Annotated in this window: 75 protein-coding genes and 1 riboswitch (1 of these 76 only partly in view); of the genes, 39 read left to right on the top strand and 36 right to left on the bottom strand. The window is 70.2% G+C overall.

Annotation, left to right across the window (positions count from 1 at the left end):
* Window positions 1-163: 163 nt before the first annotated feature.
* The 4 genes from MCHT01_RS26245 to dnaA all read right to left on the bottom strand — a co-directional run bounded on the left by MCHT01_RS26245 (window position 164) and on the right by dnaA (window position 6,447).
* Window positions 164-847, bottom strand: coding sequence for a hypothetical protein (locus MCHT01_RS26245; RefSeq protein WP_148661529.1), 684 nt, complete (start codon window positions 845-847; stop codon window positions 164-166).
* A gap of 223 nt (window positions 848-1,070) precedes the next feature.
* A complete protein-coding gene (gene gyrB, locus MCHT01_RS14055; RefSeq protein WP_067065973.1) occupies window positions 1,071-3,596 on the bottom strand; it encodes a DNA topoisomerase (ATP-hydrolyzing) subunit B in 2,526 nt (841 codons plus the stop codon).
* A 108-nt stretch (window positions 3,597-3,704) separates the two neighbouring features.
* Window positions 3,705-4,829 (bottom strand): DNA polymerase III subunit beta, encoded by a 1,125-nt coding sequence (gene dnaN / locus MCHT01_RS14050; RefSeq protein ID WP_067065972.1) that lies wholly within the window; start codon window positions 4,827-4,829, stop codon window positions 3,705-3,707.
* Window positions 4,830-4,899: 70 nt separating this feature from the next.
* Window positions 4,900-6,447 carry a chromosomal replication initiator protein DnaA gene (gene dnaA / locus MCHT01_RS14045; RefSeq protein WP_067065971.1) on the bottom strand — a complete coding sequence of 516 codons (1,548 nt, stop codon included), beginning with the start codon at window positions 6,445-6,447 and terminating at the stop codon, window positions 4,900-4,902.
* A 296-nt stretch (window positions 6,448-6,743) separates the two neighbouring features.
* On the opposite strand from dnaA, the gene rpmH reads away from it, so the two are divergent.
* The 5 genes from rpmH (at window position 6,744) to mnmE (ending at window position 11,118) form a co-directional block, all read left to right on the top strand.
* On the top strand, window positions 6,744-6,878 hold the full coding sequence (rpmH, locus tag MCHT01_RS14040; RefSeq protein WP_067065970.1) for a 50S ribosomal protein L34: 135 nt from the start codon (window positions 6,744-6,746) through the stop codon (window positions 6,876-6,878).
* 31 nt (window positions 6,879-6,909) lie between these two features.
* Entirely contained in the window at window positions 6,910-7,473 is a 564-nt protein-coding gene (locus MCHT01_RS14035) for a ribonuclease P protein component (protein ID WP_067065969.1), read from the top strand.
* 24 nt (window positions 7,474-7,497) lie between these two features.
* The gene (gene yidD, locus MCHT01_RS14030) at window positions 7,498-7,830 is read left to right on the top strand and encodes a membrane protein insertion efficiency factor YidD (RefSeq protein WP_067065968.1); all 333 of its coding nucleotides are present in this window, start codon (window positions 7,498-7,500) and stop codon (window positions 7,828-7,830) included.
* The gene (gene yidC / locus MCHT01_RS14025; RefSeq protein WP_067065967.1) at window positions 7,823-9,511 is read left to right on the top strand and encodes a membrane protein insertase YidC; all 1,689 of its coding nucleotides are present in this window, start codon (window positions 7,823-7,825) and stop codon (window positions 9,509-9,511) included. The genes yidD and yidC overlap by 8 nt, the downstream gene beginning before the upstream one ends.
* A 221-nt stretch (window positions 9,512-9,732) precedes the next feature.
* Window positions 9,733-11,118, top strand: coding sequence for a tRNA uridine-5-carboxymethylaminomethyl(34) synthesis GTPase MnmE (mnmE, locus tag MCHT01_RS14020; protein ID WP_067065966.1), 1,386 nt, complete (start codon window positions 9,733-9,735; stop codon window positions 11,116-11,118).
* A 15-nt stretch (window positions 11,119-11,133) separates the two neighbouring features.
* On the opposite strand, the gene MCHT01_RS14015 is transcribed toward mnmE, so the two are convergent.
* From MCHT01_RS14015 to MCHT01_RS14000, 4 genes are all read right to left on the bottom strand, one after another.
* Window positions 11,134-11,676, bottom strand: a complete 543-nt coding sequence (locus MCHT01_RS14015; protein WP_067065965.1) for an adenine phosphoribosyltransferase — start codon at window positions 11,674-11,676, stop codon at window positions 11,134-11,136.
* A 107-nt stretch (window positions 11,677-11,783) separates the two neighbouring features.
* Window positions 11,784-13,286: a sensor domain-containing diguanylate cyclase gene (locus tag MCHT01_RS14010; protein WP_067065964.1), complete on the bottom strand. Its 1,503-nt coding sequence runs from the start codon at window positions 13,284-13,286 to the stop codon at window positions 11,784-11,786.
* Between the two features lie 249 nt (window positions 13,287-13,535).
* Window positions 13,536-14,798 carry an acyl-CoA dehydrogenase family protein gene (locus MCHT01_RS14005; RefSeq protein ID WP_067065963.1) on the bottom strand — a complete coding sequence of 421 codons (1,263 nt, stop codon included), beginning with the start codon at window positions 14,796-14,798 and terminating at the stop codon, window positions 13,536-13,538.
* A 52-nt stretch (window positions 14,799-14,850) separates the two neighbouring features.
* The gene (locus tag MCHT01_RS14000; RefSeq protein ID WP_067065962.1) at window positions 14,851-15,615 is read right to left on the bottom strand and encodes a histidine phosphatase family protein; all 765 of its coding nucleotides are present in this window, start codon (window positions 15,613-15,615) and stop codon (window positions 14,851-14,853) included.
* A gap of 226 nt (window positions 15,616-15,841) precedes the next feature.
* Here MCHT01_RS14000 and MCHT01_RS13995 point away from each other — a divergent pair, with 226 nt between their 5' ends.
* Window positions 15,842-17,878 (top strand): acyltransferase family protein, encoded by a 2,037-nt coding sequence (locus tag MCHT01_RS13995; RefSeq protein WP_067065961.1) that lies wholly within the window; start codon window positions 15,842-15,844, stop codon window positions 17,876-17,878.
* A gap of 299 nt (window positions 17,879-18,177) precedes the next feature.
* Here the strand turns inward: MCHT01_RS13995 and MCHT01_RS13990 are convergent, their stop codons facing one another.
* Complete coding sequence (locus tag MCHT01_RS13990; protein ID WP_067065960.1) at window positions 18,178-20,175, bottom strand: monovalent cation:proton antiporter family protein; 1,998 nt, start codon at window positions 20,173-20,175, stop codon at window positions 18,178-18,180.
* 131 nt (window positions 20,176-20,306) lie between these two features.
* On the opposite strand from MCHT01_RS13990, the gene MCHT01_RS13985 reads away from it, so the two are divergent.
* The 3 genes from MCHT01_RS13985 (at window position 20,307) to MCHT01_RS13975 (ending at window position 23,144) form a co-directional block, all read left to right on the top strand.
* Window positions 20,307-20,927 (top strand): hypothetical protein, encoded by a 621-nt coding sequence (locus MCHT01_RS13985; RefSeq protein ID WP_067065959.1) that lies wholly within the window; start codon window positions 20,307-20,309, stop codon window positions 20,925-20,927.
* A gap of 66 nt (window positions 20,928-20,993) precedes the next feature.
* Window positions 20,994-21,581 carry a hypothetical protein gene (locus tag MCHT01_RS13980; protein WP_067065958.1) on the top strand — a complete coding sequence of 196 codons (588 nt, stop codon included), beginning with the start codon at window positions 20,994-20,996 and terminating at the stop codon, window positions 21,579-21,581.
* A gap of 291 nt (window positions 21,582-21,872) precedes the next feature.
* A complete protein-coding gene (locus MCHT01_RS13975) occupies window positions 21,873-23,144 on the top strand; it encodes a Glu/Leu/Phe/Val family dehydrogenase (protein WP_067065957.1) in 1,272 nt (423 codons plus the stop codon).
* 121 nt (window positions 23,145-23,265) lie between these two features.
* Here the strand turns inward: MCHT01_RS13975 and MCHT01_RS13970 are convergent, their stop codons facing one another.
* Together MCHT01_RS13970 and MCHT01_RS13965 are read right to left on the bottom strand one after the other, a co-directional pair.
* Window positions 23,266-23,844, bottom strand: coding sequence for a DJ-1/PfpI family protein (locus MCHT01_RS13970; protein ID WP_067065956.1), 579 nt, complete (start codon window positions 23,842-23,844; stop codon window positions 23,266-23,268).
* A 63-nt stretch (window positions 23,845-23,907) separates the two neighbouring features.
* The gene (locus MCHT01_RS13965) at window positions 23,908-24,657 is read right to left on the bottom strand and encodes a phosphatase PAP2 family protein (protein ID WP_245643288.1); all 750 of its coding nucleotides are present in this window, start codon (window positions 24,655-24,657) and stop codon (window positions 23,908-23,910) included.
* 219 nt (window positions 24,658-24,876) lie between these two features.
* On the opposite strand from MCHT01_RS13965, the gene MCHT01_RS13960 reads away from it, so the two are divergent.
* The 6 genes from MCHT01_RS13960 (at window position 24,877) to MCHT01_RS13935 (ending at window position 30,016) form a co-directional block, all read left to right on the top strand.
* On the top strand, window positions 24,877-25,539 hold the full coding sequence (locus MCHT01_RS13960) for a response regulator transcription factor (RefSeq protein WP_067065955.1): 663 nt from the start codon (window positions 24,877-24,879) through the stop codon (window positions 25,537-25,539).
* Window positions 25,536-26,843: a sensor histidine kinase gene (locus MCHT01_RS13955; protein ID WP_067065954.1), complete on the top strand. Its 1,308-nt coding sequence runs from the start codon at window positions 25,536-25,538 to the stop codon at window positions 26,841-26,843. Before MCHT01_RS13960 ends, MCHT01_RS13955 begins: the two co-directional genes overlap by 4 nt.
* Before the next feature lie 62 nt (window positions 26,844-26,905).
* Entirely contained in the window at window positions 26,906-27,895 is a 990-nt protein-coding gene (locus MCHT01_RS13950; RefSeq protein WP_067065953.1) for a KpsF/GutQ family sugar-phosphate isomerase, read from the top strand.
* Complete coding sequence (locus tag MCHT01_RS13945) at window positions 27,895-28,524, top strand: KdsC family phosphatase (protein ID WP_084452617.1); 630 nt, start codon at window positions 27,895-27,897, stop codon at window positions 28,522-28,524. The genes MCHT01_RS13950 and MCHT01_RS13945 overlap by 1 nt, the downstream gene beginning before the upstream one ends.
* Window positions 28,524-29,243 (top strand): LPS export ABC transporter periplasmic protein LptC, encoded by a 720-nt coding sequence (gene lptC / locus MCHT01_RS13940; protein WP_067065952.1) that lies wholly within the window; start codon window positions 28,524-28,526, stop codon window positions 29,241-29,243. Before MCHT01_RS13945 ends, lptC begins: the two co-directional genes overlap by 1 nt.
* A complete protein-coding gene (locus tag MCHT01_RS13935; RefSeq protein WP_067065951.1) occupies window positions 29,240-30,016 on the top strand; it encodes an SDR family oxidoreductase in 777 nt (258 codons plus the stop codon). The genes lptC and MCHT01_RS13935 overlap by 4 nt, the downstream gene beginning before the upstream one ends.
* A 138-nt stretch (window positions 30,017-30,154) precedes the next feature.
* Here the strand turns inward: MCHT01_RS13935 and rbp are convergent, their stop codons facing one another.
* On the bottom strand, window positions 30,155-30,649 hold the full coding sequence (gene rbp, locus MCHT01_RS13930; protein ID WP_067065950.1) for an RNA-binding regulator: 495 nt from the start codon (window positions 30,647-30,649) through the stop codon (window positions 30,155-30,157).
* A gap of 555 nt (window positions 30,650-31,204) precedes the next feature.
* On the opposite strand from rbp, the gene creB reads away from it, so the two are divergent.
* From creB to MCHT01_RS13910, 4 genes are all read left to right on the top strand, one after another.
* Window positions 31,205-31,909, top strand: a complete 705-nt coding sequence (gene creB, locus MCHT01_RS13925) for a two-component system response regulator CreB (protein ID WP_067065949.1) — start codon at window positions 31,205-31,207, stop codon at window positions 31,907-31,909.
* Window positions 31,910-31,913: 4 nt separating this feature from the next.
* Window positions 31,914-33,518 (top strand): two-component system sensor histidine kinase CreC, encoded by a 1,605-nt coding sequence (gene creC, locus MCHT01_RS13920; RefSeq protein WP_067065948.1) that lies wholly within the window; start codon window positions 31,914-31,916, stop codon window positions 33,516-33,518.
* Between the two features lie 73 nt (window positions 33,519-33,591).
* Window positions 33,592-34,986 (top strand): cell envelope integrity protein CreD, encoded by a 1,395-nt coding sequence (creD, locus tag MCHT01_RS13915; protein WP_067065947.1) that lies wholly within the window; start codon window positions 33,592-33,594, stop codon window positions 34,984-34,986.
* Between the two features lie 104 nt (window positions 34,987-35,090).
* Entirely contained in the window at window positions 35,091-36,752 is a 1,662-nt protein-coding gene (locus MCHT01_RS13910) for a GMC family oxidoreductase (RefSeq protein ID WP_067065946.1), read from the top strand.
* A gap of 89 nt (window positions 36,753-36,841) precedes the next feature.
* On the opposite strand, the gene MCHT01_RS13905 is transcribed toward MCHT01_RS13910, so the two are convergent.
* Both MCHT01_RS13905 and MCHT01_RS13900 read right to left on the bottom strand, forming a co-directional pair.
* Window positions 36,842-38,218, bottom strand: a complete 1,377-nt coding sequence (locus MCHT01_RS13905; protein WP_067065945.1) for a leucyl aminopeptidase family protein — start codon at window positions 38,216-38,218, stop codon at window positions 36,842-36,844.
* 141 nt (window positions 38,219-38,359) lie between these two features.
* Window positions 38,360-38,746 (bottom strand): thioredoxin family protein, encoded by a 387-nt coding sequence (locus tag MCHT01_RS13900; protein ID WP_067065944.1) that lies wholly within the window; start codon window positions 38,744-38,746, stop codon window positions 38,360-38,362.
* Window positions 38,747-39,011: 265 nt separating this feature from the next.
* On the opposite strand from MCHT01_RS13900, the gene MCHT01_RS26760 reads away from it, so the two are divergent.
* Window positions 39,012-39,170 (top strand): hypothetical protein, encoded by a 159-nt coding sequence (locus MCHT01_RS26760; protein ID WP_169806134.1) that lies wholly within the window; start codon window positions 39,012-39,014, stop codon window positions 39,168-39,170.
* A gap of 57 nt (window positions 39,171-39,227) precedes the next feature.
* On the opposite strand, the gene MCHT01_RS13895 is transcribed toward MCHT01_RS26760, so the two are convergent.
* From MCHT01_RS13895 to MCHT01_RS13880, 4 genes are all read right to left on the bottom strand, one after another.
* Window positions 39,228-41,546, bottom strand: a complete 2,319-nt coding sequence (locus tag MCHT01_RS13895) for a DEAD/DEAH box helicase (protein WP_067065943.1) — start codon at window positions 41,544-41,546, stop codon at window positions 39,228-39,230.
* A 43-nt stretch (window positions 41,547-41,589) separates the two neighbouring features.
* The gene (locus tag MCHT01_RS13890) at window positions 41,590-42,777 is read right to left on the bottom strand and encodes a hypothetical protein (protein WP_067065942.1); all 1,188 of its coding nucleotides are present in this window, start codon (window positions 42,775-42,777) and stop codon (window positions 41,590-41,592) included.
* Window positions 42,778-42,849: 72 nt separating this feature from the next.
* Window positions 42,850-43,347, bottom strand: a complete 498-nt coding sequence (locus MCHT01_RS13885) for a hypothetical protein (RefSeq protein ID WP_169806133.1) — start codon at window positions 43,345-43,347, stop codon at window positions 42,850-42,852.
* Complete coding sequence (locus MCHT01_RS13880) at window positions 43,344-43,997, bottom strand: RNA polymerase sigma factor (protein WP_067065940.1); 654 nt, start codon at window positions 43,995-43,997, stop codon at window positions 43,344-43,346. The genes MCHT01_RS13885 and MCHT01_RS13880 overlap by 4 nt, the downstream gene beginning before the upstream one ends.
* Before the next feature lie 546 nt (window positions 43,998-44,543).
* Here MCHT01_RS13880 and MCHT01_RS13875 point away from each other — a divergent pair.
* Together MCHT01_RS13875 and MCHT01_RS13870 are read left to right on the top strand one after the other, a co-directional pair.
* Window positions 44,544-45,305 (top strand): sulfite exporter TauE/SafE family protein, encoded by a 762-nt coding sequence (locus tag MCHT01_RS13875; protein WP_439956169.1) that lies wholly within the window; start codon window positions 44,544-44,546, stop codon window positions 45,303-45,305.
* 97 nt (window positions 45,306-45,402) lie between these two features.
* Window positions 45,403-46,221, top strand: a complete 819-nt coding sequence (locus MCHT01_RS13870; protein WP_067065939.1) for an HDOD domain-containing protein — start codon at window positions 45,403-45,405, stop codon at window positions 46,219-46,221.
* A gap of 58 nt (window positions 46,222-46,279) precedes the next feature.
* On the opposite strand, the gene MCHT01_RS13865 is transcribed toward MCHT01_RS13870, so the two are convergent.
* A complete protein-coding gene (locus MCHT01_RS13865; RefSeq protein WP_067065938.1) occupies window positions 46,280-47,584 on the bottom strand; it encodes a GGDEF domain-containing protein in 1,305 nt (434 codons plus the stop codon).
* 134 nt (window positions 47,585-47,718) lie between these two features.
* Here MCHT01_RS13865 and MCHT01_RS13860 point away from each other — a divergent pair, with 134 nt between their 5' ends.
* Entirely contained in the window at window positions 47,719-48,393 is a 675-nt protein-coding gene (locus tag MCHT01_RS13860; protein WP_067065937.1) for a hypothetical protein, read from the top strand.
* Between the two features lie 75 nt (window positions 48,394-48,468).
* Window positions 48,469-48,641: riboswitch (FMN riboswitch) on the top strand.
* Between the two features lie 102 nt (window positions 48,642-48,743).
* A complete protein-coding gene (locus MCHT01_RS13855) occupies window positions 48,744-49,259 on the top strand; it encodes a 6,7-dimethyl-8-ribityllumazine synthase (RefSeq protein WP_067065936.1) in 516 nt (171 codons plus the stop codon).
* 146 nt (window positions 49,260-49,405) lie between these two features.
* Here MCHT01_RS13855 and MCHT01_RS13850 read toward each other — a convergent pair whose 3' ends face one another.
* From MCHT01_RS13850 to MCHT01_RS13840, 3 genes are read right to left on the bottom strand one after another with little or no spacing between them, the layout of a single operon-like run.
* Window positions 49,406-50,338: a pseudouridine synthase gene (locus MCHT01_RS13850; protein WP_067065935.1), complete on the bottom strand. Its 933-nt coding sequence runs from the start codon at window positions 50,336-50,338 to the stop codon at window positions 49,406-49,408.
* 6 nt (window positions 50,339-50,344) lie between these two features.
* Window positions 50,345-51,388: a TIGR02285 family protein gene (locus MCHT01_RS13845; RefSeq protein ID WP_067065934.1), complete on the bottom strand. Its 1,044-nt coding sequence runs from the start codon at window positions 51,386-51,388 to the stop codon at window positions 50,345-50,347.
* A gap of 14 nt (window positions 51,389-51,402) precedes the next feature.
* Complete coding sequence (locus MCHT01_RS13840) at window positions 51,403-52,704, bottom strand: UDP-N-acetylglucosamine 1-carboxyvinyltransferase (protein ID WP_067065933.1); 1,302 nt, start codon at window positions 52,702-52,704, stop codon at window positions 51,403-51,405.
* Window positions 52,705-52,932: 228 nt separating this feature from the next.
* Here MCHT01_RS13840 and MCHT01_RS13835 point away from each other — a divergent pair, with 228 nt between their 5' ends.
* Complete coding sequence (locus MCHT01_RS13835; protein ID WP_067065932.1) at window positions 52,933-54,201, top strand: RDD family protein; 1,269 nt, start codon at window positions 52,933-52,935, stop codon at window positions 54,199-54,201.
* Between the two features lie 61 nt (window positions 54,202-54,262).
* Here MCHT01_RS13835 and trhO read toward each other — a convergent pair whose 3' ends face one another.
* Window positions 54,263-55,141 carry an oxygen-dependent tRNA uridine(34) hydroxylase TrhO gene (gene trhO / locus MCHT01_RS13830; RefSeq protein WP_084452614.1) on the bottom strand — a complete coding sequence of 293 codons (879 nt, stop codon included), beginning with the start codon at window positions 55,139-55,141 and terminating at the stop codon, window positions 54,263-54,265.
* A 121-nt stretch (window positions 55,142-55,262) separates the two neighbouring features.
* On the opposite strand from trhO, the gene asd reads away from it, so the two are divergent.
* From asd to MCHT01_RS13810, 4 genes are all read left to right on the top strand, one after another.
* The gene (gene asd / locus MCHT01_RS13825; RefSeq protein WP_067065931.1) at window positions 55,263-56,108 is read left to right on the top strand and encodes an archaetidylserine decarboxylase; all 846 of its coding nucleotides are present in this window, start codon (window positions 55,263-55,265) and stop codon (window positions 56,106-56,108) included.
* 119 nt (window positions 56,109-56,227) lie between these two features.
* Window positions 56,228-57,541 carry a tryptophan--tRNA ligase gene (locus tag MCHT01_RS13820; protein ID WP_067065930.1) on the top strand — a complete coding sequence of 438 codons (1,314 nt, stop codon included), beginning with the start codon at window positions 56,228-56,230 and terminating at the stop codon, window positions 57,539-57,541.
* Between the two features lie 259 nt (window positions 57,542-57,800).
* Window positions 57,801-59,504, top strand: a complete 1,704-nt coding sequence (locus MCHT01_RS13815) for an AMP-binding protein (protein ID WP_067065929.1) — start codon at window positions 57,801-57,803, stop codon at window positions 59,502-59,504.
* Between the two features lie 33 nt (window positions 59,505-59,537).
* The gene (locus MCHT01_RS13810) at window positions 59,538-59,924 is read left to right on the top strand and encodes a YkvA family protein (RefSeq protein ID WP_067065928.1); all 387 of its coding nucleotides are present in this window, start codon (window positions 59,538-59,540) and stop codon (window positions 59,922-59,924) included.
* Window positions 59,925-60,035: 111 nt separating this feature from the next.
* Here the strand turns inward: MCHT01_RS13810 and MCHT01_RS13805 are convergent, their stop codons facing one another.
* Window positions 60,036-60,932 (bottom strand): LysR family transcriptional regulator, encoded by an 897-nt coding sequence (locus MCHT01_RS13805; protein ID WP_337958211.1) that lies wholly within the window; start codon window positions 60,930-60,932, stop codon window positions 60,036-60,038.
* Window positions 60,933-61,431: 499 nt separating this feature from the next.
* Window positions 61,432-61,755, bottom strand: a complete 324-nt coding sequence (locus MCHT01_RS13800) for a DUF4148 domain-containing protein (RefSeq protein WP_067065926.1) — start codon at window positions 61,753-61,755, stop codon at window positions 61,432-61,434.
* A gap of 334 nt (window positions 61,756-62,089) precedes the next feature.
* Between MCHT01_RS13800 and MCHT01_RS13795 the strand changes: the two genes are divergently transcribed.
* Both MCHT01_RS13795 and MCHT01_RS13790 read left to right on the top strand, forming a co-directional pair.
* Entirely contained in the window at window positions 62,090-62,749 is a 660-nt protein-coding gene (locus MCHT01_RS13795) for a LysE family translocator (protein WP_067065925.1), read from the top strand.
* An 80-nt stretch (window positions 62,750-62,829) separates the two neighbouring features.
* Entirely contained in the window at window positions 62,830-64,167 is a 1,338-nt protein-coding gene (locus tag MCHT01_RS13790; RefSeq protein WP_067065924.1) for an MFS family transporter, read from the top strand.
* A gap of 146 nt (window positions 64,168-64,313) precedes the next feature.
* On the opposite strand, the gene MCHT01_RS13785 is transcribed toward MCHT01_RS13790, so the two are convergent.
* From MCHT01_RS13785 to MCHT01_RS13765, 5 genes are all read right to left on the bottom strand, one after another.
* Window positions 64,314-65,948: a SulP family inorganic anion transporter gene (locus MCHT01_RS13785; RefSeq protein ID WP_067065923.1), complete on the bottom strand. Its 1,635-nt coding sequence runs from the start codon at window positions 65,946-65,948 to the stop codon at window positions 64,314-64,316.
* A 116-nt stretch (window positions 65,949-66,064) separates the two neighbouring features.
* Complete coding sequence (locus tag MCHT01_RS13780) at window positions 66,065-66,835, bottom strand: aldose epimerase family protein (protein WP_067065922.1); 771 nt, start codon at window positions 66,833-66,835, stop codon at window positions 66,065-66,067.
* Between the two features lie 134 nt (window positions 66,836-66,969).
* Complete coding sequence (locus MCHT01_RS13775) at window positions 66,970-68,109, bottom strand: HD-GYP domain-containing protein (RefSeq protein ID WP_067065921.1); 1,140 nt, start codon at window positions 68,107-68,109, stop codon at window positions 66,970-66,972.
* A 224-nt stretch (window positions 68,110-68,333) separates the two neighbouring features.
* Window positions 68,334-69,431 (bottom strand): alkene reductase, encoded by a 1,098-nt coding sequence (locus MCHT01_RS13770; RefSeq protein ID WP_067065920.1) that lies wholly within the window; start codon window positions 69,429-69,431, stop codon window positions 68,334-68,336.
* 60 nt (window positions 69,432-69,491) lie between these two features.
* Window positions 69,492-70,214, bottom strand: coding sequence for an SDR family oxidoreductase (locus tag MCHT01_RS13765; protein ID WP_067065919.1), 723 nt, complete (start codon window positions 70,212-70,214; stop codon window positions 69,492-69,494).
* Window positions 70,215-70,311: 97 nt separating this feature from the next.
* Here MCHT01_RS13765 and MCHT01_RS13760 point away from each other — a divergent pair, with 97 nt between their 5' ends.
* A complete protein-coding gene (locus MCHT01_RS13760) occupies window positions 70,312-71,223 on the top strand; it encodes a LysR family transcriptional regulator (protein ID WP_067065918.1) in 912 nt (303 codons plus the stop codon).
* Here the strand turns inward: MCHT01_RS13760 and MCHT01_RS13755 are convergent.
* On the bottom strand, window positions 71,201-71,749 hold the full coding sequence (locus tag MCHT01_RS13755) for a Cd(II)/Pb(II)-responsive transcriptional regulator (RefSeq protein ID WP_084452612.1): 549 nt from the start codon (window positions 71,747-71,749) through the stop codon (window positions 71,201-71,203). The genes MCHT01_RS13760 and MCHT01_RS13755 overlap by 23 nt on opposite strands.
* Window positions 71,750-71,807: 58 nt before the next feature.
* On the opposite strand from MCHT01_RS13755, the gene MCHT01_RS13750 reads away from it, so the two are divergent.
* The 7 genes from MCHT01_RS13750 to MCHT01_RS13720 all read left to right on the top strand — a co-directional run bounded on the left by MCHT01_RS13750 (window position 71,808) and on the right by MCHT01_RS13720 (window position 83,438).
* Window positions 71,808-74,309 carry a heavy metal translocating P-type ATPase gene (locus MCHT01_RS13750; protein ID WP_084452610.1) on the top strand — a complete coding sequence of 834 codons (2,502 nt, stop codon included), beginning with the start codon at window positions 71,808-71,810 and terminating at the stop codon, window positions 74,307-74,309.
* A 280-nt stretch (window positions 74,310-74,589) separates the two neighbouring features.
* A complete protein-coding gene (locus tag MCHT01_RS13745; RefSeq protein ID WP_067065977.1) occupies window positions 74,590-76,131 on the top strand; it encodes a peptide MFS transporter in 1,542 nt (513 codons plus the stop codon).
* 158 nt (window positions 76,132-76,289) lie between these two features.
* The gene (locus tag MCHT01_RS13740) at window positions 76,290-76,559 is read left to right on the top strand and encodes a hypothetical protein (RefSeq protein WP_148661528.1); all 270 of its coding nucleotides are present in this window, start codon (window positions 76,290-76,292) and stop codon (window positions 76,557-76,559) included.
* A gap of 6 nt (window positions 76,560-76,565) precedes the next feature.
* A complete protein-coding gene (locus tag MCHT01_RS13735; RefSeq protein ID WP_067065916.1) occupies window positions 76,566-76,982 on the top strand; it encodes a type II toxin-antitoxin system PemK/MazF family toxin in 417 nt (138 codons plus the stop codon).
* Between the two features lie 517 nt (window positions 76,983-77,499).
* Window positions 77,500-78,681, top strand: a complete 1,182-nt coding sequence (locus tag MCHT01_RS13730; RefSeq protein ID WP_067065915.1) for an efflux RND transporter periplasmic adaptor subunit — start codon at window positions 77,500-77,502, stop codon at window positions 78,679-78,681.
* An 18-nt stretch (window positions 78,682-78,699) separates the two neighbouring features.
* The gene (locus MCHT01_RS13725; protein ID WP_067065914.1) at window positions 78,700-82,002 is read left to right on the top strand and encodes an efflux RND transporter permease subunit; all 3,303 of its coding nucleotides are present in this window, start codon (window positions 78,700-78,702) and stop codon (window positions 82,000-82,002) included.
* A gap of 20 nt (window positions 82,003-82,022) precedes the next feature.
* Window positions 82,023-83,438 carry an efflux transporter outer membrane subunit gene (locus MCHT01_RS13720; RefSeq protein ID WP_169806132.1) on the top strand — a complete coding sequence of 472 codons (1,416 nt, stop codon included), beginning with the start codon at window positions 82,023-82,025 and terminating at the stop codon, window positions 83,436-83,438.
* Window positions 83,439-83,725: 287 nt separating this feature from the next.
* On the opposite strand, the gene MCHT01_RS13715 is transcribed toward MCHT01_RS13720, so the two are convergent.
* From MCHT01_RS13715 to MCHT01_RS13695, 5 genes are all read right to left on the bottom strand, one after another.
* Window positions 83,726-84,517, bottom strand: a complete 792-nt coding sequence (locus MCHT01_RS13715) for a LytR/AlgR family response regulator transcription factor (protein WP_067065912.1) — start codon at window positions 84,515-84,517, stop codon at window positions 83,726-83,728.
* Between the two features lie 90 nt (window positions 84,518-84,607).
* Window positions 84,608-85,711: a sensor histidine kinase gene (locus MCHT01_RS13710; RefSeq protein ID WP_067065911.1), complete on the bottom strand. Its 1,104-nt coding sequence runs from the start codon at window positions 85,709-85,711 to the stop codon at window positions 84,608-84,610.
* Between the two features lie 126 nt (window positions 85,712-85,837).
* Window positions 85,838-86,695, bottom strand: a complete 858-nt coding sequence (locus tag MCHT01_RS13705; RefSeq protein WP_067065910.1) for a ChbG/HpnK family deacetylase — start codon at window positions 86,693-86,695, stop codon at window positions 85,838-85,840.
* On the bottom strand, window positions 86,692-88,365 hold the full coding sequence (locus MCHT01_RS13700; RefSeq protein ID WP_067065909.1) for an ArnT family glycosyltransferase: 1,674 nt from the start codon (window positions 88,363-88,365) through the stop codon (window positions 86,692-86,694). The genes MCHT01_RS13705 and MCHT01_RS13700 overlap by 4 nt, the downstream gene beginning before the upstream one ends.
* Window positions 88,362-88,547, bottom strand: partial view of a glycosyltransferase family 2 protein gene (locus MCHT01_RS13695; RefSeq protein ID WP_084452599.1) — the final stretch only. 900 nt of this gene lie beyond the right edge of the window; only the last 186 of its 1,086 coding nucleotides appear in the window; its start codon lies off the right edge, out of view; the stop codon is at window positions 88,362-88,364. Before MCHT01_RS13695 ends, MCHT01_RS13700 begins: the two co-directional genes overlap by 4 nt.

Here is an 88,547-nt window from a genome sequence, read left to right as displayed (position 1 = left end):
GGGGGGGGGGGGGAGCGTCGATATCCGATAGGGGAGCATTTCTATCTGCTGGTGAACGAGCTCCTGCCCATCACTTCGCCAAGTGTCCCTAATTCGAAGCCCCACCTGCATTCCTTTCGGCACCTTGCTTGCTGGAAGAACATCACTTGTGTGGAGCATGTCGTCATGCATCCCAATAGCCATTCGATGTTCGCGGTTGGTTTCTAGTTAGGAACTGATGAATCGATGCGACGAGGTTACGGGACGGTGGGTTTGCGCACTTCTTGATCCAAGCAGATAGGCCTGCGGCATCTCTGTACTGCAGGGTGCAAATGAAGGAGAGCATGAGCAGCATCAGCGCGAACATGCACATGGCGAACATTCCGTCACGACTCCAACCATCCCAACCCCTCACTTGACCCACAACTGCGACGGTCATGAAAGTTCCTGAGGCCACGGCCGAAGACTTAACAATTCCAAGAACCACCAGGCCAACGCTTTCTTTCGTGAGAAGCGGTGCGGTTGCCACGCCAAAGAGTCCGCTCAAGAAGTACGTCAGAACTTGGGGGGCGGTGATGACGATGGCGATACATGAGAACAAGTAGATCCCACGAGAGATGTCGAGGGTCTCTCGCATCGCAAGCGAAAGGAATTCTCCGAACGATCCATGAAGATTCCCTCTGCTGTCTATGGCACCCGCATTGCTAGCTACCAGAGCCAAGAGTGAAGCAACAACGACGGCGAGCGAGAAGAAGAAAAAGATCATCCGTACGTCTGTTGCATGCTTCTTCTTGATCTGAGCACCGCAGATCGCGATGGCCGCCACCGCGAGAATTGCGCCAACTGTCGTTGTGCATTGAGGATTCATTCGAAGTCCATCTGATTCAGGGAGTGAGGACGGCGCCTCCATTCGACGCGGTCCCGAACTCCATCAGGAACAATCAACTGTTGGAACGAGAGGCTTTCAAGCCCTTTTCACCCAAGGTCGAGTTTCGGGATGGCTGAGGACCAATACCTCTTGGTGGCTACCAAAACACGAAAGCCCTTGAATCCTCAAGATTCAAGGGCTAATACGTTCAAGCTGGACTGCCTTAGACGTCGATGTTGGCCGCCCGCAGCGCGTTCGTCTCGATGAACTCCCGACGCGGTTCGACCTCGTCGCCCATCAGCATCGTGAAGACGCGGTCCGCCTCGATGGCGTCCTCGATCTGCACGCGCAGCAGGCGGCGGACCGTCGGGTCCATCGTCGTTTCCCACAGCTGCTCGGGGTTCATCTCGCCCAGACCCTTGTAGCGCTGGCGGCCGACGCTCGACTCGGCTTGCGTCATCAGCCAGGCCATCGCGGCGCGGAAGTCCGTCACCTTGCTTTCCTTGGCCTTGTCGCCCTCGCCCTTGCGGATCACGGCGTTCTCGCCCACCAGGCCCTTGAAGGTCTTGCCGGCTTCGGCCAGCACCTCGTAGTCGGCGCCGTGGACGAAGTCCGCGGTGATGATGCTCGAGCGCACGTTGCCGTGATGACGGCGGCTCACGCGCAGCAGCTGCTTGTCGGTGCGGGGATCGCTCTCCGCCGTGACCACCGCGTCGTGCAGCGCCGATTGCAGCGCGGTCGCGGAGACCTCCGCCGCTTCCTTGGTGTCCAGCGCCAGCGTCAGGCCGGAGGCCAGCAGGTGCAGCGCCTCGCCGTCCATCCAGGCCGACAGACGCTCGATCACGTTCTGCGCCGCCACGTACTGGCGAGCCTTGGACTCCAGGTCCTCGCCCTTGAGCGCCACGCCCGTGCCCACGCCGTTCGGATGCAGCTCGGCATCGTTCAGCGCGACCTTCAGCAGGAAACCGTCCAGCTCATGGCCGTCCTTCAGGTACTGCTCCTGCTTGCCGACCTTGACCTTGTACAGCGGCGGCTGCGCGATGTAGATGTGGCCGCGCTCGACCAGCTCCGGCATCTGACGGTAGAAGAACGTGAGCAGCAGCGTCCGGATGTGCGCACCGTCCACGTCCGCGTCGGTCATGATGATGATGCGGTGGTAGCGGAGCTTCTCCGGGTTGAAGTCGTCGCTGCCGGCACCGCGGCCGATGCCCGTGCCCAGCGCCGTGATCAGCGTGATGATTTCATTGCTGGTCAGCAGCTTCTCGTACCGCGCCTTCTCGACGTTCAGGATCTTGCCGCGCAAGGGGAGGATCGCCTGGAACTTGCGGTCACGACCCTGCTTGGCGGAGCCGCCGGCGGAGTCGCCCTCCACGATGTAGATCTCGCACAGCGCGGGATCCTTCTCCTGACAGTCGGCCAGCTTGCCCGGCAGGCCCATGCCGTCCAGCACGCCCTTGCGGCGCGTCATCTCGCGCGCCTTGCGCGCCGCCTCGCGCGCACGCGCGGCCTCGACGATCTTGCCGCAGATGATCTTGGCGTCGACCGGGTTCTCCAGCAGCCAGTCCGTCAGCTTGCTCGCGACGATTTCTTCCACCGGGCCGCGCACCTCGCTCGACACCAGCTTGTCCTTGGTCTGCGAGCTGAACTTCGGTTCCGGCACCTTCACGCTGATCACGCAGGCCAGGCCTTCGCGCATGTCATCGCCGGTGACGTCGACCTTGGCCTTCTTGGCCAGCTCGTTGTCCTCGATGTACTTGTTGATCACCCGCGTCATCGCCGCGCGCAGACCCGTCAAGTGCGTGCCGCCGTCGCGCTGCGGAATGTTGTTGGTGAAGCAGAGGACGCTCTCGTTGAAGCCGTCGTTCCACTGCATCGAGACCTCGACACCGACGTTGGTGTTCTGGTCCGACAGCTTGTCGCCTTGGGCGTGGAAGATGTTGGGGTTGAGCGCCGTCTTGCCCTTGTTGATGAACTCGACGAAGCCGCGCACGCCGCCCGCGAAGGCGAAGTTGTCTTCCTTGTTGTTGCGCTCGTCGACCAGGCGGATCTTCACGCCGTTGTTCAGGAACGAGAGCTCGCGCAGGCGCTTGGCCAGGATGTCGTAATGGAACTCGGAGTTCGAGGTGAAGATCTCCGTGTCCGGCAGGAAGTGCACTTCCGTGCCGCGCTTGTCGGTGTCGCCGACGATCTTCATCGGGCTGATCTCGAAGCCGTCGCGGACCTCGATCAGGCGATCCTGCGGGATGCCCTTCTTGAACTCGATCTGGTGGACCTTGCCCTCGCGGCGCACGGTCAGGCGCAGGGTCTTGGACAGCGCGTTCACGCAGGACACGCCCACGCCGTGCAGACCGCCCGAGACCTTGTAGCTGTTCTGGTTGAACTTGCCGCCCGCGTGCAGTTCCGTCAGCGCGATCTCGGCCGCCGAGCGCTTGGGCTCGTGCTTGTCGTCCATCTTCACGCCGGTCGGGATGCCCCGGCCGTTGTCGATCACCGAGATCGAGTTGTCCGTGTGGATGGTGATGACGATGTCGTCGCAGTAGCCGGCCAGCGCCTCGTCGATGGAGTTGTCCACGACCTCGAACACCAGATGGTGCAGACCCGTGCCGTCGGACGTGTCGCCGATGTACATGCCGGGGCGCTTGCGCACCGCCTCCAGGCCTTCCAGGATCTGGATGCTGGACTCGCCGTACCCCGCGCCGTCGGTCTGCTGCTGAGGCTGCTGGTCGGGATTCTGCTGAGGATCGGTCATCGGAAAACTTTCTCTTCTCACTGCTGGCCGCGACCGCCGGATCGGCGCGTCACGGACCTTCAAAAGCGCTGAAGCGGGCCGAAGCCCGCTCGTTCATCTGTCGTGGCGTCAGATACGCATCGGCATGACCACGTACTTGAAGCCGGTGTGGTCGGGGATGCTCAGCAGCGCGCTGGACGAACTGTCGTTCAGATCCACCCGCACCATGTCCTGCGACATGTTGGACAGCACGTCCATCAGGTAGGTCACGTTGAAGCCGGTCTCGATCTGGTCGCCGCCGTAGTCGATCTCGATTTCTTCCTTGGCCTCTTCCTGCTCGGCGTTGCTCGAGGCGATGGACAGCAGGCCCGGCTCGAAGGACAGGCGCACGGCCTTGAACTTCTCGCTGGTCAGGATGGCCGCGCGCTGCAGCGCCGCCAGCAGCGTGGTGCGGCCCAGGATCACGTGGAAGCGATGGTTCTTGGGGATGACGCGGTTGTAGTCGGGGAACTTGCCCTCGACCAGCTTGGTCACGAACTCCATGCCGCTGAAGCTGAACTTGGCCTGGTTGCCGGCGAAGCGCATCTCGATGGGGGCGCTCTCGTCGTCGCCCTTGCCGCCGTCCTTGAGCAGACGCATCAGCTCCAGCACGGTCTTGCGCGGCAGGATGACTTCCTGCTTGGGCATCTCGGTGTCGGTCTCGGCCTGGGCCAGCGCCAGACGGTGGCCGTCGGTGGCCACCAGGGTCAGGGTCTTGCCCTCGGCCACGAACAGGATGCCGTTCAGGTAGTAGCGGATGTCATGCACCGCCATCGCGAAGTGGACCTGGTTGATCAGGCCCTTGAGCGTCTTCTGCGGGACGCTGAACGCGGGACCGAAGTCCGCCGCTTCCTGCACCAGCGGGAAGTCGTCCGACGGGAGCGTCTGCAGGGTGAAGCGGCTCTTGCCGCCCTGCAGCGTCATCTTGCTCTGGTTCGAGGTCAGGCTGACCGTCTGGTCCGACGGCATGGACCGCAGGATGTCGATCAGCTTGCGGGCGCCGATCGTGGTCGAGAAATCGCCCTCGTCGCCCTCGAACTCGACCGTCGTGCGGACCTGGATCTCCAGGTCGCTCGTGGTCAGCTCCACCTGCTTGCCCTGCTTGCGCAACAGCACGTTGGCCAGGATGGGCAGGGTGTGGCGCCGTTCCACGATGCCGGACACCGCCTGCAACGCGGCAAGCACTTTGTCCTGGCTGTCTTTCAACACGATCATGTCAACCTCTCTCCACTGTTGGCTGTTCGGGCGAACGCGGCATTTTCGCTGATCGAGAAGGCCTTTTGCCTCATCCCTTCAGCGTTTGCTCCAGCACGTGCAACTGCTGGTTCAACTCGGTGTTCTTCTGGCGCTCTCCGCCGATCTTGCGCACGGCGTGCAGCACCGTCGTATGGTCCCGGCCGCCGAACAGCTCGCCGATCTCCGGCAGGCTCTTCTGGGTCAGCTCCTTGGCCAGGTACATCGCGATCTGGCGGGGCCGGGCGATGCTCGCGGGCCGCTTCTTCGAGTACATGTCCGCGACCTTGATCTTGTAGAAGTCGGCCACGGTCTTCTGGATGTTCTCGACCGAGATCTGCCGGTTCTGGATCGACAGCAGGTCCTTGAGCGCCTCGCGCGCCAGCTGGATGTTGATTTCCTTGTGCGAGAAGCGGCTGTAGGCCAGCACCTTGCGCAACGCGCCTTCCAGCTCGCGCACGTTGGCGCGCACGTTCTTGGCGATGAAGAAGGCCACGTCCTCGGGCATGGGCGCGCCCTCGGCGTCCGCCTTCTTGATCAGGATCGCGACCCGCATCTCCAGTTCCGGAGGTTCGATCGCCACCGTCAGGCCGGCGTCGAAGCGGCTGGTCAGGCGCTCGTCAATGTCCACCAGACCCTTCGGATAGGTGTCCGAGGTCATGATGATGTGCGCCCGCTTGGCCAGCAGCGCCTCGAACGCATTGAAGAACTCTTCCTGCGTCCGGTCCTTGCCGGCGAAAAACTGCACGTCGTCGATCAGCAGCAGGTCCAGCGAGTGGTACTTGGCCTTGAGCTCGTCGAAGGTCTTGCGCTGGTAGTTCTTGACAACGTCGGAGATGAACTGCTCGGCGTGCAGATAGAGCACGCGGGCATCCGGGCGGTCCTTCAGCAGCGCGTTGCCGACCGCGTGGATCAAGTGGGTCTTGCCCAGGCCGACGCCGCCGTAGATGAACAGCGGGTTGTACATCTGGCCCGGGGCGCCCGCCACGTGCAGAGCCGCGGTGCGCGCCATCTGGTTGGCGCGGCCGGGGACCAGGGTGTCGAAGGTCAGCGAGGTGTTGATGCGATGCCGCGTCGCGCTGGGCGGGACGTTGGGCGTCGCGCCGGGCTGGATGAGGCTGGCGGCCGTGGTCGGGGCGGCGGGTGCCTGGGCCGCGGTCGGAGCGGCGGCCGCTGGGGTGGCCGGACGGGCGGCCGCGGCCATGCCGGGCGCGGCGATCGGGGCGGCGGCCGGACCACCGCGCAGGCCGTGCTGCTGCAGCACCTGGCCCATGGACACGCCGGTCGAGCCGGTGCGCGGCAGCGGGGCGATGGCTTCACGCGGGGCGAGCGAGAGCTCCAGCCGCGCGGGCTTGCCGGCGAGCTCGGTGAGGATGGCTTCGATGCGGCCGGCGTACTGGCTGCGGATCCAGTCCAGCTTGAATCGGTTGGGGACGCGCAGGGACACCAGGACGGCCTCCTGGCCGTTCTCGTCCTGCTGGGCCACCTCCGCCGGGGGCAGCGGACGGATCCAGGTGTTGAATTGCTGTTCAGGCAGTTCGGCGGCCAGGCGTTCGCAGCCGCGCTGCCACAGTGCCGCCCCTGACAAGTCTGCGCTCATTGTGGAAAACTTATTCTTCGAGCGGCCGGATTGTACCGATCCAAGGCCGCGAAGCCAGGATTATCCACAGATTTTTTACCCCGGTCAAGTGCTGGTAATCCCCGTGGCGGGCTGGCGCCGGATTGACCCGCGTCCAAATCTTTGCTGTAATCGCGGGTTTTCCGGACGCCCGGACGTAGCTGCGTGGGCCTCCGATCTTCGAGCGGCTTCCGGCATCACCCGATGTCCCTCCGTCCGCGGCGCCAAGATGGCGCGAGGCGACGGGGAAGTTCCGAGATTTCCTAGAGGTTTGAATCATGAAACGCACTTATCAAGGCTCCAAGACCCGTCGCGCCCGTACCCACGGCTTCCTGGTCCGCATGAAGACGCGTGGCGGCAAGGCCGTCATCGCCGCTCGTCGCGCCAAGGGCCGCAAGCGCCTGGCCGTCTGAGCGTCACTTCCGACGACCTGATCTGCACACCGTGATCGGCCGCATCGTGCGATCGGCCGATTTCGAGCGCGTGCTGGGCACCCCCAGCCGCGCGCGCAGCGCGCACTTCGCCGTGCACCACTTGGCCGCCAGCCCCTCGCTGCCGAAGCGCCGCCCTGCCAAGGGACCGGTCGACTTGTCCACAGGTGATGCACCGATTCATCCCCAAGCTGTGGATGAATCATGCGATGCCCCCGATGCCGCGGCCTCGTCCGCGGCGTTGTCCATTCCGGACGACGCTTCGCATCGCGGCGCCGCGCTGACCGTCGAAACGTCCCCCGAAGTCCCCGCCGCGCCGCAAGGCGCCTGGCTGGGCTACGTCGTGCCCAAGCGGCACGCGAAACGGGCGGTCACGCGAGTCCTGCTCAAGCGCCAGATCCGCGCGGTCTTCGACGACCTCGGCGAGCTGCCGCCCGGCCTCTGGGTCGTGCGGCTGCGCATGCCTTTCGATCGCAAGCAGTTCCCCAGCGCCTCCTCGGACGCGCTGCGCGCCGCCGCGCGCGCGGAGCTGCTGCAGCTGACCCGCAAGCTGGCACGCCCACCGGCGGGCGGCTGAGCGGTTCGCGCCTCGGAGTCGACGATGGACACCCGCCCCGGCCTGCCGACGCGTCTGCTGATGGGGCTGGTGCGCGGCTACCAGCTGCTGTTCAGCGCCTGGCTGCGCGCCGGGTGCCGCTACAGCCCGACCTGCTCCGCGTACGCGATGCAGGCCTTGCGCCAGCATGGCGCCGCCGCCGGCACCTACCTGGCGGTCGGACGGATCCTGCGCTGCAATCCTTTCTGTCTGGGCGGACACGACCCCGTGCCTGACAATCCGCCCCGTCTGTTCACCCGACTGCTCGAGCGTCCGTCCCGATGCCGGCCGGGGACAGCAGCCTCTTCAACCGCCAATCCAAAAGCTTCCCATGACTGATATTCGCCGCACCATCCTGTGGGTGGTGTTCACGATGTCGCTGGTCCTGCTGTGGGACGGCTGGCAGCGGCACAACGGCCAGCCGTCGCTGTTCCACCCGGCCCCTGCCAAGACCGCCAGCGCCCCGACCGGCCCCGCCTCGGGCGCGGCCTCCGGCGCGACGCTCGCCGCCCAGCCCGCGACGGCCGCCTCCGGCGTGCCCGTCACGACCGCGGCCCCGGTGATCCAGAACAAGCTGGTCACCATCACGACCGACGTCGTCAAGGCGACCATCGACACCCGCGGCGGCAGCCTGGTGCGCGTCGAGCTGCTCAAGCACGCCGACGACACCAACCCCAGCGGCCACGTCGTGGTGCTGGATCCGCTGCGCCAGTACAGCGCGCGCTCCGGCCTGCTGAACGTCCCGAACGCGCCCTCGGACCAGACCGTGCTGTCGCTGGTCGACGGTCCGATGGACCTGAAGGACGGCCAGGACGCGCTGACCGTGCGCCTGGAAGGCGAGCAAGGCGGCGTCAAGCTGGCCAAGACCTACACCTTCAAGCGCGGCGACTACGCCATCGGCGTGCGCCATGAGGTCACCAACCAGGGCGCCGCCGCGGTCACGCCGCAGCTGTACCTGCAGTTGGTGCGCGACGGCCACGTCGACCACACCGGTCCGTCCTTCGCCCCCTCGTCGTTCTCGGGCCCGGCCCTGTACACGGACAAGGCGAAGTACCACAAGCTGTCCTTCGACGACCTCAAGAAGGGCAAGGCCGAGTACGACAAGAACGCCGACGACGGCTGGGTCGCGATGGTCCAGCATTACTTCGTCAGCGCCTGGCTGCGCAACGAAGCCGGCCCGCGCGAGTTCAACGTCCGCCCGCTCAACGAGAACCTGTACACCGCCGGCATGGTGATGAACTTCGCCACGATCGCGCCCGGCGCGACCGGCAAGCTCGACGACGTGCTGTACGTGGGTCCGCAGGAAGAGAAGAAGCTGGAAGACCTGGCCCCGGGCCTGGAGCTGGTGAAGGACTACGGCATCTTCAAGATCCTGTCCAAGCCGCTGTTCTGGCTGCTGGACCTGCTGCACCAGGCGCTGGGCAACTGGGGCTGGGCGATCATCGTCCTGGTGGTGCTGCTCAAGGCCGCGTTCTACGGCCTGAACGCCAGCGCGTACCGCAGCATGGCCAAGATGAAGGCGGTCAATCCGCGCATCCAGGAGCTGCGCGAGCGCTACAAGGACAAGCCGCAGCAGATGCAGCAGGAGATGATGCGCATCTACAAGGAAGAGAAGATCAACCCGCTGGGCAGCTGCCTCCCCATCTTCCTGCAGATGCCCTTCTTCATGGGCCTGTACTGGGTGCTGCTGTCCAGCGTCGAGATGCGCGGTGCCCCGTGGGTGCTGTGGATCCATGACCTGTCCAAGCCGGACACCCTCTTCGGTCACCTGCCCTACTTCAACGTGCCGATCGGCCCGCTGCCGCTGCTGATGACGCTGTCCAGCCTGCTGCAGGTCTGGCTGAACCCGCAACCGGCCGATCCGGTGCAGGCCAAGATGATGTGGATCATGCCGCTGGCCTTCAGCGTGATGTTCTTCTTCTTCCCGTCCGGCCTGGTGCTGTACTGGCTGGTGAACAACATCCTGTCGATCGCCCAGCAATGGATGATCAACAAGCGACTCGGCGTCACGAAGAGCTGATCCCGGAAATTCCTCACGCAGGAACAGGAAGCCCCCGCACCCCGGGGGCTTTTTTTCGTCCGTCGCCAGGCGCTTAATGCCATCCATGCGGGGGTCGCTTTCCGGAGCGCTCTCAAAGGAGCACCGGAAACCGGAGGCGCGTGGCGCCGGTTCACGAGAACCGTCGTCAAGGCCTACCCCGCGCCATACACCGGGCGACAGGTCGCGAGACAATCGCGGCCATGCTGTCGCCACTGTCCCGCCACCAGGATCCCATCGCCGCCATCGCCACCGCGCCCGGACGCGGCGCCGTGGGCATCGTGCGCGTCTCCGCGCCGCAAGACCTGACCCCGCTGGTGACGGTCCTCTGCGGCCGTGCGCTCAAGCCGCGCGAGGCCACCTACCTGCCCTTCCGCAGCGCCACCGGCGAGGCCATCGACCACGGTCTGGCGTTGCTCTTCCCCGCCCCGCATTCCTACACCGGCGAGCACGTGCTGGAGCTCCAGGCCCACGGCGGCCCCGTGGTGCTGCAGCTGCTGCTGGCCCGCTGCCTGGAGGCCGACCCCGCGCTGCGCATGCGCCTGGCCGAGCCGGGCGAGTTCACCCGGCGCGCCTTCCTGAATGGCAAGCTGGACCTGGCGCAGGCCGAGGCGGTGGCCGACCTGATCGACGCGAGCACCGAGGCCGCGGCGCGCAGCGCCGGCCGCGCGTTGGCGGGCGCGCTCAGCGGCGAGGTGGGCGGTCTGCGCGACGCCTTGATCCAGCTGCGCATGCTGGTCGAGGCCACGCTGGACTTCCCCGAGGAGGAGATCGATTTCCTCGAGCAGGCCGACGCGCTGGGCAAGCTGCGTGGGCTGCTCGCGCGGCTGGAAGCGCTGGTCGATCGCAGTCGCCAGGGCGCGATCCTGCGCGAAGGCATCAAGGTGGTGCTGGCCGGCCAGCCGAACGTGGGCAAGAGCTCGCTGCTGAACGCGCTGGCGGGGGCGGAACTGGCCATCGTGACGCCCATCCCCGGCACGACGCGGGACAAGCTCAGCCAGACGATCCAGATCGAGGGCGTGCCACTGCATGTGAGCGACACCGCGGGTCTGCGCGACACCGAGGACGAGGTCGAGCGCATCGGCGTGGCCCGCAGCTGGGACGCGATCGCGGACGCGGACGTGGTGCTGTTCCTGCACGACCTGACGCGGGTCGGCCATGCCGACTATGAGGCCGAGGACGCGGAGATCCGCGCACGGCTCGCGAGCGTCGACGCGGGCCGGATCCTGCAGGTCTACAACAAGGCCGACGCCCAGTCGCCCGCCACGCTGCCGGACGGCGCGCTGACGCTGTCGGCGAAGACCGGCGAGGGCCTGGACGCGTTGCGCCGGCGGCTGCTGGAGCAGGTCGGCTGGCACGCCGTGCCCGAGGGCCTGTTCATCGCCCGCGAGCGCCATGTGCAGGCGCTGCGCCGCACGCGCGAGCATGTCGAGCTGGCGCTGCTGCAGGCCGAGGCCAAGCCGGCCGCGCTGGACCTGATGGCGGAGGAACTCCGCATGGCCCACGACTCGCTCGGGGAGATCACCGGCGCGTTCACCGCCGACGACCTGCTGGGCGAGATCTTCAGCCGGTTCTGCATCGGGAAGTGAGGGCGGCGCGGCCGCTCAATGCCCCTCGAAGTCGACCAGCGAGAACACCTTCAGTCCGCCCTCGCGCAGCCGTTTCGAACCGCCCAGCTCCGGCAGGTCCACGATGGCGGCGCCCTCGATCACCTCCGCGCCCAGGCGCTCCAGCAGGCGCTTGCCGGCCATCATCGTGCCGCCGGTGGCGATCAGGTCGTCGATCAGCAGCACCCGGTCGCCGGGCTTCACCGCGTCGGTGTGCATCTCGACCGTGGCGCTGCCGTATTCCAGTTCGTAGGTCTCCTGCACCGTGGTGAAGGGCAGCTTGCCCTTCTTGCGGATCGGCACGAAACCGACGTTGAGCTCATACGCCAGCACCGAGCCGATGATGAAGCCGCGCGCGTCCAGACCCGCGATCGCATCGGGCCGCGCGTCGAAGTAGCGATGCACGAACTGGTCGATCAGCACGCGGAACGCGCGCGGGTTCGACAGCAGCGGCGTGATGTCGCGGAACTGCACGCCCGGCTCCGGCCAGTCGGGTACGGTGCGGATCTGCTGCTTCAGGAATTGGACGGCGTCTTGCATGGCCGCGATTGTCGCGCCTGAGCCCCGACAGCGCCCATGCCCACGACCGCACCGGGCTTCCCGCCCGTGACGGTCACCTCTGCCGCTGCCGCTGCCGCCGCGGCCCGTCAGGCCAGCTGCTGGCAGATCAGTCGGGCGCGTCCGGCCTGCTTGGCCGCGTAGAGCGCCGCGTCGGCGGCCTGGATCAGGCGCTGGGCCGGCGCCGCGGGCGGAGGCACGCAGGCCGCCACGCCGATGGACAGGCTCACCGAGCGCCGCACCGGCGAGCCCTCGTGCTCGATCGCGGCCAGGCGCACGCTGTCCAGGCAGCGCTGGGCGACCACCTGCGCGCCGGCCAGGTCGGTGTCCAGCAGCAGCACCGCGAACTCCTCGCCGCCATAGCGGCAGACGAATTCGCCGCCGCGGCCCACGCAGCTGCGCAGCAGCGTCGCGACGCGGCGCAGGCAGTCGTCGCCGGCGACATGCCCGTAACAGTCGTTGTATTGCTTGAAGTGGTCGATGTCGACCATCAGCAGCGCGAGCGAGCGCTCGGCCCGGCCGCCGCGCTGCCACTCCTGCTGCAGCAGCTGGTCGAAGAGCCGCCGGTTGCCCACGCCGGTCAACCCGTCGGTGGTCGACTGCCGTGCCAGCAGCTCGTTGGCGCGCTTGAGCCGCTCCTCCTGGCGCTTGCGCTCGGTCAGGTCGGTGAGGATGCAGACGTAGAGGTGGATGGTGTCGGTGCGCACCTCCGCGACGGTCAGCTGCAGGTGCAGCGCCTCGCCGTTGCGGTGGCGGGCATTGAGCTCGCGCGGATGGCCCAGCAGCGACTGCGGATCCAGCTGCGCCGCCGTGACCGCGCCATGCCCGCTCATCGACGCCCCCAGCAGCATGCCGATGTGCACGCCCTGCAGCTCCGGCGCGGTGAAGCCGAACAGCTGCTCGCAGCTGGGGTTGGCCTCCAGCACATGCCCGCCGGCATCCAGCGTCAGGATGCCGTTGGCGGCGGATTCGATGGTGGCGCGCAGCTGGGCGCGGCTGGCGGCCAGGTCCTGCTGCTCGTGGATCAGGTCGGTGACCTCCATCCGGACGCCGACGATGCCGCCCGAGGGCGTGCGCGATTCGTAGATCCGCAGCCACATGTCGTCGTGCACGCGCTGCAGCAGCGGGCTCTGCTGCCGGCCGCGCGCCTGCTTGCGCTCCTCCAGCCACTCGGGCTCACGGCCGAGCGCCTCGGGGATGCCGCCGCGCGCCAGCGATTCGCGCACCAGATCCTCGAAGGTGCTCTTGCGCTGGAAGTGCCGCAGCATGTGCGGATAGATCTCGACCAGCCGCCGGTTGTAGGCGATCAGCCGGTCGTCCTCGTCGAAGATCTCCACGCTGGCGGGCAACGCGTCGATGGCCTCCTCCATCGTGCGTTGCGCGCGACGGGCGCGAGCCTCGGCACGGGACAGCGTCGACACGACCATCACCGCCAGCAGCACCGTGAGGCCCAGCGCCGCCAGACCGATCCAGACGAGCCAGCCCTGCACACCGTGCCCGCCCAGCGCCGCGGACAGCACGATCGCCTGCAGGCCCACCAGCAGCGCGAACGCCAGCAGGGGCCAGGTGCGGACTTCGGCGTAGCGGTTCATGGCTCGTGGGGCGCGGGTGGCGGGGGCGAAAAAAAAGGTGGCTGATCCTAGCCACCCTTGTTCGCCGAGAAAACCGCCCCCAAGCGGGGGAGACGCGCACACGCGACGCGCGCCGTTGGCTTCGCGCCACGACGGCGCCAAGACGCCGTCAGCCTGTCGGCCAACACGGCCGGCGACGACGATCCGACCACCAGCCACCAGCCACCGCGGCGAGCCGGGCCCGGGCGTCCGACCCGGGCCGTGCCCGGATCAGCTGCCGCGCGTGATCGGCATGTCGACCGCGCCGGCCGGCAGCGACATGTGGCGCGCCAGCTCCAGCTTGGCCAGCGAGTTGCGATGCACCTCGTCCGGACCGTCGGCGAAGCGCAGCGTGCGCTGGCCGGCCCACATGTAGGCCAGCGGCGTGTCGTCGCTGACGCCCATGCCGCCGTGGACCTGCATGGCCCAGTCGATGACCTTGAGCGCCATGATCGGGGCGACGATCTTGATCATCGCGATCTCCGCCTTGGCGACCTTGTTGCCGACGGTATCCATCATGTAGGCGGCCTTGAGCGTCAGCAATCGGGCCTGCTCGATGCTGCAGCGGGCCTCGGCGATGCGCTCCTGCGTCACCGTCTGCTGCGCGATGGTCTTGCCGAAGGCCACCCGCGAGATGGCCCGCTTGCACATCAGCTCGAGCGCACGCTCGGCCGCGCCGATGGAGCGCATGCAGTGGTGGATGCGGCCCGGGCCCAGGCGACCCTGCGCGATCTCGAAGCCGCGGCCCTCGCCCAGCAGGATGTTTTCCACCGGGACGCGCACGTTCTTGAGCTCGATCTCCATGTGACCGTGCGGCGCGTCGTCGTAGCCGAAGACGCTGAGGTGGCGCTTGACGGTGATGCCCGGCGTGTTGGCCGGGACCAGCACCATGGACTGCTGCTCATGGCGGCCCGCGTCGGGATTGGTCTTGCCCATCACGATGTACAGCGCGCAGCGCGGATCGCCGGCGCCCGAGGACCACCACTTGGTGCCGTTGATGACGTACTCGTCGCCGTCGCGCTCGATGCGGCACTGGATGTTGGTGGCGTCGGAGGAAGCGACCTCCGGCTCGGTCATCAGGAAGGCCGAGCGGATCTCGCCGCGCAGCAGCGGCTCCAGCCAGCGGTCCTTGAGCCCTTCGGTCGCGTAGCGCTCCAGCGTCTCCATGTTGCCGGTGTCGGGCGCGGAGCAATTGAAGACCTCCGGCGCCCAGTAGACGCGGCCCATGATCTCGCACAGCGGCGCGTACTCGAGGTTGGACAGACCTTCCGGCGCGCGCGGTGAGCGCGGCAGGAACAGGTTCCACAGCCCGGCGGCGCGCGCCTTGGGCTTGAGCTCCTCGATCACCTTCGTCGGGATCCACGCGTTGCCGGCGCGGCGGTTGGCCTCGATCTCGGCGTGATAGCGCTTCTCGTTGGGATAGATGTGCTCGTCGAAGAACGCCAGCAGGCGCTCGCGCAACTGTTCAACCTTGGGGCTGTAGTCGAAGTTCATCAGGGGGCTCCCGGGATTCGCTCGTGGCGAGAAAGAAGTCGATGGCGCGCGCTCAGTCGCGGGGACCGCGCGGCTCGCGTTGATCGCGGTAGCGCAGGTACTGGGCGTACAGCGCTTCCATGGTGGTGGACCGTTCGTCCGCATGCAGCGGATGCGTCGGGGCGAAGTTGCACACGCGCAGCAGCCAGTCGCCGGGCTGCTCGCCGCGCGGCGGCGCGACGTCCAGCACGTTGATGCAGGCCGGCGATTGCACCCAGCTGCCCAGCATCACGCGCTGGCCGCCGGTCACCGCGTGAGAGAGGAAGGCCGCGTTGACCACGCCGTGCAGCACCAGCAGCGCGCAATCCCAGTCGGGATCGGCCTGCAGCCGTGCGATGCCGCCGAGCACGCGGTCCAGCAGCTCGCCCACGCTCTCGCCGTTGAGGAAGCGCTGCGACTCCGCGACGGGGCTGCGCTGCAGGCCGGTGAAGGCGCGGGTGAGCTCCTCCTGCGGGATGTCGCCGAGGCGGCCGCCGCGGATCTCCTGCCACTCGGGCCAGACCTGCGGCACGAGGGCCGCTTGATCCGAGTGTTCGAGCACCAGCTCGGCGGTCTCGACCGTGCGCGGCAGGCCCGAGACGATGACGCGATCGAAGCGCACGCCCGCGGCGCGGAAGGCCTCGCCGGCGGCGCGCGCCTGGACCAGGCCGTCCTCGTTGAGCCGCACCTGCTCGGGCAGCACCGGGCGTCCGGTGACGCCGTCGAAGTAGGTCACCGCGCCATGCCGCATCAGGTAGACGCGGCGGCGATTCGGCGTGCGGGGCTGGGTGTCCAACATGGGCGGCAGTGTGGCGCAACGGGAAGGGACGCACTGTCGCGCAGGCGGCAGGCACGCGGCTCGGGCCACAATTCGCGCCGCATGTCCGAACGGCCCGTGGGCCGACGCTCGAGCCGATGTCGCGAAGGTGGCATCCCGAGCCCTGACGACCACTCTTTCCTGCTGCCCTGACGCTTTGGTGACAAGCCCCTCCCCGCCTTCCTCCTCGCCGTCCCCGTCGACCTCGATGCCCTCGCCGCGCCGCGCCGCGCCGATGGACTCGCCGGCCGCGCGCGACGCCTCGCTGCGCGACGACATCCAGGTCCTGCGCGCGATCGCCGTGCTGTGGGTGCTGCTGTATCACGCGCAGATTCCGGGCGCTTCAGGCGGCTACCTGGGCGTGGACATCTTCTTCGTCATCTCCGGCTACCTGATCACCGGGCTGATCCAGCGAGCCTTGCAGCGCGGCGGCTTCTCCTTCCTGGCCTTCTACGGACGACGCGCGCGGCGCCTGCTGCCCGCCGCCTACGTGGTGCTGGGCGCGACGCTGCTCGCCGTGCCCTGGGCGCTGAATCGCACCGAGCAGCTGGACTTCGTCGCGCAGCTGCTGGGATCGCTGGGCTTCGCGAGCAACCTGGTGCTGTGGCATCAGACGGGCTACTTCCAGGGCGCGTCCGATCACAAGCCGCTGCTGCACTTCTGGTCGCTCGCGCTGGAGGAGCAGTACTACCTCGTGCTGCCCGCGTTGCTCGCGTTCAGCGTGGCGCGCTGGCGCGCGGCGATCGCGGTCGCGGTGACCGTCGCGAGCCTCGCGCTGCTCGCGTGGTGGCAGCCGCGCGATGCGAGCGCGGCCTTCTACCTGCTGCCCACGCGCGCGTGGGAGCTCGGCCTGGGCTCGATCGGCGCGCTGCTCTCGCCCGCGTTCATCGGGAGCGAGACGGTGCAGCGCGTGCTGCGTCGGATCGCCTGGCCCGCCGGGCTGCTGCTGATCGTCGTTCCGGCGCAGCCGGCGTGGTTCGGCGCGTCGCATCCGGGACCGGCCGCGATGATCGTGTGCGTCGCCACACTCGCCTTGCTGCTGCGCGCGCCCGCGCCGCTGTCGAGGGCCTGGATGCCGATGGTGCGGGTCGGCGACTGGTCGTACGCGCTGTACCTCGTGCACTGGCCGCTGCTCGCCTTCCTGCACAACGCCTGGGTCGGTCTGAAGGCCGATCCCGCGGCGCTGATGGCCTGGCGCATCGGCGCGGTCGCGCTGACGGTGCCGCTCGCGTGGGCGCTGCATCGGCTGGTGGAGACGCCGGCGAAGGCGGCGTTGACCGGTGCGCGCGGCGCGGTGGTGCTGGGCAGCGGGACCTTGCTGCTCGCCGCGGGCGCGGTGATGTTGACGCTGCATCGGCCCGCGCCGGGCGCGATCGACTTCGTCGAGCTGCGCAAGCCCAACTACGGGCTGTCCGCCAACTGCGACGCGGAGGAGCCCTTCGACGGCCGCGAGGCCTGCCGCACGCGTCCGGGCGCGCGCTGGATGGTGTGGGGGGATTCGTACGCGATGCACCTGGTGCCAGGTCTTGTCCGCGTGGCCAGTGACCGCGGTCTGGTGCAGGCGACCAAGTCGTCCTGCGGCCCCTTCCCCGGCCTGACGCCGGTGCGGGCGGAGCTGGGCCGCGGCAACACCTTCGCGTCGCCGTGGGTCGAGCAATGCGCGGCGTTCAATGCGTCCGTGCTGGGCTGGTTGGCGCGCCATCCGGAGATCGAGACGGTCGTGCTGTCCAGCTTGCTGACCCAGTACGTCGATGACTCGAAGTACGAGCTCCAGCCCACCGGGAAGCCCCCTGCCGCGCGCATCCGCGGCGAAGCCGCGATGCGGGCGGCGCTGCTCGAGGATCTGGGCGCGACGATTCGCAAGCTGCGCGCGATGGGCAAGAAGGTGATGGTGGTGGCGCCGCCGCCGTCGGCGGGCTTCGACATCGCGGGCTGCCTGGAGCGGAAGCAGGCGGGGCGGTGGACGCTGGGTGCGCCCGTGGGCTGTGCGATCGACGTGGCGGAGGACCAGGAGCGCCGCGCAGGGGAGCATCGATTCATCGACGAGTTTGCGAAGTCGGATCGCAAGCTGCCGGTGTTGCGATTCGAACCGCTGCTGTGCGACGCGACGCGCTGCCAGGTCGAGCGCGATGGCATCCCGCTTTATCGCGATCAGGGGCATCTGAGCCGCGAGGGCTCTCTGCTGCTCATGCCGGCCGTGATGGAGGAAGTCACCGGGCAGACGCAGATGGCGTTGGCGAGATGAAGACCCTCACCCCAACCCTCTCCCGCAAGCGGGAGAGGGAGTGACTCGTCCGCTTGCAGGAGAAGGGGGCTCGTCCGCTTGCAGCAGAGGGAGTGACTTGTCCGTTTGCAGGAGAAGGAATGACTCGCCCGCTTGCAGCAGGAGGAGTGACTCGTCCGCGAGCGGGAGAAGGGATGACTCGCCTGCGAAACCGAGACCGAGGGCTGCCGGTGGTGGTGGCGAGCGCGCGGTCCCTGTGACTCCCTCGCCCCCGGGAGGGGGAGAGGGTGGGGGTGAGGGGGTGTTTCGGGCTGTGCCGATCAGCCGACCAGCAGGCCATGCTCCGCGCGTGCGAGCGCTTCCGGCGTTCCGGAGACCACCAGCGTGTCCCCGCCGCGCAGCACCAGCTCATCGCTCGCGTCCTGCACCGCGCCGTTCGTGCGCCTGACCGACACCACGCTCACGCCCCAGACCGCCAGGCCGACCTCGCCGAGCTTCTGCCCATCCAGCGCGCTCGCCGTCGGCAGGCTGATCGACTGCAGGCGAGCCTGATCCCGCTCCTCCCCGGTGTCGTCGTCGGCGCCATGGAAGTAACCCCGCAGCAGCCCATAGCGCCGATCCCGCGCATCCCGCGTGATCCGCAGCACCCGCCGCATCGGCACGCCCACCAGCGCCAGCGCATGGCTGGCCAGCATCAGCGAGCCCTCGATCGCCTCCGGCACCACCTCGGTCGCGCCCGCGGCGCGCAGCTTCTCCAGGTCGCTGTCGTCGATGGTCCGCACGATCACCGGCACCTGCGGCGCGTGGCTCCGCACCTCGTGCAGCACCTTCAGCGCCGAGGCGGTGTCGTGATAGCTGATCACCACCGCGCTCGCCCGTGACAGACCCGCCGCGATGAGGCTCGGCAGCCGTGCCGCGTCGCCGAACACCACGCTCTGTCCCGCCGCCGCGGCCTGGCGCACGCGATCGGGATCCAGGTCCAGCGCCATGTAGGGGATGTGCTCCGCCTCCAGCAGCGTCGCCAGGTTCTGCCCGCTGCGGCCGTAGCCACAGATGATCACGTGCGCCTCGGACTTGATCGACTTCTTCGCGATCGTCGTCAGCTGCACCGATTGCAGCAGCCAGTCGCTGGCCGACAGCTTCATCACGATGCGGTTGCTGTGCTCGATGATCAGCGGCGTGGCCAGCATCGACAGCACCATCGCCGCCAGCACCGGGCTCACCCACTGCGCCGCGATCAGGTTCTGCTGCGCGCCCAGGGTCAGCAGCACGAAGCCGAACTCGCCCGCCTGCGCCAGATAGAGGCCGGTGCGCAGCGCCACGCCGGTCGGCGCGCGGAACAGCTTGGCCAGGCCCGCCACCAGCACGAACTTCGCGAAGGTCGGCGCCAGGGTCAGGATGATCACCAGCGGCCATTGGTAGACCAGCGTCTGCCAGTCCAGCCGCATGCCGATCGTGATGAAGAACAGCCCCAGCAGCACGTCGTGGAAGGGGCGGATGTCCAGCTCCACCTGGTGCTTGTACTCGGTCTCCGCGATCAGCATGCCGGCGACGAAGGCGCCCAGCGCCAGCGACAGGCCCGCGTGCTCGGTCAGCCAGGCCAGCCCCAGCGTGACCAGCAGCAGGTTCAGCATGAAGAGCTCCTGGCTCTTGCGCCGCGCCACCAAGGTCAGCCAGCGCCGCATCACATGCTGGCCGCCGGTCAGCAGCAGCGTCAGCAGCACCGTGGCCTTCAACGCGGCCCACCCCAGCGACTCGATCATCTGGGAGCCTGTGCCGCCCAGGGCCGGAATCAGGACCAGCAGCGGCACCACGGCCAGGTCCTGGAACAGCAGCACGCCGATCACGCGCCGGCCGTGCTCGCTCTCCAGCTCCAGCCGCTCGGCCATCAGCTTGACGACGATGGCGGTGGAGCTCATCGCCATCGCCGCGCCCAGCACCAGCGAGCCCTGCCAGCCCAGCTCCCAGTGCAGCCCCATCGCCGCGAAGAGCCACTGCAGCAGCAGGTTGCCGCCCATGGTGCCGGCCACCGTCACCACCACCTGCAGCAGCCCCAGCCCGAAGACCATGGACCGCATGCTGTGCAGCTTGGGCAGGTTGAACTCCAGGCCGATCGCGAACATCAGGAAAACGACGCCGAACTCGGCCAGGTTCTGCACACCGGGGACGTCGCTGGCCAGCGCCAGCGCGTTGGGGCCGATCAGCACGCCCACCACCAGGTAGCCCAGGATGGGCGGCAGCTTCAGCGTGCGGCACACCACCACGCCCAGGACGGCGGCGATCAGATAGATGAGGGTCAGGTCCAGGGCGGTGAGCATGGCGCCGATCCTACTGGTCCCTCACCTCGGGCGGACCCGGATGCGGCAAGGACCGCCCTGCGACATAGTCGGCGCCCTGCCGGTCGTCGCATTCCAAACACACAACTGACCGGGACGAGGGAGATCCACACATGTTTGCCATGCTTCGCGGCGCCGTCGTGGCGCGCGCGCTGAGCACCGCCGTGCTCGCCCTGGGCCTGAGCGCCCTCACCGGCTGCGCCAACTTCTACGTCGACAACAAGTTGCCGGAAGTGCCGGCGACGCAGTTCACCAAGCCGGCCGAACCGCGCGCGGTCCAGCTGTTCTTCGAGTTCCAGACCAAGGGCGTGCAGAACCAGATCGCCACCGCGCACCTCAAGACCCGCGTCACTGAGCAGATCCGCGACAGCGGTGTCTTCAGCGCCGTGTCCGACGGGCCGGTGCCCGGCGGCGCGACGCTCAGCATCGTGATGGACAACGTGCCGACTTCCGACGACGCCTTCAGCAAGGGCTTCGTCACCGGCCTGACCTTCGGTCTGGCGGGGTCGCAGATCGGCGACGGCTACCTCTGCACCGCGACCTATCGTGCGCCGGGCGGGCCGGCCCCCATCGTCAAGAAGGCGCGTCACGTGCTGTGGACCACCGTGGGCGCCAAGTCCGCGCCGCCCGACGCCATCAAGGCGACCAGCGCCGAAGAAGCCATGACCCTGATCAGCCGTCAGATCGTGAGCAACGTCCTCAACGACGTCACCCGCGATCCGAGCTTCCGCTGAGCACCGCGCCGCTGATCGCGGCGCCGCTTCCATTCCAACAAGCCAATACCGACCTCGGGGAGTCTCATGACCCAATCTCTGCTCCGCACCACCCGCCTGGCCCTGGCGCTGAGCGCCGTCGCCGTGCTCACCGCCTGCGTCAGCGCCAAGATGCCGCCGCCCTCCGCCAGCCCGACCAACGTCGCCAAGCTGCAAGCCGCCTCCGCCGCGCCCTCGCAGCTGGGCAGCTTCAAGCTGGCCGCCGGCAAGCCCGCCGACATGGACACCACTTTGGGCGGCCTGCGCGGCTCGTCGGTGTCGCCCTCGGCCGGCACGTTCTCGGCCCAACTGCGCGATGAACTGGGCGCCGAGCTCAAGGCCGCCGGCCTGCTCGACCCGGCGAGCACCATCGTCATCGAAGGCGAGCTGACCGACAGCAAGGTTGACGCCGCCATCGGCACCGGCACGGGCCGTCTCGCGGCCCGCTTCGTCGTCAAGCGCGCTGGTCAAAAGGTCTTCGACAAGGAACTGGCCGCCGAATCCAGCTGGGAGTCCAGCTTCGTCGGCGCGACTGCCATTCCGCTGGCCATCAACCAGTACGGCGCCCTCTACAAGGCGCTGATCGGCAAGCTGCTGGACGACGCCGACTTCCGCGCCGCGGTGAAGAAGGGCTGATCGCGGCCTGCGTACCGCACGCACGAGCGGCCTTGTGCCACCCCATCGACGGACCCCGCGGGGTCCGTTGTTCATGGGCGCTCGGATGGCGGTGTCTGCCGCGCCGTCCTCGCTCCGACGGGTGATGGGAGGGGCCGCCGAAGGGGGCTGGCTTTGGTCACGCCCGAAGCGCAAACTACCCGCCTTATGCATCGGGCGCATGCCCGCATGTGCACTCGGCTTTGCCGGACGTGGCGGGCGGGCGGAGGTTCGGGGTACCGTTCGCGCCACCGAAAAGTTACGGAGCATTTCATGCCCAATCTGTCTTTCGTTTCTCCCACGCGCAACAGTCCCTGGGGCACCTACCTGTCCCAGATCGACGCCGTCGAGCCGTATCTGGGCAAGCTGGCACGCTGGGTGGAAACGCTGCGCCGCCCCAAGCGCGCGCTGATCGTGGACATCCCCATCGAGCTGGACAACGGCACCATCGCCCACTACGAGGGCTACCGCGTGCAGCACTCGCTGACCCGCGGCCCCGGCAAGGGCGGCGTGCGCTACCACCCGGACGTCACGCTGGAAGAAGTGATGGCGCTGTCGGCCTGGATGACGGTCAAGAACGCCGCGGTGAACCTGCCTTACGGCGGCGCTAAGGGCGGCATCCGCCTGGACCCCAAGACGGTGTCCATCAAGGAACTCGAGAAGATCACCCGCCGCTACACCAGCGAGATCGGCATGATCATCGGCCCGACCCAGGACATCCCCGCGCCTGACGTGAACACCAACGGCCAGATCATGGCCTGGATGATGGACACGTACTCGATGAACGTCGGCGCGACCGCCACCGGCGTCGTCACCGGCAAGCCGATCGCGCTGGGCGGCTCGCTCGGCCGCGTGGCCGCTACCGGCCGCGGCGTGTTCGTCGTCGGTCGCGAGGCGATGCGCCGCCTGAACGTGAACATGGAAGGCGCCCGCATCGCCGTGCAGGGCTTCGGCAACGTGGGCTCGGTGGCCGCGAAGATGTTCGCCGCCAACGGCGCGATCGTCGTGGCCGTGCAGGACCACACCGGCACCATCCTGAACGAGAAGGGCCTGGACATGACCGACCTGCTGGACCACGTGGCCCGCACGGGCGGCGTGGGCGGCTTCAAGGGCGCCGACCGCATCGACAACGAGAACTTCTGGGACGTGAAGTCGGACATCCTGATCCCGGCCGCCCTGGAAGGCCAGATCACCGGCGAGCGCGCCAAGCGCGTGCAGACCCGCGTCGTCATCGAAGGCGCCAACGGCCCGACGACGCCGGACGGCGACGCCGTGCTGGCGGACCGCGGCATCATCGTCGTCCCCGACGTGATCGCTAACGCCGGTGGCGTGACGGTCTCCTATTTCGAATGGGTGCAGGACTTCTCGTCCTTCTTCTGGACCGAGGACGAGATCAACGTCCGCCTGGACAAGATCTTGGTCGGCGCCTTCAAGGGCATCTGGGACACGGCCGAGCAGCACAAGATCCCGCTGCGCACGGCGGCCTTCACCGTGGCTTGCACGCGCGTGCTGGAAGCCCGCGAAGAGCGCGGTCTGTACCCCTGACCCTCAGGACCGCGGTTCGCCGCGGTTTCGCGTGGTTACGACGAAGCGGGCTCCTCGGAGCCCGCTTTTTCATGGGGCCGACGCCCCCTGGCGGGGCGCCGGCGCCCTGCGCCTCGGCGTGTCAATGCGAGATCTTCGTCCCCAGCACTTGCAGGAACTGCGCGATCCACGCGGGATGCGCGGGCCAGGCCGGCGCGGTGACCAGCTTGCCGTCCGTGACCGCCTGGTCGACGGGGATGTTGGCGTAGCTGGCCCCGGCGAGCTCGACCTCCGCCGCGCAGGCCGGATAGGCCGAGACCTTGCGGCCGCGGATGATGCCGGCCGCCGCCAGCAGCTGCGCGCCGTGACAGATCGCGGCGATGGGCTTGTCGGACTGCGAGAAGTGCTGCACCAGCGGCAGCACGCCGGGCATGGTGCGCAGGTACTCCGGCGCGCGGCCGCCGGGGATGACGAGGCCGTCGTAGTCCTGCGGCTTCACCGCATCGAAGCTGGCGTTCAGCGTGAAGCGATGCCCCGGCTTCTCCGAGTAGGTCTGCGCCCCCTCGAAGTCATGGATGGCCGTCAGCACGAAGTCCCCGGCCTTCTTGCCGGGACACACGGCGTCCACCTGGTGGCCCACCGCCTGCAGCGCCTGGAAGGGCACCATCAGTTCGTAGTCCTCGACGTAATCGCCGGCCAGCAGCAGCAGCTTCTTCCCCATCGCTTCTCTCCAGAGTCGGTTGTGGAGCGCCGATTCTGGGAAGCGATCGTGACGGGTGGCTAGTTATCGCGACGTAACCGCGTCGGCGTCGCGGGATCGGAAGTACGGCGCCGCCGCGACCGCCAGGGCCCAGCAGATCCAGGCCGTCCACAGGGTGTGGCTGGGGTAGTGCGCGCCGCGCGCCAGCTGGGCGCCACCGTACAGCACGCCCATCACCAGCACGCCGGCCAGCGCCAGGCGCGCCTGGACCGGATAGGCGCGGCGCAGCATGAAGAAGAGGCTGAAGAACGCGAAGGCGGAGCTCGCATGGCCCGACGGGAAGCAGTGGCCGGGGCCGCCGTCCCGCACGCCGAAGCTCCAGTGCGAGACGTAGCGGGCGGTGCCGCCGAACTCGGCCAGGTCCCAGGGGCAGCTGGTGGCGCTGCCGTGCTTGATGAGGGGGATCAGGATCAGGCTGACGGCGGTCAGGGCCACCGCGCCCCAGCGCTCACGCCGGGTCAGGCGCGGCCACAGCGGGCGGATCGCGTTCACCACCAGCATCACGGCCATCCCGGTCGCGACCCAGCGGCCGCCCTGGTGCAGCACGCCAGCCGTCAGCCAGTGGTCGCGCAGCGCGAAACCGTTGGCGTTGCCGAACAGCCGGACCACCGCCAAGTCCCAGCCGGCCAGGTCCCACAGCAGGAGCGCGACAAAACCCGCCAGCGCGATCGCGAGGGCGCGACCGAAGCGGGGCGAGGCGTCGAGCGAGGAAAGTGCCGGCGCGTGCGTGAGCTCGGCGGCGGCGGCCAGAGGACGGGAGAACGGATTCTTCACGGGGAGGCAGTGGGCGCCGCGGGGCTGAAGGTCTCCTGAAGTGAAGCTGAAGCCCGGCTGAAGACGGGTGCGGAACTTGCCGGTCGGGCGGCCGCGGGGACGGGTGTCTCGTCCGGACCCCGGACCGCTGCTATCGTTTCCCCCGTGTTGCCGGCCCGCGTCACCCGATCGGGCCCCCGTTTCCGTTCCCATCCCCCATTTCCCACCCGGATCTCCCCCATGCGACTGCTGCTGCTGGAAGACGACGAACTGCTCGGCGAGGGCCTGAGCGATTTCCTGCGCGCGGAGGGGCACACCGTGACCTGGGCCCGGCGCCTGTCCGAGGTGCTGCCCCGGCAGCATGAGGAGTTCGACGCCCTGCTGGTCGATTGGCAACTGCCGGACGGTTCGGGCCTGGACTGGCTGCGGGGGCTGCGGCAGCGCGGCGTGCCCACGCCGGCGCTGATGCTCACCGCCCGCGACCTGCTCGCCGACCGCCTGCAGGGCCTGGACGGCGGCGCCGACGACTACCTGGTCAAGCCCTTCGCCCCCGAGGAGCTCGCGGCCCGCCTGCGCGCCGTCAGCCGCCGCCACATGGGCGCGAGCAGCTCCCAGCGCCGTTACGGCGAGGTCTGGCTGGACCTCGCCGCCAAACGCGCCACGCGCGAGGGCCAGGCCGTCGAGCTGACCGCGCGCGAATGGGCCGTGCTGGAAGCGCTGGCGCAGCGCGCCGGGCGGCTCTATCCGAAGCGGGAGCTGGAGCTGCAGGTGCTCGGCGACGACGCCGAGGTGCAGAGCAACGCCCTGGAGGTCCACGTGTCCAGCCTGCGCCGCAAGCTCGGCCGCGAGCTGATCGAGACCGTCCGCGGTCTGGGCTACCGGCTCGGCGCGGAGGCGGCTTGAGCGCCGCGCCGCCGCGCCGCCCGTCGATCGCCGGCCGGCTGGCGCGTCAGCTGCTGCTGATCTCGGTCTTCTGGGCTCTGCTGGCCGGACTGTGCGTCTGGCTGGTGGTGCAGGAGGAGGTCGATGAACTGCTCGACGAGACGCTGCAGGCGTCCTCCCAGGTGCTGGGCCAACTGCTGCGCCAGCAGGCGCCGATGCCGGCCGAAGTGGCTGACGGGGACGACCTCAGCACCCATTTCGCGTGGCAGCTGGTGGGGCCCGACGGCACGCTGCTGCACCGCTCGCCGCTGGCGCCGGTCAAGGCCTGGAAGCTGCCGCCCGGCTTCAGCGACTGGGCGGACGACGGTACCGACGGCGACGACTGGCGCGTCCACGTCCGGCCGCTGCCGACGGCGGCCGGCCCCGGCTGGCTGATGGTGGCGCAGACCAGCGCCGAGCGGAAGGAGGTCCGCACCCGTGTCGGTCTGGCGAGCGCCTTCTCGGCGCTGCTGGTCGGCGGGCTGTGCATGGTCTGGCTGAACCGCCGCGCGCGGCAGGAGCTCGAGCCGCTGGATCAGCTCACCGTGGCCCTGGCCCAGTACGACCCGCTCGACAGCCGGCAGCTGCTGCCCGAGCAGCAGCGCCGCGAGCTGGTCGAGATCCGCGCCGCGGTGCTGGACCTGGGCCAGCGCCTGGCGCAGCGCGTGGCCAACGAGCGCGCCTTCAGCGCCCATGCCGCGCATGCGCTGCGCACGCCGCTGGCCGGCATGGACGCGCAACTGGCGATGGCGCTGCGCGAGGCGCCGCCCGAGGCGCGCGGCCGGCTGCAGCGCACCCGCGAGGCCGCCGACCGGTTGCGGCGCGTCGTGACGGCCCTGCTGACGCTGTTCCGCACCGGCATGAGCCTGCGCTGGCAGCGGCTGGACCTGATCGAGCTGCTGTCGATGCTGCCGCTGCCCGACGGGCTGGCGCTGGACATGCCCGAGGAAGCCTGGGTCGATGCCGATCCGGACCTTCTGGCGGCGGCGCTGATCAACCTGCTGGACAACGCCTGGCGGCATCGCGCGACGCGGCTGGTGCTGCGCTGCCATGCGCTGCCCGGCGGCGGCGCGGTGCTGGAGATCGCCGACAACGGCGAGGGCGTGCCGGACTGGCAGCGCGTGGACCTGAACGACGCGCTCGAGCGCCAGCAGTACGAGGGTCGCATGGGCCTGGGACTCATGATGGCGGACCTGGTCGCGCGGGCCCACGGCGGCGACCTGCGGCTGCCCGCGGCGACCGAGGGATTCGTCGTCGCGATGCGCCTCGGACCGGCGCCGGACTGAGCCCGGCGGTCCCGGCTCGGCGCCGGTGCGCTTCGGAGGGGGCGGCTACACTTTCGCCCTGTATGACGACCCACGCCGCCCTCACCCATTCCCGCGCGCTCGACGTCGCGCGCCAGGCCCTGCAGGTCGAGTCGGACGCGTTGCTCGCGCTGATTCCCCGCCTGGGCGAATCCTTCGAGCAGGTCGTGCGGCTGATCCTGTCCTGCGACGGCCGCGTGGTCGTGATGGGCATGGGCAAGAGCGGCCATGTGGGTCGCAAGATCGCCGCGACGCTCGCGTCCACCGGCACCCCCGCGTTCTTCGTCCATCCCGGCGAGGCCAGCCATGGCGACCTGGGCATGGTCACGCCGCAGGACATCGTCCTGGCGCTGTCCAACTCCGGCGAGAGCGACGAGCTCAACGCCGTGATCCCGGTGCTCAAGCGCCTGGGCGTGAAGCTGGTCGGCATGACCGGCGGCGCCAGCTCCTCGCTGGCGCGCCATGCGGACTTCGTGCTCGATTCCCGCGTGGAGCAGGAGGCCTGCCCGCTGAACCTCGCTCCGACCGCCAGCACCACCGCGCAGATCGCGCTGGGCGACGCGCTGGCCGTGGCGCTGCTGGACGCGCGCGGCTTCCGCGCCGAGGACTTCGCCCGCTCGCACCCGGGCGGCTCGCTGGGTCGCAAGCTGCTCACCCACGTGCGCGACCTGATGCGCGCCGGCGACGCGCTGCCGCGCGTGACGGCCGAGCTGCCCCTGCTGGACATGATGCGGGTGATGTCCGACAAGGGCCTGGGCTGCGCGGTGCTGACGGACGCGGACGGCAAGGTCGCCGGCATCTTCACCGACGGCGACCTGCGCCGCCTGATCGAGCGCGGCACCGACCTGCGCGGCCTGACCGCGGGCCAGGTGATGCATCCGAAGCCGCGTACCGTCTCCGCCGACGCGTTGGCCGTCGACGCGGCCGACCTGATGGAATCCGCGCGGATCACGCTGGTCCTGGCCGTCGACGCCGAGCAGCGCCTGCTGGGCGCGATCAGCATCAACGACCTGATGCGCGCGAAGGTGATCTGATGACGGCTCCCACGCTTCCCACGGGCGCTCCGCGCATGGCGCTGAACGAGCTCCAACCCGCGCTGCGCTTTCCGCCCGAGTTGCTGCTCAAGGCGCAGGGGCCCGCGCTGGGTCTGAAGGCCGCGATCTTCGACGTCGACGGTGTGCTCACCGACGGCCGCATCTACCTGAGCGAGCGCGGCGAGGAGTTCAAGGCCTTCGCCACGCTCGACGGCCACGGCCTGAAGCTGTTGGCGCAAGGCGGCATCGTGCCCATCGTGATCACCGGGCGTGACTCGCCGGCGGTGCGCCGCCGTGTCGCCGACCTCGGCCTGAAGCACGCGGTCTACGGCGCCAAGGACAAGCTGGCCGCCGCGCTGCCGCTGCTCGCGGAACTGGGCGTGGACTGGCCCGAGGTCGCCGCCATCGGCGACGACTGGCCCGATCTGCCGCTGATGGTGCGCGCGGGCTTCGCCTGCGCCCCGGCGCAGGCCCACGCCGAAGTCAAGGCCGTCGCGCACCACGTCACCGAGGCCGCCGGCGGCCACGGCGCCGCGCGCGAGTTCTGCGACCTGATGCTGATGGCCTCGGGCAAGTACGCCGCGCTGCTGCACGGCCACCTGGTCACGCTCGACGGGGGCGCCGCCTGATGGCGACCCTCGCTCCGCCGCCGACCGGTCCCCGGCGCCGCGCCCAGCCGCTGATGTGGCGGCTGCAGTCGCTGCTGGCCAGCTACGTGCCGCTGCTGCTGATGGCGCTGCTGGCGGGCTTCACCTGGTGGCTCATCAAGAACACGCCACAGCTGGAGGCCCCGCGCGAGCGCGCCGCGCCGCGTCACGAGCCCGACTACCGGATGAACGATTTCGAGGTCGAGCGCTTCAGCAGCGACGGCCGCCTGCTGGGTCGCGTGATCGGCAAGGAGATGCGTCACTACCCGGACAACGACACGCTGGAGATCGACGCGCCTCAGCTGCGCGCCTACGGTAAGCAGGGCGAGCTGCTGGTCGCCGACGCGCAGCGCGGCCTGTCCAACGGCGACGGCAGCGAGGTGCAGTTGCTCGGCGAGGTGAAGGTCAAGCGCTATCCCGGCGGCGATCCGAACGAGCGGCCCGATCTGGAGCTCTACGGCGAGTTCCTGGCGGCCTTCCCGCAGCAGCAGATCATGCGATCGCACCTGCCGGCCCGTGTGCTGGGCATGGGCGCGGACATGCAGGTCAAGAGCTTCGACTACAACCACCTGACCGGCCAGCTGCGCTTCAGTGGCGGCGGTCGTGCCACCTTCAGCACGCGTCCCGGGGCGGTGTCGACGGGCGCGGCCGCGAAGGCCGCCACGCCCGCGGCTTCCGCGCCGGCCGCCCGCCAACGATGAACCGACTCGTCTACATCACCGGTGCCTCCAGCGGCATCGGGCAGGCGCTCGCGTTGCGCTACTACCGCGAGGGCTGGTCCCTGGCCCTGGTCGCGCGCCGCGTCGACGACCTGACCGCCTGGGCCCAGTCCCAGCAGCTGGAGTCCGCGCGCTGGCGCGTCTATCGGGCCGACGTCAGCAACGTCGACGAGATCGTCGACGTCGGTCGTCGCTGCATCGCCGAGCAAGGGCTGCCGGATGTCGTCATCGCCAACGCCGGCATCAGCATCGGCATGGACACGGCGATCTACGAGGACCTGGCCGTGATGCAGCGCATCTACGCCACCAACAACGTGGGGCTGGCGGCCACCTTCCACCCCTTCGTCGCGGCGATGCGGGAGCGGCGCTCAGGCACGCTGGTGGGCATCGCCAGCGTCGCGGGCATCCGCGGGCTGCCGGGGCATGGGGCGTACTGCTCCAGCAAGGCGGCGGTGTTCAGCTACTGCGAGAGCCTGCGCGGCGAATGCCGGCCCGACGGGGTGAAAGTCGTGACCATCGCGCCGGGCTATGTGGACACGCCGCTGACGCGCGAGAACCGCTACGGCATGCCCTTCCTGATGCAGCCCGAGGACTTCGCGCGCAAGGCCTACGAGGCGATCGAGGCGGGCGCGCGGGTGCGCTTCATCCCGTGGCAGATGGGGGTCGTGGCGCGGGCCATGCGCCTGCTGCCGGGGGCCGTCTTCGACCGGCTGCTCGCGGGCCGGCCGCGCAAGCATCGCCAGGGCGAGACCTGACCCCATTCGCGCCCCCTGCGGGAGGCGTGGAGGCGATGGCGCCGATGCCATCGGGCTTCTCCGTTCAGTCGAGGCACCAATGAGAAAGGGCGCTCCTAGGAGCGCCCTTGTCATGTGCGGGATCTAGCCCGGCGTGGATCAGTAGCCACCGCGGCCACCGCCGCCGTAGCCGCCACCACCGCTGCTGCCGCCGCCGTAGCCGCCACGGCTGCCGCCGCCGCCACCGTAGCCGCCGCGGCCACCGCCGCCGCCACCACCGTAACCGCCGCCGCCGCCGCCACCGTAGCCGCCGCCACCACCGCCGCCGCCGTAGCCGCCACGGCTACCGCCGCCGCCGCCGAAGCCGCCGCGGCTGCCGCCGCCACCGAAGCCACCCGGACGCTCTTCACGAGGACGGGCGACGTTCACGACGATGGCGCGGCCTTCGAGGGCCTGGCCGTTCATGCCGTTGATCGCGGCCTGAGCTTCTTCGTCGGTGGCCATTTCCACGAAGCCGAAGCCCTTGGAACGACCGGTCTCACGGTCCATCATGACCTTGGCGGAGGTGACGGAACCGAACTGGCCGAATGCCTCCTGGAGCGACTCATCGCGCACGCTGTAAGCGAGGTTGCCCACGTATAACTTGTTTCCCATGGGGAAGCCCTTTCAATACCAAATAACCCAATGTGCTGCTTCAACCCGTCGTGAACCACTCATACGAAGGCGCTGCATTCAGGCGATCCGATTATGTGTGACAGGATTGGCGGTTCGCAACGCGTCAAGCCGGCTGTTGTTTTTCAGCTTCTGCGCACAAACCCCGAGCAGTGTAAGAGACCTTCAACAATTGCGCCTCCCACGTCTAAATATGGCAAATCCGGCGCCCGACTCCCTCCCGCCAGCCGTCGGTGTTTTCCACTATCGGGGCCTTCCCGCAAGCATTTCCCCCTAGAGAGGGACACCCGCCGGGCGCTCGTCGCCGAAGGACGCGTCCTGGGGAGATCGCCGCCATTCGCCCACCCGGATCCCGCCTGGACCACGCCTCGCTCCCCTCAAATGGCGATCGTCGCCCGTTTCGGGGCCCCGCGAAGCCTGGAGGCGTCCGGCCCGGCGTCTCCCGATGGCCAGACGTTTTTGCCGCCAAAGCGAGGGACAGCTGGAAGAATCGCCGCCCGGACCCGTCCGATCGCCGGCCTTCCCGAGTTCACACCGATGACCCCCGACCGCCCCCCCAGCTCCCCCGCGCGTCTCCTTCTTCTAGAGGATGACCCCGCCATTGCCCAGACCGTGCGCTTCCTGCTGGAGCGCGAGGGCTTCCGCGTCGACTGCCGCGGCTGGTTGCACGAGGCCCGCGCCGTGCTGGCCGCTGGCGAGGTCGATCTGGCCATCCTCGACATCGGCCTGCCCGACGGCAGCGGTCTGGACCTCTGCCGGGAACTGCGGCAGGGACCGCTTGCCCGCCTGCCGGTGTTGATGCTCAGCGCCCGGGGCGAGGAGCTGGACAAGGTGCTCGGCCTGGAACTGGGCGCCGACGACTACCTCGCCAAACCCTTCAGCAATCGGGAGCTGGTGGCCCGCGTGCGCGCGCTGCTGCGTCGCGCCCAGGTGCCGGCCGAGGCGCCCGTCGAGCGGGTCCCCGGGTTTGTCGTCGAGGCCGACGGCTCCCGCGTGCGCTTCCACGGCGAGCTGCTGCCGCTGACCCGGCGTGAGCTCGGCCTGCTGCTCCGGCTGCTGGCCGCCCCCAGTCGCATCCACACACGCGACAGCCTGCTGGACGCGGTCTGGGGCCAGGACGCCGACAGCAGCGACCGCACCGTCGACACCCACGTGAAGACGCTGCGCGCCAAGCTGCGCCAGGTGCGGCCCGAGCTCGACCCCATCCGCACGCACCGCGGCATGGGCTACTCGCTGGAGTGAGCGGATGCGCCTCGGCCTGCGTCTGTTCCTGGGCTTCTTCCTGGTCGCGGGACTGAGCGCCTTCATTCTGCTGCGCGTCGTGCTGGGGGAGTTCAAGCCCAGCGTGCGCGAGGTGATGGAGGACATGATGGTCGACACGGCCAACCTGGTGGCCGAGCTGGCGCGCGACGAACTGGCCGCGATGCCGCCCGGCGGCGACCTGACCGGCACCCGCTTCGCGCAGCGGGTGCGCGACTACGCCGAGCGCCCGGTCGACGCCCGCATCCTCAGCGCGCGCAAGCGCTCGCTGGACTTCCGCATCTATGTCACCGACGCCGCCGGCCGGGTGGTCCTGGACACCGGGCCGGAGCCGGCGGTCGGCCAGGACTATTCGGCATGGAACGACGTGGCGCGGACGCTGCGCGGCGAGTACGGCGCGCGCTCCTCGCCCGAGGTGCCGCGCCGGCTGACGCCTTACGGCAATGCGGGCGACCTGGGCAACGGCAGCGATGCCAAGGGCAGCCCGGTGATGTACGTGGCCGCGCCGGTGCGGATGGACGGCCGCACGATCGGCGTCGTGACCGTCGCCAAGCCGGCCGCCGCCGTGCAGCAGATCATCTACCGTGCCGAGCGCCGCATCTGGATCGCGGGCCTGTCGCTGCTGGCGGTCTCGCTGGCCGTCGGCGTCGCGGTGACGCTGTGGATGGTGACGACCGTGCGGCGGCTGCGCCGCTACGCGCAGGAAGTGCAGCTCGGCGAGCGCCGCACGCCGCCCCGGGTGCCGGGCGAGCTCGGCGATCTGGCGCAGGCCATGGACGCGATGCGGGAACGCCTGGACGGGCGGGAGCATCTGGAGCACGTCGCCCGCGCGCTGACGCATGAGCTCAAGAGTCCGCTGGCCGCGCTGCGCGGGGCCGGTGAGCTGCTGCAGGACGAGCTGCCCGAGGCGGACCGCCAGCGCTTCGCCGCGCAGGTCGTCTCGCAGAGCGAGCGCATGACCGAGATGGTCGAGCGGCTGCTCGCGCTCTCGACGCTGGAATTGCGACGCGGGCCGGAGCATCCGCGGCAGGTGTCGCTGGACGCGGCCGTGGACGAGGCCCTGTCGCCGCTGGCCGCGCGGCTGCATCAGCAGCGGCTGACCGTGCGCTGGGGACGTCGCGAGCCGGTACGGCTGCAGGCCGATGCCGAACTGCTCGCGCTGGCGATCAGCAACCTGCTGACCAACGCCGTGGACTTCGCGCCGGCCGATTCGGTGCTGGAGCTCGCGGTCGGTGTCGACGACGGGAGCGGCGACGGCGCGGTCGCCGCCCACCCGGGCCACCTCGGCGGCGGCGGTGCCGACGAGTCCCGGCCACCGGGCCGCAGCGCGCCGACTCGGCCGCGCGCCTTCTTCGAGCTCCGCGACCACGGACCCGGCGTGCCCGCGGCGGCCTGGGCCCAGCTGGGTCAGCGCTTCTTCTCGACGGCGCGGCCCGGCAGCCTGCGCAAGGGCTCGGGTCTGGGGCTGGCGATCACCCGCCAGATCGCGGGCCTGCATCGGGGCCGGCTGAGCTTCGCGCCGGCCGAGCCCGGGCTGCGGGTGCGGCTCGAGTTCGAGGACTTCACCGTCGCCACACAAACCTCGTCCTGAGCTCACCGTCGCCTTCGAGACTGGCGCCTTCCCAGGGGCCCGGCATGTGCCAGAGGGCGAGGAGAGGGACGACATGAAGGCGCTGACGTGGAAGCTGGTCATCCTGACCGGCGTGACGGTGTTGTTGCTGATCGTGCTGACGCGGATCGGCTGGCTGGTGAGCGAGCGGCAGGAGCGGCAACGCGGCGCCGAGGCGGGGGTGGCCGCCGCGCAGGCCGGACCTCAGGTGCTGCTGGGGCCGATCGTGCAGCGCCAGTGCACCGAGGAATGGAAGGCGCTGGACAAGGACCTCACCCTGACGCCGCAGCGCCGCGACTTCGTGCTGTCGGCGATGCCGACGGAGTTGTCGATCGACGGCGCGCTGGCCCAGGAGCCGCGCTACCGCGGCCTGTTCAAGATCAACGCCTATGCCGGCAAGGTCGCCCTGCACGCGCAGTGGTCCTCGCTCGCGGCGCTCACGCCCAAGGCGGAGCGCAACGGCGCGCTGCGCTGCGACGAGCCGCACATGATGGTCGCGGTCAGCGATTCCCGCGGGCTGCGCGCCGTGTCGGTGAAGCGCGGCGACACGCCGCTGGTCGTCGCGCCCGGCACGCTCAACGACAGCTATCCGCGCGGGCTGCATGCCGATCTGAAGGGCCTGGCCCTGGACCAGCCGCTGACGCTGTCGGTGAACATCGATCTGGTCGGCATGACGGACTTCGGCGTCGTTCCGGCCGCCTCGTCGACGCAGGTGAAGCTGCGCTCGGACTGGCCGCATCCCAGCTTCGGCGGTCGCTTCCTGCCCGCGACCAGCGAGGTGCGGCCGGACGGCTTCGAGGCCAGCTGGCTGGTGACCGAGCTGGCCACCACCGCGCTGCGCGATGTCGCCGCCGGCCGCGCCCTGCCCACCGTCGATCGTGACGCCGAGCTTGTCGACTACGCCGTGCCGGCCCGCGGCGACAACGCCGGCGCGCGCATCACCGACACGCTGGCCTTCTCCATGGTCGACCCGGTCAATCCGTATGTGATGAGCGACCGCGCCATCAAGTACGGCCTGCTCTTCATCGTGCTGACCTTCGTCAGCGTCGGCCTGCTGGAGCTGCTGGCCGGCCGTCGCGTCCATCCGGTGCAGTACCTGCTGGTCGGTCTGGCGATGACGCTGTTCTTCCTGCTGCTGCTGAGCCTGTCGGAGCACCTGAGCTTCCCGCTGTCGTACGGGATCGCCGCGAGCGCCGTGGTGGGCCTGCTGGTCTTCTATGGCGGCGCGATGCTGGGTTCGGCGCGACGCGGTCTTGGATTCGGCGCGCTGGTGGGAACGCTCTACGGCGCGCTCTTCGTGCTGCTCAATCTGGAGAAGGCCGCGCTGCTGGTCGGTGCCCTGCTGCTGTTCGCGGTCCTCGCGGCGGTGATGACGCTGACGCGCCGCTTCGACTGGTACCGGCTGGGACTGGGCGGGCGCATGCTGGACGCGACCGCACGCCCCGACTGAGAACCCGATGGCAAGTTGGTGAGAACGCGGTTGTCCACGGCGTCCGGCTCGGTCAGCATGGGTCCACGCGGGCGACCGCACAGACCCCTCACGACAAGAGACCCATGCGCGGAGACAACCGGTTCGACTTCATCATCGTGGGCGCCGGCACGGCCGGCTGCCTGCTGGCCAACCGGCTCAGCGCGGACCCCGACAAGCGGGTGCTGCTGCTGGAGGCCGGAGGCCGCGACGACTATCACTGGATCCACATTCCCGTCGGCTATCTGTATTGCATCGGCAATCCACGCACCGACTGGCTGTTCAAGACCGAGCCCGACGCGGGCCTGAACGGGCGCAGCCTGCGCTACCCGCGCGGCAAGGTGCTGGGCGGGTGTTCCAGCATCAACGGCATGATCTACATGCGCGGCCAGACGCGCGATTACGACGCCTGGGCCGCCGCCACCGGCGACGAGGCCTGGCGCTGGGACGCGGTGCTGCCCTTCTTCCGTCAGCACGAGGACCATTGGCGGCTGGACGCCGGCACGGAGCGCCCGCCCGGCTTCGACGCCGTGATGCACGGCCATGGCGGCGAATGGCGCGTGGAGAAGCAGCGGCTGCGCTGGGCGGTGCTGGACGCCTTCGCCGAGGCGGCCCAGCAGGCCGGCATTCCGGCGACGCCCGATTTCAATGGCGGCAACAACGAGGGCGTCGGCTACTTCGAGGTCAATCAGCGCGCCGGCTGGCGCTGGAACACGGCCAAGGCCTTCCTGAGACCGGCCTGCTACAAGCGGATGAACTTCGAGATGTGGACCGGTGCTCACGCGCAGCGGCTGCTCTTCGAGAACGTGGATGGCGCCACGCGCTGCGACGGCGTGCAGGTGCGCACGCCGCAGGGACTGGAGGAAGCACGGCTGGCGCCTGGGGGTCAGGTCTTGCTGGCGGCCGGCGCGATCGGCTCGCCGCAACTGCTGCAGCTGTCGGGCATCGGCCCGGCGGCGCTGCTGAAGCAGCATGGCATCGAGGTCGTGAAGGATCTGCCCGGTGTCGGCGGCAACCTGCAGGATCACCTGCAGATCCGGGCGGTCTTCCAGGTCGACGGGGTGACCACGCTGAACACGCTGGCTTCCCACTGGATGGGCAAGGCGCGCATCGGGCTGGAGTACGCGTTGCGTCGCACCGGGCCGATGAGCATGGCGCCGTCGCAACTGGGCGCCTTCGCGCGCAGCGGTCCGGACAAGGCCTGGCCCGACCTGCAGTACCACGTGCAGCCCTTGTCGCTGGAGGCCTTCGGCGAGCCGCTGCATGGCTTCAACGCATTCACCGCGAGCGTCTGCAATCTGAACCCGACCAGCCGCGGATCGGTGACGATCCGCAGCGCCGACGCGGCCGACGCGCCGCTGATCGCGCCCAACTACCTGAGCACCGAGGCCGATCGCGAGATCGCCGCGCGCAGCCTGCGCTTGACGCGGCGCATCGTCGAGCAGCCCGCGCTGGCGCGCTATCGCCCGACGGAATACAAGCCCGGCGTCCAGTTCCAGACGGACGAGGAGCTCGCGCGGCTGGCGGGTGACATCGCCACGACCATCTTCCATCCCGTCGGCACCTGCCGCATGGGCCGGGATGACGACCCGTTGGCGGTCGTCGACAGCCGGCTGCGGGTACGCGGGGTCGACGGCCTGCGCGTGATCGACGCGAGCGTGATGCCCACGATCACCAGCGGCAACACCAACTCGCCGACCCTGATGATCGCGGAGCGCGCCGCGCAATGGCTGGTCGCCGGAAAGTGAAAAGCCCGCCGGCGTGACGCGGGCGGGCTTTCGGGCCGGGGTCCCCGGCGGCGCATGCCGATCGGCATCGGGCCGCGCGGGGAGCTCGATCAGGCGGCGAAGCGCTCTTCGATGTAGGCCAGCAGCGTGCGGATGGTCTGGGCCTCGCCACCGATCGGGCGGCCGGGGCGCGAGATGTCGTTCCACGCGAACAGGTCCACGTGCAGCCAGTCCTGCTCGGCCGGGATGAAGGCCTCGAGGAACAGCGCCGCGTTGATCGCGCCGCCCAGCGCGTTGCGGCCGGTGTTCACGATGTCGGCGATGCTGGAGGTGATGCCTTCCTTGTAGGGCGCCCACAGCGGCATGTGCCACAGCGGATCGTCCAGCTTCAGGCCCAGGTCGACCAGGTCACGCGCGGTGTCCATGTGCTTGGCGAACAGCGCCGGCAGTTGCGCGCCCAGCGCGATGCGGGCAGCGCCGGTCAGCGTGGCCAGGTCGATGATCAGCTCGGGCTTGGACTCGGTGGCGTAGGCCAGCGCGTCGCACAGGATCACGCGACCTTCGGCGTCCGTGTTGCCGATCTCGATGTGCAGGCCGGCGCGGGTCTTCACCACGTCGCCCGGACGGTAGGCGTTGCCGGCGATCGAGTTCTCGACGGCCGGGATCAGCACCTGCAGGCGCACGGGCAGCTTCAGCGCCATGATCAGCGTGGCCAGGCCCAGCGCGTTGGCGGCGCCGCCCATGTCCTTCTTCATCTGGCGCATGCCGTCGGCCGGCTTGATGTCCAGACCGCCGGTGTCGAAGCACACGCCCTTGCCGACCAGGGTCAGGCGCGGATGCTTGTCGCTGCCCCAGTTCAGCTCGATCAGGCGCGGGGCGCGGGTGCTGGCGCGGCCGACGGCGTGGATGGCGGGGAAGTTCTTCTTCAGCAGGTCGTCGCCGACGATCTCCTTGAACTTCGCGCCGTGCTGCTTGCCGACCACGGCGGCGGCCTTGGACAGCTCCTCGGGGCCCATGTGCTCGGCCGGCGTGTTGACCAGGTCGCGGACGGCGGTCATCGCGGTCGCGATGGCCAGGCCGCGTTGGCCGTCGGCGCTGCTCTTGATCAGCAGTTGAGCCGGCTGGCGCTTGCGCGGCTTGTACAGGTCGAACTGGTAGCAGCCCAGCTCCCAGGACAGGGCGGCGGCTTCATCCTGGAGCGGCAGGCCCTCGGGAGACAGCGTGTAGTCGCCTTCCGGCAGGGCCAGCGGCAGCGCCGACAGCGCGAAGGGATGAGCGGCGTGGGCGACGCCGGCGAACACTTGCGCCAGCTTGCCGTCCTCGCCCGGCACCAGGGCGAAGGTGTCCGGCGCGGCGGAGAAGCCCAGCGTCGCCAGCCATTGCTGGGTGCGCTTGGGGAGCTTGGCGGCCAGGGCCTGGTACGAGGCGCGGTCCAGCGCCAGGATGGGCGTGGCTCGGGCCACCGAATTCTTGAATTGGACGTTCATCGGACAGCGGTCGGCCGCGGATCGCGCAGACCGGCAATGTGTTGGCGGTGACGCATTCTCGCTTGAGCGCCCGCCCCTGACGGATCGGGAAAGACGGATGGCGGGGCCGACGGTGCGGGAGGCGGCTGCGTCCCGGAGGCTTCAGCAGGACTGTCGCAGACGCGACAGCAGCGCCTGGGCGGCGGCCGTGGTGCCAGCGGGCGCGGTCGGGCTGGCGGCGGACATGGTGGGGTTCTCCTCCGCCGCCTGGATCAGGCGCTGGGCGGCTGCCGGCTGGGGCAGGACCGGCCCGACGAAGCACAGCTGCTCGCCGCGACCGATCAGCAGGGTGGGGAAGGTCTCGACCTCCAGGTCATCCACGAGCTCGGAGTCATCCTCGATGTCCACCCAGACGAAGCGCACGCCTGGGTGCTGCTGGCGCAGCGCAGCGAAGTCGTCGCGGTAGCTGTCGCACACCCGGCACCAGTCGGCGCACAGGCAGGCGACCAGCAGGTCGTCTTGGGAAACGGCGGGAGAAGCGGTGGACATGGGGCGCGAGCTTAGCGAGAAAGCCCGCCGCCGGACGGGTGGTCGGTCAAAGGCCCGTTGCAGCCCCGCGACGAGGGGCCGGGAATCCCTCGGAGCGTTGGATTGCACCATCGTGGTGCGGTGATGGGCGATCCGGGGCACGCGGATGTATCGATGCGCCAGCTTTGTTCACATTTGTGATGACGCTGTCAACGCGCGCCGGATGACTCGCGTTAGCTGCCACAAAGCGGTCATCCCCCCGCTTGGAACCCAAAGGTCCACGACCATGATGAAGTCCCAGTCCCGCACCGAATCCCAACCGCGTCGCCTGCCGCAGGAGCTGCTGAGCGACAAGGGCCGCAAGCACGAGGCCTTCGAAGTCGCCTCCCTGGGCTGCGACCGCCGCAGCGTCGCCCGCGCCCTGCGCTTCGACCGCAAGCGCTGATCGCCCCCGGCAGGGCCACCGTCCCGGACGTGTCCCGGCCCTGCCAGCCCCCGCCGCTCAGTCGTCCTCGTCCACCGACGGCTGAAGTGGCGCCAGCAGCCGCTCGATCTCAGCGGCGCTGAATTTCTCCAGACGTTCCCCGCCGTCCCGGCCCAGCAGGCCGTCGGCCAGCGCCCGCTTGCGGGCCTGGAGCTCCAGCATCCGTTCCTCGATGCTGCCCTCGATCACCAGCTGGTGAACGAACACCGGCCGAGATTGCCCGATGCGGTGCGCCCGCGCCTGGGCCTGAGCGTCGACCGCCGGGTTCCACCAGGGATCGACCAGGATGACAGTGTCGGCGGCGGTCAGCGTCAGCCCCACCCCGCCAGCCTTCAGGCTGACCAGCATCAGCGGCACTTCCTCCGCCTGGAAGCGCCCCACCACCTCCCCTCGCCGCGCCTCGGGCGTCTCCCCCGTCAGCTTCAGCAGCGGCACGCGCGCCGCGGTCATGGCGTCCTCGATCAGCGCCAGCATCCCGGTGAACTGCGAGAACACCAGGATGCGCCGGCCCTGGGCGATCAGCTCCGGTACCTTCTCCCTCAGCCAGTCCAGCTTGGCCGACTCCATCCCGTGCGGAATCTCGATGCCCGGCACCAGCCGCGGATCGCCGCAGACCTGGCGCAGCTTCAGCATGGCGTCCAGCACGGACATGATCCCGTCCCCGAACTCCTTGGATTCCTTCAACAGTCGCCGTACCAGGTGGTCGGCGCCGATGCGCACGCTCTCGTACAGCTGACGCTGTCGCCCTTGCAGGGGAATGCGCTGGGTGAGCACCGTCATCGGAGGGAGATCCGCCGCCACTTGCTCCTTCAGCCGCCGCAGGATGAACGGCCGCACGCGCGAGGCCAGTTCCCGGGCGCGTTCGGCGCTGCCGTTCTGCTCGATGGGCTTGCGCCAGTGGCGGGCGAAGGCCCGGCTGTCGCCCAGGTAGCCCGGCATCAGGAAGTCGAACTGGGTCCACAGCTCCCCGAGATGGTTCTCGAGCGGCGTGCCGGTGAGCACCATCCGCTGACCGGCCCGCAGGCGGCGCAGCGCCCGAGCGGCGCGTGAGCGCGGGTTCTTGACCGCCTGCGCCTCGTCGACGACCAGCACCGAGAACTCGGCCTTGGTGAGCGCCCGCAGCTCGCGCCAGACCAGGCCGTAGCTGCACAGCAGCAGGTCGATCTCGCCGAGCTGCCCCAGGACCTCGCCACGTTCCGCCGGATCGCTGAGCGCGGCCACCCGGAGTCCGGGCGCGACGCGCCGGGCCTCGTTCGTCCAGTTGAAGATCAGCGAGGTCGGCGCGACGACCAGGGCCGGCTTGCCCAGCCGCCCGGCCTGCTTCTCGACCCAGAGATGCGCCAGCGCCTGCGCCGTCTTGCCCAGCCCCATGTCGTCGGCCAGGATGCCGCCGAGCTCCTGCCGCGCCAGGTACTGCAGCCAGCCCACGCCCTGCAGCTGATAGGGACGCAGCGTGATGCCCAGGCCGTCCGGCTGCGCGTCGACCTCGGGCGGACCCGCGCGGCGCAGCCGCTCCCACATCGTGCGCAGCTCGGGCGCGCCGTAGACCTGCCAGCGGCTGTCCGGCACGTCGAGCGCCGACAGCCGCGCCGCTTCCCACGAGGTCAGCTTGATCGGCCCGCGGCGCGTGCGCTGCACCACGAGGATCTCCAGCAGGTTGAGCATCAGCCGCTTCAGCGGTGCCGCCGTCGTGTGGAGCCGGCGTCCCCCCGGCGCCTTCAGGCCGACGACGGCGTCATCGTCGATGTGGGAGATGGCGTCGGCGTACAGCCAGCGGCGGTCCTTGCGCAGCAGGTCCCAGATCATGGGCGCGAGGTCGACCCGCTGCCCCTGCACCGTCACCCCCAGGCTCAGCAGCCAGGATCCCTTGCGGCGCGACAGGCCCAGCGTGGGGATGCGTTCCGACGAGCCGCCCAGACCCGGATCGGGGCCGGCCTCGGCGCCGTCCTCCGGCTGCACTTCCAGCGACCAGGCGTCGATCGCGACGCTGTGATGGGCGAACCCGGGCGCGAACTCGATCTCCCAGCCCGTGTCGCGCAGCAGCGGCAGCTGATCGGCGGTGAAGTCGGGGAACAGATCCTCCTGCTCCAAGGTCCAGCAGGGCGACAGCCCGTGACCGAAGGAGGCATCGCGCCACTGCAGCATGGACACGTCCACCGGATGCAGCGGCAAGGCCTGCCATTGAGCCGAGCGGTCCTCGTCCTCGGGCCAGCGCGCCAGGCGCAGCAGCGTCACGCGGTCGCCGCGAGGGCCGAGCTGACCGTGCGGCCGCATGCCGAGCAGGCCGTCGCCGCGGCCCAGCGTCTGCAGGATCAATCGAGGGGGAGGCGCCGTCATCGGCCGGCATTGTCGGCGCAGCGGCGACCTCCCGATCCGGACCTCAGCCCTGCTTGCCGTCCTTCCCGTCCTGGCGGTCGCGTGGCGGGCGGGCACCGGGCTGGCCGGTCTTCTGGAAGTCGGCCGGGACCCGCATCAGCGCGGCCTCGGGTTCGGCGCGGCGGATGTTGCGCAGCTGATAGCTCTGGTCACCGCTGCGAGGGTCCTTGGTCACCGAGCTCACCGTCAGCTTCAACTCCGGCGAGGTCCACACCTCGCGGGCGATCACGATGGGCTTCTCGTTGCCGATCTTGCCGGCGGGGATGGTCGAGGTGCTGCGCGATCCGGTGACCTTCACGCCTTCGATCTCGCGCGGCGGCAGCTTGTCCGTGCGGACGTCCTGGCCCATCACCATGAGCGGCTCCATGCGCATCGTGACCGCGGCCGGAATCGGCGGCATCGGTGCGAGCGGCCCGATCGGCGTCTCGATGCGGATCACGCGCACCTCCTGGCCGCTCTCGGCCGGCGCGATCACCACCGCCTGCGGCGCGCGCGGCGCGGCCGGCACGGCGGGCGGCCGAGGGGTCTCGGCCTTGGGCGCGGATTCGCCGCTGCCCAGCGCGTCGCGCACGCGCTCGCCATGCTCGCGGGCCCAGTCGCGCATCTTGCGGGCGTAATCCCGCATGCGCTCGTTGTAGTCCCGCATCTTGTCGTTGTAGTCGCGCATGCGCTCGGCGTGCTCGCGCTGCACATCGGCCTCGGGCCGGCCGCCGCCCAGGTAGCGCGCGGTCTTGCGATCCGGCTCCAGCAGCCAGTTCTCGCCGCTGACCGGATCGCGCAGATAGACGACATGGCGGCCCTGGCGTTCGACCTCCTGGCGCGTGCGGCCTTCGCCATCGCGGCACAGCTGGCTGGTCTGCTGATGGACGATGCGGTTGCCGTCGGCCAGCGGCTGCACGGTCTCGTGCACCGCCTGCGCGCAGTAGGGCGCGCCCTTCACGATGCGCTCCGCGCCGAGGATCTGCCCCGCGATGCCGCTCTCGATCAGCGGGCTGAGGTCCGGCATCACCGGAGCGACCGGGGCGGGGGGCACGGGCGGGACCACCGAAGGCGGTTCCGGCGTCGTGGGGGCCGGACGCGCGGCCGGGGCCGGCGCCGCGGTGCCCGCGGCCTGCGGCTCGGGCGTGTCGTGCTGGGCCTGGACAGCGCCGGCGGCGAGAGCCAGGGCAAGGGCGGTGAGGGAGGTCTTCATGGCGGTCTCCAGGGAACGGGGTCGATCGGTTGTCGTCACGGACGCGGGGGGCTGAAGGAATCGGTGGCGGGATCAGGGCATCACGCGCATCGCCAGCACATCGCCGGAGGCGTGCACCAGCAGCTCCGCATGCACGGGCTCGGCGGCGGTGGCCGGGTCGTAGGGCAGGCCGAGCAGCGCGAGCCGCTCGCGCGGGACCTCGGTCGGCACCAGCCAGGCGGTGCCCGCGCCGGCCTTCTCGTAGGCGGCCCAGCGGTCGGCGGACACGAGGACGATGAAGTCGCTGCCGCGCGAGAGCGTGGTCCCGTCACGGTCCGGCGGCGCGAGATTGACCAGCCAGACGCAGGCCACCAGCACCGAGGCGCACAGCCCCGGCCCGACCAGCGACCAGCGCAAGCGCATCCGGCGTTCCGTGGCCTGACGCTGCGCGAAGCGCGCCTGCATCGCGGCGATGGCGGCGTCGTCGCGCCCGGGCGGGGGCGACTGCCGGCGCAGGTCCTGTCCGGCGGCCCAGAGCCAGTCGGCCAGGCGCGCGGTGCGGGAGGAGGGCGTGTCGGTGGTCTTCATCATGCGGACTTCGATGAACGGACGGCGGCGGTCGTCGGGCACTCGTCCCGCAAGACCGACAGCAGTCGGGCGCGCCCGCGGTGCAGGCGGGTGCGCAGGGTGTTGAGCTCGACGCCGGCGATGCGCGCGGCCTCGACATAGGAGCGTTCCTGCAGGTCGACCAGCACCAGCGCCTCGCGGAACATCCACGGGAGCGACTGCACCGCCTCCCACAGGCGGGCCTGGTCCTGGGCGCGGACCAGTTGCTGCTCGGGGGCCTCGACGTGATCGTCGTCGTCCGACGCCGTCTCGTCGTGGGCGACGGGCTGATCCCGCCAGCGGGCCAGCAGGTGGTGACGCGCCATCCCGGCCAGGTAGGCGCCGAGGCTGCCCCGCCCGGCATCCCAGCCCTCGGGCCGGCCGGCGAACTGGACGAAGGCCTCCTGCATCGCGTCGGCCGCCAGGTCGGGCTGACCGCACAGGGCCAGCGCGTAACGGTAGACCCCCGGCGATTCGCCGCGGTAGATCGGCGCCAGCGCGCTCGCGTCACCCTGGCGCAGCCGGCGCACCAGCGCCTGTACGGCGGCGGGGTCGGGCGCGGCGGCCTGCGACGGCGCGTCGTCCGGGTCGGGGTGGTGGCGGGCGCGGCCGGCCAGTCGGGTCCAGAAGCTCATCGGCGTGGGTCGGTGTGCGTGGGCGTCACAGGGCTTGTCGGATCCGGAAGCCGCGCTTCCGAGGATGAACGTATTGCGCCAGCGGCGCCGAAAGTTCCCGGGCGCCGACAGCAATGCGCGACGCCGTTGCGCGGGCCCCTCCATTTCAGGGGTGTGACACCGCCACGCGACACCGGGCGAACCCCGCCCAAGGGGCGAGAACAGTGCGGTGGGCGATCATCGCCATCCGCATGAGCATTGGCGATTTTTAGAAAGTGAGGGCCGGCTAACCGATCCAACTTGGTGCGCGCGCCGAGTGAAAACCCCAAGTGCGTGCATGGTGGGGCTGGTCCTAGGATCCACCCCACTCGACGCGACTGCCGTGCGAATGGTGGTTGCCTACGGGGGCTGAGGAGACAAACAGATCAAACGAATACCAACGAGATACGGTGACACTGTCACAATTCGCGGGCGCCTGAACAGGCGCCCGTTTTGTTTTTGTGGCCCGGCTCTCGGTGGTTTGCGGCCCGCTTCCGCGGCACGCGCCGCCCTTGCGAGTCGAGTTCCATGATCGAGTTGTTGACCGCCGCCGCCGCGTCGCTGGCGGCGGGATTTGTCGATGCCGTGGTGGGCGGTGGTGGGCTGATCCTGGTGCCCGCGCTGTTCAGCGTCTATCCCAACGCCGCACCGGCCACCCTCTTCGGCACCAACAAGGGCGCCGCCATCTGGGGGACCGCCTGGGCCACCCATCAATACGCCAAACGCGTCTCGCTGCCCTGGCGCTCGCTGATGCCGGCGGCGGTGGCCGCGCTGGTCGGCAGCTTCTGCGGCGCCTGGGCCGTCACGCAGGTGGACCCGAGCGGCCTGCGCAAGGCGCTCCCGCTGATCCTGCTGGGCGTGCTGCTGTACACGCTGGCCAAGAAGGACCTCGGCCGCCACCACGCCCCGCGCCACGAGGCCGCGATGCAGACCCTGATCGCCAGCGCGATCGGCCTGGTCATCGGCTTCTACGACGGCTTCTTCGGTCCGGGCACCGGCAGCTTCTTCGTCTTCCTGTTCGTGCGGCTGCTCGGCTTCGACTTCCTGCACGCCTCCGCCACCGCCAAGCTGCTCAACACCGCGACCAACTTCGCGGCGCTGGTGCTCTTCGTCAGCAAGGGCCACATCTGGTGGCACGTGGCGGCCGTGATGGCCGTGGCCAACGTGGTGGGCAGCCTGGTCGGCACCCGCATGGCGCTGGCCAAGGGCGCGGGCTTCGTGCGCGGCATGTTCGTCGTGGTCGTCTCGCTGCTCATCCTCAAGACCGGCTGGGACGCCTTCGTCCGCTGAACGCCCTCGGAACAACTCGTCACGCGCTGTCCGCCAAAGGCGGGATGCGTGCCTGCACGGGCAGGGGATACCATTGAACAAACAACCGACGACCACCATGCCTGTCGATCCTCAACTGCGTGCGCTCGACATCGAGATCCCCACCCAGCCCGAAGTCCTGGTCAAGCTCTCGCTGCTGATGGCGGACGAGGACATCGACCTGCAGGCCGTGTCCTCGCTGGTCGAGACCGACATGGCGTTGGCCGCGGCCGTGCTGAAGGCGGTGAACTCGTCCCTGTACGGCCTGCGAGGCCGGGTGCAGACGGTGCATCAGGCGCTGACGTATCTGGGCATGCGCGAGGTCGCGGCCATCACCTTCGAGATGGGCCTGCGCGCCGCCTTCCCGCCCGCCGCCGAGCTGGAGCCCGTCTGGGCTCGCGCCGCCAAGCGCGGCCTGCTGATGGGCCGCATGGGGCAGATGCTGGGCGTGGACCCGTGGGCCGCGCACTCGGCCGGGCTGTTCGAGGAATGCGGCAAGGCGGTGCTCTACCGCCACGCCCCCGGTCACTACCCGGCGATGCTGCGCGCCGCCAGCAGCGATCGGGAACTGGTCCAGCTGGAACACACCGCCTTCGGCGTCAGCCATGACGCGCTGGGCGCGGCGTTGTGCGAGAGCTGGGGCCTGGCGCCCGCCGCCGTCGCCAGCGTGCGCTATCACGTGCAGGTCGAGCAGGAACTGCGCATGCCCGAGGCGATGCAGCGCCGCGGCGTGGGGGCGATCTCGCTGATCGCCTGGACGCTGATGAACCAGCCCGAGGCGCTGGACGAGACCGTCATGACCATCGCCCCGCAGGCGCAGCTGGACGAGACCCTGATGCTGCGCGCCGCGCGCCGCGTCGAGGAACAGCTGCAGCAGGCCGAGGAACGCGGCCGCTGATCGACAGCCCGCGTGGCACACGGGGCCCTGAGGGGCCCCGCGTCGTTTCCGGGCCGGGTCAGGACGCCAGGCAGAGCCGGTCCCGGCCCATGTGCTTGGCCAGGTAGAGCGCCTCGTCCGCGGCCTGCATCAGGGCCTGCGGGCTCAGGTAGGGATGGCCCGGCTGATAAGCCGCGAGGCCGGCGCTGATCGTCACGATGTCATCGGTCAGCGCCTCGTCCGGCAGCGCGCCGTGCGGCAGGCCCAGCGCGCGCCAGGTGTCGCGCAGCACTTCCAGCAGCCCTTGCGCCGATTCGGCGTCGAAGCCCGGCAGCAACACCGCGAACTCCTCGCCGCCCAGGCGCGCCACCACGTCGGTGTCGCGCTGGAAGTGCTCGGCCAGCAGCCGGGCCAGTCGGCGCAGCACCTCGTCGCCGGCGGCGCGGCCGTGCTGCTCGTTGAAGGGCTTCAGATGATCGACGTCGATGATCGCCAGCGCCAGGCGTCCCTGATCCCGTTGCGCGCGCTTGAACTCGCGACGCAGGGCCTGGTCGAACTCGCGCCGGTTGGCGATGCCGGTCAGCGCGTCGTTGCGCTCCATCGACGCCAGTTCGCGCCGCTTGGCCTCGAGCGAGCGCTCCGCCTGCTGCAGCGCGCGGTGCTGGCGCGCGATCTCCTCGCGCAGCTCGCGGCCGCGCGACTGCTCGCGATGCAGTTCGTCGCCCAGCGAGGTCCGCACATGGTCGATGGCCTGCTCCAGCTGCAGTACCTCGCGCGGACGCGGCTCGCCGGCATCGACCCAGCTCAGCGATTGCGGCGGCAACGTCGGATCGAAGCGGCGCGCCTGCTCCGACAGGCGCTGCAGGTGCCGCAGCAGCAGACGGTCGATCAGCAGCGCCGCGCCCAGTCCCAGGATGGTGGCCGCCAGCAGGTGGATCAGCGTCGTGCGCAGCAGCGGGTCGCGCCGCAGCGTGTCGGCCATGGTGGCCGCGACGGCCTGCAGCCGCAGCTCGCCGCTGCCGGCGAGCGAGAAGCGCGCGCTCTGGCCCGGTTCGGCGTCGTCGTCGGACAGCGCGCGGAACTGCTCGCCGGCGCCGGTCTGCAGCTCGACGCTGCGCAGGTGGTGGCGGGTCAGGATGTGATGCAGCAGGCCGCTGACGGCCTCGGGGCGCTGCTGGAGCCGCTCTTGCTGCAGGCTGTAGGCCAGCGGGCCGGCGTAGAGCAGCGGGATGGTGTTGAGATCGGCCTCGACCTGCGCGGCGCGCCGGTGGGTGTCCTCGCGCAGCTGCCAGGCGCTGGACAGCGCCACGAGCAGCAGACCGAACGCGAAGAGCGCCAGCATGGAGCGCGCTCCGACCGAGATGCTGATGGCCTTGTGGGTCATGAGGGGGTGTCTGGCTGGCGACGAGCTGCGAATCACCTTCGATTCATTGTGCCGAGCAAAGCGCGCTGGTTTCCCCGGGGAAACTCCAAGCGGGGACGGGCACGACAATCGCCCCCCATGCCTCAGGGGGTGCGATGACCAGATGCCGGCTGATCGTGGGATTGCTGCTGGGGATCGGCGCGGGCGCGGCCGACGCCGACCCCGGCTACTACCTCGTGCGTCCGTACAGCGAGGCCGGCCACACCACGCTGGACCTGCGTTACTGGAGTGTCGATCCCCCCGACGGCGGTGCGACCCTGTGGCCCGAGGTCGGCCTGCGCCGCGGCGTGACCTCGCGCTGGAGCACCGAGCTGCTGCTGAGCTGGATCGGCGCCGACTTGCGCCATCAGTCGCTGAGCTCGATCAACTGGGTGAACCAGTTCCTGCTCACGCAGGGCGACACGCCCTATGACCTGGCCCTGCACCTGCAGGTGATCCGCAACCGCGGGCAGGGCAACGCGATCGAGATGGGTCCGGTGTTCCAGACCGAATGGGGATGGACGCAGCTCAACCTCAACCTTTTCTGGGCCCACGACGCGGCCGCGCGCCGGCAGAACCAGGCCAAGCTGCAATGGCAGGCGCTGTACCGCTGGCAGCCCGGCTGGCGCGCCGGCGTGCAGGGATTCGCCGAGCCCAGGTCCTGGCGCGCCGGCCCGGTCTTCAAGGCCGCGCTGGGCGGCGGCGTCGACCTCACCGCCGCTTATCTCTGGGGAAATGTCTACCGCAGCCGGGCCGACATGTTCAGCGCCCAGCTGCAGTGGGGCTTCTGACGAAGGCGACAGCGCCGCCCGGACGCGCCCCCTAGAATCCGCCCGCCCCGTTGCCTTCCTTGGGAGGACGCGGGGCAGCGTTCTCAGGGCGGGGCGAAATTCCCCACCGGCGGTATCCAGGACTCGGTCGCCCGATCGATGCGCCTGGGAGCCCGCGAGCGCCCGTCACCGCCCTTGCGGCGACGGGGTCAGCAGACCTGGTGAGAGGCCAGGGCCGACGGTCACAGTCCGGATGAAAGAGATCGCGTTCATCGTCGGCCCAGCGCCGGCGCGTGCCTGCGCACGCGTCGACGGCGAGCCGCGCTGTGCGTGCGCGCCCTGATTCATCGTCCACCTGTCAAAGGGTCCTCATGAATCAGACCATTCCCAACGTCTCCACTCCCTCCTCCGCCACGTCTGCGTCGGCGCGGGGCGATCGCGCGCCGCGCGTCGCCATCGTGTCCGCGAGCTGGCATGCCGACCTGGTCGGCCGCTGTCGCGAGGCCGCGCAACGCGAGCTCGCCACGGCGGGGCCCGTCGACGTCGAGACCTTCGAGGTCCCCGGCGCCTTCGAGATCCCCTTGCATGCGATGAAGCTCGCGCGCAGCGGCCGCTACGACGCGGTGCTCGCCTGCGCGCTGGTCGTCGACGGCGGCATCTACCGCCACGACTTCGTCGCGCAGGCCGTCATCGACGGGCTGATGCGGGTGCAGCTGGACACCGGCGTGCCGGTGTTCTCGGCCGTGCTGACGCCGCTGGCCTTCCACGAGCACGCGGTGCATCACGCCTTCTTCCACGAGCACCTCGTGACCAAGGGCGTGGAGCTGGCGCATGCCTGCCGCGCGACGCTGGCCGCGCTGCGCCGGCTCGAGGTGCTGAGCGCGTGAGCGCGTCGGCGGTCGGACGTCCCCGATGTCCGATCGCCCGGCTCGAAGGCCTGAACGCCTGAGAGAGATGCCGGACCTCGTCGCGCGGTGGCCCCGATCGGGCGACGGCGAGGGGGCGAGGCGCGATCCGCCTCGACGAGCGCGCGCTACCCGCCCGCGCTCGTCCCGTCCAGCCGCAGCGAGGTCACGAACCTGCGCGGCTGGCCGCTGATCGGATCGACGAAGGCGATCTCGCGCGCGAGCAGCTGCAGCGGTCGGGTGAAGTCGACGACCTCCTCGACCGGCTGCAGCACCGGATAGATGCGGTCGCCCGCGATGGGCAGGCCCAGCGCGCAGAGTTGCGCCCGCAGCTGGTGCTTCACGCCGCTGTGCGGCCGCAGCTCGTAGCGGGCACGGTCGGCGCCGAGACGCTCGATCAGCGCGATGCGCGTGAGCGCATTCGGCTCCCCGTCCACGGTGCGCATCTGCATGAAGTCGACGGGGTGTTCCTCCAGCCGGCTCGCATAGGCGAGCGGCAAGCGCGCGCCGACTTCGTCGCGCCACGGCGCGATCGCCTCGTAGACCTTCTCGACCTCGCGATCACGGAACAGCCGCTGGTACGCGTCGCGGCTCGCGGCCTGCACCGAGAACAGCGTCAGCCCCGCCGTCTCCCGGTCCAGGCGGTGCACCGGGCTGAGGTCGGCGATGCCGGTCTCGCGCCGCAAGCGTGTCAGCAAGGTCTGCCGCACGTAGCGGCCCTTGGGCGTGACCGGCAGGAAGTGCGGCTTGTCGGCGACCAGCAGGTGCTCGTCCCGATGCAGGATGCGCGAGGCGAAGGGCACCTCGGGCTCGTCGGCCAGCCAGCGCCAGTAGTAGAGGCGGCGCTGCGCGCGATACGGCGCGCCGGGACTGAGCGCCGCGCCCGCGTCGTCGAGCACGTCGCCGCGCGCCATGCGCGTGGCCCAGTCCTCGCGCGTCACCAGCGGCAGCCGCTCCGCGAGGAAGTCCAGCACGAGCGGCCACGGTCCTGGCGGACAGGCGAGCGCGCTGGCGGCGACACCGTCGCGCAGCGGCAGTTCAAGCTTCGGAGGGCGGGCCATCCCGCGTCACTCGATCTGAGCCGGCCCGCGGGCGCGCTCGTCGAAATAGCGGTTGATCGCCTTGAGGTCCTCGGCCTCGATGCCGGCCGGGCCGCGCCAGGCCCTGATCAGCGCGTCGCGCTGGGGGAGCGGCTCGGCGGCGATCTGGCGCACGGCCTGGTCGATCGCCTCGATCGCGCGACGGCCCGTCGGGGTGCGGCTGCAGCTGCCAGTGGCGACCATGGTGCTGCGGCCCTCGGCCAGCGGCAGCCGCATCAGCTCGGGCGAGCCCGGATGCTGCTGGCTGTATTGCTCGACCGTGGCCGGATAGTCCAAGGTCCAGTCCATGCGGCGCGCCTTGAGCATGCCCAGCAGATTGGCGCTGCGGCCCGCGACGACGGAGCGCGGCGCCTGGTCCGGATCGGCGCTCAGCAGCTTGTCGATGCGCGGTCCGAAGCTGCGATCGCGCGGCACCAGGCCCACGAGGTCCTTGCGCCGCAGCAGGTCCGCGAGCTGCAGGGCCTGGCCGTTGGGCTCGAAGCGTGACAGGTCCTCGCGCCGCAGGATGACGTGCACCTGGCGCGTCAGCAGCGGCGGATGCAGCGGCGTGAAGTACAGCCATTGCAGGCGCTCGGGCGTGCGCACGTGCAGCAGCGAGCACAGCGTCTCGCCGGCACGCGCCTGCGCCTCGAAGCGCGGCAGGCTGAGCTCGACGAACTCGTGACGGTACTGCGGCAGCCGCTCGGTCAGCACGCGCAGGAAGCCGTCGACCTCGCCCTGGCCCAGGTCCTCGGGGCGTTGCGGCGGCTTGCCGTCGCGGTAGCTGAAGTGCGGCGGGATGTCCTGCACCAGCCAGCGCAGCACGGGTCGCGCGCCGGTGCCGCCGGCGGGGGCGCCCGTCGGCGCGGTCGGCGGCGTGCCGATCTGGGCGACGGACCAGGTGGTGGGCGCGGGGACGGCTCCTTCCGCCACCGGCTCGACCGATCCCGCCGATGGCGAAGCGGGCGCCGCCTGGGCGCCCGCGAGGGCCGTCGCGAGGCAGGACCCGATCGCGACGAGCGCGCGGGCCACGCCGGCGGGCGGGCTCAGTCGCCCTCGACCCATTCCACCTTGGCGCCGAGACGGGTGATGTTCTCGGCGAACTGCGGGTGGGCGCGGCGCACCGGCGTCGCGTTGCGGATCAGGGACTTGCCGGGGATGCTGGCCGCCACCATCAGCAGCGCGATCGCGACGCGGATGATGTACGGGCTCTCGACCTCGGCCGGGCTCAGCGTCTTGCCGCCGAAGGTGACCATGCGGTGCGGATCGGACAGGAAGGCGTGCGCGCCGAACTTGGACAGCTCGGTGGTCCAGCCCATCGCGCCGTCGTAGACCTTGTTCCAGAACATCACGCTGCCCTCGGCCTTCACGCCCAGGGCGACGAAGATGGGCAGCAGGTCCACGGGCAGATAGGGCCAGGGCGCCGCCTCGACCTTCTGCAGGATGTTGCGGGTGAAGGGCTCCTTGACCTTGAGCTTGCCGTCCACCACCGAGCGCGACCAGCCATCCTCGTGAATGATCTGGACGCCGAACTTGGCGAAGGTGCGGTCGATCAGCGGGAACTGCTCCGGGTGCGAATTCTTGACCCGCACGTCGCCGCCGGTGATCGCGCCCAGGGCCAGGAAGGTCACGATCTCGTGGAAGTCCTCGGCGAAGGTGAACTCGCCGCCGCCCAGCTGCTCGACGCCGTGGATGGTCAGGCGCGAGGTGCCCAGGCCCTCGAGCTTCGCGCCGAGCATGGCCATGAACTGGCAGAACTCCTGCACGTGCGGCTCGCTGGCCGCGTTCATCAGCGTGGAGGTGCCGTCGGCCAGCGCGGCGCACAGGACGAAGTTCTCGGTCGTGGTGACGGAGGCGTAATCGGTCCAGTGGTCGTTGTGGCGCAGCTTGCCCTGGACCTGCACCAGCAGGCCGTCGGCGGCGCGGTCGACCCGGGCGCCGAAGCGCTCGAAGACCTCGACGTGGGGATCGATCTCGCGGGCGCCCAGGGTGCACCCCTTGACGTCGTCCTCGATGCGGGCGGCGCCGAAGCGCGCCATCAGGCCCGGCACCAGCATGATCGAGGAGCGCATCTCCTCGGGCAGGTGGTCCTTGGCCGCGTCGAAGTGGGTGTCGCGGTGATGCAGGTCCAGCACGCCGGTCTTGAAGTCGACCGAGACCGCGCTGCCCAGGTTGCGGAAGACCTCCAGGATCTTCTTGACGTCGGTGATCTCGGGGACGCCGTTGAGCCGGACCGGCTCGCGGGTCAGCAGCGTCGCGCACAGGATGGGCAGGACGGCGTTCTTGTTCGCCGAGGGGACGATGCGGCCCTTGAGGGGCGAGCCGCCGTGGACGATGAGATTGGACATGGCGTGGCGCCGGGGGCGAACGGGTGGGAAGTCGAGGATAGCGGCCGGATTATCGGCCGAGGGCGCGAGGGCGGTGTTCGTGCGGGTCATGCGAGGCATCTTGCGACCGCGACGCGCGACGGACCAGCGAGAGTGTGCTCCGGCCGCGGAAGGAAAGCTCCGGCCCCGGGGTCACGCTAGGGAAGTCATGGGCGCATTTCGCCGTGGCCCTGGCCACAATGCGCCCCCATGACCGCTCCCGCCGATCCGTCGACGTCCCCGACCCCGCTGCCGGCCAGCCCCGGCGCCGACCCGATGAGCCCGTTGCCGGCCGCCGCCGCGCCCGCCGCGGGTTCCGCCATCGCCCCCGCGTCGGCGGCGACGACGGTCGCGAACGCCACCGCCGCGGCCGCGGCCGCCGGCACGCGGCTGATCGGCAAGCTGGGCCGCAAGCCGGCCGAGGGCGACCTGCACGGGGATCCGCGCGACTGGATCACGCCCGAGGACCTGAACGTCGCGCCCGGGCTGCTGGGGCTGCCGCTCGCCTCGCCGTTCCAGCGGGCCAAGGCCATGATGGTCGATCTGGTGCTGCTGCTGGCGCTCTCGCACTTCGGCAACACGGTGCTGCTGGGCGGCTGCTGGTGGGTGGCGTGGCGCTGGTACAAGCTGCAACGCGTCTCGCGCGGCGAGGTGGTGCACCTGGGCGGCGGTCGGCTGGGCTGGTTGCCGGCGCTGTGCCTGGTGGGCTTCGGCCTCTTCACCAGCGTCGGCGACCTGACCAAGGAAGCGAAGGACAAGCCCGGCCGCAAGGAGCGCGCCGCGGCCGAGACCGCCCTGGCGGTGGCCGGCGCGGCCAGCGGCGCCGACCCGACCACGGCCGCCGCCATCCAGGCGGCGCTGGAGCGGCACGCGGAAGAGGCCGACAAGGCGGGCAAGGACGACCTCGACGACGAGGAAGTCGCCGACATCGTCAAGCATGCGATCCGGACCGCGCGTGGCGAGATGGCGTCGGCCTCCGCGGCGGCGCTGGCCACGCCCGACGCCGCGGCCAGCGCCGCGATCACCGAGGCCCAGGCCCGCGCCGAGGACGCGGAGGGCCGGCTCAAGACCCAGAAGCTGCGCAACAAGCAGCTCGAGCGCCAGGTCCGAGACCTGCGCGAGGAGGCCCGCCGCACGCCGCTGGAGCGGATGAAGCACTGGTGGGAGCTGGTCGGCCTGAACCTGGCCTGGGCCTTCTCCTGGTTCGTGCTGTGGCCGCTGATCTGGCCCGGGCAGACGCCGGGCAAGAAGCTGATGGGCCTGAAGATCGTGGAGCTGACCGGCAAGCCGATGAAGCCGATGCGGTGCGTGCGCCGTTACGGCGGTTACGCGGCCGGCATGGCCACCGGCGGCATGGGCTTCCTGCAGATCCTGTGGGACGGCAATCGCCAGGGCCTGCACGACAAGGCCGCCCACACGGCGGTCATCGACCTGGGCAATCCGCGCCGCCTGAAGCTGCGCGAGGACCTCACCGGCTGAAGCCCCGCGCGTGCCCGGCATGCCGCGTGGCGATACGCGCGACGTGCCGGGTCCCGCCCGTTCAGCCTTTCGGATCGAGTCGTTTCGCGCGCGCCAGGCGCCAGGCCTCGGCGGGGTCGTCGCCATAGACCTGCTCGGCGGTGGTCGCGGTCTCGTGGCGATGCGTGTCGATCGCGATGCGCTTGTCGAAGACGAAGCACTCCCCGCGCCAATCCGCGTCGGCATCGGGCATCTGCTCGAAGTAGTTGAGGATGCCACCGTCGAGCTGCCGCACCCGCAGGCCGCGCTCGATCATCCAGCCCGACATCTTTTCGCAGCGGATGCCGCCGGTGCAGTACATCGCGACGGTCTTGCCCTCGCGCTGCCACTGCTCGGCGTGGGCCTCGATGTAGGCCGGGAAGTCGCGGAAGTGCCGCACCAGCGGATCGACCGCGCCCTCGAAGTGGCCCAGCTTGAACTCGAAGTGGTTGCGGTTGTCCACCACGACCACGTCCTCGCGCTTGATCAGCTCACGCCATTCCCGCGGAGAGACATGGGTGTCGCGCGTGTCCGCCAGCCCCGTCACGCCGGGCAGGCCGAAGGCCACGAGCTCCGGCTTCTCATGCACCTTGAGCAGCGTGAAGGGCCGCGTGTCGCAGAAGCTGCGCTTGAAACGCAGGTCCGAGAAGGGCGGCTCCGCGCGCAGCGCCGCCTCGAAGGCGCCCAGCGCCTCGACCGGGCCGCCGATCGCGCCGGTCACGCCCTCGGGCGCCAGCAGGATGTTGCCGCCGACCCGCCGTCCTTGTGCCTCGTACAGGTCGCGCAGCCGCTGCGCCAGCGCGGGCGTGTCCCGCAGCGCGACGAACTTGTAGAAGGAGCTGTGCTCATGCGCCGGCGCGCCGGCGGCGGGGTCGGCGCCGGCATCGGCGGGAGCGTGGGGTGTACGGCCAGGGAGCGTCATCGGCCGACATGGTATCGAGGCCGAAGCGCGTCGCTCGCCCCTCCCGGAGCAACCCGGGTGTGGGTATCGAACTTGCCCGCCTAGAATCCGCCACCCTGTCACGCCCCCGTCACTCTCCATCGTGTCTGATCGCCTCGCCGTCCTGCCCCAATACCTGATGCCCAAGCTGGCGATGACCCGCCTGGCCGGCCAGCTCGCGGGCGCGGAACTGGGCGGTTTCACCACCTGGACGATCAAGCGCTTCATCGACCGCTATGGCGTGAACATGGCCGAGGCCGTGGAGTCCGATCCCGCCGCCTACACCACCTTCAACGATTTCTTCACCCGCGCGCTCAGGCCGGAGGCGCGGCCGATCGCGGACGCCCCGCTGATCTGCCCGGTCGACGGCGCCATCAGCCAGTTCGGCCCCATCCGCGCGGATCAGATCTTCCAGGCCAAGGGCCACCAGTACTCGACCACCGCGCTGGTGGGCGGCGATCAGCAACTGGCCGCGCAGTTCCGCGACGGCCACTTCGCGACGCTGTATCTGAGCCCGCGCGACTACCACCGCATCCACATGCCCTGCGCCGGCAAGCTGGTGCGCATGATCCATGTGCCGGGCGACCTGTTCTCGGTCAATCCGACGACGGCCCGCGGCGTGCCGGGGCTGTTCGCCCGGAACGAACGCGTGGTCTGCGTCTTCGAGGGCGAGCACGGCCCCTGGATCCTGGTCCTGGTGGGGGCGACCATCGTCGGCTCGATGGCGACGGTGTGGCACGGCGTGGTGAATCCGCCGCGTCCGGGCCGCGTGCGCGCCTGGCACTACGAGAACGAGCACTTCAGCTACGAGCAGGGCGCCGAGATGGGCCGCTTCCTGCTGGGCTCGACCGTGGTGATGCTGTTCCCGCAGGGCCCGCTGAGCTTCAACCCGGGCTGGCAGCCCGGCGGCGCGATCCGCCTCGGCGAGGCGATGGCCACCCGCGGCTGACCGCCGCGGCCTCGGTGGCCCGCGCCGCCGTCCGTTCGTCGTCACGCGCCCTTCCCTCCGACGGGTTCCCGCCTTTGCGGGAGAATCGCCCCTTTGCGAAACGCTGACGAGCTCTCCCCATGACCCTGCGTGTCCTGACCGGCATCACCACCACCGGCACCCTGCACCTCGGCAACTATGTCGGCGCGGTGCGCCGCGCCATCGCGGCCAGCCGCGAGCCGGGCGCCGAGAGCTTCTTCTTCATGGCCGACTATCACGCGCTGATCAAGTGCGACGAGCCGGCCCGCATCGAGGCCTCGCGCCTTCAGATCGCCGCCACCTGGCTCGCCGCCGGCCTGGACACCCGTCGCGTCACGTTCTACCGCCAGAGCGACATCCCCGAGATCCCCGAGCTGACCTGGCTGCTGACCTGCGTCACCTCCAAGGGCCAGATGAACCGCGCGCATGCCTACAAGGCCTCGGTCGACGCCAACGTCGCGGCCGGCGAGGACCCGGACGCCGGCATCACCATGGGCCTGTACAGCTACCCCATCCTGATGGCGGCGGACATCCTGATGTTCAACGCGCACCGCGTGCCGGTCGGCAAGGACCAGGCGCAGCACATCGAGATGGCGCGGGACGTGGCCCAGCGCTTCAACCACACCTTCAAGGAAGAGCTCTTCGTGCTGCCCGAGGCCAGCATCGACGAGGAGATGGAGCTGTTGCCGGGCCTGGACGGTCGCAAGATGTCCAAGAGCTACGACAACGTGATCCCGCTCTTCGAGGGCGGCGCCAAGGCGCTGCGCGAGGCGATCTCCAAGATCGTCACCGACTCGCGCCTGCCCGGCGAGCCCAAGGAGACGGAGGGCTCGCACCTGGTCCAGATCTACGACGCGTTCGCGACGCCGGCCCAGCGCCAGGCCTTCCGCGAGGCGCTGCGCGGCGGCCTGTCCTGGGGCGAGGCCAAGGACCAGCTCTACGCGCTGATCGACGCGGAGATCGGCCCGATGCGCGCCAGGTACGACGCGCTGATGGCCAATCCCGAGAAGATCGAGGAGATCCTGATGGAGGGCGCGGCCAAGGCGCGCGCCATCGCCGGTCCGCTGCTGGCCCGCGCCCGCGAGGCCGTCGGCCTGCGCCGCTTCCAGCCGCTGGCCGCGCCCGTGGCGACCACGGCCAAGGTCAAGTCGACCGTGCCCGCGTTCAAGCAGTACCGCGAGTCCGATGGCCGCTTCTACTTCAAGCTGCTGGCCGCCGACGGCGCCCTGCTGCTGCAGAGCACGGGCCTGGAGCAGGGCAAGGAAGCGGGCCACTGGGTCGCGCGCCTGAAGCGCGAGGGCGCGGCCGCGCTGGCCGAGGCCCCGGTCACCCGCGAGGTCGCCGACGACGCGCTGCTGCCCGCGCTCGAGGCGCTGGTCGCCGCCGAGCGCGAGGCCGCCGCCCAGAAGGGCTGATCCCGCGTCCGCCGCGGCCTCCGTCACCGGCGGAGCGGCGGCGGAGCCGCCCGCGCGAGGCGCGCATGGGCGTGCGTCGTGGGGCGCCCGGGTGTTGGTATCGATCGGCAACCCCCTCGCGGCTTGCCAAGTCGATCACGGTCATCGAAGAAACCCGCTCGTCCCCGTGGGCGACCGGGCGTAGTCTCCAGGGCTTCCTTCGCTCCCGCGCGCGTGCCGCCGGAGCGTCGCCCGCTTCACCAAGAACAAGGAGACCTCGATGTCCAGTCCCCGCCTGTCGGCCGATTCCCTGGCGCTGCAGCGCCTGTACCGATGGGAGGAGGACACGCCCAGGCGCGTGACGCTGCGCCAGCCGATGGGCGACGGCGAGGTCCGCGACTTCACCTGGGCCGAGGTCGCCGAGCAGGCGCGCCGCATGGCCGCGCACCTGAAGACGGTCGGACTGGAGCAGGGCTGGGAGCCCGGTGCCCGCGTCGCGATCCTGTCCAAGAACTGCGCCTGGTGGCTGTTCAGCGACCTGGCCATCTGGATGGCCGGCTACGTCAGCGTGCCGCTGTATCCGACGCTCGCGCCGGACACCATCCACCAGATCCTCACCCACAGCGAGGCGCGGCTGCTCTTCGTCGGCAAGCTCGACGGCTGGGAAGGCATGAAGCCGGGCGTGCCCGAGGGCCTGCCCTGCATCTCCTACCCGGTCTCGCCGGAGGACGCGCAGGACCAGTACGACCACTGGGACGCCGTCTGCGCCGAGACCAAGCCGCTGGCCGGCCGCCCGGTGCGCGGCGCCGACGAGCTCGCGACCATCATCTACACCTCCGGCACCACCGGCGCGCCCAAGGGCGTGATGCACAGCTTCGGCAGCTTCGCGTGGGCCATCACCTCGGGCCTGAACCGCATCCCGCTGACCGAGGACGACCGCATGCTGTCCTACCTGCCGCTGGCCCACGTGGTCGAGCGGGCGCTGGTCGAGCACGGCTGGCTGCGCACCGGCATGCAGGTCTACTTCGCCGAGAGCATCGACACCTTCGCCGCCGACCTGCAGCGCGCGCGGCCGACGGTGTTCTTTTCGGTCCCGCGCCTGTGGACCAAGTTCCAGCAGGGCGTGCAGGCCAAGCTGCCGCAGCGCAAGCTGGACTTCCTGCTGGGCCTGCCGATCATCGGCGGCCTGGTCCGCCGCAAGATCCTCAAGGCGCTGGGCCTGGACCAGTGCCACTTCGCCGCCGGGGGCGCCGCGCCGATGCCGGTCGCGCTGCTGAGGTGGTTCCGCACGCTGGGCCTGCCGATCAACGAGGGCTACGGCATGACCGAGAACCTCGCGCTGTCCCACATCACCGTGCCGGGCAAGGACCAGACGGGCAGCGTCGGCCCCGCCTACGACGGCGTGCAGGTGCGCCTGGACCCGATCACCGGCGAGCTGCAGATGAAGAGCCCGGCGCTGATGCTGGGCTACTACAAGCAGCCCGAGCTGACCGCCGAGACCCTGACCGCCGACGGCTGGCTGCACACCGGCGACAAGGCCGAGATCGCCGACAAGGGCGCCCTCGCCGGCTGCGCGCGCATCACCGGCCGGGTGAAGGATCTGTTCAAGACCAGCAAGGGCAAGTACGTCGCGCCGGCGCCGATCGAGGACCGCCTGTCGATGAACCCCGCGATCGAGGCCTGCGTGGTCACCGGCGCCAACCTGGCGCAGCCGGTGGGCATCGCGATGCTCTCGCCCGAGGCCGCCGCGCGCGACCACGCCACGCTGGAAAAGGAGCTGGCCGCCCACCTGGAGGCGGTCAACGCCAAGCTCGACCCGCACGAGCGGCTGGACTGCCTGGTGCTGACGGCGACGCCCTGGACCGTGGACAACGGCCTGATCACGCCGACCTTCAAGGTGCGCCGCAACCGCGTCGACGAGGTCTACGGGCCGCGTCTGGAAAACTGGGTCGCCCAGCGCCGGAAAATCATCTGGGCCGACTGAGGCCCGTCATCGGCGCGGGCGCATGATGCGCGGATGAAACGCGGATCCCGAGGCTCCCTCAAGCGCTGGGCCGCCCTGCTCAAGGGCGAGCTGCTCACGGTGTACTACGCGGCGCGCGACCCCGAGGCGCCCTGGCTGGCGCGCTTCGTCGCGATCGCGGTCGCGGCCTACGCGCTCAGCCCCATCGACCTGATCCCGGACTTCATCCCGGTGCTGGGCCTGCTCGACGACATCATCCTGGTGCCGCTGGGCTTCTGGCTGGTGCTCAAGCTGATGCCGCCGCCGGTGCTCGCCCGGGCCCGGCTGCGCGCCGCCGAGCAGCGCGGCCGCTTGCCGCGCAACCTCAAGGTCGGCGCCTTCATCGTCGTGCTGTGGGTGCTGCTGCTGGTGCTGCTCATCGTCTGGCTGATGCGGCGCTGAGGCGCCCCTGATCGCGCGCCTTCACCCGGCTCGCCTCACCGGGCGCGTTTCACCGGGCGCCTCGATGTCAGCCGTCGTCGGCCCGAGGGGGCCGCCCGCATCGTGGTCGCGTCAGGTGGGTCCCAGCCCCTTCTTCGCCAGCGTCTCGACGATCCAGTCGATGAAGACGCGCATCCGGGCCGAGACATAGCGGTTGGGGGAATAGACCAGGTAGACCGGCACGGCGTTGTGGTGCCAGTCGGGGAACAGCGGCACCAGCTCGCCCCGCTCCACCTGCTCCCGCACGGCGTACTGCGCCAGCTGCACGACGCCCAGTCCCGCGAGCCCCGCCGCGACGTAGGCGTTGCTGTCGTTGACGTCCAGGCGCCGGCGGCCCTGGATCTCGACGCGCTCGTCGCCGCGATGGAAGACGAAGGGGAAGACCCGCCCCGTGCGCGACGAGAAGTAGCCCACCGCGTGATGCGGCGCGCGATCGAGGTCCGCGGGATCCTGTGGCGTGCCATGCGCCGCGAGGTAGGCCGGGGATGCGCAGGTCACGAAGCGGATCTGCCCGACCTTGCGCGCCACCAGTCCCGCGTCCTGCACCGGCCCGACGCGCAGCACGAAGTCCACGTTGTCCACCAGCAGATCGATGGAGCGGTCGCTCACGCCCAGCGCGATCTCCACGTCCGGGTAACGCTCGTGGAAATCGGCCATCGCCGGGATCAGCACCCGGGAGCCGGTCAGCGTGGTGACGTCCACGCGAAGCCGGCCGCGCGGCTTGCTGTTGTCGTGGAGCATGCCCTGATCGATGGCCTCGAGCTCGTTGAGCAGCGCCATCGTGCGCTCGTAGTAGACGGCGCCGTCCTGCGTCACGGTCACCTTGCGGGTGGTGCGCGTCAGCAGCTGCACCCGCAGCCGCGCTTCCAGGGCCTGGACCAGCCGCGTCAGGCTGGCCTTGGGCAGGTCCATCGAATCGGCCGCCTTCGTGAAGCTGCCTGTTTCCACCACCCGGGCGAACGCCCGCATTTGCACGATCCGGTCCATCCGATGCCCTCGGTCGAGACGCGCGGCCTCGGGGGGAGGAACTGCTGGGGCGGGCCGCGCGGGGCGATTCTCGGAGATTCCCGGTTCACCCGGGCGCTGCGCGGCGATCCGCACCGCCGCGGGGCGATTCCGGGCGAATGCCGGCGAATATCTTCACGGCGCGCGTGAATATCTCGTGATCTGGAGATATCCGTTCATCCCCGCTACCGTGAGGGTTTTGTGCGAATCCCGTGACGATTCACGGACGGTTTTCCGATCCGTGCGGCGAGTATCTGCGCGCGCAAAGAAAAACCCCTCGGCGAGGGGGATTCGTCCGAGAGGTGGAGAGGCGGTCGGCGGCAGCCAGGAGGAGGAGTGCGGAGTGCCGCCGCCGACCAGGGCCGAAGCCCTTGACCTTCAAATCGTCGTCTGTTGTTCGAGTTCTTCAGCAGTCTTCAGGAGGAGAGATCAGCAGGAGAGGGAGATCGAAGCGGTTCGGCGCTCAGCGGCCGGCGACGGCCGTGGCCGGCGTGTTGTCCTGGTACTGCTTGACCAGGGTCGCGTAGTACGGGGAGTTGCGCAGCTGGGCGTACTTGGCCTTGGCGGCGTCGCGACGGGCGTTGTCGTAGCCGTAGGTTTCCGACAGCTCGACAGCGGCCAGGCCGGATTCGCGGTAGATCTGCAGGTCGGCCAGCACTTCGGCGCGGCTGACTTGGCTGGGCGACACCACCGGCTGTTCATGCGGGTTGTCGTTGGCCATCGCGACATTGCCGGCCAGCAGGGCGGCGGAAGCGAACAGGGCGGAAGCGATGATGTTGCGGGTCATGATGATTCCTTTCAGGTTCGGCCTCAGGGCTTTCGGCGATGGGCGCGGGGTGGATTCGGCGCGTCGGATCGCTGGGTTTCGTCGCGGGCCCGTCCGGGTTATCGGTCGGGTTTGCCTGGCGAGGCCGGTAGCGGATTCGGTGTGTCGATGGGATGAACGATAAGGGATAAGGGTTCACCCTTAAACCCATCTGGATGCAACGGACCGTTGAAAAGATCGGAACAATCGCCGCGCGGGCCGGAAATCCGGGCGCTCGGGAGCCCGGGTGGGCGCGTGGCGGCCGCGATGTCCCATCGCGGTGCGGCATGATGGCGGCCTTTCGGGGGACCCTCGCATGCTCGGCACACACGACCTCGGCCTGTTCATCGCATCCGGACTGCTGCTCAACATGACGCCGGGGCCGGATTCGCTCCTGATCATGGCGCGCAGCGCCACGCAGGGTTTCCGCGCGGGATCGGCCGCGGCGCTGGGCATCGGCGCGGGGACCTGCGTGCATGTGATGGCGGCGGCGCTGGGGCTGTCGGCGCTGCTGGCGGCCTCCGCGGCGGCCTTCACCGTGGTGAAGCTGCTGGGCGCGGCCTACCTGGTCTATCTGGGCGTCGGGCTGCTGTTCAAGCGCAGCCGGCCCGAGCCCTCGGACGGTGCCGACACCGCCCCGCCCGCGCCCCCGGCCCAGCCGCTGCGGCGCATCTTCGCGCAGGGCTTCCTGACCAATGTGCTGAACCCCAAGGTCGGGCTGTTCTTCCTGGCCTTCGTGCCGCAGTTCATCGCGGCGGGCGCGCCCAGCAAGGCGCTGGCCTTCGTCTTCCTGGGCGCCGTGTTCAACGTGAACGGCATGCTGTGGTGCCATCTGCTGGCCTGGTCCAGCGCCGCGGCCGGCGCGCGGGTGCGCGGCCGCGCGGGCATGCGCACCCTGGGCCGCTGGCTCAACCGGGGCATCGGCGCCCTGTTCCTGGCCTTCGGCGTGCGATTGGCGATGGCCGAGATGGCATAGCCCCTCGTCCGGTGCGCGTGTCGCTCGGTTTGTCCGAACGGCGCCTGCGGCTTTTACGAGGCAGGAGTAGGCTGGCGGCCATGAACGCCAAGACCTCCTCCCTGGCGGCCGGAACTCCTTCGGGAACGCCCGGCCATTACAGCGCGCATGAAAAGCGCGATCGCATCTTCGCCATCGTCGGTGCCTCCTCCGGCAACCTGGTCGAGTGGTTCGACTTCTACGTCTACGCCTTCACCGCGATCTACTTCGCGCACGCCTTCTTCCCCAAGGGCGATCCGACGGTGCAGCTGATCAACACCGCCGGTGTCTTCGCCGCGGGCTTCCTGATGCGCCCCATCGGCGGCTGGCTGTTCGGCCGCATCGCCGACAAGCAGGGCCGCAAGACCGCGATGATGATCTCGGTGCTCATGATGTGCGGCGGCTCGCTGGCCATCGCCTGCATGCCGACCTACGAGTCCATCGGCGTGATGGCCCCGACCCTGCTGCTGCTGGCGCGCCTGTTCCAGGGCCTGTCGGTCGGTGGCGAGTACGGCACCAGCGCCACCTACATGAGCGAGGTCGCGCTGCGCGGCCAGCGCGGCTTCTACGCATCCTTCCAGTACGTGACGCTGATCGGCGGCCAGCTGCTGGCGGTGCTGGTGGTGGCCATCCTGGAGCAGACGCTGAGCGACCAGCAGATGCACGACTGGGGCTGGCGCATTCCGTTCGTGGCCGGTGCGGCGACGGCGGTGATCGCCTTCTACCTGCGCCGCTCGCTGGCCGAGACCGCCAAGGCCGAGCAGCTGGAGCGCAAGGAATCGGGCTCCATGCGCGAGCTCTTCTCCAAGCACTCGCGTGCCTTCCTGATCGTGCTGGGCTTCACGGCGGGCGGGTCGCTGGCCTTCTACACCTACACGACCTACATGCAGAAGTATCTGGTGCTGAGCGTGGGCATGGACAAGAAGGTCGCGAGCACGGTGATGACGGCGGCGCTGTTCGTCTACATGTGCATGCAGCCGCTGTTCGGCGCCTTGTCGGATCGGATCGGACGCAAGACCTCGATGCTGTGGTTCGGCGTGCTGGGCGCGCTGTGCACCTGGCCCATCCTGTCGGCGCTCAAGCAGACGCACAGCCCGTATGCGGCCTTCGGCCTGATCATCCTGGCGATGGCGATCGTGTCGCTGTACACGTCCATCGGCGGGCTGATCAAGGCCGAGATGTTCCCGCCCGAGATCCGCGCGCTGGGCGTGGGGCTGTCCTATGCGATCGGCAACGCGATCTTCGGCGGCTCGGCGGAGTTCGTCGCGCTCAGTCTCAAGGGCGCGGGCATCGAGAGCGTGTTCTACGTCTACGTCTCGGTGATGTGCTTCTTCGCGTTCCTGGTCTGCTTCCTGATCCCGGATCTGCGCAAGCACGGGCATCTGAACGACGTGCATTGAACGCCGGGGAGCGGGCCTTCGGGCGCTGGCGTACTGCAACGCTCCCACCCTCACCCCCGCCCTCTCCCGCCCCGCGGGCGAGGGAGTAATACAGCGCCGAGATGACTCCCTCGCCCGCTTGCGGGAGAGGGCGGGGGTGAGGGTCTTCAGCCCTCCTCCCGCATCCCGATGTGATGCGACAGGAACACCCGCCCGCGGAACCACTCTTCCCAGCCGCCGGCCTTGAGCCGGTCCAGCACCGGCCCCTTGACCTCGCTCAGGTCCAGTCGCCGCCCCTGTCGCTCCAGCGTCTCATGCAGCTCCTTGAGCGCGCTCAACCCGCTGAAGTCGATGCTGTTGACCGGCGACATCTGCAGCAGCACGCGTCGCGTCGACGGGTGCGTGTCCAGATGCGCCTGCACCACGTCCGCCAGGCTGCGGCCGTTCAGGAACAGCAGGCTCTCGTCGATGCGCAGACCCAGCACCTGCGGGTCCAGCTCCACCTGGTGGCGTTCGACGTTCCGGTAATGCTCGGTCCCCGGGATGCGCCCGATCAGCGCCACATGCGGTCGCGCGCTGCGCTGCAGCAGCAGCGCGATCGCGCCCGCCACGCCCAGCCCCAGCGCCGAGGTGATGCTGACGAAGATCACCAGCAGCGTCACCGTCACCATCAGCAGCGCCTCGGCGCGGTCGTAGCGCCAGGACTCGCGGTAGGGCTCGAACTTCAGCCCCGACAGCACCGCCACCATGATGCTGGCCGCCAGCACCGGCTTCGGGCACCAGGCCAGCACGGACGGCAGCGTCAGCAGCGCCAGGCCCATCAGGCCGGCGACGAACACCCCGGTCATGCGCGTGCGGCTGCCGGCGTCGCTCATCAGCACGCTGCGCGAGAAGCTCGCCGCCGCGGGCATGCCGCCCGACAGGGCCGCGGCGATGTTGGCGCCAGCCAGGCCCATCAGCTCGCGCCGCGCGTCCACGCGCTGGCCCACGCGCCGCGCCAGCGATTCCGCCACCGCGAGGCTGGAGACATAGCCCAGCAGCGCGATCAGCGCCGCGCCGGGCAGCATCGCCATCCACAGCTCGGCGTCCAGGCGCGGCAGGGTGAAGGCGAGCGCCAGCGGCGGCAACTCGCCCACGCGGGGCAGGCCTTGCGGATCCCAGCTCCAGGCCACCGCGATGGCGGCCAGCAGCACGCCCAGCGGCGCCATGCGTGACCACAGGCTTTTGGGCAGGCGCCGCACCGCGATGAGCGCCAGCAGCGACGCTACGCCGAAGAGCGCGCCCACGCCGCGCCAGTCGAAGTGATGCGCCGCCATCGAGCGCCACAGCTCGGGCAGCGTCGCGCCACCGGCGGCGGAGCCGATCAGCACGGGGAACTGGGAGGCCGCGATGGCGATGGTCGCGCCCGACTCGAAGCCGTGCAGCACGGGGACCGACAGGAGCGCCGCCAGCGCATGCAGGCGCAGCAGCGCCGCGGCGCCGAGCAGCACGCCCACCTCGGCGGCCAGCACCAGCGAGGCCTCGCTCGGGCTGACGCCGGCGGGCGCCAGCTGCAGCGTCTCCAGGATCATCAGCGCCAGCACGGCGACCGGGCCGATGTTCAGGAAGGGGCTGGAGCCCAGCGCCGCGTACAGCAGCGGCGGCAACAGGCTGGCATAGAGCCCGGTCTGCGGCGGCAGGCCGGCGAGCATCGCGTAGGCCAGGCTCTGCGGGATCAGCAGCACGCTGACCACCACGGCGGCGAGCAGGTCGTCGCGCAACGTGTCGCGCAGATAGGGCCGGAGGGCGGCGGTGAAAGGCATCGGAGAGGTCGGGCCGCGTCAGGAGCGCGGCGCGCGGCAGTATAGGGGCCCCCCTCCCGCGAGACCGGACCGGCCAGGGGCGCCGTGGCCCTCGGCGGCCCTGCGTCCTGTCGCGCTCAGAGCAGCGTCGGCGCCGGACGTCCGGTCGGCGGAGGCCGCTTCGCCACCATCAGGTCCAGGGTCAGACGCAGCGTCAGCTCCTCGCCGCGCGGCAGCGGCGCCAATGCCTCGCCGCCGGGCGTCATGAGGTCAAGGTGGAGCGAGGCGCGCGTCGGATGCCGCTCGAAGTCCAACGTGGTCACCGGGGGATCGCCGCGGAGCAGCACGTGGCGGCCCCCCGGCCCGGCCAGCGTCGCGAGCCCACGCCAGGTCTCGAGGGACTCGACATGACCGCGCGCCGGCTGCACCAGCCGGCAGTCCTCGTCGAGGACCAGTTCCCGCGCGAAGTCCTCGGCGAACTGCAAGCGCCAGCCCAGGCGCACCGGCATCGGATGCCGGCCCAGGTTGCGCATCGAGAGCGTCCACTCGAGCCGGTTCTGCTGCAGTCGCAGGGTCTGGCTGGCCTGGTAGCCCCAGGTGCCGGGCGAGGGGCCGCGGTGATGCTGCATCAGCGTGACCGTGTCCATCGTGCGCTGGGCCAGTTGCCAGGGTTCGTCGAGCATCGCGGGATCGGGCGCGCGGGCGAGGTCCTCGGGATCGGCGAGGGAGGGGACCGCCATGCGCGCCATGCAGCCGCCGACCATCCGGCCACGCTCCAGCAGCATCGGCCGGATCCAGGGCTCGCGGCCTCCGGCGCCGGCCTCGCCCCACCATCGCAGCCGTCCGCCGCGCTCCGGCGAGACCATCGCCCGCCAGCTCTCCGACCGGAGTTCCAGATCGCGCGCCACATGCACCCCTCGTGATGGAAAGGGCCGCAGTATTCGCGCTTTGTCCGGGCGATCGGCCGACTCAAAGAGGGGCCGATCCTGCCCAGTTTGATGCATGGGTGCCTGCCGCCTGCAAAGGCTGACCAGGCGCCGAATCAGGTGCCGGCGATCAGCGCGGCGATGCGCTCGTCGGACAGCCGGATCGGGGAGGCATGGGCGGGCAGCAGGGCCACCACCGCATGGTCGTCGCGGCTGCTGTCGCGCAGCACCGGCGTGTGGCGCGGCTCGCCGTTGGCATTGGTCAATGCCGAGACCATGGGCCGGTGCGCCTTGTCGCCGTTGCGCACCACCAGGCCCACCTCGCCGCTGGCCAGGCGCACGACGCTGCCCGGCGGGAAGATGCCGAAGGCCTTGATCAGCGCCGCCGCCAGCGGACTCTGCGCGGCCATCTGATGCAGCTCCCGGCCGGCCTGCGCGGCGCTCATCGCCGGGCGGTTGGCGCGGCTGCTCAGGCGCGCGGTGTAGATGTCGGCGTAGCGCAGCATCTCGGCGAGCTCGCCCACGTCGTTGAGGCCGTGCGGATAGCCGGAGCCATCGGGCACCTCGTGGTGCTGCAGCACGGCGTCGAGCCAGTCGCGATCGTCGATGCCGGCCGCTTCCAGCATCTCGACACTGCGGATGGGATGGGCCTGGATGGCCTCGCGCTGCATGGAGGTCAGCGGCGAGACCTGGCTCGACAAGCGGGCCTGCAGGTCCAGCATGCCCAGGTTCATCGTCAACGCGGCCTGGAAGGCGCGGCGCTGGTCGTCCGGGCCCCAGCCCAGGTAGCGGGCGGCCGCATGGCAGGCGGTGGCCGCGTGCAGGGAATGGTTGACGCCGTAATGGCCGCTGGCCGTCTCGGGCTGGCGCACGACCTGCGCCAGCGCCATCTCCGGCGAGCAGTCGATCAGCGACAGCATCAGCTCGGTGGTGCCGCTGAGCGCGTCGGCCAGCCGGTCCGGCGTCGCGGACAGCGCGTTGCGCACGTCCTGCAGGCCGCGGTCCCACTCGGCGGTGAGGCGCTCGCGGCGCATCGCGACATGGCCGGCGCGGGGGCCGCCGGGACGCATGGCCTCGGTCAGCTCGTGCACCTCGACCAGCGCGCCGCGGCGCAGCAGGGCGTCGAGCTGCGCCTCGTCGGCGATCACCTGCCCGCGCGCGAGCAGCAGCGTCCGATCGGAGTCCCGCACGCTGAAGTTCAGCGGCTGGCCGAGGACGATGCGGTTCTTGACCGATGACAGTGAGCAGACGCGCATGACGGACGCAGATGAGGCGGAGGAGCCGCGCGCTTTTGTCTGAAGTTGTAACGCGGGCGGCCGGACTCTACATCGGCACGGCAGGGTCGGGTCTGAAGAGCGGGGCGCGGCCCCACACCGTCCGCGCCGATGGGCGGATGGCGAAGCGTCGATTGCGTCACAAAAAACGCCCCTGCCGGGGACGACAGGGGCGTGGCCATCGCGGTCGCGGCGCGACGGGAGCGTCAGGCGCGGGCGGCGGCGGGGTAGTCGCTGTACCCCCTTTCGGTGCCACCGAAGAGCGCGGACGGATCGAAGGCCGACAGCGGCAGGCCGTCCTTGAGCCGGTCCGGCAGGTCCGGGTTGGCGATGAAGGGACGGCCGAAGGCGACCAGGTCGATCAGGCCGCGGTCCAGCAGCGCCTGGGCGCGGGCGGCGTCGTAGCCGCCGGCGACCATGATGCGGCCGGCGAAGGCCTCGCGCAGCGCGGCGCGGAAGTCGTCCGGGACCTGCGGGGCGTCGTCCCAGTCGGCCTCGGCCAGGTGGAGGAAGGCGATGCCGCGCCGGGAGAGCTCGCCCGCGGCCGACAGGATGGTGGGAATCACGTCCGGGCAGTCCATGTTGCGCGCGGTGATGAACGGGGCCAGGCGCACGCCGACGCGCTCCGGGCCGATCTCCGCGGCCACCGCGTCCGCGACCTCCAGCAGGAAGCGGATGCGGTTCGCGCGGGAGCCGCCATAGGCGTCGTCGCGGTGGTTGGAGGTGGTGCGCAGGAACTGGTCGACCAGGTAGCCGTTGGCGCCGTGGATCTCCACGCCGTCGAAGCCGGCGCGCATCGCGTGGGCCGCGGCGCGGCGGAAGTCGCCGACGATGCCCTGGATCTCGTCGACCGTCAGCGCGCGTGGCACGGGACAGTCGACCATGCGGCCCACGCCGTCCTCGCCCACGACCCAGACCTGCGCGTCGGGCGCCAGCGCGGACGGCGCCACCGGCGCGCCGCCACCGTGGAAGACCGGATGCGACATGCGGCCCACGTGCCACAGCTGCAGCACGATGCGACCGCCGGCGCGGTGCACCGCGCGGGTCACGAGCCGCCAGCCCTGGACCTGTTCCTCGGTGTGGATGCCGGGCGTGAAGCTGTAGCCCTGCCCCTGCGGGGAGATCTGCGTGGCCTCGCTGACGATCAGCGCCGCGCCGGCGCGCTGGGCGTAGTAGGCGGCCATCATCTCGTTGGGCAGGTTGCCGGGCTGGGTGCTGCGGGCGCGGGTCATCGGCGCCATCGCGATGCGGTGGGGCAAGGTCAGCGGACCGAGGGCGAGGGGGGCGAACAGGTCGGGGGTCATGGAAATCCTCTGGCGTCGAAAGGAAGGCCGCGTCGCGCGGCCGGCGTCGGACCGGGCGGGTCAGTTGACGAGGGCGCCGCCCTCGATGTCGATCACCGCGCCGGTGACGAAGGGGTTGTCGATCACGAACAGGTAGCCGGCGGCGAGGTCGCCCGGCTGGCCGACGCGGCCGGCGGGCAGCGTCGCGGCGGCCTTGGCCAGCATGGCTTCGCGCGCCTGGGGCGCCATCGCGGCATAGGCCTCCGTGTCGGTCAGGCCGGGGCTGACGACGTTCACCCGCAGCGGGGCCAGCTCGCGGGCCAACAGCTTGGCGCTGGCTTCCAGCGCGGCGTTCATGGCGGTCTTCACGAAGGCGCCGGGGACGGTGCGGCGGGCCACGAAGCCCGAGGTCAGCGTCAGCGTGCCGCCCGGGCGCAGGTGGCGGGCGGCGGCGCGGGCGACGGCGATCGCGCCCCAGAACTTGATGTCGAAGGCGGCCTTGGCGGCGTCCAGGTCCAGACCGGTGACCGGGCCGCCGGGCGCCTGCGAGCCGGCGGTGACCACGACGTGGTCGACCGGGCCGAGGCCGTCGAAGAAGGCGGCGACGGAGGCCTCGTCACTGACGTCCAGGCCGTCGCGGCGGCCGGCGGCGATGACCCGGCCCGGGCGGGCGCGCAGCGCGTCGGCCACCGCGCGGCCGATGCCGGAGCTGCCGCCGACGACGACGCTGACCGTGTCCGGGGTGAAGGCGCCGACCGTGGCGGGCGTGGCGGCGGCGACGGGGGTGAGATCGGTGGCGTTCATGATCTGTTCCAGTTGATTTGATGGAACGAAGTCTGATCCGCGTCGAATGGGGTTTGAGGGGGCTGGTCCTGGATGCTTTTTCAAAGAAAATCGAACGATGACCCGGATTGCCGATCTCGAACTGCTGGTGCGCGTGGCCGATCTGGGCAACCTGACGGCGGCCGCCAAGGCGCTGGACTGGTCGCCGGCGGCGGCCAGCGCGGCGGTGAAGCGGATGGAGGAGCAGCTCGGCTTCGCGCTGTTCGTGCGCAGCACCCGCAGCCTGCGGCTCTCGGGCGAGGGCCAGCGCTACCTGCCGCACGCGCGGGCGGCGCTGCGCGCGCTGACCGAGGGCCGGGACGAGGCGCTCGCCGGCCGGGAGGCGCTCAGCGGCGAGCTCCACCTGACGGTGCCCTCGGACCTGGGGCGGCATGTGCTGCTGCCTTGGCTGGAGCAGTTCCAGGAACGCCATCCGGCGCTGGCGCTGCGGCTGCAGATCGGCGATCCGCTGACCGACCTGCTGCGCCGGCCCGTCGACGCGGCCATCCGCTACGGCCAGCCGGCGGGCGGCTCGCAGGTGGCGCTGCCGCTGCTGGCGGACTGCCGCCGGGTGCTGGTGGCGGCGCCGCACTACCTGGCGCTGCGCGGGATGCCGACCTCGCCCGGGGACATGGCGCAGCACGAGGCGCTGCGCTACCTGATGGACGGCGAGGTGGCCTCGCGCTGGACGGTGGAGATCGCCGGCGCGCCGGTGGCGTTGCCGCTGACGGGGCGGCGGGTCGCGGACGACGGCGAGGTGGTCAAGCGCTGGGCGCTGGCGGGCCTGGGGATCGCCTTCAAGTCATGGCCGGACGTGGCGCAGGAACTGGCCAGCGGTCAGCTGGTGCACGTGAACCCGCATTGGCGCGGGGACCTGTCGCCGCTGAACCTGGTCGTGCCGGGACGGGCGCAGCTCTCGCCGGCGCTGCGGCAGCTCCGGGAGGAACTGCGGCGGCGGCTCGAGGAATTCACCCGCGCGATGCCGCGCTGAGTTTTCCCGGCTTGCCGGCCTTGGCCGGCCGGGCCGGCGTCGCGGGCGCGCAGTCGGCGTCGTGGCTGGCGGTGGCGCCGTGCGAATGGCCGTGGTCGCCGTCGGGGTGGCAGGCGCAAGCCTCGCCGTGGGCGGCGGAGACCAGCTCCTCGAGGATCCCGCAGGCATGGTGATCGTGGTCCGCGTCGCAGCGGGCCTGCAGCGCGACCAGCTGGGCCTCGAGCGCGCGCATGCTCTGCAGCCGCGCCCGGACCTTGCCGAGCTGCGCGTCGACCAGCTTGTCCACCTGGACCAGCGTGGCCGGATCGCGGCTGGCCAGGCTGTCCAGCAGCAAGGCCACGTCGGCCAGCGACATGTCCAGCGCCCGGCAATGGCGGATGAAGGCCAGCCGCTCCAGATGCGCGTGGGCGTAGTCGCGATAGCCGTTGTCACTGCGGGCGGGCGGCGGCAGGAGACCGCTCTTCTCGTAGAAGCGGATGGTCTCGATGTCGACGCCGGTCGCCTTGCTCAATTCACCAATACGCATGGGGTGGCAGGATAGCCGCTTGACCTTGGAGCGGCTACAGACATTCCAATCCACCCCCATGGCACATCAGGAACACGATCACCGCCCCGCGACGCCCGCGCCGAAGGCCGATGCCAGCTCGGCCTGCGGGGGCTGCTGCGGCACTCCGACGCCCGCACCGGGCGCCTCGACCACCGCCGCGTCTCATCATGGTCATGCCCATGACCAGACCGGGGCGCACGACCACGACCATCCCGGCCATGGCGCGACGGATGGGCATCAGCACGGCGCCCACAGTCACGACCACGACCACGACCACGACCACGGGCATGCCCATGGCGCGTCGTGCGCGACGGCCGCCGCGCCCGCCGAAGCCGCCGCCTGCTGTGGCAGTGGCCACTCGGTCGCCCCGGCCGCCCCGGCGCCCAAGGTCGATGCCAAGGCCCTGGCGGGCGCCACGCGCCAGCGCTACTTCATCGCCGGCATGGACTGCCCGACCGAGGAGGGCCTGCTGCGCCGCCAGCTGCAAGGCCAGACGGGCGTGGTCGCGCTGGAGTTCGATCTGATCAACCGCCTGCTGGACGTCCACCACCGCCTGACCGACGACGGCCCGCTGCGCGCCGCGATCAAGGCCGTGGGCATGACGGCCGAGCCGATCGAGGCCGAGGCCCCGCCGCCCGAGCCGCCGCCGGCGATCTCGACCGGCCTGCGCTGGCGCATGGCGCTGGCGGGCGTCGCCGCGATCGCGGCCGAGACGCTGGCCTTCTCCGGCTTCGACGAATCTGGCCCGCTGGTGATCGCGCTGGCCGTCGCCGCGATGGCGCTGGGCGGGCTGCCCACGCTGCGCAAGGGCTGGATCGCGCTCAAGCGCGTGACCCTCAACATCCACCTGCTGATGAGCCTCGCGGTCATCGGCGCGATCGCGCTGGGCCAGTGGCCCGAAGCGGCGATGGTGGTGTGGCTGTTCGGACTGTCCGAGATGATGGAGAGCCTGAGCCTGGCCCGCGCCCGCGACGCGATCCGCGCGTTGACGCAGCTGGCGCCGGAGACCGCGTCGGTGCAAGGCGCCGATGGCCGATGGACCACGGTGCCCGCCGCGCAGGTGGCCATCGGCGCCCGCGTGCGCGTGCCTCCCGGCGAGCGCGTGCCGCTGGACGGCCGTGTGCTCACCGGCCGCTCCAGCTTCAACGAGGCCGCGCTGACCGGCGAGGCCATGCCCGTGGACAAGGCGCCCGGCGACGCGCTGCTCGCGGGCAGCATCAACGGCGACGGTCTGGTGGAGATGGAGATCACCGCCGCCAAGGGCCACACGCTGCTGGACCGCATGGCCTCGGCCGTGCAGCAGGCGCAGTCGCAACGCGCGCCGACGCAAGCCTTCATCGACCGCTTCGCCCGCGTGTACACGCCGGCCGTCGTGCTGGTGGCCGTCGCGCTGGCCGTGCTGCCGCCGCTGCTGGGCCTGGGCACCTGGAGCGACTGGGTCTACAAGGGCCTGGTGCTGCTCGTCATCGCCTGCCCGTGCGCGCTGGTGATCTCGACGCCGGTGACGGTGGTGAGCGGCCTGGCCTCCGCCGCGCGACGCGGCATCCTGATCAAGGGCGGCCTGTACCTGGAGCGCGCCCGCCAGCTCAAGACCCTGGCCTTCGACAAGACCGGCACGCTGACCGAAGGCCGGCCCCAGCTGGCCGCGGTGCGGCCGCTCTACCCGTCGGTGAGCGCCGATCAGGCGCTGCATCTGGCGGCGCGGCTGGACGCGGGCAGCGCGCACCCGCTGGCGCAGGCCATCGTGAAGGCGCATGCGGAGCGTGTGGGCTCGGTGCTGGAGCCGGTCGATCACTTGCAGAACCTGCCGGGCCTGGGGCTGACGGCGCAGCTCGACGGTGTCGACTTCGCGCTGGGCAACGAGCGCCTGGCCGAGCAGCGCGGCGCCGTCGACGACGCGGCGCGCGAGGCGGCCCGCGCGCTGCAGGCGCAAGGTCACACGCTGGTGTGGCTGATGCGCGGCGCGCAGACGCTGGCGCTGCTGGCGCTGTCCGACACACCGCGCCCCGAAGCCGCCGAGGTGCTGCGCGCGCTGCGCGAGCGCGGCCTGGCGATCACCATGCTCAGCGGCGACCAGCGCGCGAGCGCCGTCGCCATGGGCGCGCGCCTCGGTCTGCCGGAGGAGGCGGTGAACGCGCCGCTGCTGCCGCAGGACAAGCTGGACGCGATCGCCAAGCTCGCCGACGGGCGCGGCCCGGTCGCGATGATCGGTGACGGCGTGAACGACGCACCGGCGCTGGCGCGGGCCGACATCGCCATCGCCATGGGCGCCGCGGGCAGCGCGACCGCGCTGGAGACGGCCGACATCGCGCTGATGCAGGACGACCTGCGCAAGCTGCCCGAGCTGATCGGCCTGTCCGAACGCGTGGCGACGGTGTTGACGCAGAACATCGTCGTCGCGCTGGGCCTGAAGGCGGTGGTGGCGGCGCTGACGCTGGCGGGCATCGGCTCGCTGTGGCTGGCGGTGCTGGCCGACGCGGGCGCCAGCCTGCTGGTGGTGCTCAACGGCCTGCGGCTGCTGCGCGCAGAGCGCCCGTGAGGCCGAGCCGAGGTCTCGCCGAGTCCGCGCGAAGGCCGATGCCCAGGCACTTCCAGGCCGTCCGGGCGCCGTCCGGACGGCTTGTTCTCTTAGGGCTGACCCTAATGGGGCGCGCCGGAATCGCGCGGACCTTTCGCTGACAATGGCGCGCCTGCCGCTGGCGGGCCCCGAGGGATCCGATCGATCCGGGGCCTGGACCAGCGGCAAGCGCGTTCTGATCCTGGAACGCGCGTCCTCACCCGGTCCGTTCGCGGGCCATCGATCCATCGCGGAGCGTCGTTTGAACACCATTCAAACCCCCGGAGCGCGGCAGACCATCCTCGGCCAGCCCAACAGCCTGTTCGTCCTGTTCTTCACCGAGATGTGGGAACGGTTCTCCTACTACGGCATGCGGGCGCTGCTCGTGCTGTTCCTGGTCTCGACCGCGAGCAAGGGCGGCTGGGGCTGGTCGCGCGAGGAGGCGGGGCGCCTCTACGGCCTGTACACGATGATCGTGTACTTCACGCCCATCCTGGGCGGCTTCATCGCCGACCGCTGGCTGGGCACGCGGCGCGCGGTGGTGCTGGGCGGTTTCATCATCGCCGCGGGCCACATCTCGCTGTTCTTCGACTCGAAGCCGACCTTCTTCCTGGGCCTTGGCCTGGTGATCCTGGGCACCGGCCTGTTCAAGCCCAACATCTCGGCGATCGTGGGCCAGCTCTACGGCAAGGACAACGAAGGTCAGCGCGACGGTGGCTACACGCTGTTCTACATGGGCGTGAACGCGGGCGCCTTCTTCGGCATCTCGCTGTGCGGCTACATCGGCGAGAAGATCGGTTGGCACTACGGCTTCGGCCTGGCGGCGGTGTTCATGATCCTGGGCGCCCTGCAGTTCTGGCTGGCGCAAGGCATCTTCGGCGCCATCGGCGGCGCGCCAAGCAAGAACGCCCCGCTGGTGGACCCGACCGAGAAGCTCGATGACACGCCCGGGCACATCGTGCGCGACCGCCTGATCGCGATCGTCGTGTTCTCGTTCTTCACGATCTTCTTCTGGTTCGCCTTCGAGCAAGCCGGCGGATCGATGACGATCTTCGCGGCGGACTACACCGACCGCACGCTGGTGGGCACGAGCGGCCTGATCTTCAAGATCGCCAACTCGCTGATGACGCTGATCCCGGTGGCGATCCTGAGCTGGCTGCTGATCAAGCTGTCGCGCAGCACGGACGGCCTGTACAAGGCGTCCAACCTGCTGTTGGCGCTGGCGCTGGCGGTGATCTGGGGCCTGTCGCTGTGGATGCTGGGTCGCGAGTTCGCGATGGAGCAATCGGAGATTCCGGCCACCTGGTTCGGCGTGCTGAATTCCTTCTTCCTGGTCATCCTGGCGCCGATGTTCAGCAAGCTGTGGGAGCGTCACTGGAACCCGAGCGGTCCGGTGAAGTTCGGCGTGGGCCTGGTGCTGCTGGGTCTGGGCTTCGCGGCGCTGTCGTACGGCTCGTCGGGCATTCCGGCGGGCGCGAAGACGGCGCAGGTCAGCATGTTCTTCCTGACGCTGGCCTACCTGCTGCACACGATGGGCGAGCTGTGCCTGTCGCCGGTGGGCCTGTCCTACATCTCGAAGCTGGCGCCGGCGCGTCTGCTGGGCCTGATGTTCGGGATCTGGTTCGTGAACGCCGCGATCGCCAACGGCCTGGCGGGCTTCACGGGCTCGTACATCGATGCGATCTCGTCGACCTACTCGATGTCCACCTTCTTCCTGATCTTCACCATCGTCCCGGCCGGCGCCGGCGTGCTGCTCATGCTGCTGAGCCCGTGGATGAAGAAGTTGATGCACGGCGTGCATTGAGCGTCCACCGACCCCACGGCGCCCTTTCGGGGCGCTAAAGAAGAACCCGGGCTGTGCCCGGGTTTTTTGTTGCCCATGCGCCAGCGACTGGTTTGATCGATGCATAAACTTTGGTTATTGTTTATGCATTCCGTACCCCATAACTTCCGGAGCGCTTCATGCCGATCGCCTCAAGCCAACAAGCCCTGAAATTGAACTTCAAGGAAGACACGCTCACCACGGTGTCGCGGGACGTCTTGAAGGCGATGGCCAAGAAGCTCGGCTTCAACGAGACCCAGACCGTGCTCTTCGCCCTTGCCCGGCTCCGAGACGAAGTCTTCAACGAAGAGGAAATGGAGAAGTTCATGCCGCTCACGAAGAAGCATCACGAGGTGATCGCGAAAGCCGAGCCGCGCCGCCGCGGCAAGGTGCTGGATTCCCTGCTGTGAGGTCGCATGTACTGGACGCAGCGTCCCCAGTCTGGCGACATCGTCCAGTGCAGATTCCCGGAGGAGGTTGGAGTCCCGGGTGCAAAGGAGCGGCCGGCGCTTGTGCTTCAAGTGGAAGAGGCCGCCGATGATCCGGCCGGCTATGTCGTCGTCGTTGCCTACGCGACGTCGAGACGCACGTCGATGCTCTTTCCCGGTGAGTTCGCCGTGGAGCCGAGCAGCAAGAACGGCTTGGTGAAGCTGACGAAGTTCGACCTCATCAATCGACGCGTCCTGCCGTACGACGCCGAGTGGTTCGCGCCGGCACCGGGTCGATCACCGGAGAGTCCTCGGAGAGGAAGGCTCGATCTCAAGGACGACACCATCAAGCGTCGCTTGCAGTCGGCGTTGATGGAGGCGAAACGGATGCCGGCCTTCCTTTGATCGACAGCCGCGGGCGACCACGGCGCCTCACCTGGCGGGATGCGCGCCCGCACTCGAATGGGTGCGCGTTCGCCTTTCCTCCGCGTGTCTCCTGTCCGCGGGAATGGATCGAATCCGCGATCCACTCGTCCACCGGCGAAGCGCCGAATCGCGCTGGGCATCGGCACCCTCCTCCGAAGCCCATCTCTTCATCCTCCCGGAGGCATACCTTCGTACGCCCCGCGCGGGCGCCGGACGGGCCGGGTCGTCCCTGACTTCCCGCACCCGCCGCGCACATTCCGCCCCGCCATCCGCACCCTCCCTCCCCCTAGGTTTCAGAGGAGGAACACGGTCTCCTGACGTTTTTCGACGGGCGCCTCGGGACACTTGCCCACACCTCGCAGGTACTCGTCAATCAAGCCCTTTGCCGAAGGGACAGGTATTGCCCCTGGCACTGGGCAGGGCAAGATGTACCGCGTACATTCCGCCGCACGCTGCGGTGCAACAAATGACACCGCGGGGGTATTGGGAGTGATGCATGGCCGGAACGTTCTTCGAGCGCAAACCCGTCGCGAGCGCCTTTTTGGTGCTGATGCTGGCGGCTTGCGGACAACAGCAGGATCAACAACAACACCACGGCGGCCCCCCGCCGGTGACCGTCGCTTCCGCCGTCGCGCGCGAAGTGCAGGAGTTCGATGAATTCACCGGGCGCCTCGAGGCGCCCGATACCGTGGAAGTCCGCGCCCGCGTCGCCGGCACCCTCGACAAGGTCCACTTCCGCGAAGGCCAGCTCGTGAAGAAGGGCGATCCGCTCTTCACCATCGACCCGCGCCCCTTCGCCGCCGAAGTCGCCCGCGCCGACGCCCAGCTCGCCGCCGCCAAGACCGCCTGGGAGCTCAGCAAGGCCGACCTCGGTCGCGCCGAGAAGCTCGTCGCGATCCAGGGCGTCAGCCAGCAGGAAATCGATCAGCTCAAGGCCGCCGTCCGCAACGGCGACGCCAACGTCAAGGCCGCCGAGGCCGCCCGCGTTCAAGCCAAGCTGAACCTGGAGTTCACCGAGGTCCGCGCCCCGGTCTCCGGCCGCAGCTCCCGCGCCAACGTGACGCCCGGCAACCTCGTCACCGTCGGCGACCCGGTCCTGACCACGGTCGTCTCCAGCGACAAGGTCTACGCCTACTTCGACGCCAGCGAGGCCACCTACCTCAAGTACGTCCAGGCCGCCCGCGCCGGTGGCGCCAAGCGCGAGCAGGCCATGAAGGTCTTCCTCGGCCTGGCCAACGAGCAGGGCTACCCGCACGAAGGCCGCATGGACTTCGTCGACAACCGCCTGAACCCGGCCACCGCGACCATCCGCGGCCGCGCCGTCTTCGACAACAAGGACGGCGCCTTCACGCCCGGCCTGTTCGCCCGCGTCAAGCTGGAAGGCACCGGCGCCTACACCGCGACGCTGATCCCCGAGCGCGCCATCGGCACCGACCAGACCCGCAAGGTCGTCATGGTCGTCGGGCCCAACAACGTCGTGATGCCCCGCCCGGTGGTGCCCGGCGCCCAGTTCGACGGCTTCCGCGCCGTGCAGGGCATCAAGCCCGGCGAGCTCGTCATCATCGACGGCCTCCAGCACGCCCAACCCGGCGCCCCCGTGACGCCGCAGCAGGTCAAGCTCGACGACAAGGGTCAGGCGATCGCCCCGCCGCCGGCCGCCCCCGCGGCCTCGAAGTAATCCCGCGCGAGGTCGCCCATGGATATCTCCCGCTTCTTCATCGAGCGGCCGCGCTTCGCGTCGGTCCTCTCGATCTTCATCTTCCTGGTGGGTCTGCTTGCGATCTTCAAGCTGCCCATCTCCGAGTACCCGGAGGTCGCGCCGCCGCAGGTCGTCGTGCGCGCCCAGTTCCCCGGCGCCAACCCGCGCGTCATCTCCGAGACCGTCGCCACGCCGCTCGAGGAGCAGATCAACGGCCTCGAGAACGTCCTGTACTTCGACAGCCAGGGCACGGCCGACGGCGGCATGACGCTGACCGTCACCTTCAAGATCGGCACCAATCCGGAAGCCGCGGAAACGGCGGTCCAGAACCGCATCAACCGCGCGCTGCCGCGTCTGCCGGAAATCGTCCGCCAGATCGGCGTGACGACCGAGAAGTCCAGCCCCAACCTGACCATGGTCGTGCACATGGTCAGCCCGGACAACACCCGCGACGCCCTCTATCTGCGCAACTACGCGCAGCTGCAGGTGCGCGACGAGCTGCTGCGCGTGCAGGGCATGGGCTCGGTGCAGGTGTTCGGCTCGGGTGAATACGCGATGCGCGTCTGGGTCGATCCGGCCAAGCTCGCCGCGCGCGGCCTGACCGCCAACGACGTGGTCAACGCGATCCGTGAGCAGAACACGCAGGTCGCGGCCGGCGTGGTCGGCGCGCCGCCGGCGCCCAAGGGCACCGAGTTCCAGCTGCAGATCAACACGCAGGGCCGCCTGGTCACCGAGGAGCAGTTCGGCGACATCATCATCCGCACCGACACCGCCACCGGCGGCCTGGTCAAGGTGCGCGACGTGGGCCGCGTCGAGATGGGTCCCGGCACCTACGCGCTGCGCTCGCTGCTGAACAACAAGGAAGCCGTGGGCATCGGCATCTTCCAGGCGCCGCAGTCCAACGCGCTGAAGATCTCCGAGGACGTGCGCGCCGTGATGGAGCGCCTCAAGCCCAACTTCCCGGAAGGCGTCAGCTACTCGATCGTCTACGACCCGACGCGCTTCGTCGCGACCTCGATCGAGAAGGTCATCCACACGCTGATCGAGGCCGTGCTGCTGGTCGTGCTGGTGGTGATCATCTTCCTGCAGACCTGGCGCGCGTCCATCATTCCGCTGCTCGCGGTGCCCGTGTCCATCGTCGGTACCTTCGCGGTGCTGCTGCTGCTGGGCTACTCGATCAACACGCTGACGCTGTTCGGCCTGGTGCTGGCCATCGGCATCGTGGTCGACGACGCGATCGTGGTCGTCGAGAACGTGGAGCGGAACCTGGAGGACGGCCTCACGCCGCACGACGCGACGGTCAAGGCGATGCGCGAGGTCTCCGGACCCATCGTCGCGATCGCCCTGGTGCTGTGCGCGGTGTTCATCCCGCTGACTTTCGTCCCCGGCCTGTCGGGCCAGTTCTATCGCCAGTTCGCGGTCACGATCGCGATCTCGACGGTGATCTCCGCCTTCAACTCGCTGACCCTGTCACCCGCCATGGCGGCCTTGCTGCTGCGTCCGCACGACGCGCCCAAGGACCCGATCATGAAGGTCATGGACAAGCTGTTCGGCCGGTTCTTCCACTGGTTCAACTGCTTCTTCCAGCGCCGCAGCGAGGGCTACAGCCGCGGCGTGACCGGCATCCTCAAGCGCAAGTCGGGCGCGCTGATCGTGTACGCGGTGCTGCTGGGCCTGACCGCCCTGCTGTTCACCCGCATCCCGTCGGGCTTCGTGCCGGCGCCGGACAAGCAGTACCTGATCGGCATCGCGCAGCTGCCGGCCGGCGCCACGCTGGACCGCACCGACGAGGTGATCCGCCGCATGAGCGACATCGCCCTGAAGGTGCCCGGCATCCGTGACTCGATCGCCTTCCCGGGCCTGTCGATCGCGGGCTTCTCGGCCGCGCCCAACGAAGGCATCGTGTTCTTCGGCCTGGACGACTTCGAGAAGCGGACCACCGCCGACCTGTCCAAGGACGCGATCCTGGGCAAGGTCAACGGCGCGATCCAACAGATCCAGGGCGCGCGCATGTTCGTCGTGCCGCCTCCCGCCGTGGACGGCCTGGGCAACGCCGGCGGCTTCAAGGTGCAGGTGCAGGACCGCTCCGGTCTGGGCGAGCAGGCGCTGTTCGGCGCCGTCTGGGGCACGCTGGGTCCGATCTACGGCGATCCCAAGAGCGGCATCGGCACGCCCTACTCGACCTACGACATCAACGTCCCGCAGCTCTTCGCCGACGTCGACCGGACCAAGGCCAAGCAGATGGGCGTGAAGCTGCAGGACATCTACGACACGCTGCAGATCAACCTGGGCTCGCTGTACGTCAACGACTTCAGCCGCTTCGGCAAGACCTACCAGGTGATCGTGCAGGCGGACGCGCCCTACCGCGCCAACGCCGGCGCCATCACCGACCTCAAGACGCGCAACGAGCGCAACGAGATGGTCCCGCTGGGCGCGCTGATGAAGGTGGATCCGACCTTCGGTCCGACGCGGGTGACGCGCTACAACGGCTTCCCCAGCGCCGACATCAACGGTGCGGCCAAGCCGGGCTTCTCCAGCGGCCAGGCCGAGGCCGAGATGGAGCAGCGCCTGAAGAGCCTGCCGCGCGGCATGACCTACGAGTGGACCGAGCTGACCTACCAGGACCGCCTGACGCGGGACATCAAGGTGGGCGGCTTCTCGATCCCGACGCTGGGCGCGGTGCTGGCGATCTCGGTGCTGCTGGTGGTGCTGGTGCTGGCCGCGCAGTATGAAAGCTGGACGCTGCCGCTGGCCATCATCCTGATCGTGCCGATGTGCATCCTGTCCGCGCTGTTCGGGGTCTGGCTGTCGCACTTCCCACCGTTCGCTCAGGCCGGGGACTTGAACATCTTCACGCAGGTGGCGCTGGTGGTGCTGGTCGGTCTGGCGTGCAAGAACGCGATCCTGATCGTGGAATTCGCCAAGGAGCTCGAGGAGCGCGGCGAGTCCATGCTGGACGCGGTCATCCACGCCTGCCGCATGCGTCTGCGTCCCATCCTGATGACCTCGATCGCGTTCTGCGCGGGCGTCATTCCGCTGATCCTGGGTTCCGGCGCGGGCAGCGAGATGCGTCGCGCGATGGGCATCGCGGTGTTCTCGGGCATGGTCGGCGTGACGCTGTTCGGCATCTTCCTGACGCCGGTGTTCTATTCGCTGCTGCGCAAGGGCACGGAGAAGCAACGCGCCCACGCGGCCGAGCTGCGTCATCAGATCGATGCCGCCGCTCATCCCTTCCATCCGGGCGTCGACGACGCCGATCCGCCCAAGGGCGGCACGCCTTCGCCGAAGGGGGGCGCATGATGTTCTACCGAGTGACTCTGATGGCCGCCGCAGCGGCCGCGACGGTGGCCCTGTCGGGCTGCTCGACGGCCCCGGCGCCCAGGAAGTCCGAGGTGCCGTTGGCATCCGGCTTCGCCAACGCGCCGCAAGGCGACGCGGCGGGGCTGGCGCAGGCGCCCGTGGGCCGCTTCTGGCAAGGCTTCAATGACGCCGAGCTGAACGCGCTGGTCGACCGCTCGCTGCAGGCCAACACCGATCTGCGCATCGCCTCGGCGAACCTGCGCGAGGCACGGGCGCTGTCGCGCTTCGCCGATGCGCAGCTGTTCCCCAGTGTCAACGCGACGGCCGGCGCGGCCCGCGTGCGGGCGCCCGATTACCTGGGCCGCCCGCAGACCAGCAACGCGTTCTCGGTGGGCTTCGACGTGCAGTGGGAGGCCGATCTCTTCGGTCGCCTGTCCGACGAGAAGCGCGCCGCCGCCGCCGACCTGCTGGCCGGCGAGGCGGGCCTGCGTTCGGCGCAGGTCAGCGTGGCCGCCGAAGTGGCGCGCAACTACTTCGAGCTGCGCGGGCTGCAGGAGCAGCTGCGCGTGGCCAAGCAGTCGCTGGAGACGCAGGAAGGCGCGCTGAAGCTGGTGGCCGGTCGCCAGGAAGCGGGCCGGGGCACGGGCTTCGACACCGAGCGCGCCCGCGCGCTGGTGCAGAGCACGGCGGCCACGATTCCCGCGCTGGAGATGACGCTGGCGCGCACGCGCTATCGCCTGGCCGTGCTGACGGGTCAGCCGCCGACGGCGCTGGATGTGGAGCTGTCGGATGTGAAGCCGCTGCCGGGCTTGAAGTCCGTCGCGCTGGATCGCATCGGCACGCCGGAGGATCTGCTGCGCCGTCGTCCCGACGTGCGCGCGGCCGAGGCGCAGGTCGCCGCGGCGGCGGCGCGCGTGGGCGTGGCGAAGTCGTCGATGTTCCCGCGGATCACGCTGGGCGGCACGATCGGCCAGAACGCGACGCGCATCGGCGATCTGGGCGACGGGCCCGCGTACGCCTACAACCTGGGCGCTCAGCTGGTCTGGAACCTGCTGGACTTCGGCCGCATCCGCGCGCAGATCGCGGCGGCGGACGCGCGGAACGAGGCGGCCTTCGCCAGCTACGAGCGGACGGTGCTGGGCGCGCTGGAGGAGACCGAGGGCGCGCTGGTGACCTACAACCGCAGCCAGCAGCAGGCGCAGGCGCTGTTCGACGCGGCCGTGTCGGCGGAGAAGGCCGCGCAGATCGCGCGCGAGCGCTTCAAGGTCGGCATCAGCGACTTCCTGGCGGTACTGGACGCGGAGCGCGAGCTGCTCGCGGCCCGCAACCAGCTGGCGCAGTCGCAGACCGCGGCGGCGACTTCGCTGATCGGCGTGTACAAGGCGCTGGCCGGCGGCTGGGACGCGGAAGCGCCGGCGCAGAGCGCGGCGCGTTGAGCCGGAAGACCCTCTCCCCTGCCCTCTCCCGCAAGCGGGAGAGGGAGTAGGACGGGGCGAGTGGTGCGGTAGAGCCCCGAAGACCCTCACCCCAGCCCTCTCCCGCAAGCGGGAGAGGGAGTAAGAGGAGGAGCGGGCTTCAACTTGTTCTGCAGCTGACACTGCATCGCTACTGCATCGCTACTGCATCGCTACTGCATCGCTACTGCTTGAGCGCTGGCAGCTCCCTCGCCCGCTTGCGGGAGAGGGCAGGGGAGAGGGTCTTCGGGCTCCCCGCGCGCGCCGCCTCACTGCCCCTTGAACAGGCCCTGGAACTGCCGCGACACCGGCAGCTTCTCGGCGTGGCCCTTCAGGCTGATCTGCATGGTGTTCTCGTCCACGCGGGTCGCGCTCGAGATGAAGCGGCTGTTGACCAGCACCGAGCGGTGCACCTGCCAGAAGACCTGCGGGTCGAGATCGGTCAGCAGCTCCTTGAGCGCGGTACGGATCCAGGCCTCGCCATCGCGATGGACCACGCGGGTGTAGCGGCTGTCGCTCTGGAAGAAGAGCACGTCCTCCGGCGCGATCAGCTGGATCTCGCGACCCTGGCTCGCCTGGATGGGCTTCATCGCGCCGCGCTGCGGCGGCAGCAGCTGGCGCAGCAGCTCCAGGGTGCCCGCGGGCATCGACGGCGCCGGCGCCGCGTCCGGCTCGGCCGCGACGGCCGCCTGGCGCTGGCGCAGCCGCTGCAGGCACTGCTGCAGGCGTGCGTCCTCGACCGGCTTCATCACGTAGTCGACCGCGCCCGCCTCGAAGGCCGACAGCGCGTGATCGCCGTAGGCCGTGACGAACACCACCTGCGGCGGCTCGGCCAGCTGGGCCAGGCGCTGCGCGACCTCCAGCCCGGACAGCCCCGGCATGCGGATGTCCAGGAAGCACAGCTGCGGCTCGAAGGCCAGACAGTCATCCCAGGCGTCGACGCCATTGACGCTCGCCGCGACCAGCTCGATCTCGGGCGCCAGACGCTCCAGCGCGGCGCGCAGCTGCTCGCGCGGACCTTCCTCGTCATCGGCGATGAGCGTGCGGATCTTCGTCGTCATGGGGTCTCCCGGGTGTTGGTCTTGTGGGTTGGAGGAACTGAGGCCGCGCGGCGATGCGAGGTCTTGCGGGCGAGGCGATCGGCCGGACGATCAGGAGGCGGCGACGGCCGGCACCTCGATCCAGGCGAGGCAGCCTGGCGCGTCGTCGGGCGCGGGCTCCAGGCCGAGCCTGGCGCTCTCGCCGAACTGGGTGCGCAGGCGCTCGCGGGTGTTGCCCAGGCCCAGGCCCTCGCAGGCGCCGGCGCGCAGGCCCTGCCCGCCATCCTGGACCTCCAGGCGCAGCTGGCCCTCGTGGGCCCGCGCGCGCACCGTGATGTGACCGCCGCGCAGGCTGGGCTCGATGCCGTGGGTGATCGCGTTCTCCGCCAGCGTGAGCAGCGTGCCCGGCGGCAGGCTGGCGCTGGCGATCCGGTCCTGGGCCGCCTCGTCCACCTCCAGCGACCAGCTCAGCCGCTGACCCAGCCGGGCCTGCATGATGTCCAGGTAGCTGCGCACGATCTGCAGCTCCTGCTCCAGCGGCAGCCGGTCGCGCTCGAACATGGGCAGCGTCGCGCGCAGGTAGCGGGTCAGCGATCGCAGCATCGGACCGGCGCGGTCGTCGCGGGTGTCGACCCAGTGCTGCAGCGAGGCCAGGGTGTTGAACAGGAAGTGCGGCTGGATCTGCGCGGTCGCCAGGCGCTGGGCCAGGGCCACGCGTTCCTCCTGGGCATCGAGTTCCGCGAGCCGCGCGCCGATCTGCTGGGTGCGGTACAGCGTCAGGAACCACCAGGAGGAGACCACCAGCGTCATGCCGCCGGCGATGAAGGGCAGCATCTCGCGGGCCTGCTCGCGCAAGCCCAGCTTCACCAGGACCAGCGTGACCAGCACCATCAGCAGGGCCAGCAGCACCGCGGCGCCGTTGAAGCGCGTCCGCGACGGTTGCCGCCACAGCCAGCGCCCCACCGCCAGGCCCAGCACCGCCATGGTGAGGGCGCCGCCCAGGATGATCAGCAGGAACTCGCTCGGCAGCACCTGGTAGAAGACGATCACCAGCACGAGCACGTTGCTCAGCACGTAGCAGTCGATCCCGGTGGACCAGCGGCCCAGGCCGCTGCGCAGGATCTCGGCTTCGGTGAAGACGCGCCGCGGACCCGGGAACAGCCACTGGGTCCAGTCGAAGCGGGGGGCGTCGGGCGAGGCGCTGGGGGAAATCATGGCGCCGAGTCTAGGCGACACCTCCCGACACCCCCCGCGGATGCGGCGAATGGCAGTGGGCGGCGACGACTGGACCGTCCCGACGCGCGGGCGGACCGGCGCCGGGCCCGACGGGGCCTCGCGGCGTCAGGCGCGGGGCAGCTCGCGCGGGCTGGCGGTGGCGGGCTCGGCGAGGCTGGCGGGCGTGGCCAGCAGGCGGCTCATCGGGGCCGTGGCGATGCCCAGGCGGCGCAGCTCGACATCGAACAGCGGGGAGTCCAGGACCTCGAACTCCCGCACGCGCGCCTCGGCGATGCCGTCGCCGGGGACCGGGCCCAGCGCCGGATGGCACATCAGCAGGTCGCCGTCGCCGCTGACATGCAGCCAGCCGCGCAGCCGCGTGGCATAGCGGGCCGCGTCGCCATCGAAGTCGTAGACGCCCAGCAGGCGGCGATTCTGGCGGAAGCCCAGCAGCGCCGCGCGCCGGGCGAGGCCGTGCTGGCCCAGCGCCTGGATCAGCGCCGGCTTGAAGCCCGCCGTGCCGCGCTTCGTCGAGCGCAGCCAGGGCTGGCGGCCCGGATAGCGCAGGGACATCTCCTCCATCAGCGCGTCGCGCACGCGCGGGAACTGGTGCACGTGCTGGTGACCGTCGAGGTAGTCGGGCGTCTGTCCCAACGTGGACTCGAAGGCGTCGAGCTGGGCGGCGATCTCGCGCCGCAGGGCCGTCTCGCTGCCCGGGCCCGCGAACCACCAGCCCGCCAGACCGCGCGGGGCCAGCGTCAACGGGTACTCGGTGAGGTCCAGGTGCAGGCCGACGTCCAGGCGGTCCGGCGCCGCCCGCTTCACGCGCGACAGGGCCCCCGCGCCGTCGCGCCAGCCCGGCGCGCCGACCATGGCGCCGGTCGCCTGGAGCCGGCCGTGCTCGATCAGCCGGAGCACCGCGGCGTTGACCCGCGGATGCAGGCCGTAGTCGTCGGCACAGACGCAGAGACCGCGGCGGCTCATCGCGGGCAGCCCACCATCACCGGCGTGATCCGCCACAGCGACACGCCGCGGCGCGTGGACACCGACGGCAGATCCTTCAGCCAGGGCGTGGCCGGTGCGTCGCGCGAGGCGGCGATCACCCAGTTCACCGGATGCGCGCACAGCGCGGCCGGCAAGGTCTTCTCGTCGATCAGCAGCGGGGCCCGGCCGCCGGGCGCGAAATCGCGCGTCTCGGCCAGTTCCTTGCGCCAGTTGTCGTGGGTCAGGATCTCGGGATCGCTCCAGTCCTCGGCCACGACCATCGGCTCGCGCAGCCGCGCGTAGAACGGGAGGTCGTAGTCGTAGCGGCCGAGCGAGAAGATGGGTTCGCCATCGGCGCGCCAGGCGGCCAGGTCCCGCGCCAGTTCGCGCGTGTTGCGATGCGGGCTCACCGCCAGCGTGATCACGATGGCGACACCCGCCAGCGCGCTCAGCAGCAGCGTGGCGACCGCGGCGCGGCGCACCATCCGCGAGGTCGGCAGCAGGCGCTGCCAGCCGATCGCCGTCAACGCCGCGATCGGCGGCACCGCCGGCAGGATGTAGCCGACCAGCTTGGACTGCGGCAGCGAGAAGAACGCCACCACGACGGTCAGCCAGGACAGCAGCAGCGGGATCAGGCGATGCGGATCCGCGCTGTCCTCGGGGGGGGCCTCGGTCCTCGCGGCGAAGGACGCGCCGGGGCCGCCGGCGGTCAGGACGCCGATGCCGCCTTGATCGCCGTATTCATCGCCGATGTCGGCGCCGGCGAGCTGACGCGCGCGCGCGCCGCGACGCCGTGCCCCGCCCCAGCCCAGCGCCAGCCAGGGCAGCGCCGGCAGGTGGAAGACCAGCAGCACCGCCGGGAAGAACCAGAAGGGCTGCACGTTGTTGAAGCCGGTGCTCGCGAAGCGCTGCAGGTGCTGCACGACGAAGAAGAAGTGCAGGAACTCCGGATGCCGCTGCTGCATCAGCGCATACCAGGGCGCGGCCACGGCCAGCATGGCGGCGATGCCGGGCAGCCAGAGCAGCGCCAGGATGTCGCGCCAGCGGCGCAGCGCCAGCAGCCACACGACGACGATCAGCCCCGGCAGCACGATGCCGATCAGCCCCTTGGCCAGGATACCCACGCCCGCCGAGGCGTAGGCCGCCAGCAGCGTGGCGCGCCAGGGCAGGCCGACGCGGCGGCGCAGCAGCGCGTCGACGGTCAGCGCCAGCGTCGCGGTGATGCAGCCCGCCACCAGCATGTCGAGGTTGGCGTACTGCGCGCCCAGGAAGAACATGGGCAGCGCCAGCAGCACCGCCAGCGCGACGCGCGCGATCGTGGCCCCGGCCCAGCGGTACAGCAGCAGGTAGAGGCTGACCGCGGCCAGCCAGCCGCCCAGCACCGGCGCGGCGCGGCCGGCCAGCTGGTTCACGCCGAAGAGCGACATCGCGATCTCGGTGATCCAGTAGAACAGCGGGGGCTTGTGGAAGAAGGGCTGGCCGTTGAGCAGCGGCTCCAGCCACCGGCCGCCGCGGATCGCCTCCCAGGCGACGCCGACGTAGCGGCCCTCGTCGGGCAGCTCCAGCGCGCGCAGACCGGCGCTCCAGGCCAGCCAGACCAGCGTGCCCAGCAACGCGAGCAGCATCTCCCGGCGCGGCAGGCGCGCCGGTCCCGGAACGCGCCCGCTCATGCCTGGCGCTCCGGCAGGCCGCGGCCCGATCGCTCGCCCACGACGTACAGCGGGCGGCCCTTCACTTCCTCGAAGATGCGGCCGACGTACTCGCCGACGATGCCCAGCGACACCAGCTGCAGGCCGGAGAACAGCATCAGGCCGACGACGATGGTGGTCCAGCCGCTGACGTTGTGGCCGTA

The organism is Mitsuaria chitosanitabida ATCC BAA-476 = NBRC 102408 (assembly GCF_001598255.1).
GTDB classification, from domain to species: domain Bacteria; phylum Pseudomonadota; class Gammaproteobacteria; order Burkholderiales; family Burkholderiaceae_C; genus Roseateles; species Roseateles chitosanitabidus.
The sequence above is the reverse complement of the archived record's forward strand: the minus strand, read 5'-3'. Positions and strand labels throughout refer to the sequence as shown.

Excerpts from the sequence above, each read along its gene's own strand:
- MCHT01_RS26245 (WP_148661529.1), bottom strand. The coding sequence starts at position 847 with ATGAATCCTCAATGCACAACGACAGTTGGCGCAATTCTCGCGGTGGCG.
- gyrB (WP_067065973.1), bottom strand. The coding sequence starts at position 3,596 with ATGACCGATCCTCAGCAGAATCCCGACCAGCAGCCTCAGCAGCAGACC.
- dnaN (WP_067065972.1), bottom strand. The coding sequence starts at position 4,829 with ATGATCGTGTTGAAAGACAGCCAGGACAAAGTGCTTGCCGCGTTGCAG.
- dnaA (WP_067065971.1), bottom strand. The coding sequence starts at position 6,447 with ATGAGCGCAGACTTGTCAGGGGCGGCACTGTGGCAGCGCGGCTGCGAA.
- rpmH (WP_067065970.1), top strand. The coding sequence starts at position 6,744 with ATGAAACGCACTTATCAAGGCTCCAAGACCCGTCGCGCCCGTACCCAC.
- yidD (WP_067065968.1), top strand. The coding sequence starts at position 7,498 with ATGGACACCCGCCCCGGCCTGCCGACGCGTCTGCTGATGGGGCTGGTG.
- yidC (WP_067065967.1), top strand. The coding sequence starts at position 7,823 with ATGACTGATATTCGCCGCACCATCCTGTGGGTGGTGTTCACGATGTCG.
- mnmE (WP_067065966.1), top strand. The coding sequence starts at position 9,733 with ATGCTGTCGCCACTGTCCCGCCACCAGGATCCCATCGCCGCCATCGCC.
- MCHT01_RS14015 (WP_067065965.1), bottom strand. The coding sequence starts at position 11,676 with ATGCAAGACGCCGTCCAATTCCTGAAGCAGCAGATCCGCACCGTACCC.
- MCHT01_RS14010 (WP_067065964.1), bottom strand. The coding sequence starts at position 13,286 with ATGAACCGCTACGCCGAAGTCCGCACCTGGCCCCTGCTGGCGTTCGCG.
- MCHT01_RS14005 (WP_067065963.1), bottom strand. The coding sequence starts at position 14,798 with ATGAACTTCGACTACAGCCCCAAGGTTGAACAGTTGCGCGAGCGCCTG.
- MCHT01_RS14000 (WP_067065962.1), bottom strand. The coding sequence starts at position 15,615 with ATGTTGGACACCCAGCCCCGCACGCCGAATCGCCGCCGCGTCTACCTG.
- MCHT01_RS13995 (WP_067065961.1), top strand. The coding sequence starts at position 15,842 with ATGCCCTCGCCGCGCCGCGCCGCGCCGATGGACTCGCCGGCCGCGCGC.
- MCHT01_RS13990 (WP_067065960.1), bottom strand. The coding sequence starts at position 20,175 with ATGCTCACCGCCCTGGACCTGACCCTCATCTATCTGATCGCCGCCGTC.
- MCHT01_RS13985 (WP_067065959.1), top strand. The coding sequence starts at position 20,307 with ATGTTTGCCATGCTTCGCGGCGCCGTCGTGGCGCGCGCGCTGAGCACC.
- MCHT01_RS13980 (WP_067065958.1), top strand. The coding sequence starts at position 20,994 with ATGACCCAATCTCTGCTCCGCACCACCCGCCTGGCCCTGGCGCTGAGC.
- MCHT01_RS13975 (WP_067065957.1), top strand. The coding sequence starts at position 21,873 with ATGCCCAATCTGTCTTTCGTTTCTCCCACGCGCAACAGTCCCTGGGGC.
- MCHT01_RS13970 (WP_067065956.1), bottom strand. The coding sequence starts at position 23,844 with ATGGGGAAGAAGCTGCTGCTGCTGGCCGGCGATTACGTCGAGGACTAC.
- MCHT01_RS13960 (WP_067065955.1), top strand. The coding sequence starts at position 24,877 with ATGCGACTGCTGCTGCTGGAAGACGACGAACTGCTCGGCGAGGGCCTG.
- MCHT01_RS13950 (WP_067065953.1), top strand. The coding sequence starts at position 26,906 with ATGACGACCCACGCCGCCCTCACCCATTCCCGCGCGCTCGACGTCGCG.
- MCHT01_RS13945 (WP_084452617.1), top strand. The coding sequence starts at position 27,895 with ATGACGGCTCCCACGCTTCCCACGGGCGCTCCGCGCATGGCGCTGAAC.
- lptC (WP_067065952.1), top strand. The coding sequence starts at position 28,524 with ATGGCGACCCTCGCTCCGCCGCCGACCGGTCCCCGGCGCCGCGCCCAG.
- MCHT01_RS13935 (WP_067065951.1), top strand. The coding sequence starts at position 29,240 with ATGAACCGACTCGTCTACATCACCGGTGCCTCCAGCGGCATCGGGCAG.
- rbp (WP_067065950.1), bottom strand. The coding sequence starts at position 30,649 with ATGGGAAACAAGTTATACGTGGGCAACCTCGCTTACAGCGTGCGCGAT.
- creB (WP_067065949.1), top strand. The coding sequence starts at position 31,205 with ATGACCCCCGACCGCCCCCCCAGCTCCCCCGCGCGTCTCCTTCTTCTA.
- creC (WP_067065948.1), top strand. The coding sequence starts at position 31,914 with ATGCGCCTCGGCCTGCGTCTGTTCCTGGGCTTCTTCCTGGTCGCGGGA.
- creD (WP_067065947.1), top strand. The coding sequence starts at position 33,592 with ATGAAGGCGCTGACGTGGAAGCTGGTCATCCTGACCGGCGTGACGGTG.
- MCHT01_RS13910 (WP_067065946.1), top strand. The coding sequence starts at position 35,091 with ATGCGCGGAGACAACCGGTTCGACTTCATCATCGTGGGCGCCGGCACG.
- MCHT01_RS13905 (WP_067065945.1), bottom strand. The coding sequence starts at position 38,218 with ATGAACGTCCAATTCAAGAATTCGGTGGCCCGAGCCACGCCCATCCTG.
- MCHT01_RS13900 (WP_067065944.1), bottom strand. The coding sequence starts at position 38,746 with ATGTCCACCGCTTCTCCCGCCGTTTCCCAAGACGACCTGCTGGTCGCC.
- MCHT01_RS26760 (WP_169806134.1), top strand. The coding sequence starts at position 39,012 with ATGATGAAGTCCCAGTCCCGCACCGAATCCCAACCGCGTCGCCTGCCG.
- MCHT01_RS13895 (WP_067065943.1), bottom strand. The coding sequence starts at position 41,546 with ATGACGGCGCCTCCCCCTCGATTGATCCTGCAGACGCTGGGCCGCGGC.
- MCHT01_RS13890 (WP_067065942.1), bottom strand. The coding sequence starts at position 42,777 with ATGAAGACCTCCCTCACCGCCCTTGCCCTGGCTCTCGCCGCCGGCGCT.
- MCHT01_RS13885 (WP_169806133.1), bottom strand. The coding sequence starts at position 43,347 with ATGATGAAGACCACCGACACGCCCTCCTCCCGCACCGCGCGCCTGGCC.
- MCHT01_RS13880 (WP_067065940.1), bottom strand. The coding sequence starts at position 43,997 with ATGAGCTTCTGGACCCGACTGGCCGGCCGCGCCCGCCACCACCCCGAC.
- MCHT01_RS13875 (WP_439956169.1), top strand. The coding sequence starts at position 44,544 with ATGATCGAGTTGTTGACCGCCGCCGCCGCGTCGCTGGCGGCGGGATTT.
- MCHT01_RS13870 (WP_067065939.1), top strand. The coding sequence starts at position 45,403 with ATGCCTGTCGATCCTCAACTGCGTGCGCTCGACATCGAGATCCCCACC.
- MCHT01_RS13865 (WP_067065938.1), bottom strand. The coding sequence starts at position 47,584 with ATGACCCACAAGGCCATCAGCATCTCGGTCGGAGCGCGCTCCATGCTG.
- MCHT01_RS13860 (WP_067065937.1), top strand. The coding sequence starts at position 47,719 with ATGACCAGATGCCGGCTGATCGTGGGATTGCTGCTGGGGATCGGCGCG.
- MCHT01_RS13855 (WP_067065936.1), top strand. The coding sequence starts at position 48,744 with ATGAATCAGACCATTCCCAACGTCTCCACTCCCTCCTCCGCCACGTCT.
- MCHT01_RS13850 (WP_067065935.1), bottom strand. The coding sequence starts at position 50,338 with ATGGCCCGCCCTCCGAAGCTTGAACTGCCGCTGCGCGACGGTGTCGCC.
- MCHT01_RS13840 (WP_067065933.1), bottom strand. The coding sequence starts at position 52,704 with ATGTCCAATCTCATCGTCCACGGCGGCTCGCCCCTCAAGGGCCGCATC.
- MCHT01_RS13835 (WP_067065932.1), top strand. The coding sequence starts at position 52,933 with ATGACCGCTCCCGCCGATCCGTCGACGTCCCCGACCCCGCTGCCGGCC.
- trhO (WP_084452614.1), bottom strand. The coding sequence starts at position 55,141 with ATGACGCTCCCTGGCCGTACACCCCACGCTCCCGCCGATGCCGGCGCC.
- MCHT01_RS13820 (WP_067065930.1), top strand. The coding sequence starts at position 56,228 with ATGACCCTGCGTGTCCTGACCGGCATCACCACCACCGGCACCCTGCAC.
- MCHT01_RS13815 (WP_067065929.1), top strand. The coding sequence starts at position 57,801 with ATGTCCAGTCCCCGCCTGTCGGCCGATTCCCTGGCGCTGCAGCGCCTG.
- MCHT01_RS13810 (WP_067065928.1), top strand. The coding sequence starts at position 59,538 with ATGAAACGCGGATCCCGAGGCTCCCTCAAGCGCTGGGCCGCCCTGCTC.
- MCHT01_RS13805 (WP_337958211.1), bottom strand. The coding sequence starts at position 60,932 with ATGCGGGCGTTCGCCCGGGTGGTGGAAACAGGCAGCTTCACGAAGGCG.
- MCHT01_RS13800 (WP_067065926.1), bottom strand. The coding sequence starts at position 61,755 with ATGACCCGCAACATCATCGCTTCCGCCCTGTTCGCTTCCGCCGCCCTG.
- MCHT01_RS13795 (WP_067065925.1), top strand. The coding sequence starts at position 62,090 with ATGCTCGGCACACACGACCTCGGCCTGTTCATCGCATCCGGACTGCTG.
- MCHT01_RS13790 (WP_067065924.1), top strand. The coding sequence starts at position 62,830 with ATGAACGCCAAGACCTCCTCCCTGGCGGCCGGAACTCCTTCGGGAACG.
- MCHT01_RS13785 (WP_067065923.1), bottom strand. The coding sequence starts at position 65,948 with ATGCCTTTCACCGCCGCCCTCCGGCCCTATCTGCGCGACACGTTGCGC.
- MCHT01_RS13775 (WP_067065921.1), bottom strand. The coding sequence starts at position 68,109 with ATGCGCGTCTGCTCACTGTCATCGGTCAAGAACCGCATCGTCCTCGGC.
- MCHT01_RS13770 (WP_067065920.1), bottom strand. The coding sequence starts at position 69,431 with ATGACCCCCGACCTGTTCGCCCCCCTCGCCCTCGGTCCGCTGACCTTG.
- MCHT01_RS13765 (WP_067065919.1), bottom strand. The coding sequence starts at position 70,214 with ATGAACGCCACCGATCTCACCCCCGTCGCCGCCGCCACGCCCGCCACG.
- MCHT01_RS13760 (WP_067065918.1), top strand. The coding sequence starts at position 70,312 with ATGACCCGGATTGCCGATCTCGAACTGCTGGTGCGCGTGGCCGATCTG.
- MCHT01_RS13755 (WP_084452612.1), bottom strand. The coding sequence starts at position 71,749 with ATGCGTATTGGTGAATTGAGCAAGGCGACCGGCGTCGACATCGAGACC.
- MCHT01_RS13750 (WP_084452610.1), top strand. The coding sequence starts at position 71,808 with ATGGCACATCAGGAACACGATCACCGCCCCGCGACGCCCGCGCCGAAG.
- MCHT01_RS13740 (WP_148661528.1), top strand. The coding sequence starts at position 76,290 with ATGCCGATCGCCTCAAGCCAACAAGCCCTGAAATTGAACTTCAAGGAA.
- MCHT01_RS13735 (WP_067065916.1), top strand. The coding sequence starts at position 76,566 with ATGTACTGGACGCAGCGTCCCCAGTCTGGCGACATCGTCCAGTGCAGA.
- MCHT01_RS13730 (WP_067065915.1), top strand. The coding sequence starts at position 77,500 with ATGGCCGGAACGTTCTTCGAGCGCAAACCCGTCGCGAGCGCCTTTTTG.
- MCHT01_RS13725 (WP_067065914.1), top strand. The coding sequence starts at position 78,700 with ATGGATATCTCCCGCTTCTTCATCGAGCGGCCGCGCTTCGCGTCGGTC.
- MCHT01_RS13720 (WP_169806132.1), top strand. The coding sequence starts at position 82,023 with ATGGCCGCCGCAGCGGCCGCGACGGTGGCCCTGTCGGGCTGCTCGACG.
- MCHT01_RS13715 (WP_067065912.1), bottom strand. The coding sequence starts at position 84,517 with ATGACGACGAAGATCCGCACGCTCATCGCCGATGACGAGGAAGGTCCG.
- MCHT01_RS13710 (WP_067065911.1), bottom strand. The coding sequence starts at position 85,711 with ATGATTTCCCCCAGCGCCTCGCCCGACGCCCCCCGCTTCGACTGGACC.
- MCHT01_RS13705 (WP_067065910.1), bottom strand. The coding sequence starts at position 86,695 with ATGAGCCGCCGCGGTCTCTGCGTCTGTGCCGACGACTACGGCCTGCAT.
- MCHT01_RS13700 (WP_067065909.1), bottom strand. The coding sequence starts at position 88,365 with ATGAGCGGGCGCGTTCCGGGACCGGCGCGCCTGCCGCGCCGGGAGATG.